The following is a 115,343-nucleotide window of genomic DNA, read 5'->3' as shown; positions in this document are numbered from 1 at the left end:
CGCATCGAGGCGCACTTCGCCGCTGTCCAGATCCCAGATAAAGAAGCGATTGCCACGGGGGGCCGTCAGCGCGACCAGACGCAAATCGCTGTGCACGGCAACGCTGGCGGTGTAGTGCCCCATCGACTGCAGCTGATGCTCCGGTACCGGGAAGGCCACGAACGGCTGCCCCGGACGCTTGATCGCCAGCAGCTCCGAGCGCTCATGCGAGGCGCCCATGAACTGCTGGCCGGCGACGATGGTGCCGTCGCTGGCGATGCCCAGGTGACGCACGCTGTTCATCTGCTGGGCGAGGGTTTCCTTGCTCAACAACGTGCCGTCGCGCTGCATCAGCACCAGGCTCGGCTCCATGGCGTTGAGGTTCATGTCGACGCGGCTTTCCGCCTCGGTACGAATCCCGCCGTTGGCCACCACCAGCGTCTCGCCGTCGGGCATCCACGACACCTGATGCGGGCCGAGACCGTGGGTGGAAATCTCGCCCGAGTGCACCAGCCGCGCGCCTTCGAATTTGTACACACCGAGCAAGCCACGGCCGGGATCGGTGGTGTCGTTCTCGGTGGCGTAGAGGTATTCACCATCCTTGTGCACCACGGCGTGGCCGTAGAAGTGCCGGTTCGGCTGCGAAGTCACGGTCTGCAGTAACGTGCCGTCGCGCAGGTCGATCAGGTAACTCTCGGTGCCTGGACGCCGGGCGACGAACAACGCAATCGGCTGCGTCGGGTGGTTGATGATGTCGTGGCAACGCTGGCCGACTTCGGTGGCGAACACCCGCGTGCCGTCCAGCCGATAACCGACGGCGTAATGCTTGCCGTCGGTGTCGTCGCGCGCCGACAGCAACAGCGGGCTCTGATCCTTGCGTTTGAACAGCGTCCAGCCGCCCAGCGTCACTGCTCCCAGCAGTGCACTACCTAAAGTCAGAACCTGACGTCGCAGCATGGCACTTGCCCTCATCAGTCACCGTCGTTGGCGTTGAAGCCCAGTTGGATGCCCAGCGCCTTGGCCAGTTCGCCTTCGTGCAGGCGATGGACGACGTTGAGGCTGTCGTAGATGTCGTTGAGTTGTTGACGTCCGGCGTCGTCTTCGAGCATTTCACCGAGCGAACGCTGGGTGCTGTCGAACAGTTTCAGCGAAGCGGCGTAGGCCGCATCGATCTTGTCCGCCAGTGGCTTTTGCTCAGCCGGCAACAGACCGCGCAGGCCTTTGTTGTCGACGCCTTCCCACACGGTTTTGGCAGCGGCGAGGCTGGCTTCCAGCGCGGTCAGCGAAGACTGGCTGCGCCAGGCATCGGCCTGGAACGGCTGCGGTACGCCCTTGCTCTGACGGCCCATTGGCGTGCCGAGTTTTTTCTTCAGGGTGTCCAGCGCGGTGACTTGCACACGCAGCAGATCGGCAATTGCTTCATGGGAGTCGGCATAGCGCTGGTTGGGGAATTTGCTCATCTGCGCGAGCATGCCGTCGGTGTTGTTCCAGCTCTGCAGAATTTCTTCGGCCAGTTGCTTCTGCCGTTCGCCAATGGCAATCAACAGCGGGCAGTACTTGGCCTTCTGTTCGGCGTTGGCCACGTCTGGCTTGGCGTCGAACAGGATGTACTCGTAAGCCGACAGGCCTTGCACCACCACGCTCGACTTGGCCAGTGCGGCGGCGTCGATCTGCGGCTGGGCGACCACCAGTTGCTCGACCTGACGGCCGACGAGGTTCTTTTTGTCCGGCCAGAACTGCACCTGCCACGAACGGTTGCCCTCGGCCAGCGGGCCGATCAGCAGCGGTTGCAACTCGGCCCAGGCTTTCTGCGCGTGGAGGAAGTCGGCACGGGCGGTTTCCAGGGTTTCCTTGCCCTGGCAGTAGGCGAGGGCGCTGACTGCCAGTTGCTTGTCGGCTTCGACCCAGCGCGTGTAGGTCGGCAGGATCACCGATTTGGCGATGGCTGCCGAGGTGACCGCTTGCGGATCCTGCGGCGAGCAGGCACCGAGGGCGAGCGCGGCAAGGCTGGTGAACAGTAGCTTGGGACGGAACATGTCGGGCTCCCGATTCTTTTTTAGTGTTTAAAGTGAGTTCAAAAACGCCAGCAACGCGGCACGCTGCTCGGCATTGAAAGACAAAACCTGTTGCTGCGCGGCTTGCGCTTCGCCGCCGTGCCAGAGCACCGCTTCGAGCAGATTGCGCGCGCGACCGTCATGCAAAAACTGGGTGTGACCGCTGACTGCTTGCGTCAGGCCAATCCCCCACAACGGCGGCGTGCGCCAGTCGCGGCCGGAAGCCTGAAACTCAGTGCGGTTGTCCGCCAGACCGTCGCCCATGTCATGCAGCAGCAGATCGCTGTACGGGCGAATCACCTGATTGGCCAGTTCCGGTTCGGCGGCGTTGGCGGCGGTGGTGTATTTCGGTGTATGGCACGACTGGCAGCCGGCCTGGAAAAACAGATTCTTGCCGGCCAGCACTTGTGGATCGTTGACGCCGCGCCGCGCCGGTACGGCGAGGTTGCGGCTATAGAACAGCACCAGACGCAGAATGTTGTCGCTGACTTCCGGCTCGCCGTTCGGGCCGTTGCCGTTCGGTGCCTGTTTACAGGCGGTTTGCGCGTCGGTGCAGTCATCGAAGGGGCGCAGGCTGGTCGTGAGGCCCATGTCACCGGAAAACGCGTGAACGTTTTGTTGATTGAGGTTCGGCTGCCCGGCTTTCCAGCCAAATCGCCCGATCACGGTTTTCTGCAGTTCGTCATCCCAGACCCGGTTCGGCCGGCCGTTGATGCCGTTGTTGTCTTTGGCTTGCGCCGCTGCGTTGGCGAGGATCGCTTGTTCCGGGATGGCTTCAAGCAGGCCGAGGCCGATCATCGGCGGGGCGACGCGGGCCGAGAAACGCGTGTCCGGATGCATCGGGCCGTAGCCGAGCTGGGTGATCTGCAAGACCGGTTTGCGTAGTTCGACTTCGGTGCCGTCCTTGAAACGTACAGGCACTGGCGTGTAGTCAACGCGGACTTTGCCTTCCGGTACGACACCGGGCACCGCCATGTCCTGGAACTGGCCGCCATAGACCGGCTCCGGCACCACGCCGACCTGCTCGATAACTTTGGCGAATTCCGGCGTGTTGGGAATCGACAGGCGCACGAGCATGGACACCGCGTTAGGCGCATCCGGTGGTGGCGGATGACCGCGACCGTCCTTGATATGGCAGCCCTGACAGGCATTGGTATTGAACAACGGGCCGAGGCCATCGCGCGCCGTGGTGGTCGACGGCGCGATCACCCACGGGCTGCGGAAAAAGCTGTTGCCGACACTGAAATCCACCCGCCGCGACGGCGGCAGGTTGGCCGAGGGCAGGGAGAACGCGTTTTGATCGGTCTTGCGCACGGTCGCCGCACCGCCCGAACGTGCTTCACCAGGCTCGGCCTTGGTGAAACGCGGGGCGTCATCGCAGGCACTCAGGCCCAGGGCCAGCAACAGTGCAGACAAGCGAAGAGGCAGCGAGGGCATCAGACATCCTGCGGACGGGCAAAATTTAAGGCGCAAAGTCTAACAGGGCGAAGGAGTTTGAATAAGAGGAATTATCGTTTGCTTGATACAGCGCAAATCTGAAGAGCAATGCAAAACCCCTGTAGGAGCTGCCGAAGGCTGCGATCTTTTGATCTGTCTTTTTTAGAAGCAAAGTCAAAAGATCGCAGCCTTCGGCAGCTCCTACAGTGGGCCGTGTAGGGCAGGCATGAAAAAGGCGACCCGAAGGTCGCCTTTTTTAACGCGGACGCGGTGATCAGAACTCGTGATCAGCGTTGTCCGGGTTCAGGTCGCTGATGCCCAGTTTGCCGGCAGCGGCTTCGATCGAACCGGTCTGCTTGACCAGCGAGGCGATGGCGTCGCGAACGATCTGGTTGCCAGCGGTGTTGCCGGCAGCGATCAGTTGGTCGTAGTGCTCACCCTTGTTGGCGTGATCGACCATGACCTGGATCTTCGCTTCGGTCGCAGCCAGATCGGCTTTCAGTGCGGTGTCGGCAGCCGGGTCGGCCTTGGCCACCAGCGACGACAGGCTGGCGCCGGTCATCTTGGTGCCATCAACACGGGTGTACTCGCCCAAGTAGACGTTACGAATGCCTTTGGCATCGTAGAAGTGCGAGTTGTGGGTGTTGTCGCTGAAGCAGTCCTGCTCGTCTTCCGGGGAGTTGGCTTCCAGGGACACCTTCATGCGCTCGCCCGCCAGTTCACCCAAGGACAGGCTGCCCATGCCGAAGAGCATTTTGCGCAGACCGGTTTCGCCTGGCTCGGCTTCCAGGGTGGCGCGGTAGTTGTCGGCCACGTTCGGCTTCCAGTTGCCGACCATTTCTTCCAGGTCGCTGACCAGCAGTTGGGTCACCGACTTCAGGTAGGCACGCCGACGATCGTTGTGGCCGCCAGTGGCGCCGGCGCCTTCCAGGTAGTCCGAAGCCGGACGGTTGCCAGCGCCAGGGCCGGTGCCGTTCAGATCCTGGCCCCAGAGCAGGAATTCGATCGCGTGGTAGCCGGTGGCGACGTTGGCTTCGGAGCCGCCCAGCTCGTTGAGGCTGGCGAGTTTTTCCGGGGTGATGTCTTTGACGTCGACCTTGTCTTCGCCGACCTGAACTTCGGTGTTGGCGATGATGTTGGCGGTGGCGCCCGGGTTACCCAGTGCGTGCTCGTAGGATTTGTCGACGTAGTCGATCAGACCCTCGTCCAGCGGCCAGGCGTTAACCTGACCTTCCCAATCGTCGATGATGGTGTTGCCGAAGCGGAACACTTCGCTCTGCAGGTACGGAACGCGCGCGGCGACCCAGGCAGCCTTGGCGGCTTTCAGGGTGTCGGCGTTCGGCTTGGCGAGGAACGCGTCGACGGCGGTCTGCAGGGTTTTCGCGGTGGATTCGGCATCGCTATAGACGGCGAAGACCATGTCGGCGTAATGCGCGACCACAGCCTTGGCGGCGGCTTCGTCGACTTTACCGGCAGCGGCAGGCGCCGCCGCAGGTGCGGTGGTGCTGGCGGCTGGCGTCGGTGCGGCCGGAGCGGCGGCCTTGTCTTTGCCTTCGCCGCAACCGGCGAGGGAAATAGCGATGGCCAGCAGACTGGCGGTAGCCAGAGGCATACGAATCATGGCGAACATCCTGCTTCGGTAGTTGATTGGACTGGCGCGGGGGTGCGCAAAACTGCGACATAATGCAAATCTTTCGCATTATGTGTAAAGGGTTGTGGCTGGAAATATTTCTTATTTGCGTCGGCGTGATGGCACCGATCAAAAAATCGCAGCCCGCGGGGGAATGCATTTCAAATGTAGGAGCTGTCGAGTGAAACGAGGCTGCGATCTTTTGATCGTCTAGAGAATGACCGCGTTACTGCGTTGCGCCTGTTTGAGATAGGCACCCAATTCCCGGGCCGGCAGCGGTTTGCTGTAGTGGTAACCCTGACCTTCGTGGCAGCCTTCGGAGATGATGTAGCTTTCCTGCTCGGCGGTTTCCACGCCCTCGGCGATCACCTGCATGCCGAGGCTTTTGCCCAGTTGAATGATCGCGCGAACGATGGTCGCATCGTCGTCGTCATCGAGCAGGTCCTGAACGAAGCTCTTGTCGATCTTGATTTTGTCCAGCGGCAGGCTTTTCAGGTAGCTCAGAGATGAATAGCCGGTGCCGAAATCATCGATGGCGATCAATGCGCCGGAGCGACGCAGGCTGAGCAAGTGCTGGGCGGCGGTGCTGATGTCTTCCATCAGGCCGGTTTCGGTGACCTCCAGTTCCAGGCTGCGCGGTGGCAGGCGGTACATCTGCAGCAGGTTGTTGACCACGCGCGGCAACTCGGCGTGGTGCAACTGCACGGTGGACAGGTTCACCGCCATGCGCAGATCGGCGAAGCCCTGATCGTGCCATTCGCGTAGTTGTTTGCAGGCCTGATCGAGCACCCATTCGCCGATGGCGATGATCGTGCCGTTCTGTTCGGCCAGCGGGATGAACAAGTCTGGCGGCACCAGACCGTGTTCCGGGTGCTGCCAGCGAATCAACGCTTCGACACCGACCACGCGATGGTCGCGGTAGCTGATCTGCGGCTGGTAGACGAGGTAGAACTGATCGCGAATCAGCGCATCGCGCAGGTCTTTTTCCAGTTCGCGGCGGCGACGCATCTCGCTGTCGACGCTGGCGATATAAAACTGATAGCGGTTGCGCGAGCGGGTCTTGGCCAGGGTCATGGTCTGCTCGGCTTTCTGCAACAGCTTCTCGGTGCTGTCGCCGTCCTCCGGGAACAGGGTGATGCCGATGGTCGCGCGCAGGCGGATTTCCTGATGGTCGAGGGCGAACGCCGCTTCCAGATCATCAAGGATGCTTTGCGCCAGTTCCGCTGCTTCGTAAGGTTGCTCTATATCCGCTTGCACCAGCGCGAACTGGTCACCGCCCAGGCGGGCGAGGGCGCCGAGTCGGCCGCTGTGGGCGCGCAGGCGATCGGCGAGAGCCAGCAACAATTGATCGCCGGTCTGATAACTGAACTGCTCGTTGATGCCTTTGAAATCATCCAGCCCCACGCACAACACCGCGACCCGGCGTTGCAGCTTGCCGGCGTCGACCAGAATCTTGTCCAGTTGCTGCTGCAGTTGCTGGCGATTCGGCAGGCCGGTGAGGAAATCGTACTGGGCCATGCGCAGCAGACTGTTTTCCGCTTCGTGGCGCAGATGGGTGTTGCGTTCGATCGACTCAAGCAACTGGTTGGCGGTGTTGATCCAGATGCCGAGTTCGTTTTTCTCGTGACCCTTGATCTGCGGAATCTTGTGCTCGCTGGGGCGATCCGGATTGATCTCGGTGAGGTGTTCGATAATCCGCGACAGCGGTTTGGTCAGCAGCCAGTGATAGACCAGATACAACACCAGGCCCATCGCCAAGGCGCGCAGAACCCCGGAAATGAAAATGATCACCGAACTGACAATAAACCCCTCGCCATAGGTGGCGGTGTCGAGGGTGATGCTCAGGTCGCCGTAGTACTCGCTGTACGGACCACGTCCCACCAATTGCGTGGTGAACGTGCGCTCCTGGCCGAGGATCAGGTCGGTCAGCCAGCGGCTGTTGGACTGCTTCAATTCGCGGGATTTCTGCGCGAGCATGGCTTCGTTGGGGTGGCCGATGGAGGCCTGACGTACGGCATCGTCCTGGAACAGGCCTTCGATCACTTGCATGCCCATTTCCCGATCAAGGCTGTAAACCGCCTGGGTCGAGGGATCGCGGAACATGTCGAGGATGCGTTCGGCGTCGCCGGCTACGGCCTGGCGGGTTTTGTAGGCATCGAAAACGATCTGTGCGCAGCTCAAGACTACGCCGACGATCAATGCCGACAGGAGCACGACCCGGAGCAACTTCACCGACAAGCTGTTCTTGAGTTCCAGCTTCAAAGGGTTATTCCTTGTTCCGTGCGGGTAGCGTCAAGTTGCCATGAGTATTGGCAATCCCGAGTTGGCAGTCAAAGGGACAATCGGGCCGGAGATAATTTGCCCGTGGTCTCGCCCGAAAGGCTGCTGTCTGGAGTATTTGCCCTATTTGTACTATGTCGGTAGTTTCGGCCCTCAACTTGAGCGGTTCACAGCATTTTTTCCTCTTTTTGATGGTAGCCCGCTGTGGCATGGCAGCAAGTAGCGGCAGACAGCTTTCATCGTGAGAAAAACGCTATTAAATGCAGGCATAAAAAAACCCGGCCAAAGCCGGGTTTTTTGACTGGCGCAGCTTAAGCGGTGAAGGTTTTGCCTTCGAACTGCTCAGCAACGAACTTCCAGTTGACCAGGTTCCAGAACGCTTCGACATATTTAGGACGAACGTTGCGGTAGTCGATGTAGTAAGCGTGTTCCCAAACGTCGCAGGTCAGCAGCGGGGTGTCGCCGCTGGTCAGCGGATTGCCGGCGCCGATGGTGCTGGCCAGGGCCAGGGAACCGTCAGCTTTTTTCACCAGCCAGCCCCAGCCGGAACCGAAGGTGCCGATCGAGGTTTTGCTGAACTCTTCCTTGAACTTGTCGAACGAACCGAAGGCTGCGTTGATGGCTTCAGCCAGTGCGCCGGTTGGTTGACCGCCGGCGTTTGGCGCCAGGCAGTTCCAGTAGAAAGTGTGGTTCCAGACCTGAGCGGCGTTGTTGAAGATACCGCCCGAGGAAGTCTTGACGATTTCTTCCAGGGTCTTGCCTTCGAACTCGGTGCCTGGCACCAGGTTGTTCAGGTTCACGACATAGGTGTTGTGGTGCTTGTCGTGGTGGTATTCCAGGGTTTCCTTGGAAATGTGCGGCTGCAGGGCATCGTGTGCGTAAGGCAGCGGCGGCAATTCGAAAGCCATGATGATTCTCCTAATCAGGTCTGTTGCGGTGAGCGCAAGGCCGATCACGGGCGGCCAGAAATGCACCGGCGAGTTTTTACTCTTTGCGGCGCAGGGTTCGGATCATAGCACCGGGGTTGCGGCTTAACCACGCAACAACTGTGTGGGATAGAGGTTCCAGAGCTGTTTGGAATAAATCACTGCGCCAATATCAGCTGACCGGCGACCGTGAACATCATCAACGCCACCACCAGATCGAGAATCCGCCAGGTACTCGGCCGTGCCAGCCACGGCGCCAGCCATGCGGCACCCAGTGCCAGGGTGAAAAACCACAGCAACGAAGCACTCGCTGCGCCCACTACATAAGCGCCGGGCACCGATTGTTGCGCGCCGAGAGAACCAATCAGCAACACCGTATCCAGATAAACGTGCGGATTGAGCAGCGTCACCGCCAAAGCGCTGAGCATCACCGCGCGCAGGGAGCGCACGGTCTGGTTCTCGCCTTGCCCCATGCTCTGCTTCGAACAGGCCCGGCGGAGCGCCTGGCTGCCGTACCAGATCAGGAACGTCGCGCCGCCCCAGCGGGCAATCGCCAGCAGCGTCGGGTTCTGCGCCAGAATCGTCGCCAGGCCGAATACCCCGGCGGCAACCAGCAGCGCATCGCAGACCACGCACAGCGCCGCCACCGGCAAATGGTGCTCACGCCGTAAGCTCTGCGCCAATACAAATGCGTTCTGCGTACCGATCGCCATGATCAGCCCGAACGCCACCAGCAAGCCGTTCACATAGCTTTGCCACATAAGATTTACTCCGCGTTGGCTGCGAGATCGCGCAGCACTTGCATGGCGCGTTCGGCGTCGGCCTGACCAACGAACAAATGGTCGTGGTAATAACCGGCGATCACGTTGCAACTGATCCCGGCCTTACCCAGTGCCGTGGCGAATGCGGCGGTGAGGCCCACTGCTTCGAGTGCCGAATGCACATTCAGGGTTATCCACGCCGCGACGTAATCGAAGCTGAAACCGGCCTGTTCGGCGTGGGAACGTTCGACAATCACGGTCAGGCCTTCCTGTTCGCGGAAGCTGCCGACAACCTCCAGACCACTCGGCAACACACCGTCGGGCAGGGTGCAAAACACGTATTCGCCGGCGTTGAGTTGCGGGCTCATGCTGCGCAACAAGGTTGTGAGAGACGTTTCGCCAGCCATTGAAGTGTTCCTTGAAAGAGAGTGCTTGCTGGCTATTCTCCGGGTGAAACCTGTATAAGAAAAACCAATAGTGCTGATCGCTCATTAGGAAAACTGATGTTCGACTACAAATTACTTTCCGCGCTGGCCGCCGTGGTTGAGCAGGCTGGATTCGAGCGGGCCGCGCAGGTGCTCGGGTTGTCGCAATCGGCGATCTCGCAGCGGATCAAACTGCTGGAAGCGCGGGTCGGCCAACCGGTGCTGGTGCGCGGTACGCCGCCATCGCCGACCGAGATTGGCCGGCGCCTGCTCAACCATGTGCAGCAGGTGCGTTTGCTTGAGCGTGACCTGCAAACCCTGGTGCCGGCGCTGGACGAAGAGGGCCTGCCGGAACGTCTGCGTATCGCCCTGAATGCCGACAGCCTCGCCACCTGGTGGGCAGACGCGGTGGGTGATTTCTGTGCTGAGCAACATTTGTTGCTCGACCTAGTTGTCGAAGACCAGACAGTTGGCCTCAAACGCATGCGCGCCGGGGAAGTGGCCGCGTGTCTTTGCGCCAGCGAACGCCCGGTGGCCGGCGCGCGCAGTGTGTTGCTCGGGGCGATGCGCTATCGCGCGCTGGCCAGCCCGGCCTTCATCGAGCGGCATTTCCCCGACGGCGTGCGCGCCGAACAATTGCCGCGCACGCCTGCGCTGGTGTTCGGGCCGGACGACTTTCTCCAGCATCGCTACCTCGCCTCGTTGGGTGTTGATGGCGGTTTCGAGCACCATTTGTGCCCGTCCTCGGAAGGCTTTATCCGCCTGACCGAAGCCGGACTCGGCTGGGGCCTGGTGCCGGAACTGCAGGTGCGCGATCAATTGCAACGGGGAGTGTTGCGCGAACTGTTGCCAGATAAACCGATCGACGTGCCGTTGTACTGGCATCATTGGCGCAATGGCGGTCAGCTGCTGGGCTTGCTGACCGAGCAACTGGTGCGCTCATCGGCGCAATGGCTGGTGCCGTTGGACTGACGGCCAGCGTCAAGACACACGAATCAGGCAAAACGAAAGACATCGGAGCTTTACATGAAAATTCTGGTCACCGGCGCAAGCGGCTTCATTGGCGGACGCTTTGCGCGTTTCGCCCTGGAGCAGGGCCTGGACGTGCGGGTCAACGGTCGCCGGGCCGAGAGCGTCGAACATCTGGTGCGCCGTGGTGCCGAGTTTGTCCCCGGCGATCTGACCGATCCCGATCTGGTCCGCGAGCTGTGTTCCGATGTTGAAGCCGTGGTGCATTGCGCGGGCGCCGTCGGACTGTGGGGCCGCTATCAGGACTTTCATCAGGGCAACGTGCAGGTCACCGAAAACGTCGTCGAAGCCTGCCTCAAGCAGCGCGTCCGGCGTCTGGTGCATCTTTCCTCGCCATCGATCTATTTCGATGGTCGCGATCATTTCAATCTGACCGAAGAGCAAGTCCCCAAACGCTTCAAGCATCCCTACGCCGCAACCAAGTACCTGGCCGAGCAAAAGGTCTTCGGTGCGCAAGAGTTCGGCCTCGAAACCATCGCCCTGCGCCCGCGCTTCGTCACCGGCGCCGGCGACATGAGCATCTTCCCGCGCCTGCTTAATATGCAGCGCAAGGGCCGCCTGGCGATCATTGGCAACGGCCTGAACAAAGTCGATTTCACCAGCGTGCAGAACCTCAACGAAGCGATGCTCAGCAGTTTGCTCGCCGCCGGTTCCGCGCTGGGCAAGGCTTACAACATCAGCAACGGCGCGCCGGTACCGCTGTGGGATGTGGTCAATTACGTAATGCGCAAGATGGAGGTGCCGCAAGTCACCAAATATCGCTCGTATGGTCTGGCCTACAGCGTCGCGGCGCTCAACGAGGGCGCTTGCAAGCTCTGGCCCGGACGCCCGGAGCCAACCCTGTCACGGCTGGGCATGCAGGTGATGAAAAAAAATTTCACCCTCGACATCAGCCGTGCCCGGCATTATCTGGACTACGATCCGAAAGTCAGCCTGTGGTCGGCGCTGGATGAGTTCTGCGGCTGGTGGAAAGCTCAGGACATTCGTTGAAACGATTCGGCCAGGCGGCAATGAACCGCACCGCAGGTTGGGGGTCAATCCCTGCGGCTGCGGCGGTTATACTTCGCAGCATTTAGCCATCACCGCGTTTCACAAAGGTTGCCTCAATGTCCATGCGTAATGATGCCCACGACGATTTCGATGATGTCCCGAGCCTGCGTGCCGACACCTTCGACGACGATGACATTCCGACCACCGCCCGCACCTCCGTGCATTCGCGCACGCCGCCCGTGGTCAAGGTCAAGGCGGCCAGCACCGGCCCGTTGTGGGCTTTGGTCGGCGCATTGTTTTTCGCCTTCATCGGCCTCGCCTGGTGGAGCTTTCAGCAGATCTCGCTGATGGAACAGCAACTGGTCGCAACCCAGGAAAGCTTCGCGCGCATCAGTGAAGAGGCGGCGGGGCGCTTGCAGGACATTTCCGGCAAGGTCGTGGCCAGCCAGTCCAATGTCACCAGCGACAGCGAAGCCCTGAAGCTGCAAATCAAACAGCTCGAAGGCAAGCTGCTCGATCAGAGCAAGCAACAGCAAGGCGTGGCCGGGCAGGCCAGTGATCTGGACAAACGTCTGGCGCAGATGACCGCACAGACCACCGAACAACAGAACGCCAACACCCAGCTGCAAGCACAGGTCAAAGCATTGAGCGCGGAACTGGCGACAGTGAAAAGCACGCCGGCCGACACCAGCAAGGTCGATGCCCAGTTGAAGGCTTTTGACGCGCAGTTCAAAAGCCTCGGCGCCGATATTGCGGCGTTGAAGAAACAGGGCAATCCGAGCGCGGCGATCGATCGCCTTGAACAGGAAATCGTTGTACTCAAAAGCGAGCAGGACAACCGCCCGGCAGCCCCGCAGGGTGGCGGCAATACCGCTGAGTTCGACGCTTTCCGCGGGCAGATGACCCGGAACATCAACACCCTTCAGGCGCAGATTCAGAACCTGCAGCAGCAGATCAACGCCCGCCCATAGTCAAAACCAGGGTTCTTTGTGTCGACAGAGAACCCTGTGGCGAGGGGATTTATCCCCGATGGAGTGCGAAGCGCTCCCCTGCATTCCTCCAATGATATCGAGTGCTCAGGTTTTGGGGCTGCTGCGCAACCCATCGGGGATAAATCCCCTCACCACAGGAGTCTCCTTTGTCACAGAGGGGACTCTGTAATCCCCTGCATCATTCTGAATACTCGTACATCACCCCAAGCCGTCTACGCTCTTGAAACACCAACAAGAACGAGGGATGCGCTATGGGGTTTTTGCATAAAGTGGCCTGGCTCAGCGTGATGTTACTGGCCGGTTTCGGCCAGGCCAGCGCCGCCACGACCGCCAAGGATGACAGTCAGGCCGCCATTGCTTTGCTGGAAAAAGCCTTGGCTTATTACTACGACAACGGCGACAAAGCGTTCGCCGCGTTCAGCCGCCAGGGCGAGTTCGTCGACAAGGATCGCTACGTGTTCGTCGTCGACACCAAAGGCGTGATGCTTGCCAGCGGCGGACCTTCATCGGCGTTGATCGGTCGTGACGTCAGTGAAGTCCTTGGCCCGGATCTGCAGAAAGCCTTCAAACAAGCGTTGATGGTGCCGGAGGGCAACGGTATCCAGCAGGCCGAATACCGTTGGCAGAACTGGTCGGATGGCAAGGTCGAGCGCAAGCACGTGTACTACCAGCGCATCGGCCAGCGGATTCTGGCGGTGGGGTACTACTTGCCAAGAGCCTCGGCCGAGCAGGCCAAGGCGCTGCTCGAGAAAGCGGCGGCTGATTTGGGTAAAGACGAGAAGGGCACACTGACCGCGATCAACTCGCTCAAGGGCGGCTACTTGCAGGATGACCTGTATGTGTTCGTGGTCGATCTGAACACCCAGCGTTACGTTGCCCACGGCACCAATCTGCGCTTGATCAACACCGACTTTGGCAAGATCAAGGATCCGGATGGCAAACCGGTGGGCGAGCCGATTCTGGCGCTGATGGCCAAGCAGGATGACGGCGAGTATGAGTACCGCTGGAAAAATCCGGTGACCGGCAAGGTCGAGGACAAGCATGCTTACCTGAAGAAGGCCGGGCACTTCCTCGTCGCGGTGGGTTACTACAGCCCTTGAAGATCAAAAGGTCGCAGCCTTCGGCAGCTCCTGCAGGGTTATGCATCCCCCTGTAGGAGCTGCCGAAGGCTGCGATCTTTTGCGGTTATTTGGCGCCGTGCTCACGCCCGCGCAGCAGGTTGTTCGGCATTGCAATCGCCGCCGCCAACCCGAGCAACGACACCGCCGCACTCACCCACAACAAATGCCGGAACGTCACCAGCAACTCCGCACGCAAGGCGTTCTGTGCATCACCTGGCGCGGCGTTCAGACCATCGAGCAGGACGTTGCCCGAATGCCCCTCGCTCATCAGCGAACTGCTCGCCAGATGGGCGAAACTGGAGTCCTGCAGCAACGCCAGCAACAGCGCTGACATCAACGCCACACCCACTGCGCCGCCGAGGGAACGAAACAGGTTGGTGGTGCTGGTGGCCACGCCGATGTCGCGTTGCTCTACCGAGTTTTGCGTGCCGACCAGCGAAGTCGGGAACTGCATGCCGCTGGAAATACCGCAGAGCAACATGAACAGACCACTGACCAGCGTCGCCTCGGGCGGACTGAACGCCATGCCGACTATCGCGACGGGCATCAGCATCGCCCCGGTCAGAATCTGCGGTTTGTAGCGCCCGGTGATCGACGTACGCCGGCCCGCGAAAAACGCACCAATCGGCAGCCCCATCGCCAGCGGCAGCAAGTGCAAGGCTGCACTGTCAGCCCCGGCACCGGTGACGCTCTGAAAGCGCAGCGGCATCAGCACGATCAACGAAATCGCCTGGAAACTGGTGAAGAAAATCGTGCACCAGCACAACAGCGCGTTGCGATTGGCGAACAGGTGCATCGGCAGCAACGGCTCCCGCGCGCGGCGTTCGTGCCAGACAAACAGCGCCAACACCACCACCGCACACGCGAACAGACCGAGCACTTCACTGCTGCGCCACGCATGACCCTGACCCACCTGAGTAATGCCCAGCAGCAGAGCAGTCAGGCCGATGATCATCAGCAGGGTGCCGAGGTAGTCGATGATCGGTTTGCGCTGCGGAATCGGCAGGCCACGCAGATTGCGCCGCGCCACCCACCAGGCGCCGAGGCCCAGCGGCAGGTTGATCAGAAATACCCAGCGCCATGACAGGTACTCGGTCATGTAACCGCCGAGTACCGGGCCGGCGACACTGGCCACTGCGTACATGCTGCTGAAGTAACCCTGATAACGCCCGCGTTCACGCGGCGGCACGATGTCGCCGATGATCGCCTGACTCACCGAGATCATCCCGCCGGCGCCAATGCCCTGAAGGATTCGCGCCAGCACCAGTTGCTCCATGCTTTGCGCCATGCCGCAAAACAGTGAGGCGAGGGTGAACAGGCCCATGCCGAACAGCATCAGTTTGCGCCGCCCGTACAAGTCACCGAGCTTGCCGTAGATCGGCACCGCGACGGTCATCGCCACCATGTACCCGGAAATCACCCAGGCCAGCAGGCTGACGTCCTTGAACTGAGCCGAGATGGCCGGCATCGACACGGCGACGATGGTCTGGTCGAGCGCGCCGAGAAAGATCGCCATCATCAGCGCGACCAGCACGCTGCGAATGGCCGGTTTGGGCGTTTCGGGGTGATTGAGATTGGTCACGGGCAAAACCTGCGGGCTGTGAGAGTCCCGCAGATCGTCAGGCGAGCGGGGATGCTCGCCAGTGTAAGTCGATAGGAAGCTATTCGATAGCCTCGTACGGAAGTCCGACGTAATTTTCTGCAATGGTTTTTCGCCCTGCCTCTGAACTGACAAAGTAGTCCAGTTCCGAGGCGCTGATGCGCTGGCTGAAGTCATCGTGATCGTCGAAACGATGCAGCATCGAAGTCATCCACCAGGAAAAACGTTCGGCTTTCCACACTCGACGCAGGCAGATTTCCGAGTACTTCTCCAGCAGATCGGTGCGCCCGTCGCGGTAAACCTTCAGCAGAATATTGAACAGCGTACTGACGTCGCTGGCGGCCAGATTCAAACCCTTGGCACCAGTGGGCGGGACGATATGCGCAGCGTCGCCGACCAGAAACATTCGCCCGTACTGCATCGGCTCGACGACGAAACTGCGCAGCGGCGCGATGCTTTTTTCGATCGACGGGCCGGTAACCAGCTTCTCGGCAAGCGCCACCGGCAGACGATTTTTCAACTCGTCCCAGAAGCGCTGATCGCTCCAGTCGTCGACGTTTTCATCCGCCGGCACTTGCAGGTAATAGCGGGTGCGGGTCGCCGAACGCATGCTGCACAAGGCGAAGCCGCGTTCATGACGGGCGTAGACCAACTCGTCATGCACCGGCGGCGTGTCGGCGAGAATGCCCAGCCAGCCAAACGGATAAACCCGCTCGAAGACCTTCAGGCAATCGGTCGGAATCGACTGCCGAGCGACGCCGTGGAAACCGTCGCAACCGGCGATGTAATCGCAATCGACGCGCCAGGTTTCACCATCCTTTTCGAAAGTGACAAACGCTTCGTCGCTTTTCATGTCGTGAGGAACGACGTGACCCGCCTGATAAATCGTCGGCGCGCCAGCCTCCCGACGAGCGGCCATCAGGTCACGGGTAACTTCGGTCTGGCCGTAGATCATCACGTTCTTGCCGCCGGTCAGCGCGTGCAGATCGATGTGCACCTGACGCCCGTCCAGGGCCAGATCGAAACCGCCATGCACCAGCCCTTCGGCGTCCATGCGCTGACTCACGCCAGCCTGACGCAACAGCTCTACCATGCCTTGTTCAAGCACCCCGGCGCGGATCCGCCCGAGGACATAATCGGGCGTCTGGCGTTCGAGGATGAGGGTGTCGATGCCAGCGTTGTGCAGCAACTGACCGAGGAGCAATCCGGATGGACCGGCGCCGATAATGGCGACTTGGGTTTTCAGCGTTTTCATTGTTTTTATGACTCGCAAGCTTCACGCGGCCAAGACCGGTGAATGATTTTTATGGATCGAGTGCTTGCATTTTTCCCTTGCGGGTCTGTCAATTGAAGGTGAAAACTGAGCCGATACCTGTACATTCTGCCAATCGGTGCGATTATCGCCCACAACCCCGAGGCCTGGATTGAAGTGATGAACAAGCCTGAGCTGCCTTCGATTCCAGTGTTCAAGCTCTACGGTGAAAGCCTGGACTGGCCGACCCCCGACTTGCTGCACTGTGAAACCATTTCCTCCCGCAGTCGCGAACATCAGTGGGAAATCAAACCCCACCGCCATGCTGATTTGTGCCAGTTGCTCTTCGTCTTCAAAGGTCAGGCAGAGCTTGAGATCGAAGGTCAGCGCACGCAACTCGAAACCCCGACGATTCAAGTGCTGCCACCGCTATCGGTGCATGGCTTTCGTTTTTCCGAAGACGTCGAAGGGTTCATCGTTACCCTTGCCACACCGCTGATCCATCACTTGCAGGCACAGCTGGGTGATTCTGTGCACGCGCTGGCCAGCGCAGAAAACTACCCGGCCGGCCAGGACGGCGATTACCTCAACAGCCTGTTTTCGGCGTTGCAGGCCGAGTACAACGGCCACCAACCGGCGCGGGAAATGCTCATGCATTCGCTGGTCAGCGTGATCATGGTCTGGGTCAGCCGTCAGGCGATCGTGCGGCACAAAGCCAGTCAGCGGCCGCAGCGTCAGCGCGAATACCTCAATGGCTTTATTCAGTTGGTCGAGGAGACTTATCGCCAGCACGTTAAGGTCGAAGACCTGGCGCATCGACTGGGGATTTCGGTATCGCACCTCAACGGCACGTGCCGTGAACTGGCGGGGCAACCGGCGTTGCAGATCATGCACGAGCGTCAGTTGCTGGAAGCCAAGCGCTTGCTGACCTACACCAGCATGACGATTTACGAGATGTCGGAGTTGTTGGGGTTTTCCGATCCGACCAACTTCACGCGCCTGTTCCGACGCCGGGTGGGGATTTCACCAAAGGCGTTCCGCGACCGTCTGAAGGCCGAACAATAACCCTCTAAGCGCTGCGGCCTACTGTGGGAGCGAGCCTGCTCGCGAATGCGGTGTATCAGTCACTATTGATGGTGATTGGTACACCGCATTCGCGAGCAGGCTCGCTCCCACAGGATCCATTCCAGCCAGATAAATCAGCGCAACGCATTCAGCGTGGCATTGTGCGGAATGCAGCGCTCGAAATTGCAGCTCGCATACTCGCGCGGCAGCTGTCGCAGCTGTTCGACCCGCCAGGCCGCGGTGCCGTACAGCGCCAGCGTGGCGGCGCAGGTGATGAAAATCGCGAAGTACCTTCTTGTTTTGATGTTCATGGCGTAGACCTCTGAACGACATACCCTGCGGTATTACTTTCAGCATAGGTCAGCGGCGGGGAGTTGCCAGCGAGGGCGTTTGAGGATTTACCACGGCATTCAGCACGCTGATGAACCTTTTGTGGGAGCGAGCAGGCTCGCTCCCACTTTGGATCTGGTTTACAGATCAACGTCCCATTGCGGACTTTCAGGAAAGCGCTCTACCAGAAAATCCAGCATGCTGCGCAGCGCCGCCGGCATGTGTTTGCGCGAGGCGTACACGGCATAGATGCTCATCTGTCGCGGCTCGGCATGGGGTAACAGTCGAACCAGCTCACCGCTGTGAATATGCACCCCGGCCTGATAGGTCGGCAGCATCGCCACCCCGGCGCCGGCCAGGGTTGCACGCAGTAACGTGCTGGCCTCGTTGGCGCTGATGTTGCCCTGCACCGGTACTGAAACCGGTTCGCCATCCTCCTCGAAATGCCACAGGCTTTTGCCGAAGTACGAGTGCGTCAGGCAATTGTGTCGGCTCAGTTCCTCGACCCGTAACGGCGCCGGGTGTTCTCGCAGATAAGCCGGCGCGGCGCAGACCACCGAACGACAAACGGTCAAGCGTCGGGCAATCAGGTTGGGGTCGAGATCGTTACTGGTGCGAATCGCCAGATCGATGCGCTCATCCACCAGATTCACCGTGCGATCGAGCATTTGCAGATCGATGCTCACGCCCGGATAGCGTTTGACGTAGGCGGCCATCGCATCCGCCAGTTGGGCCTGGCCGAACGAAGTGCTGACGCTGATCCGCAACAACCCGCGCGGGGCATCGTGGGGTTCGCTGACGGCGGCCTGCATGTCCGTCGAGAGTTCGATCATCTGCCGACAGCGCGGCAGGATTTCGCTGCCCGCGGCGGTCAGGCTTAGCTTGCGCGTGGTGCGGTGCATCAGGCGTGCGCCGACCCAGTCCTCCAGCTCCGCCAGATAACGTGAAACCACCGGCCGCGACAGGTCCAGATGATCGGCCGCTGCCGACTGGCTGCCCAGATCCACCACGGTGACAAACACCCGCATTGCTTGGAGACGATCCATGATTTGCCCGTTTTCAGAAACAAACTATGTCTAAGCATCGCATTTTTTGTGCTGAGTCAGGCAACTAAGCTCTGTTCCATCGCCAAACACGGCATTCGGACACCGGAGCAACAGATGATCGGCTTCAGCACACTCAAACGCGTTCTACTCGCCACCGCTTCCCTGGGGTTCGCCGCGCACGCAGCGGCTGCCAACCTGACCCTTGATGTCTACAACCCAGGTACACATGCGATTTTCCCGGTGACCTCGGTACTGGTCAGCGGCGAGAAAGAGGCGATCCTGGTCGATGCGCAATTCGGCAAATCCCAGGCTGAACAAGTCGTGGAAAAGATTCGCGCCAGTGGCAAGCACCTGACCACCATCTACATCAGCCATGGCGACCCGGATTACTACTTCGGCCTCGATACCCTGACCCAGGCATTCCCGGAGGCCAAGGTACTGGCCACGCAACCGACGGTTGATCACATCAATAAAACCGTCGCCGGCAAAATGGCCTTCTGGGGCCCGAAAATGGGCGCCGACGTTCCAGCGAAAACCATCGTGCCGGGTGTGCTCAAGGGCGATAGCCTGATGCTCGAAGGGCATAAATTGCAGGTCGTCGGCCTCGACGGCAAACAGCCGGATCGCAGCTTCGTTTGGATTCCGTCGCTCAAAGCCGTGGTCGGTGGTGTGGTTGTCGCCGAGAACATCCACGTATGGATGGCTGATACCCAGACCGCGCAATCCCACGCCGACTGGCTGGAAACGTTGCACTCGATCGAAACCCTCAAACCGAACACCGTGGTGCCGGGTCACTACCTGGGCGACAGCCGCCGTTCGTTGGCCAGCGTGAAATTCACCGCCGACTACATTAAGGCTTTCGACGCGGAAACCGCCAAGGCCAAAGATTCCACCGCACTGATCAATGCAATGAAAAAACGCTACCCGATACTCGGCGAAGAAAGCTCGCTGGAGCTGAGCGCGAAAGTCGCCAAGGGCGAAATGCAGTGGTAAGCCGCTTTAGCTAAGTACCGAGGAGTGCTTTTGTGGCGAGGGAGCTTGCTCCCGCTGGAGGGCGAAGCACTCCCCGCATGGTGGCCGGCCCACCTTGGTTGCAGGGTTTGCGACTGCTGCGCAGCCGAGCGGGAGCGAGCGCCCTCGCCACAGGGAATACCGTCTCAAGATCAGATTTATGCCTTCGTTGAAACTCTCAAGCCAATTGGAGAATGTCATGAGCAAGATCGCAATCATTGGGGCCACCGGTCGTGCCGGTAGCCAACTGCTGGAAGAAGCCCTGCGTCGTGGCCATAGCGTCACGGCTATCGCCCGCGATACCTCGAAGATCGGCGCCCGTGCCGGTGTGGTCAGCAAGAATGTCGATGTATTGGAATCGGCCGCGCTGCAAAACGCAGTAGCCGGTCACGATGTGGTGATCACCGCCGCGCATTTTGCCACCGTGCCTGCGGCGGCAATTGTCGGGCCGGTTAAGCAGGCCGGCGTAAAGCGTTTGTTGGTGGTGGGCGGTGCCGCTTCGCTGTTGCTGCCGGACGACACGCGGGTGATCGACAGTGCGGGGTTCCCGGCCGAGTACAAAGCTGAAGCCAATGCTGGTGCGGCGTTTCTTGAGGCGTTGCGTCAGGAGAACGATCTGGACTGGACCTTCCTGTCGCCTTCGGCAGAGTTTGTTGAAGGTGAGCGCACGGGTAGTTTCCGTGTCGGCAAGGATCATTTGCTGGTGAGCGCCGAGGGACGTAGCTGGATCACCTTTGCCGATTACGCAATTGCGCTGATCGACGAGGTGGAAACGCCGAAGCATTCGCGTCAGCGGTTTACTGTCGGGTATTGAGTGAATCCTTGCCCCTCACCCCAGCCCTCTCCCTAGGGAGAGGGAGCCGACCGAGTTGTCTGGCGTTGTACATCGACCTGAGTGATCGAGTCGATTATGGATTCGGTAACGCATTTTCAGGTCGGTGTATTTCTTCAGCAACCCACAATCAGTCCCCTCTCCCTCTGGAGAGGGTTAGGGTTAGGGTTAGGGTGAGGGTGAGGGAAAAAGCCTCACCGCAAATGCGCCTGCTCCACCAGCCATATCATCAGTTCTTCTAGCTGCGGCGAAGGCTCGGTTCCCGCAGGCACCACCACGTAATACGCCAGCCCCGTCTTCACCTTCAACTCAAACGGCATCACCAGCCGTCCCGCATGCAAGTCGTCGCCGATCAACGACCAATCACCAATCGCCACCCCCGTGCCGTGAGACGCCATCGACATCGCCTGATCCAGCGTTTCGAAATGCTGGCCCATATTCACATTGCTCAATTGCAGCTCGGCCGCTGTCAGCCACACGCTCCAGTCGTGGATATCGCGGGTCGGATGCAACAACAGATGCTGTTGCAGATCAGCCGGCTCGGACAGTGCCGGTGGGCCTTTCAACAGTGCGGGTGAGCAAACCGGGGTCAGTTGTTCATCGAACAGATGCAGCGCGGTCGAGGAGTTGTCCGGCGGCGTTCCGTAGATCACCGCCGCATCGAATTGCTCACGCTGAAAGTCGACGCCATGGGCGAGGGTGGTGGTCAGTTTGACCGGCACATCCGGACGTTCCTTTTGCCATTGCAGCAGGCGTGGCACTAGCCAGCGCATCACACAACTGGGGGCCTTGAGTTGCAGGGTTTCGCGCTTGAGGCCGATCTGCTCGGTGGCCTCGGTGATCAGGCCAAAGACCTTCTCCACCCGTGGCAACCACTCACGCCCTTCGGCCGTCAGCTCCAGACCGCGTGCCAGACGAATGAACAGTTCATACCCCAGATGATCTTCCAGCCCGGCGATCTGCCGGCTCACCGCGCCCTGGGTGATGTGCAACTGCTCGGCGGCCCGGGTGAAGTTGCAGCACTGCGCAGTAATCAGAAACGTATGCAGGGCGGGCAGGGGAGGCAGTCGTTTCATGTGGATCCAAGGTATGACGTGAGGACATGGCTAGTATGACTTTTAATCGATTGTTGCCGCTACCTGTCGACCGTTCAATGAACCCATGAAGGGCCCTCTGTAGGAGTGAGCCTGCTCGCGATAGCGGTGAGTCAGTCACCGCAGTGTTGAATGTGAAGACGCTATCGCGAGCAGGCTCACTCCTACAGAAAGGCCCTGTGTTTTCAGCGAACAAGAAGGGCAATCGATATGGCGACGTGTGGTGAAGTACTGGTCAAGTTACTCGAAGGTTATGGCGTCGAGCAGGTGTTCGGCATTCCCGGGGTGCACACCGTGGAGCTGTATCGCGGGCTGGCCCGTTCGAGCATCAACCACGTCACCCCACGGCATGAGCAGGGCGCCGGTTTCATGGCCGACGGTTATGCGCGCACCAGCGGCAAACCGGGTGTGTGCTTCATCATTACCGGCCCGGGCATGACCAACATCACCACCGCGATGGGCCAGGCCTATGCCGATTCGATCCCGATGCTGGTGATCTCCAGCGTGCAGAGCCGCAACCAGTTGGGTGGCGGGCGCGGCAAGCTGCACGAGTTGCCGAACCAGAGCGCACTGGTTGCAGGCGTCGCGGCGTTCTCCCACACCCTGATGTCGGCGTCGGAATTGCCCGGCGTGCTCGCTCGCGCATTCGCCTTGTTCCAGGCCGGGCGTCCGCGCCCGGTGCACATCGAAATTCCGCTGGACGTGTTGGTGGAAGAGGCCGATGAGCTGCTCGCCAGCGTTCCGGTCAACATCAACCGCGCCGGTGCCGCGCCCGCTGCCGTGAGCCGCATGAGCGAGTTGCTGGCCGGCGCTCAGCGTCCCTTGATTCTCGCCGGTGGCGGTGCCATCGATGCTGCTGCCGAACTCACCGAACTGGCCGAACTGCTCGACGCACCTGTAGCGCTGACCATCAACGCCAAAGGCCTGTTGCCGTCGACGCATCCGCTGCTGATCGGCTCGACGCAAAGCCTGGTCGCCACCCGCGCACTGGTCGCCGATGCCGATGTGATACTGGCGATCGGCACCGAACTGGCCGAAACCGATTACGACGTAACCTTCGCTGGTGGTTTCGAGATTCCCGGCAAACTGCTGCGCATCGACATCGACGCCGATCAGACCGTGCGCAACTATCCGCCACACATCGCCCTGGTTGCCGATTCGCGCAACGCCGCTCAAGCGCTGCTCAGTGCCTTGTCGCACACAGCGCTGGCCGAGCGCCGTAACGATTGGGGCCAGGTGCGCGCCGCGCGTCTGCGTAATGATCTGGCCGCGACCTGGGATGCACCGACCCTGGCGCAAACCCGTTTCCTCGAAACCGTACTGCACGAGTTGCCGAACGCAGTGTTCGTCGGCGACTCCACGCAACCGGTCTACACCGGCAACCTCACCTTTAACCCGGAGCGCCCGCGTCGCTGGTTCAACTCGTCGACCGGTTACGGCACGCTCGGCTATGCGTTGCCGGCAGCGATTGGCGCGTGGCTCGGTGGACAGCCCGATAAGGGCGCCCGTCCGCCAGTGGTGTGCCTGATCGGCGACGGCGGTCTGCAATTCACCCTGCCGGAACTGGCCAGCGCCGTCGAAGCGCGCACCCCGGTGATCGTCCTGCTGTGGAATAACCAGGGCTACGAAGAGATCAAGAAATACATGGTCAACCGCGCCATTGAGCCAGTCGGCGTCGACATCTACACCCCGGATTTCATCGGTGTGGCCAAGGCCCTCGGCTGCGCGGCTGAAGCGATCAGCTCAGTGGACCAACTGCGCAGTGCGCTGCGTGCCGCCACCGATCGTCAAGGCCCGACCGTGATCGAAATCGACCAGAGCCAGTGGATGCAGGCGGTGGCCCAATGATCAGTTTTCCAACCACACTCGACGGCCTCTACATCAACGGCCAATGGTCGGCTGGTCGTGAACATCTGCGCGTGATCAACCCGGCCACCGAGGCGTTGCTGACCACGGTCAATGGCGGTGACGAGCACGCGGTTGATCAAGCCGTCGCCGCTGCAACTGCAGCGTTCAAGGACTGGTCGAAAACCACTGGCGCCGAGCGCGGCGCGATGCTGCGCAACATCGCCAATGGCGTGCGCAACGGTCGCGATCATTTGATGAAGTTGCAGTCGAGCAACAACGGCAAACCGCAGTTCGAAGCGGCCATCGACGTCGACGATGTGATCGCCACATTCGAGTACTACGCCGAACTCGCCGAAGGTCTCGACGCCAGACAAGACAGCAATGTGCCGCTGCCCAGCGATGATTTCAGCGCACGTCTGCGCCGCGAACCATGCGGTGTGGTCGGGCTGATCGTGCCGTGGAATTTCCCCATGGTCACCACCGCGTGGAAACTCGCGCCGGCGCTGGCCGCCGGATGTTGCGTGGTGCTCAAACCGTCGGAAGTCACGCCGCTGCCAGAGCTGGAACTGGCGGCGATCATCGCCGAAGCCGGCCTGCCCAAAGGCGTGTTCAACGTCGTTTGCGGCACCGGTCTGGCGGTGGGGGCGCCGCTGTCGGCGGATCCGCGCATCGCCAAGATTTCTTTCACTGGCAGCAACGCAGTCGGTGTCCAGGTGATGCAGCGTGCCGCCGAAACGGTGAAGGGCGTGAGCCTGGAATTGGGCGGCAAATCTTCGCTGCTGGTGCTCGAAGATGCCGATCTGCAACTGGCGGTCGAGCTGGCCTGCGGCGGCGGCTTCTTCAACGCCGGGCAGATGTGCTCGGCCACCAGTCGCGTGTTGGTCGCCGAGGAACTGGCGGAGGAATTCATCGCGCGTTTGCAAAAGCGTGCGCAGGCGATTCGCGTGGCGGATCCGTTCGACCCGGACGTCGAGATGGGCGCACTGGTCAATCAGGCGCAATACCAGCGTGTGCTTGGTCACATCGACCGGGGGCTGAGCGCTGGCGCGAAGCTGGTGTGCGGCGGCAATCGTCCGGCAGATCTGCCGCGCGGTTATTTTTTGCAGCCGACCGTGTTCACCGACGTGCCCCTCGACAGTGCGCTGTGGTGCGAAGAGATTTTCGGCCCGGTGCTGTGCGTGCGCAGTTTCAGCAGCGAAGCCGAGGCAATTGCCCTGGCCAACGACAGCCAATTCGGCCTGGTCGCCAGTGTGGTGACGCGTAACGCCGAGACCGCCGAGCGTGTCGCCAACGCCCTGCAGGCGGGGCTGGTGTGGCTCAACGCGCCGCAAGTGATCTTCCCGCAGACGGCGTGGGGCGGTTACAAGCAGAGCAGCATCGGCCGCGAGTTGGGGCCGTGGGGCCTGGCCGCGTTTCAGGAAATCAAACACGTGATCCGGGCGCTCTGAACGCCCGAAAAAGGTGAGCGCATGCCTCGCAACGAGGCATGCGTCGGCGTCATGGCTTCAATGAGTTTTTATCGATAGTCAGGTGTTTTGCACGACCTCAGGATGAACCCGTCGGCAGCGCTGCAGGCCTTTGAAAACAAGGCCTTCAGCGGATCCGGCCGCGCGGATGCAACGGTTGCGACCAACCTCATACTTAAAAGAACAAAGGGAGTCCGTCATGGGCGAGCACGATCTGAACAGGCGTCAATTCATTAAAACCGTCGGCGTCGCCTCGGTGGCGGCGGCCGCCCTGAGCATGCCCTTCATTCGGGCCAGCGCCAGCGACACCCGTTTCGCCGGCAAGACCCTGCGCTTGCTGACCTGGTCGGATGACACTGGCCTCGCCGCACTGCGCAACATCGCCGCCACGTTCGAAGCCAAGACCGGCGCCAAGGTCATCGCCGACCGCACCGGCAGCACCTCGGAAATGGTCGCCAAACTCAAGGCCGGCGGTGATCGTCCGCAGTACGACATCATCACGTTGGCAGGTGTCGGTGCCGAAGGTCTGGCCGCTGCCGGATTGCTGGAAAAACCCGACCTCAACCGTATTCCCAACCTGGTCGACGTCCCGGAAAAATACCGTACCGGCGCCAATGGTCACGGCATCGGTTACCTGTTGTGGTGCAACAGTCTGGTCTACAGCACCCGCACCCAGAAAGAAGCGCCGAGCAGTTACGCCGCGTTGTGGGATGCCGATCTGGCTCCGAACATTTTCCTGCCGCCGCCGAACTGGACCGAGGCGATGGACCTGATCATCATCGCCGCGAAACTCGCCGGCGGTGACGAACACAACATCGAACCGGGCTTCAAGAAGCTCGCCGAACTCAAGGATCGTGTGGTGACGTTGGGCGAAAACCCGAACCAGATTGCCGAACTGTTCCGCACCGGTTCGCTGGACATGGGCGGCTTGTACGCCCCGGCATTTTTCCCCAAACAGATTCGCGATCCGAACTACGGCCTCGGCGCTACGTTCGGCATGAAGGAAGGGTTCTACACCGACCTGATGCTCTCGGTGATGCCGAAGAACCGTCCGGGCGACACCGATCTGGCTTACGCGTTTATCGACCACTCCCTCGACCCGCTGGTGCAGGGCAAGATGGCCGAAGACATCTTCAACGGCCCGGTCAACGCCAAGGCGATCATCTCCGCCGAAGCGCGCAAGAGCCCGTTCATCCTCACGCCGGAGCAAATTGCCGAGAAGGCGATCATGCACGACAACGCCTTCCTGGCCACCGTGCATGACCAATGGATTCGTCGCTATACGGAAATTTTTTCTTCCTGATTTCCGAGACCTGAAGATCTTTTGTGGCGAGGGAGCTTGCTCCCGCTCGGCTGCGAAGCTGCCGCAATCTGAACGGCAACCTCGCGAGTGCATTCACTCATTGATGGGGCCGCTTCGCGCCCCAGCGGGAGCAAGCTCCCTCGCCACAGGTTTTTGCCCGGATTTGCATCCTGTTGTTTTCCATTGACGAGATCATTGCTATGGAACATCAATCCCTGACCCAACCGGTCGGCGCCGCGGCCATGCGCCCGGTGCGCGGTGTTTCGCCGACCGCGCGGGCGTGGTTTTTCCTCACGCCGTCGATGCTGTTTCTCGGCGTGCTGATCGCCGCCAGCCTGCTGGTGCTGCGCATGAGCGTCGGCACCAAAGGCGCCGAGTGGAGCGGTTTCAGCCTGGCCAGTTACGCCCAGTTGCTCGAACCCTATTACCTGAAATCCTTGCTGCTGACTTTGCGTCTGGCGCTTATCAGCGCGGTGATTGCCGTGGTGCTGGCGATCCCGGTGGCGTACACCATGTCGCGGCTGACCTCGCCGTTTCTGCGGCGGATATTCCTCGCAGCGGTGCTGCTGCCGTTGCTGGTCAACCTGCTGCTGCAAAGCTACGGCTGGCTGGTGATTCTCGGCCCCGGCGGCATGCTCAATCAGGCGCTGATGGGACTCGGCCTGATCAAGCGCCCGATCATGTTGCTGTACAACCAGAACGGCGTGTTGATGGGCCTGGTGCAAACCGCGTTTCCGCTCGCCGTGCTGCCGATTGCCAGTGCTATGCGCGGTGTGGCGCGTACTTATGAAGAGGCCGCTGCGACCCTCGGCGCCAGCCGTTTTCAGGTGTTCCGCCAAGTGGTGCTACCGATGAGCCTGCCGGGGATCATCACCGGCGCGACGCTGGTGTTCGCCTACAACGCCAGCAGCTTCGTGGTGCCGTTGCTGCTCGGTGGCCGTCGCGTGCCGATGCTCGCGGTGATGGTGCATGACCAGATCGCGCCGCTGATGAACTGGCCCGCCGCGTCGGCAGCCGGTGTCGTGCTGATTATCACCACGCTGGCGATCATGACCCTGTCCGAATACATCACTGGCCGCCGTCGGCGTCTGCTGGAGGCTTCGCAATGAGTGCTCTGACCAAGAAGCGCATGGCGCTGCTGCCTGGCGAAACCGGCAAGTTCGCCGGCATCCTCTCCGGCTTCATTCTGCTGCTGGCGGTGTTGCCGATCCTGACCATGATCGTCATGTCGTTCAGCGGTGCGTCAAACCTCGACTTCCCGCCGAGCAGCTATAGCCTGCAATGGTACAAAGCGGCCTGGCACACCTTCGTGTCGCCGGATGCCAGCGACGTGCTCAGCCTCGGTCAGGCGATGGCCACCAGCCTGTTGGTGTCGTGCCTGACCATGGTTTTTGCCACGCTGATCGCGGTGCCTGCCGCCTATGCGCTGACCCGTTGCGAGTTCCGTGGCAAAGCCGTGGCGCTGCAACTGATGTCGCTGCCGCTGGTGTTCCCGATGGTGGTGCTGGGCCTGGCCTTGCTGTTGGTGTTCGACAGCCTGCCGTTCCACCTGACCACTTCGCGGCTGGTGATTGCCCACGTGATTCTGGCGCTGCCGTTTGTGGTGAAGAACTGCACCGCAGCGATGCTTTCCATCGGCAGCGAAGTCGAGGAAGCGGCGCGGATGCTCGGTGCTTCGCCATTGCGTGCAATTGTCGATGTGGTGGTGCCGTTGATGAAATCGGGGATTCTCGCGGGGATGCTGCTGGCGTTCATCGTCTCGTTCAACGAATTCACCGTGACCTATTTCCTCTACACCATCGACGTCATGACCGTGCCGATCTGGATGTACAGCCGCACCGTGTCATCGCTCGACCCTACCGTGTTCTCGTTTGCCGTGCTGATCGTGCTGATCGACTTCGTCCTGATCTGGGCGCTGGAGAAGCTGGTCGGCGAGGGCGGCGTTTCCTTTTGATTTGAGGTGCAACATGACTGGTCTGATTCTGGAAAACGTCGAGAAATTCTACGGCTCGGCGTGCGCGGTACAAGACGTCAACCTGCATTTGCCGGAAGGCAAACTGGTGTGTTTCCTCGGCCCGTCCGGCTGCGGTAAAACCACCTTGTTGCGGATGATCGCCGGGCTGGAAACCCTCACTGGCGGCGAGATTCGCCTGGACGGTGAGGACATCGGCCAGACCCCGGCGCACCTGCGTAATTTCGGCATGGTCTTTCAGTCGCTGGCGCTGTTCCCGCACATGACCGTCGGCGAGAACATCGCCTACCCACTGAAACTGCGCGGCGTCAGCAAGGCTGATCAGCACAAGCGCGTGGTCGAGTTGCTGGAGTTGATTCAGCTGCAAGCGATGATCGATCGTCCGGTGGCGAAGCTCTCCGGTGGTCAGCGCCAACGCGTGGCGATCGCCCGGGCGATTGCTTCGCACCCGAAAATCCTCCTGCTCGACGAACCGCTGTCGGCACTCGATGCGAAGTTGCGCGAATCGATGCAGGTGGAAATCCGTCAATTGCAACAGCGCTTGAACATCACCACGATCATGGTCACCCACGATCAGCGCGAAGCGATGACCATGGCCGATATCGTCGTGGTGCTGGGCGAGCACAAGGTGCAGCAGGTCGGTACGCCGATTGAAATCTATCGGCACCCGGCCAACGAGTTTGTCGCTGACTTCATTGGTTCGGGCAACATCTTCCCGGCCACGGCACTGGGCGACGGCAAGGTCAGCCTGCCGGGTGGCGACGCGCTGCAAGTGCCGATCTGCAGCAGCATCGTCGTCGGGCAGAAAGTGAAAATGCTGATTCGTCCGGAAGACCTGCAACTGTCGGCAGCGCAGGCCACGGCGGGTAATCGTTTGCTCGGCAAAGTGACGTTCGTGCGCGATATCGGCGCGACCATCGAGACGACGGTGGAGTGTTCCGGCGTGACGTTTACGGCGTTGAGTACGCCGTGTCAGGGGATCGGATTGGGGATCGGCCATCCGGTGTCGGTCACGTTGCCGGCGGAGGCGTGTCGGGTGTTGGGGGGCTGATCCGGATTTTTCGCTGATCATTCTGGCCTCTTCGCGAGCAGGCTCGCTCCCACAGGGGATCTGTGTCGATCACAGATCCAATGTGGGAGCGAGCCTGCTCGCGAAAGCGTCAGTCGATACAAAGCAAAGTCTGGATCAGACTGACAGCCGCAACCGCGCCAGATCCCTTAACGGCGGCGCACCAAACAAGCGGCTGTACTCGCGGCTGAACTGCGACGGACTTTCATACCCGACGCGATACCCCGCCGCCGACGCTTCCAGCCCTTCGGCCAGCATCAGGCGCCGCGCTTCTTGCAGGCGCAACTGCTTCTGATACTGCAACGGACTCATCGCCGTCATCGCCTTGAAGCGGTGATGCAAGGTCGACACGCTGAGGTTCACTTCTTTCGCCAGGTCATCGATGCGCAGCGGTTGTTCGAAGTTGCCGTTGAGCCATTTGATTGCCTGGCTGATGCGGTGGCTCTGACTGTTGGCAATCGCGATCTCATACAAGCGATGCCCCTGCGGGCTGCGCAGCAAGCGATAAAGAATCTCCCGGCGAATCAACGGCGCGAGCATGGCGATGTCTTTCGGCGCATCGAGCAGGCGCGCCAGACGCAGCACCGCATCGAGCATGGAGCTGTCGATCTGTTCGACATACAAACCACGCCCGGTCGGCCGGGTCGGCACGCCCATCGGGCCGGCGTCAGCGATCAGCGCGGTGATTTCGGTCGGGTCGATATCCAGGCGCACGGCGAGGATCGGTTCTTGCGGCGAGACATTGACCACGCGCCCGCTCAACGGCATCGAAACCGACACCACCAGATAATTCAGCGGGTCGTAATTGAAGAACTCGTCGGCCAGCCGCACCTCTTTGCGTCCCTGCGCCATGATGCACAGCGCCGGTTGCGCAAGCACCGGGGCGAAGTCGTGGGATCGGGTGTGACGCGACATGAACAGCGAGCCGATGGCGGTCTCGTAGCTGCCATCGTCGGTGGTGTTGCGGCGGATGATCGCCGCCAGTTCCGCGCGCTGTTTTTCCATGTCAGCGGTGGGTTTGGCTTGAAAACGATCGAATGACGTCATGCACGGCATCCTCGGCAGGGGAGGTGGAATGGAGCAGAGCATATGTTTGTGCAAGCGCCAGCGGTAGACACATCCTGCGAAATGCTTGCCTGATTCTGCCCCGGGGTGTTTCCGCGCCTGCCGCGATCCAACCCTGTAGGAGCTGCCGAAGGCGGCGATCTGTTGATCTTTAAGGCAAAATCAAAAGATCGCAGCCTTCGGCAGCTCCTACACAAAACGCGCATGACAGACGTGTGACGCAGTTTTACAGGTTGTTACAGGTCCTGCATGCAGTCTCGCAGGATTGTGCAACGCGACGGCAGAAATCGACTAACGGCGCCCGGCGTGCGGCCCTTAACCTTTGATCCTGTCGCAGCCCGTCCCCCGGCTGCCACGCGACTCCCTGGGAGGGTTGAACATGTCCAAGCAGATTCCCGTCAGTCATATGGCCTTCGTTCGAGCGCGCGCCGGGCGTTCGGCGGAACTCGGTGTACGCCTGAGCGCGTTGATCGAGCCGTCCCGCGCCGCCCCCGGTTGCCTGAGCTTTGCCTTGCAGCATTCGCAGTGTGATCCCGAGTTGTGGCTGGTCTGCGGGTTCTGGAGCAGCCAGCAAATGATGACCCACTACTTCAACAGCCCGGCGATGGAAATTTTCGCCGAGCTGGTGCAGGAACTGGTGGTCAACAGCCTCGATTTCCACACGTTCAAAGACGTGTCGGCGGCGCAAGCCCTCGGTCAATGCCCGGCGCCGGTACACAAACTCGTCGGTTGAGGGTTTAATGTCCGGCTTGTTTGTCTGAGCCGGGATATGTGACATGGCACGTAAAGAGTTCGAGCACTTCGAAGCAGTTTCCGCAGTCGTCCCCGTCGAGTTGGGCGGCAACAAGGGCTATCACGCGGCAATCGCGGTCAAGGCCCTGGTCGATGGCGGTGCACCACGCTTTCACAAACTGTTGAATGACCAGATTTTCCCCGGCGCCATTGCCGCCGATGAAGCGGCCATCAATGAGCTGGATAACCTCAAGGGCGTCACTGAAGACGCCGAGTTGATCTGGTAACGCGTTACTTGTTCGCGCCCGGACGCCACATCTTGAACAGGGCCTCCGGCCCCAGCTGGAAGTAATCCGCCGGCCCACCGCCGCGCAGAATCGGTTCTGCTGCGGCGGTGTCGTAGATGCCGTCCTTCAACAGCCACTTGGCGATATGCACGGCGACCACTTCGCCGAGGATCAGCCAGCTCGGCACGGTTTCGCCATCGGCGCGCTGCAACTGAATGATCTGCGTGACCTTGCACTCGAAGGACACCGGACTTTCGGCGACCCGTGGCACCGAAATCACTTTTGACGCCACCGTCGTCAATCCCGCCAATTCAAATTCGTTGACCTCAGGCGCGACCATTGCGCAGCTCTGGTTCATCTGCTCGGCCAACGGGCGGGTGGCGAGGTTCCAGACGAATTCGCCGGTTTGCTCGATATTGTTCAGGCTGTCTTTACGCCCGACGCTGGAAAAACCAATGATCGGCGGAATGTAGTTGAAGGCGTTGAAGAAGCTGTACGGCGCCAGGTTCAACTGGCCGTGGGCATCCTGTGAAGAAATCCAGCCGATCGGGCGTGGGCCGACGATGGCATTGAACGGATCGTGGGGCAGGCCGTGGCCGTTGGCGGGTTCGTAGAAATGGATGTCATCGGGCATGGCGGGTGATCCTGAGGCTGCGTTCTGAAGGGAGCCATAGTGCAAGGCTGCCCCACATATTTCCAGCCAAACCCCAATCCCCTGTAGGCGAAGGCCTACAGGGGATTTTTGTGGGGTTCGGAACATTGTCATCGCCCAGAAATGACTAAGCCCGGCCGAAGCCGGGCTGTGCGCTTTACAGTAGGGGTTAGCTGATGGCAGCCGATTGAGTGCGGTCATAACCGTCGGCAGCGAAAGTCGCGGAGCCAGTGCGGTCGTAGCCGTCTTCAGCGAAGGTCGCGGAGCCGGTGCGGTCATAGCCATCTTCAGCGAAAGTCGCGGAGCCAGTGCGGTCGTAGCCATCTTCAGCGAAGGTCGCGGAGCCGGTACGGTCATAGCCATTTTCAGCGACAGCAGCAGAACCGGTGCGGTCATAACCATCAGCAGCAACGGCGGAACCCGTGCGGTCGTAACCGTCGGCGGCGAAGGTGTTGGCAGCCAGTACGGACAGGGCGAAGGCAAGGATCAGTTTGGTTTTCATGTCGGTTACTCCAGATTCGTTGGCGGGTGTGTCTTGCATGGGTTTAATGCTACGCCAATTAAATTGATTGAAAAGCGCAAAATAATGCTAAAAACAATCGATTAACTCGATATTAAGGGCGGCGTATTTAAATCGCTTGCGTCGTCGAAGCGAGCGTCGCGCAGGTCATCGATCAGGTGATTGCAGGATGCAGGGGCAGCATTAATTAGCGATTAATCGCTGTGCGGCGTGTGTGAGGGATTTTTCATGCAGGTCTGGATAACGCGGTGACCCAATCGCGAGCAGGCTCTCTCCCACAGGGAAATGCATTCCAGATGTGGGAGCGAGTCTGCTCGCGAAGAGTCCATCACAGCCACCGTTGCAGTGGCTGTGAAACGCGATCAGTCAGTCACGATCCGCGAATGCTTCTGGGTGTCCTTCATGGTGATGTACACCAGCAACGACACCGCGATGCACGCCGTCACATACCAGTAGTAACCGGTTTCCATGCCGATGCTCTTGAACCACAGCGCGATGTATTCAGCGGTGCCGCCGAAGATCGACACGGTCAGTGCGTACGGCAGGCCAACGCCCAGCGCGCGGATTTCCGTCGGGAACAATTCAGCTTTCACCACCGCGTTGATCGAGGTGTAGCCGCTGACGATGATCAGCGCCGCCATGATCAGGAAGAACGCGCCCCACCAGGTCTGAATGGTGTGCAGGGTCATCAGGATTGGCACGGTGAAGATCGTCCCCAGCACGCCAAAGGCGATCAGGATCGGACGACGACCGATCTTGTCCGAGAGGCCACCGATGATCGGTTGCAGGCACATGAACAGGAACAGCGTGGCGGCAGAAATGGTGGTCGAGTCGGAGATGCTCATGCCGACGGTGTTCACCAGGTATTTCTGCATGTAGGTGGTGTAGGTGTAGAACGCCAGGGTGCCACCCATGGTCAGGCCGACCACGGTCAACAGCTCTTTGGGGTGGCGCATCAAGGTGCGCATGGCGCTTTCCTTGGATTTCTCTTTCTTGGTGAACGACTCGGTTTCTTCCATGCCACGACGCAGGTACAGCGCCACCACCGCACACAGCGCGCCGATGGCGAACGGAATACGCCAGCCCCATGCGTACAGCTGTTCCGTGGTCAGCACGTTCTGCAGCACGATCAATACGCCCAGGGCGATGAGCTGGCCGGAAATCAGCGTCACGTACTGGAAACTGGAGAAGAAGCCGCGACGTTCCTTGGTCGCCATTTCCGAGAGATAAGTCGCCGAGGTGCCGTATTCGCCACCGACCGACAGGCCTTGCAGCAGACGGGCGAACACCAACAGGATCGGCGCGCCGATGCCGATGGTTTCGTAGTTTGGGCTGAGGGCGATCAACAGCGAGCCGAAGCACATCAGGTAAACCGACGCCATCAGGGCTTTTTTACGGCCGACCTTGTCGGCGTACATGCCCATCAGCCAGCCACCGATCGGGCGCATCAGAAAACCGACGGCGAAAATTGCGGCGGTGTTCATCAGTTGGGCAGTGGTGGAACCGGCGGGGAAGAAGGTTTTTGCGAAGTACAGGGAGAAGGCGGCATACACGTACCAGTCGTACCACTCGACCATGTTGCCGACGGAACCGCTGAAGATCGATTTGATCCGGCTGGCGGTGGTTCTTTCTTTGGCCGGCACGGCAGCCGACCCAAGTGGCAGGGTGTTGGAGTTATCCATTGAAGGATCCTTCGTTTAATTGTTTTTGTGGAGCGCGTCGAAACGCAGCCTGCGAGGGCTATAGCAGGAGGTGTGCCAACGGGGGGAGGGCCGGTTTAGAGGGGGTGACGGGATTGGGTGAGCGGAAATCCGCTTATTGGTAGCTACTTACGAGCGGAAATTTGCTTATGCATCTGGGCATTTACGGGGATCTGCTGACGTCTTCGCGAGCAGGCTCGCTCCCACAGGGGAATGCATTTCAAAGGTGGGAGCGAGCCTGCTCGCGAAGGGGGCAGTACAGGCGCTACAGAAACATCTCCCGACTCAACCCATGTCGCTGCAGCTTTTCATTGAACGTGCGGCGCGGCAGTTGCAGTTCTTCCAGCACCGCTTTCACATCACCCTTGTGCCGGGTCAGCGCCGCGCGCAAGCACTGCGCCTCAAACGCTTCCTGCTGCGCTGCCAAGGATTGTCCCGGATCAATCCCCTCCACCGGTTCATCCAGCCCCAACACCTGACGTTCGGCAACGTTGGCCAGTTCGCGCACATTGCCCGGCCAGTCGTGGCTGAGCAGATGGCTCAATTGCGCGCCACTCAAGGGGGGAAAGGTGCGGCCCAGGCGGGCAGCGGCATTGTGGGCGAAGGTTTCGAACAGCAGCGGAATGTCTTCGCGGCGATCGCGCAATGGCGGCAAGCGCAGTTCGGCGACGTTCAGACGATAGGCCAGATCCTCACGAAAACGTCCGGCCCGGGCTTCATCGAGCAGGTCGGGTTTGGTCGCTGCGACAATGCGCAGATCAACGCGAATGCTCTGGTTCGAACCCAGCCGTTCAAGCTTTTGTTCCTGCAACACGCGCAGCAGTTTCACCTGTTGCGCCAGCGGCATGCTTTCGATTTCATCGAGAAACAAGGTGCCGCCGTCGGCGTATTCCAGCTTGCCGATGCGTTTGCCCGAGGCGCCGGTAAACGCGCCGCTCTCGTGACCGAACAACTCCGCCTCGAACAACTGCTCAGGTATCGCCGCGCAGTTCAGCGCCACAAACGGCTTGGCCGCACGCGGGCCGAAATCATGCAGGCATCGCGCGACCAGTTCCTTGCCGCTGCCGGTTTCGCCACGGATCAACACATTGACCGGCAACGCCGCCAGGTCCAGCACTTGCCGACGCAGGGTCTGCAGGCCACGGGACACGCCGAGCAACGTCGCATCGAGTTTCGCGCGGTTGTCGGCCTGCTCGTGCAGGGCACGGTTTTCCAGGATCAGCCAGCGTTTGTCCAGCGCCCGGCGCAAGCTGCCGAGCAGGGTTTGCGGGCTGAACGGTTTTTCCAGAAAGTCGTAGGCGCCGTCGCGCATCGCTTCGACGGCCATCGGTACATCGCCATGACCCGTGAGCAGAATCACCGGTAGATCGGCATCGCGTTTCTGCACTTCGGCCAATAACGCCAGACCGCCCATGCCGGGCATGCGCACGTCGCTGAGGATCACCCCGGCAAAGTGCGCAGGCAGCGCGGCGAGGCACTCCTCGGCACGGCTGAACAGTTGCACCTCGAACCCCGACAGACTCAGCCACTGCTCGACGGCGCTGCGAATGCTGCTTTCGTCATCGACCACCATCACTGAATTGAGCATCAGATGTGTGCCTCCAGATCGATCGGCAAAGTCAGGCTGAACACCGCGCCGCTGTCACCATTCTCGACGCTCAGGCGGCCGCCGGATTCATGCACGATAGCGAAAGATACCGCCAAGCCGAGACCCAAACCGTCACCCACCGGTTTGGTGGTGAAGAACGGATCGAACACCTGGCTCAGGTGTTCTTCAGCAATGCCACCGCCGTTGTCGATCACACTCAGACGCCAAAGTTGTTCATCGGCTTCCAGGCGAATTTCCAGACGCTTGCACGGCTTGCCCTGCATCGCATCGAGGGCGTTGCGCAGCAGGTTGATCAGCACCTGTTCGAGCCGAATTGCATCACCGCGTACCCACGCCGGACGCGTCAGGTGCAGCACCAGACTGACCTGCTCGTCACGCAGCCGCGTATCGAGCAAGTGCAGCGACTGATCGACCACCGTGGCCAGGTCCAGCCGCTCGCGCAAACCGCTGGGGCTTTTGCGCGCGAACGTCTTGAGGTGGCCGGTGAGGGCGGCCATGCGCGTGAGCATATCGTCCACCGGTTTCAGCGCCTTGTACGCGTCATCGACACGGCCATGTTCGAGCAGCAAACGCAAGGTCGCCAGTTGCATGCGCTGGGCGGTCAGCGGCTGATTGATTTCGTGGGCGAGGGCGGCGGACATCTGCCCCAGCGCGGCGAGTTTGGCCGATTGCACCAGACCTTCCTGAGCGGTACGCAGGTCGCGGGTGCGCTCCTCGACCAGATGTTCGAGCTCTTCGCGGTTGCGCTGGCGCACCTTGGCCAGACGCCAGCGCTGGTTGAGGAACAACAGCAAGAACACCAGCGCCAGCCACACCCCGGCGGCGGCGAGGGCGGCATTGCGCAAATCTTCGAAGGCTACTTGCGGGCGGCGCAACAGGTGCAAGGTCCAGCCTTCGGTCGTCAGTGGCAGCGATTCCCACAAATAATCCGCCGTGCCCTGCGGACCCTCGACCCGGCGCAGGTCGCTGTTGTCATCGAAGCGGCGCAACGATAAGTGGGTCAGGGGCACCAGCGATTGCTTGTCGTACTGACGCGTGCTCTTGATCTCGGCCTGATCGCTGGCGCTCAACGGCCGCAGAGCGCGATAACGCCAGCCCGGTTGATTGGCGATGAAGATAATCCCGCGTGCATCGCTGACCAGCAAGGTGTCATTGCCCTGGCTCCACTCCCGCTCCAGCTCGGGGAATTCCAGCTTGACCACCATCGCGCCGAGGAACTCGTCGTTTTCGCCCAGCACCGCGCTGGAGAGGAAGTAGCCGGGTATGCCGCTGGTCACGCCCACCGCATAAAAACGTCCGGTACCCTGGGTGCGGGTCTGGCTGAAATACGGGCGAAACCCGTAGTTGTGGCCGACGTAGCTGCTTGGCAGGCGCCAGTTGCTCGCGGCCACGGCAAGGCCGGTGTGATCGAGCAGTTCAAGGGTCGAGGATTGCGCCGCGCCGTTGATCTTCTCCAGTTTGAGATTCAGCGCGGCTTGTTGCTCGGTATCCACAGGACCGGCCAGCGCCGAGCGTAATTGCGGATCGAGTGCCAGCACGGCGGGCAGGGCGCGGTAGCGGTCGATCAGGGTGTGCAGCGAGTTGGCGTAGAGCGCCAGTTGCTGGCTGGCGCGCGCCGCGTCTTCCTCAAGCGCCTGACGTTCGGCGTGACGGATGGCAAGCGTCGCGGCAATCGCCGTGCCGGCGATGATCAGCAGGGTATACAACGACAGACGCAGGGTACGGGAAGTCGGCAGCATACTGGGCAAATGGATGACAAGTCGGGCGGGCACGATAGCATGCTGTCAGCGTTTTCCAGCCGTCTTCACACGAAAACTAACGGCTGAGCAGCGCTTGGGTCTGTCTCAATTGACCGGCGCCTGCGCCTGCAATTTCATGCAGTATTTCGAACGTGCCCGCCAAGGTGCTGAGCGCCGCACTGGCCTCACTGGCGACATCGACTCCTCGTCACTGACTAGGCGGCTTTTTGCTGGCTGTAGTGGCGATACCTTTGCAACAGTTCGCGATTTCGATTGGCTTGAGCAATGCGTACCGTTATGTCCTTCTGGATCTGCTCGCGGCTTATCGTGCCGGCTTTGTCGGTGCCAATGGTGTTATTGGCCCGGTCAAAGGCCAGTTGGAGGGTGCCCATCACGCCTTCGGAATAGAATTCGTTGATCTCAAGGTTGGCGAATGTTGCGTTTACGTAGCTGCGATCCCGCTCCAGGAACCCGGTCAGCAGAATGAGGGCATTGTCCAGGGCACCGATATCCTTGTCCCTTAGACCGACCATTGCCGACGCCGCATCCAGTGCTGTTTGCTCGATGGCCAGAAGTTCACTGGCAGCGGGAACGCCTTTTTGGCCAAGTACAGATGACGCAACGGTATCAAGCAATTTTTTCGCGCCTCTCGCGGTTCGAGGGTCATAGGGCATGGCCGTTTTTTTCATGAACTCCACAGGGCTGGTAAAGACGCTGATGTTAGCTTCGTTGTAAATGGCTTGCGGATTGAGCTTTTGAGCATCGGGCAGGACCGGCGTCGAGAGCGTTGTCATCAAGCCCAGTTTGTCCATGATTTTTCCTGAGGCGAGGCGGGTAACCGAGCCGAGAAGAGGAATGCCTGTCATATACTCTGTTCCCTTCGACGCCGCTGTGCCCACAACGCCTTTTGCCACTTGAAAAGTAACGTTGACCCCAGCCCGTTTTACAATGTCGCGAGTGGTGAAAAGAGCGTTCAATTGCGTGTCCAGCGCTTGCAGTTCGTCTCCCATGGTTTCCAAGACTCTGGAGAATTCTTCGATCCTCTGCTTATCACTGGCGAGATCTTTATTGGTGCCATTGTCATCAATGAAAATCAGCGGGTTATTACCTACAAATACATACAGGTTCAGCCCATCCACATCCCCTGCCGGGTCGGGACTGACCCAACGCTGCAGCCACGGCGCGTAGTACCGCGCGCCGTAGTAATAGAGCCCGCTGACATCCATCTCCTTGCCCGAATAACGGATGAATTTGTAGCTGACCCCGGTCTCCGGTTTTTCGACCATCCACGCCGTCGCGCCGAACGGGTAATAGCCTTCATGGCTGATCATGTGCGCATTCTGATCCAGCTCCATCGTGCACGAGCCCAGGTGGTCGTCGAGGCGGTAGCGCAGTTGATTGTTCTCGATACCAGCAGGCGGCGACGTGACCCAATGCAGGCAGCGCGCGTTGCCCAGCTGGATGATGTGCAGTTCTTCGCCATTGTCCTTGCTGCGGATTTCCAGCCCCGGCAGATAGCGCACCTGATGAAAGTGCAGGGTGCTTGCGCCATACCATTCGTGGCGCTTGAACACCCGGCCACCCTGGCTGTAGTGGTAATGCTCGGTGTCGTTGCGACCGTCCTCCCGGGCGATCAGCGTGACGTTCTGCAACTCGTCGCGCACGTTCCAGCGCAGCGGCTGGCCCGGTTGCACGGCCAGCAGGTTGCCGTGACGGTCGAACAGGCTGTCGAAGTCAGGATCCGGATCCCCCGGTTTCCAGCGCACGCCACGGTTGCTGACCGAATCGATGCACATCTGCACGGTGTGATCGGCGCCAGCGCGCACATGCACCCGTTTCTCCAGATTGCCGCCGCTGTCGTAGGTGTAGGTCTGGGTGTAATTGAGGCGATTGTTCGGATCGGTCGGATTGGGCAGGCCGGGAATATCCGAGAGCGGGCCGTCGTCGTAGCCGGTCGCGCTGATCAGCCGGTACAGCGTGTCGTAGCGGAAGTCGCGATGGCCATCGACCCTCTGGTTGGCGAACCAGCTCGGCGCAAAGGCGTGGTCTTCGATGCGGGTGATATTGCCGACGCGGTCGTAAAAATATTCGAAGTCTTGCAGCACCTCGCCGTTGTCCTTGCGACTGGACTGCGTATGCAGTCGACCATCGGCTGGATCGTAGCTCCACTGGCTGTGCATGCCGTTGCCGGACTGCTGTTCGATAATCTGCTCGGCGGCGTTGTAGTGAGCGTCGTTTAGCACCGGTCGCCAGGCGGTTTCGCCGTTGATCAACAACTGCACCTGTCTGAGCTGGCCGGTCAGACCATAGTGCGATTGCTGGCGATGGCCACCGGCATCGGTCTGTTCCAGCACCGCGCCCAGCGGGCTGAAAATCCGCCGGCTGGTGAAGGCTTCTTTATCGAGGAAAGTACGGGTTTCGCGCAGCGGCTGGCCGTTGAGGGCGAAGCTGTCGGTACGCAGCGTGCCGGCGCGATCGCTCTGTTCAAGCAACTGGCCACGCTGGTTGTGCCCAGCGTCGGCACTGGCGTCGGCATAATGGAACACATCGATGTCGACCTCGTCGTTTTCCGCGACCGTCACCGGGCGCAACTGATTGTCGAAAGTCGTGCGCCAATGGTTGTCGCCCTTGTCCCAGCGTTGCAGCGGCTCACCAGCCAGGCCTGGCAGGTGCAGGCGCCAGCCGGCGTCGACGCTGTCGGTTCTCAAGGGCTGGCCGTCGAGGCGGTAAATCGTCGTCATGCCGGGCACGGGCAGCCGCGGATCGAACTGCGCCACCAGGCGTCCGCCGAGATCATGTTGCTGGCGGTTGACCAAGGCTACGACTTCGGTAGCGCTGCGCAGGTAAGCGACCTGGCGCACCGGCAAGCCGCGACCATCGCTGGCCGATAGCGCGGGGGTGCGCCAATGCACGGACCGATTCATCTCCTGACACTCCGGTATTTGGTCATTTCAACCTGTCCTCTTCATTGCAGTGCGTGTTTGTCTGCGCATGTACTGACTGTCCGTAGTACCCCTCTCTTTGTACAAACCAAGTATCGCCTCATCGATTGCAATGTTGTCCAGCAGGCTCCGGGTTTGCTCGTGCATGCCCGAGCGAGTGATCGGCGCGAGCGTTTGCGCGGAAGTCATGTGGTTGACGTTGGGCAGTACATTGCCGGGGTAGACAACATCTGTTCCTGCGGCGTCAAACGCGTTTTCGGCCCAGGCGGCGCGTTGTTGGACTGCTGTTTTCCAATCGGCGAGCATTGTTTCGATTTTTGCAATCTTCACCGGATCCAGACGGTTCTGGATGTCCTGCGCTTCAATGGCCCGTGTAAACAGTGTGAGGAAGTGGGGGACAATCGATAACCACGAGCCAATGACTCTGTTCATCATGAAATCGGGGTTGAACACCGAATTGAGTGTCTGATCGACCAATTGCTCTTTCACGTCCGTCCACGAACTGATCTCCTTGACCGCCCCAGTGATGCCCAAACCCTCGTCAATTGCGCTGACTGACATTTTTGAAGTTTGAGGGATCAACGGACCGAACCCGAGTCCGACACGTTCCGCGACCGGAGCGATCATTGCAGCGCTCAGGTCTCCGCCCGCAGCCCCTCCGACCATGCCGCTGACGGTCAGAAAATTCATCTCTTCAAGCACCGAAGGAACTAACGGCTGGACAAAGCCGCTACCCAGGTCGCCGCCTTTCTTGGTTGAGGCAAACCAGGTGACGCCTTCGGCAACCGTGTTCAGTGCCATGGTTTTTTCAAAGCCTTGTGGATAAAGAATGTTAAACAGCTGCCCCCTGACTTGCAGGGCATGTTCATTGACGGCTGACTGAAACCGCGACGTCATCATGATCACGGCTTCCGCACGCGTGTTGCCGTCAGGATCGACATAGCGCATAGGGTTGTTGCCTACAAACCCGTACAGATTCAGGCCGTCGGCTGGCGAAGCGTCAGGGCTGACCCAACGTTGCAACCACGGCGCGTAGTAGCGCGCGCCGTAGTAGTACAAACCGCTGACATCCATCTCCTTGCCTGAATAACGGATGAATTTGTAGCTGACTGTCGCCGATTTTTCGGCCATCCACGCCGTGGCGCCGAACGGGTAATAACCTTCGTGGCTGATCAGTTGCGCGGCCTGATCCAGTTCCATCCCGCAGGAGCCCAAGTGATCGTCGAGGCTGTAGCGCAGTTGATTGTTGTCGATGTGCCGGGGCGGGTTCTTTGCCCAGTGCAGGCAGCGGGCACTGCCGAGGCTGATGACGTGCAGTTCTTCGCCGTTGTCCTTGCTGCGGATTTCCAGCCCCGGCAGGTAGCGCACCTGATGAAAATGCTCAGCGCTGTCGGTGAAGGTTTCGTGGCGTTTGAACACCCGCGCACCCTGGCTGTAGCGGTAGTGCTCGGCGTCGTCGCGCGTGCCGTCTCGGGCAATCAGCGTTACGCGTTGCAGCTCATCCCGCGCATTCCATTGCATAGCCTGTCCCGGTTGCAGGTTCTGCTGGTTGCCGTGGCGATCGAACAGACTGTCGAAGTCGGGCTCCGGATCACCCGGGTGCCAGCGCAGACCACGGTTGCTGTTCGGGTCAATGCGCATTTTGCAGGTGTGGCTGGCACCGGCCCGCACATGTTTGAGTTCGATCAGGTTGTTGCCGGCGTCGTATTGGTAGGTCTGGGTGTAGTTGAGCCGATTGTGCGGGTCGCCGGGTTGCGGCAGGCCGGGGATGTCGGACGGTGGAGCATCGTCGTAACCGGTCGCGCGAGTCAGTCGGTACAGCGAGTCATAGGTGAAATCCCGATGGCCATCGACCCGCTGGTTGGCGAAGTAAACCGGCTGGAAGGCGTGGTCTTCGATGCGGGTAATGTTGCCGACGGGGTCGTAGAAATATTCGAAGTCTTGCAGCACTGCGCCGGCGTCTTTACGGCTGGACTGGGTGTGCAGACGACCATTGGCCGGGTCGTAGGTCCAGCGACTGAATACACGATTACCGGCCTGTTGTTCGATGATCTGGTCGGCGGCGTTGTATTGCGCATCGAGCAACACGGGCTGCCATTGGTTCTGGCCACTGATCAGTAATTGTTCCTGGCGCAGTTGCCCGGCCAGGCCATAACGCGATTGCTGACGATGGCCGCCGGCATCGGTTTGCTCCAGCACGGCGCCCATTGGGCTGAACATCCGACGGCTGGTGAAGCCTTCGCCATCGTGAAAGGTGCGGGTTTCGCTCAGCGTCTGGCCGATGAGTGCATAGCTGTCGGTGCGCAGGGTGCCCGAGCGGTCCTTCTGTTCCAGCAATTGTCCGCGTCGATTGAACCGGGGGTCGGCGGTGGCATCGGCGTAGGTAAAAACATCGACATCGGCCACGCCGTTTTCTTCGACCGCGACTACGCGCAACTGCTCATCGAACGTCGTGCGCCAATGGCCGTTGCGCGCATCCCAGCGTTGCAACGGTTCGCCGGCCAGCCCCGGCAGGAGCAGGCGCCAACCGGCATCGACGCTGGCGGTTTTCAGCGGCTCGCCGTCCAGGCGATAGATTGTGCTCAGGCATGCTATCGGCAGGCGGGGATCCCACTGCGCCACCAGCCGGCCCGGCGCATCATATTGCTGGCGGTTCACCTGCGGCGCGTCTGCGGTCGCGGTACGCAGATACGCGACCTGACGAACCGGCAGACCGCGACCATCGCTCACCGCCAGTGTTGGCGTGCGCCAATGCTCTGAGGCGGTCATGACCCAGGCACCGCTTTGCCAGCAGCGGGTTCAAGGGTGTCGTTGAAATCTTCACTGGCCTGATACCAGGGATGGTACGTCTCGCGGGAGAAGTCACCTTTGGCGTTGACCAGTCTGATCTGCCGTCCCAAAGCGTCATAGAACACCTGATCGAAGTAGCCGAGCTCACGCAAGGACTGATCGTCGACGTAGCCATGGGTATCGGCAAAGAACGGTCGGAACTGGCGCACAGGCAAGCCCTTGTTGTTGTATTCGACCCGTTCGCTGACGCGCCAGCGCGGATCGGCCGCGACCTCGACATACTTGCCGTCTTCAATGACGAGCGCGCCATCCTCGACCTTGTACGCCATTCCCGGATCCACCCGTTGCAGGTTTTGCAATGCCCGGCCAAAGCCGTCGACGCAGGCTTTGATGATCTGGATCTGCGCCGGAATCTCGTCGTCCGGATAGCGATCGGCACTGAGCATCACGCTGTGCACCGGCTCGCGCCGGGCCGCAGTGATCGCCTCGAGCAACGTCTGCTCCGCCGTGGTCAGCGTGCTGCGCCGCGCCAGCCGTTCGCGGGCGCTGGCGCGGATATGGCCGCTGGGCAGCACATAACCCGCGTCAACCCATTGCGCTGTCGCCGCGACCACTCCCATCCAGCTGAACAAGTCCTTGCGCAGGGTACTGGCGGCTTTTTGCACTGCCCCCAGCGGGTCCTCGATGGCAGGATCGGGGCGATGATCCTCCGGTCGCACGTATTCGCTCAGTGGTTTGAAGCCGGCCTCGGCACCGTTTTCCATGCCGTGAAAACTGGTGGCCAGCGGTTGTCCGGAGGGTTCGTAGATCGCCTCCTCGGTATTGTCGTTGGGATCGATGATGCTCAGCGGTTGCAGGGCGTGATAGTCGTAGGTGATCCGCGTGGTGCATTTATCGGGCAACTCGACCCGGGTCACGGCCAGGTGATAGTCGTCGTAGTTGGCCAGCGTATAGCCATTGCTTGGGGTTTCGCGGTAACGCTCGACTGTGTAGAAACCTTCAAGGTCCGCGTATTTGGCGAATCCGAAGTGCGCCGAATACAGTTCGGGATCAGCGTCTGTCGAGGCCGCTGGCTCAAACAGAAAGGGCATCGCTGTATAACCGATTTTCGCCAACTCGGTACGGATGTTGAACGGTGGTGGCAGGACGCCGTAGGCATCCAGCGCTGTCTTGTCCAGTTGTGCAATTTCCAGCGGCCCGGCGAGGGCTTCGAAATCGGCAACGCCGTCGGGTAGAGACGCACCGTCGGTAGTCACATAACGCTGTACGGACTGGGACGTCAGTACCCGTTCGGTATTCCAGTGCGGCGAATCCTGATGCAACGCCAATTGCTCATAGGACACTTGCGCCGGCGCGAGCCCGGTCGGCAGGGTGCCTTTGGGCAACACCAGCGCATTGTTGCGCTGCAGATACGGCAGCCCGAGCCGCCACTGCTGAGGATCGCTTTTGAGGTCAATGGACTGCGTACGGGTTTCACTCAGATAAAACGATTGCTGCGCCTCGTCATGCGCGTCGCGCCACCACTGCTGTTCATCCGGATCGGTGAAGGGCGGGGTGTCTTCTGCGGTCAGGCGGCGGGCATAGTTCACCGTCAGGGCGTGGGTCGGCAGGCCGAACTCGTTCCAGCGCAAATTGATTTCGTGGCTGCACAGCGGATCGTCGATGAAGCGGTCGTACCGATAGTTGATGGTTTCCAGCGTCAGCGGCAGCAAAACGGCGGCAGCATACTGCCCCTGTGGACGGACTTCGCGCACTCGATAGCGCAGTTCCTGCACGGCGTACGGGGTGGCAATGCCCGGTTCATCCAGGTCGGCATCGGCATAGGTTTCAACACGCACCACTGAACCGACCAGAGCCCTGGCAATCTGGTCGCGGGTTTCGTCGTCGTGGGGGGCTATCGATTGATCGAATTCCTCGGCGGGCGGGGTGCGACTGAACAAGGTGTTGCCCAGTACCACGGCGTCCTTGTCCTCATTGAAAAAGGGCTCGCGGGATCGATCCAGCGATTGTCCGGTGTGAAACCAGGTGCAGACCCGCACCGGTGCGCTGAAGCCGACATCGTCATCGCCGGTGGCGCTCTCGCTGTCGGTTTGCTGCAAATGGCCGAACCCGCGTAACTCGCGTTCCTTGCTGTCGTAAAACCCTTCACGCCAGGTGAACGTCTGGGTCAGGCAGTTGCCGGTGATTTCATCCAGTTGCTGCTGTTTCTTGACCACGGCCACCGGGAACGGCAGGTGCGAAACCGGAAGGCGTTCGCGTTTGAGCAGGTGCTGCTTTTCATCCAGCCATTCCTGCGCTGAACTGCGATAAATCACACGGGTACTGCAACCCATGTTGTTATTGCTGGCGGTCAGCAGCCAGGGTTTTGCCGAGACGAAATCGTAGCGCCAGTGCTGCGGCGTGGGGTGCGGCACTGTCAGGATCAGGCTCGCGCAGCCGAGACCTTGCAGATCGGCAAAACTCACCTGGGTGAAACGCTCATAGCGCACGCCTGCGGGCCACGGCACGATAACGGGGGTCAGTTGCAAGCCGTTGCCGCCCTGGTTCAGGTAGATCTCGGCATGCTCCGATTGCAGATAAATCAGCGCTGGCGCGCCGGAACCGTCAAGGTCAGCCAGACGCACCCGTGACGAATCGAACTGCTCGTAGCTGAAGGGCAGGGCACTGATCTTGCGACCGGCGCCAAAACGGCCATGTCCGAGGTTGGGCCAGCAGCGGATTTCATCGTGACGAATGCGGCACAGCTCGGGCATATCGCTGCCCAGCAGATTGCCCAGCAGTACCAGTTCCGTGCGAGAGTCGCTGAACAGCGGCAAGCGGTCATCGTCGGGTTCATGCTCCACGTCTTCGGCGGCAGCGAAGCCCTCTTCACGGCGGTTGGCATATAGGCGTACGGCGTTCGGACCGATCATTGCCACTGAGTTCAGACCGTCACCACTGAGGTCACCGAGGATCGAGAGCGCGTTGAAGAACTCCAGCGGGAACGCATCGAACGCGGTGAAGTCGGCGAACTGCCGTTGCTCGGTCAGCTTGCGAAAACCGCTGAGGCCGGGTTGCGCCGTGATCCAGTCCAGGCGACCGTCGCCCGTCAGGTCGGTGAGCAGTTGCCGAACCGGGCGGTTGCGGTTGGCCACCGGAATCTGCTCCAGCGCTGTCCAGGGCCCATAGCCGATCTCGTCGCCGCCCGAGGCCGCGCGCACGGGTTCGCGGTAATACCAGGACTGATCGTAGCGGCAGAGAAACCCCGGCACTCCCTCGCCATAAAGGTCGACACACTGATATAACCCGCCATCCTCGATGCCGGGCTGGGTCTGCGAATCCAGCAGGCGGGTCGGGGTTTTATTGATCTCAAAGGGCGTGTAGTCAAACTCCACCGGCGGTGTGTTTTCGACACGTCCGCTGGCATCGAACGCCTGATAGTGCGCGGCACTGATCTGGCTGTAGGCCCAGTGGCTGGAGGTTTGTGGACAGCGATACTCCAGCAGCAGGCGACGCACCAGTGTCGGCCGCTCGCCCAGTTCTGCCGGGAAGTGATGGAACATCAGCACTTGCTGGCACAGCCGGCGGGTGCTGATTTCGAAACCCTGACCGTAAGTGGAAAAGCAGTCTGCGCGGGTCAACCAGGGTTTGAGGTCAGGGCCGTCATACACCGGGGTTTCGGTTAGCGAGGGGGTGCGCTCGCCGTAGTCGAATATCAACTGGAAATGCCAGCCGGCCTGGCTCAGGTCGTCCATGTCCCAGGCGTACGGTTTTTTGCTCGCGGTGAAGTTGCCGTAGCACACCCGCTGCAGATAGCGCTGGGCGCGGTAATCGTGGATCGGGTCGCTGTCCTGATCGTCGGCCTTATAGACATAGGCGATGTGTTCGCCGCGGGTGTTCAGGCTTTCACAGAGCAACCAGGCAGCGACGCGTCCGGGAACGTCCGGATCCTCGCGGCGCGAGGCTGTGGTCTTGCCATAAACATGCAGCGAGCCGTCGGCGCCGTGGATCAGCCAGAACGTCGGGGGAGCCGTTTCATTCGTCTCCCGTTGCCAAAGTTCGCGCAGGGCAAAGTCACTTTCGACGCGTGCCCAATACCGCACCACGCGATGTCGCCCGATGGGTTCGCCGTCGTAGGTGGATTCAATGCGTGACTTGAGGCTGCCGTCGGCTTCAAGCTCTGGCATCCACACCTCGCCATCGTGGCCGATGATTTCGTCATGATCGGTGTAGCGCGGCACACCTTTATTGGTACGCCGACTGATCTGGCCAAGCCCCAGGCTCCAGCCGACACCGAAGGGGCCGTTGCCGGTCTGGCTGCTGTAACTCAACGACAGTTGCGGATCCCAGCCACGGCCGGCGGAAACGGGTAACGGCAGGGCGAACGATGCAGCACCGGTCGGCCCGACCGCCCCCCAACTTTTGCCGATGGTGGCAATCGAAGCGCTTTTAGCGATGGAGGGAGTTGTGATGCTCAGATCTTGATCAGCCATGGTCGAATCCATTACGCAGGGGAGGCGCGGGAGATTGACGCTAACAAGAAAAGCAGGAACCGGAACCTGTCAAACCTGACAGGTCATTAGCAGCACAGAGCTGTGCTAGGCAGTTGTCTCTGGCACCGATCTTCCCCTGTCGAGAAGGTACAGGCACAAAAAAGGCCGGCTCGTCTTACGACGGGCCGGCCTTTTCATTACCGCGGCGAAACCTTATTGCACTTCTACCGCCAGGCTTTCGCTGATCTTCTGTTGCCAGATCGCAGGACCGGTGATGTGCACCGACTCACCTTTGCTGTCTACCGCAACGGTGACCGGCATGTCTTTGACTTCGAACTCGTAGATCGCTTCCATGCCCAGTTCGGCAAACGCCAGCACTTTCGACTTCTTGATCGCCTGAGCGACCAGGTAAGCAGCACCGCCAACGGCCATCAGGTACACGGCTTTGTTGTCCTTGATCGCTTCGATTGCGGTCGGGCCGCGCTCGGATTTGCCGATCATGCCCAACAGGCCGGTTTGCTCAAGGATCTGCCGGGTGAACTTGTCCATCCGCGTTGCGGTGGTCGGGCCAGCCGGGCCAACCACTTCGTCACCGACCGGGTCAACCGGGCCGACGTAGTAGATGAAGCGACCCTTGAGGTCTACCGGCAGGGTTTCACCCTTGTTCAGCATCTCGACCATGCGCTTGTGCGCCGCGTCGCGACCGGTGAGCATTTTGCCGTTGAGCAGGACGGTTTCGCCCGGCTTCCAGCTCTGCACGTCTTCCGGGGTCAGGGTGTCGAGGTTGACGCGACGGGCTGACGGGCCGGCTTCCCAGACGATTTCCGGGTAGGCGTCCAGCGGTGGCGCTTCCAGCGAGGCCGGGCCGGAACCGTCGAGCACGAAGTGGGCGTGACGGGTAGCGGCGCAGTTCGGGATCATGCACACCGGCAGCGAGGCTGCGTGAGTCGGGTAATCCATGATCTTCACGTCGAGCACGGTGGTCAGGCCACCGAGGCCCTGGGCGCCGATGCCCAACTGGTTGACCTTCTCGAACAGCTCCAGACGCATTTCTTCGATGCGGTTCTGTGGGCCACGGGCCTTCAGTTCGTGGATGTCGATGGACTCCATCAACACTTCCTTGGCCATGACCGCAGCTTTCTCGGCGGTGCCGCCGATGCCGATGCCGAGCATGCCCGGTGGGCACCAGCCGGCGCCCATGGTCGGAACGGTCTTCAATACCCAGTCAACGATCGAGTCGGACGGGTTGAGCATGGCCATTTTCGACTTGTTTTCGGAACCGCCTCCTTTGGCCGCCACGTCCACTTCCACGGTGTTGCCCGGGACGATGGAGTAGTGAATCACGGCCGGGGTGTTGTCCTTGGTGTTTTTCCGAGCGCCCGCCGGGTCGGCGAGGATCGAGGCACGCAGGACGTTTTCCGGCAGGTTGTAGGCGCGACGCACGCCTTCGTTGATCATGTCGTCCAGGCCCATGGTGGCGCCATCCCAGCGCACGTCCATGCCGACGCGCACGAACACAGTGACGATACCGGTGTCCTGGCAGATCGGGCGGTGGCCGGTGGCGCACATGCGCGAGTTGATCAGGATCTGCGCCATCGAGTCACGGGCCGCTGGCGATTCTTCGCGCAGGTAGGCTTCGTGCATCGCCTGGATGAAATCCACGGGGTGGTAATAGGAAATGAACTGCAGGGCGTCGGCAACGCTCTGAATCAGGTCGTCTTGCTTGATCACGGTCATGAGTCGCGCTCCTCTAAAAAACGGTGGGGCAGCTACAAGCTTCTAGCTTCGAGCGGCAAGTTAAAGCAGTACGCGGACAGCTTGAGCTTGAGCTTGCCGCTTGAAGCTTGCGGCTCGTAGCTGTCCCTCTGTGGCGCGACGCTAAAAAGGCGCGGCAGTATACCGCGCCTCGATGGGGCGTACACGCGCCGGCAGTCATTCGTTGGTCGCATGGGTGGGCGAATATCGCACAGCGGGTTTGCACTTCAAGATCTCCCCCCTCACCCCAGCCCTCTCCCCCAAAGGGGGCGAGGGGGAAAGGGAGCCGATCTTCGTGCTGTTCAAAACCTGAGTTCGGCAGAGGAAAAGGGAGCTGATTTGTGCCGTTTCCAAACCAGAGTTCGACGCGATGCTTCAGGTCGGTGTACCTCGGATAAACAACTCGGTCAGTCCCCTCTCCCTCTGGGAGAGGGCTAGGGTGAGGGGCTTTTGGCGGTATACGCAGGCCACACTTTTGACGTCAATTTTCGAGCCCGAAAATCGGTGGTCATTTATCGACTACGCCTCTAAAGTGGCAGCCGGTCTGTAGGGTAGGACACTCGGTCAGCCTCTTATCGCACGGTGAGTCAACGATTGACCCATAACGCCATTCAACGTCTTTTGCTCAAACGCTTTGCCCTCGCTGCGGCCACCTATGGATTGGCTTTGCTGCTGCTGTGGCTGGCGTTTTTCACGGGGCATTACGAGCAAACCCTGAGTTCTGTGACCATCGGCAGTGCGCTGGTGGTAATCAGCCAGTCGGTGCTGTTCGCGCTGTTCTGGAGTGGGCGCAACCTGCGCTTTGCCGATCCCAGCCTGACCGAAGCGCAGGTACTGATCGGTCTCGGCTGGCAGACCTGGCTGATCGCCCATCTGGATGAAGCACGCGGCGCCTTCCTGGTGTTCTACGTGCTGATCCTGCTGTTCGGCCTGTTCCATCTCAGCCGACGGGCGTTCATGCGCTGTGCACTGCTGGTGTTCTTCAGTTTCTGCGCCATCACCCTGTGGGACGGCTACCACTTCCGCTTGCGCGAGCCTGCGCTCTCAGCCTTGCAGGTGTGCATTCTGGCGATGGTGCTGGCGTGGCTGGTGCTGTACGCGCGCTTCGTCCAGGTTTCGCGGCAACGCCAGCGCCAGCGCCGGTTTGCTTTGCAGGCGCATCAGGACACCCTGCGCGGGATGATGCGGCAGCTCGAAGATCTGGTGGCCACCGATGAATTGACCGGGCTGTTCAATCGTCGGCACTTTCTGCGTCTGGCCACGCGAGAGCTGGATGAAATGGACGACGATGTCGTGCACGGCCTGGCGCTGATCGACCTCGACCACTTCAAACGCATCAACGACCTGCACGGCCATGCTGCCGGTGATCAGGTATTGCAGGCCTTCGCCGGCGTTGCCCAGGCGTGCCTGCGCGACGGCGATGTGCTGGCGCGTTATGGTGGTGAGGAATTCGTCGTGTTGCTGCCCGATTGCGACGCCGAACGGCTGACCGCTTGCTGCGAGCGTCTGCGTATTGCCTTTACCGACGTTGAACTGGTCGGCCTGAATGTGCGCAACCTCAGCCTGTCGGCCGGCATGACGCTGTTGGCGTTGGGTGATGATCTGGACGACGCCTTGCAGCGCGCCGATCAGGCCTTGTATCGGGCCAAGCGTGACGGGCGCAATCGGTGTGCGGCCGCGTGGGAGAACGTTGATGCCTGAACTTTGCGTCGGTGAACGACAATGGTCGGTGGCAGCGGGCAGCAATCTGCTCGATGCCCTCAATCAGAATGGCGTCGCCGTGCCTTACAGCTGCCGCGCCGGCAGTTGTCACGCCTGTCTGGTGCAATGCGTGCAAGGCCTGCCCGCCGACAATCGGCCGGATGCCTTGAGCGCCGAACAGCGTCAGGACGGCTGGCGCCTGGCCTGTCAGTGTCAGGTCGTCGAAGACTTGCAGGTGCATACCTTCGACCCGATCACCGATGGTCGGCCGGCAGTGGTCGAAGCGCTGGACTGGCTCAGCGACAGCGTCCTGCGCTTGCGTCTGACCCCGCAGCGACCGCTGCGCTACGGCGCCGGGCAACATCTGGTGTTGTGGATCGGGCACATTGCGCGACCGTATTCGCTGGCGAGCCTGCCGGAAGAAGACCGCTTTCTCGAATTCCACCTCGATTGCCGTCAGCCCGGCGAATTCAGCGATGCTGCGCGAAGATTGCAGATCGGCGATCCGGTTCGCCTCGGTGAACTGCGCGGCGGCGCCTTGCATTACGACCCGGACTGGCACACTCGGCCGCTGTGGCTGCTGGCCGCCGGCACTGGCCTCGGCCCGTTGTTCGGCGTGCTGCGCGAAGCCTTGCGCCAGGATCACCAAGGCATGATCCGCGTCATTCACGTGGCTCATGACGAGCGCGAGCACTATCTGGCCAAACCCTTGGCGGCACTGGCCGCACAGCGGGAAAACCTCAGCGTCGAGCTGTGGACGGCGGCCGAGTCAGCCGCCGCTTTGGCGCAACTGCGCCTTGTTTCCCGGCAAACCCTGGCCTTAGTCTGCGGCTCGACGGCCAGTGTCGACGCCTTCGCCCGGCGGTTGTACCTGGCCGGATTGCCGCGCAATCAACTGCTGGCCGATGTGTTCCTGTCCCGTGGTTGAGCGCTGATTTTTCAGACGCGAGACACGCCATGACCGAAGCCATCCTGCTGGAACGCGAGCGCGGTTTACTGACCCTGCGCCTCAACCGACCGGACAAAAAAAACGCTCTGACGCGCGCCATGTACAGTCGCCTCGCCGAGGCGTTGAAACAGGCCGATGGCGACCCGGCGATCAACGCCGTGCTGATTACCGGCAGCGCCGAATGCTTCACCGCCGGCAACGACATCGCCGACTTCATCCAGCAACCGCCGAGTGACCTCGACAGCCCGGTGTTTCACTTCATGCTCAACCTGCTTGAGTGCCGCAAACCGGTGATTGCCGCTGTAGCCGGCGCGGCGGTGGGCATTGGCACCACGCTGTTGCTGCATTGCGATCTGGTCTATGTCAGCCGCGATGCGCGGTTGCGCATGCCATTCGTCAACCTGGGTTTGTGCCCGGAGTTTGGCTCCAGCCTGATCCTTCCACGTCTGCTTGGGCAGGCCAAAGCGGCAGAGTTGTTGTTATTGGGCGAAGGCTTCAGCGGTGAACAGGCTGCGCAGTGGGGCATTGCCACCGAAGCATTGGGCAGTGGCGATGCGGCGTTGAGCAAGGCGCGGGAGATGGCGCTGCGTTTCGATGAGCTGCCGGCGGAAGCGGTGCGTATCAGCAAGCAATTGATGCGAGCGCCGGATCGCGAGTTGATCCGTAAAGTGATCGAGGAGGAGGGCGCGTTGTTCACCCAGCGCCTTCGTTCGCCAGAAGCAATGGTGGCGTTGACCGGCTTTATCAAACGGCATTGAAACTACGCCGACCGCACTGGCCCTTTCGCGAGCAGTCAGCACAGCTTTTGATCAGAAAACAAAAAGCCCCGCCATTCACATGGCGGGGCTTTTGTCTTTCAGCGCGTCACTCAGACCTGCGGGTCACCCACGTGCAGGATCTTCATGCCGTTGGTGCCGCCGGTGGTGTGGTAGCTGTCGCCCTTGGTCAGGATGACCCAGTCGCCTTTTTCCACAACGCCGCGCTTGACCAGCTCGTCGATCGCCTTCTGGCTGACTTCGTGCGGTTCCAGCGAAGCCGGATCGAACGGAATGGTGTACACGCCACGGAACATCGCTGCGCGCGCCTGGGTCTCGCGGTGTGGCGAGTAGGCATAGATCGGCACCGAAGAACGGATACGCGACATGATCAGCGGGGTGTAGCCACTTTCGGTCAGAGCGATGATCGCTTTCACGCCCGGGAAGTGGTTGGCGGTGTACATGGTCGCCAGCGCGATGCTTTCGTCGCAGCGGGTGAACTCCTTGCCGATGCGGTGGCTGGAGGTCTTGCCGGTCGGGTGCTTTTCCGCGCCGACGCAGATGCGCGCCATCGCCTGAACGGCTTCCAGCGGGTACAGGCCGGCAGCGGATTCAGCGGACAACATCACAGCGTCGGTGTAGTCGAGCACGGCGTTGGCCACGTCGGACACTTCGGCGCGGGTCGGCATCGGGTTCTGGATCATCGACTCCATCATCTGGGTCGCGACGATTACAGCCTTGTTGTGGCGGCGTGCATGCAGAATGATTTTCTTCTGAATGCCTACCAGCTCGGCGTCGCCGATTTCCACACCGAGGTCACCACGAGCAACCATCACGGCGTCGGAAGCCTTGATCAGGCCGTCGAGGGTTTCATCGTCGGCCACGGCTTCGGCGCGTTCGATCTTCGCCACCAGCCAGGCAGTGCCGCCGGCTTCGTCGCGCAGTTGGCGGGCGTATTCCATGTCGGCAGCGTCACGCGGGAAGGACACCGCGAGGTAGTCGACTTCCATTTCTGCGGCGAGCTTGATGTCGGCCTTGTCTTTTTCCGTCAGGGCCGGAGCGGTCAGGCCGCCGCCGCGACGGTTGATGCCTTTGTGGTCGGACAGCGGGCCGCCGATGGTCACCACGCAGTGGAGCTCGGTGGCAGTGGCGGTTTCAACGCGCATGACCACACGGCCGTCGTCGAGCAGCAGCTCGTCGCCCACGCCGCAGTCCTTGACCAGGTCCGGGTAGTCGATGCCGACCACTTGCTGGTTGCCTTCGGTCAACGGATGGCTGGTGGAGAAGGTGAACGTGTCACCGATCTTCAGCTCGATCTTCTTGTTGGCGAATTTGGCGATACGGATTTTCGGGCCTTGCAGGTCACCGAGCAGGGCGACGAAGCGGCCATGCTTGGCAGCGAGGTCACGCACCAGCTTCGCGCGAGCCTTGTGCTCGTCGGGGGTGCCGTGGGAGAAGTTCAGACGGGCAACGTCCAGACCAGCCAGAATCAGCTGTTCGAGAACTTCCGGCGAGTTACTGGCCGGGCCAAGGGTAGCGACGATTTTGGTACGACGGACGGACATGCAAAGACTCCTGAGTTCAAGCGCTAGCGAAGGCTACTATGCTCTTGGGGTGTAGTCATTGTTCGTTTGCACTACTTATCGTTTTCTTTATTGAACACGGCAACTTTGGGACAAACGCGCCTGAAGATTTCCGACCAGGGGTCGATACAGAGCACAAGACAGGAGAACCCCCATGCGATTGTTGCCCATTGCCGCCCTTGCCCTCAGCGTCCTCGCCGTGACGGGCTGCACCCGTTGGTCGATGAACCATCATTTGAACAACGCCTACAGCGCCTACGATCGCGGCAATTGCGAGCAGGTCATGCTCGAACTGTCCAAGGTCGAACGCGCCAGCCGCGCCCGTCCGTATGTGTGGCCGGAAGTGTCGATGATGCGCGGCCAGTGTCTGGAACGGCAGAAAATGTTCGTCGACGCGGTGCAGACCTACCAGTTCATCATCGCCTCGTACCCGAACAGCGAATATGCCTACCGCGCCCGCGCGCGCCTGGAAACCTTGCAGAGCCTGGGCCATTACCCGACGCGCAGCGCCGCTGGCGTGGTGCGCCCGAGCCGTTTCTGATGACAGTTGTCATACAAAATCTGGCCGGTTGTACAGCCTGAGCTATAGTCGAATGATCCGGATGCAGAGTCGCGTCTCTGACCCGGGGCAACACCTGCGACTGGCAGTTGTAAGGTGATGGCGAATTAGCGACCGTCACACCGGAAGCGGGGAGAGCGCGCCTGTCACGCGGGTGCGTTCCGAAGCAAAGGTGCGGCTCCGTGATCGAGCCTTGCATGGCGAACTGCGCATGTTTACCGACCGCCGGATCGAACGGCATCAGTTGCCGTATTTCCTCAGAGTGTTCAACAGCATCACCGACAAACCCATCGGGTTTCTGGGCAACGTGTCCGAAGACGGGCTGATGTTGATCAGTCAGTTACCGATGATGGTCGGGGTGGATTTCCATCTGCGTTTGAAACTTCCCGTCGGCGAGGGCTGCCAACAGGTGATCGACCTCAGCGCGTGTTGCCTGTGGTGCCATGAGGATGCGACGCCGTTGCACTTCGACGCCGGTTTCAGCCTGCAGCAACCGCCGCTGGAATATCGGCAACTGGTCGAGGCGTTGCGTCAGTACTTCAGCTTTCAGCCGTTGCCGGCCTCGGCCTGATTCAACACCGCCAAAAGCTTCGCGAGCAGGCTCGCTCCCACAGGAAAATGCATTCCATTGTGGCAGCGAGCCTGCTCGCGAAAGCGTCAGTGCAGAAAACTCATCTCTAAGGTCAGGTCACGGCAATCGCCCGTTCTTTATCCAGCGCCTTCTCCGCCAGCAACAAACCCATCTCGCTCAGTTGATAGATCGCCATCGCCAGATGCCGCGGCTTGTCGTCGAGGCTGTCCGCCAGGTCGAGCAGCAAAATGCTCACCGACGAAAACGTTTCATAGGTCTGGATGGCCACGGCTTCGGGGTTGAGGTCGGGCGCGATCATGAACATCTGCATGCCGCGATCCACGGAATTGCGCGGGTCGGGTTTCGGTTTGAGGTAGTGGTCGAGGGCTTTTTCGGCGGCCTCGTGGAGTTTTTTCGATTCGGCGGATTTGTAGGGGGAGACCGAGTCGTCGGTTTCGGGGGGATTCGGCGTGTCTTTGAACATAGTGATAACCCTTGTAATGAGGGCCTCCACCACTTTGCGACTAAACAAAAGGGGTGGCGGCTGGACGCAGGTTAGTCGACCGGGGGGTATCACCAAAAACCGGCGCGCCGAAGCGCCCTGCGTACAGCCACCATCGAGTGGGGGGATAGGGAGTACCCGACTTGATGACGCTTATACACATTGGTGACACACCCTGGGCGACTAAACCCGACCACTGATTGGCAGCGGCACGGACCAAGTTACGGGGCATCAGCCAAGCGCACAAGCCGGCGGATTCTGAGGGATTTGTAGGCAATGGCGCAAGGCAACGTAGCTCGCTGTCGCCACTTGCGGGACGCAGTCGGAGGGGGTTGTGGGAAGAGTTACCGTTTGTCGGGACTGTCAGATCTGTCAGGTGCGAAAAAGGAAGGGCTATTCCTTAATTGGGGCAGGGATTTTTTGCACCTTGCATCGCCACCCTTGAACAGTTTCGGAGACAGTTATGTCCATAACAACTGATGGTACGGATGAGAGCACGCTTGGCGGGCCTCATGAAGACACACAAGTGGAGGGCGCAGTCGAGAATGTATCTGATCTGGTTGACTTGCCTATCGAGAGTGTTGACGTTTCTCTTGAGTCCAGACCTCCTCGTCCAACCATCAATCCGATTAAAAACATTTCCGGCTCACCTTACTCCGGCGCAGGCACAGGTGTTTCCGGAGCGTATGTCTTTATTTATGTGGCGGGTACGCCGAGTGGAATAGTTGGGGGGGGACCAGTTAAATCGGGAAGTTGGAGTGGGGCGATCACTTTCCCCGTTAACGTAAACAAAAGCAGCATCGAAGCACTTCAGAGACTCGACGGACAGGATTCTGAACGTACAGCACCAATGGAAATCTACCGAGCAATCTTGACATTTCCGAAATCCGACACTACTGAGCCCGCTAAAGGCCTGATTTTCCGTGGCATCGGCGCTCCGAAATCGAAGGTGCTCATCGTCAAGTCCCCCCCCAATCATAATGAAGTTCTGAGCGCTGAAGCCACAATTGATGATCAAGGGAATTGGCAAGCTCCTCTCACTGCGAATTTGCCCAATGGTTCCGTCTCGATCAGTGCTCTCGTTTCTTATGTCGGCACAACCAGCATATATACGTTGCCTGTAGTTTTCAGTGTGAATCGCCCCCCCCCTATCGTCGTCACCAACCCATCAGCCAACTCGTCTCAGAACCAGACGTTCAACCTGAGCGGTACCGGGGGAATAGCTGGTAGCACGATGCAGGTTTTTATCGACCTGACTCAGTCCAAGGTCGGCGAGGCCGCCGTTACGGGCGATGGCTGGACGGTTGCTGTCAGCGTTGGACCTGGCCCGGTGTCACTGGTCGGCAGGCAAATCACTGACAATATCCCCTCCGACCGCGGCATCCCCCGAGCATTCAAAATCCGACCCTCAGAGGTGTCAGCAGTCTCATACAGCGTCTTGCCTGACGGCCAAGTGGAAATTTCGGGGAAGGGGTACACGGGCGCAACGGTTGTGGTCACCGCTCCCGACTCGGTCACGCCGCCACTGCCCGTTGTGGTCAGCGCAGGCGAATGGACAACCACTGCGACGGGCTGGCCATACGGCACCTACAAACTGCAAATCGTGCAAAAAGTGAGCGACAACGCCAATGGCTGGATCGAGTCGCAGCCTTTCCCGCTTGAGGTCGAAAAGAAGCTGCCGAATGTCAGAGAGTTGAAATACACGCGCGACTATCAACCCACGTTCAGTGGCCTCGGCAATAAGGGGGCGACTGTATGGCTGTGGAAAATCGACGCGGATGAAGCGGTGGCGCCTCATGTTCCCTTGACAGCCGATGGATCGTGGTTAAGCCAGGCTTCAGAGGTATGGGGCCCCACGCTTAACCGACGGGTTCGCATCAAACAGGCGGGATTCAGCCAGGAAACCGACTGGGTTTTCCTTGATGTGACGATCCCGCCTCAGGCCCCCGGCCTGAGCGACCCGGACGAAAACGGACTTTCACCTGTCTTTAGTGGTACCTGCTGGCCCGGGGCGCAAGTGACCCTGACTTTCAGCGACAGCGATCAGTCCTATCACGCCACCGTTACAGATGGCATCTGGACGTTCCAGCGTCCCACAGATTTCACCGCAGGCGTCGAGCACACTGTCCGCGTGATCCAGACGGCAGCATCCCAGCCGTCAGCACCGACGGAGCGGTTCTTCAGCGTTTACCCGACCATGATCCAGCCGGTCATCACCGAGCCGGGCAATAAAGATGATGTCGACCACGCATTTACGCTCAAGGGCCACGGCGCGATGAAAGGCGCCATGCTGCAGGTGTTTGATCGGGTGCACGACATCCCTTTGTCCGACTCCCTTTTGCAAACCATGGACGGCGATTGGGCCATCGATATCAGGGATCTGACCCTCCGGTCCTATGGCATCGGTATACGCCAGACCTCCCACAACCGGGTGATCGAGAGTGAGCGGCTCGACGTGAACGTGGTGGTCTTGCCACCTCGCATCACCTGCCCGGTCGAGGACGGTACGCTGCCCCGTGTCGCCCTTCTTCAAGGCGAGGGCAGGGCGGGCGCGAAGGTCGACATCATGAAGGGCAGCGAGCCGTGGCTCATGGATATCCCCGTAGGGCTCGACGGTCTCTGGAGCCATAAGGTGGAATTACCGGTTGGCAGCACCACCCTTCGCGCCCGGCAGACGTTCGTGGAGAACGACAAGCCTTTCCCGTCTGAATATGCCGACGAGCTGCACTTCAGCGTCGTGCCGGCCGCGCCGTTTATCGAAACGCCGGTGGCCGGCGAACACATCGGGCGGCAGGTGGTGGTGTCCGGGTTCGGCGTGCCGGGCGACACGGTGAGCGTGACACTCGACAGCGAATGCGCCAGCGCTTCGGTGCTGGAGGATCGCACCTGGTCAGTCAGATTGACGCTCACGCAAACCGGGGGCGAGCACGTTCTGCAGGCGACGGCGGCGCTCGGTGAATTCGAATCCGACGCGGCACCGCGCCTGGTGCTGCTGGGCACTTACGAGCCCGGCATTGAAACCCCGGCGTCGGGGCATCGCGTGAGCAATCCGCTGCTCTGCGCAGGCACCGGGCGTCCGGGCGTCGTGCAGGGGGTGAGCTGGTACAACCCGGAGGAGACGGTATTGCAGGGCGTTGCGGTCAGCGGTGGACGATGGAGCGGTCAGGCTGCTCAAGCTCTGCGCGAGGGCGGGCAATGGCTGCGCTTCATGCAAACCCTCGAAGGCGGCGAGGAGGGGCAGCTGTCGGCTTGGGTCGACAGCCAGCGCTTTGAGGTCGAGCCCGATGCATTGAGCAAAACTCAGAGCAAAAAGTCCGACGAACGGTTCTAGAACCTGTCAGATCTGACAGTATCTATCTACCGCCATTGAGTGCCAAATTACTATCAACGCATCAGCGGCCTGACATCACACGTCAGGCCGTTTGTGCCGGCTTTCGACTCAAGGAACCTGATCATGACGCTATCGCCCCGTCCCCCGGTGCAAATGTTCGAGCAATTGTTCGGTGAAGAACAAGCGACAATGGATGCCGGTCTGCAACAGCTCAAAGCTTATCTCTCGGGCGGAGGATCGATTTTTCCGCTGGTGCGTAAGGGTGTGCCGGGGCTGGTCAGGGAATACGCGCTGAGTGAGCAGGATGCGCAACGCTTCGTGTATCGCACCAACGCCTTGGCCACCTATGTGCGTCGCCGGTTTCTTCAGCGTGATCCGCTAGCGGAGCACGGCGCCGATGAGGTGGCGCAATCGAGCGGGTTATTGTCGCTGGTAGACGGCCCGCAGTTCGAAAGGATTTTTCCTCAAGTCCTGTTTGAAAAACTCGCACCTGCCAATGCGCTGGAGTCGTCTCTGGGCGTAGTGGCCTACCTGATCGACCTGTTGCTCTGGATCAAGGAGCGAATCGAGGCTGTTGGCGATGACAGCAAAATCATGCTGCATGATCGCCGTAAAGATCTGAAAAACCTGGAGGTCGACTTCAATGCGGTGTTCCAGTCGGTGTCCTCGGTGGACATTATCACCCGTGTGCTCGAAGACTTTATCAAAGCGAACGAGCCGGACACCGACGTCGAAGATGCCCTGATAAAAACCCGCTATCCCAATGGTCTGCCGTATTACCAGCACTGGGTGACGATTGATGGTATCGCGCAGCTACACCGGCGTTCGACGGGGGATTTCGACCACGCGATTGACCCGTCTTATCCGAATTTTTTAGCGACACCAAGTGCTGTCCGTCCGGGACGCGCCCTGACGCATGCCTCGCGTTTAGGTCCGTATCAGCGTGAGCTGCTCACAGAGACTGCCCCGGGAAATGATGCGGCGCAGTGGCAGGATTTTTATCGCGTCAACTTTGGCACCGATCCACTTTCGTGGATGAACCTGAATCAGGTCAGATTCTTCGGCGAACGTACAAAGCTCGACACGCTGGAAATTGAACGCCTGGTGTCCGTCGGCAAGTTTGCTCCCGTACGCTCGCCCAACGTGACATTCGAGCCGTCCGAGGTTCCGCCAGACATCGAAAACGCTCGGTCCGGTTCGGTTTACATCAATGCCAATCGTCATCCCGGCGTGAGCATCGTCGACAGATCGAGCAATATTTTCAATCGACTGTCGATCAGTCCCGGTCAGCCCCTCGGGCGTGATGCCCTGAACCGGATGAACCGCAAGGTGCGCCTCGACAACTGGATGCAATTGCCCAGCGAGCAAGTTGACGCGGTTCTCGCCGCGGCGATGCGGGCCGAGGCGCGCGGCAATCCGGCATTGGCGGGGCAATGGCTGATCACGGACAACGTCGTGCATGCGCTCGGGCTGTTCCAGTTGTTGAAAGAAGGGTACGAATGCAGCGCAGCAGACTTTGTGGTGTTCCTCGATAACCTGTCGGTCTACGGGCAGAGCGAGGTGCCTGCGCAGTTCGATCAGGTCTTCAATGTTCTGGGTAACCGTCAGGGTGAATACAGCCAGCCTTTGAAACTCGATGGGGGAAGTTTCCCGGTGGTGCCGCCTCCAGGCGCTACTGATCTGACCATCAGTCGATTGTGCGCCGTCTTGAATATCAAACCCGAAATTTATCAGCAACTGGCGGCGGCGGTCGCCAGGGCGCACAACATTACGGGCAATGCATTTACCCGATCTGCGCCGATCCTCTCGAGCTTTTATCGACTGGTGAAACTGCCCCGGCTACTGGGTATCGAGCCGGAGGTCGGTGTGCGGCTGTTGCACCTGCTGGGAGGCACTGACTGGGTCAACGGTCTGGCGGGTATACCTGTGATTGCAGTGCAGGGCGATGAAAGCGCTGATCGGCTCATTGCCGTCGATATCTTGACCCTCATCACTGCCATGCATGCGTGCAGGCAATGGTGCGAGCGAAGTGACTTGCCGGTGAAATGGGTGGTCGAGCATGCGGAGCCGTTGCCAACGGGGCACTCAGTCACCGAGCGGGAGCTGGCCTTCTTCGAAGAAGTGCGCAACCTGCTGCCGGCCGCAATGCTTTCCGATGCCGATCTGCTGGCCGCGAATGTACCGGCCGCGGGTGCTGCAAGCTGGTTGCACTTCCTGAGTGAGAGCGTTGAATGGACTCCGCCTGACGGAGATTCCGAAAGCCTGCCTGCGTTGGTCAGTACCAGTGGGCTGGTGCTGGCATATGAGGAGATGACGGCGGATGAATACCTGATCTTCGCTCGTAAAAGGCTGGCGTGGGCGGTCGACATTGCGCTGGGCAAATCCTGGGAGGATCAGCGCGACACGTTGGTCTCGGCCATGCTCAATGTGCTGTTGCAGGCCACGGAACAACAAGTGTCGGTGGTCAAACAAAAGCTGGCGTTCTATGCCGGTGTCGATGAAACACTGGCAGTACCGGTCCTCAACTGGGTCGGTACATCGGTCTGCGACTTTTTGCAGTTGTTGCTCCAGCGCACCGGATTGCTTGAAGAAGTTTCGCTGCAAGGGCGCAATACTGAAAAGGATCCGTTGATCGACCTGCTGGCCGATGTGCGCCGGCGCAGTGCAGTGGTATCGACGCTGCAATTGAACGCTGCGGTGTTGCAGGAGTATCTGGATTACGGCTATCGGGACTGGCTCGCTCAGACCGACAGACACACCTTTTCGCTGAACACGCTGTATTACCTGACGACACTCACGCACGCCTTCGGGCTTGGCGAGCAGCCTGAGCAGACACTGCTCGATTACCTGCGGGAGGTCGCTGCGTTACCACCATCACTCTCTGTTCATGCCAAAGAGCTTGCGTACCAGGTATCGACGATCAAACTGGCCAGGTTCTATGCCTGGAGCGTGCAGGACGTGCGCGAATGCGTAACGCGTATGGATCCGGTGCGGCCGATTCCGCGGACGTTGAAACAACTCGATCTGCTGATGCGCGTACGTGAACTGTCCGCTGAAACCGGCATGGACGCCCTCACAGTTTTTCTGCTTGGCGGTTTACCCGAAACAGTGGCTGACGCCGTTTCCAAAAACCAGTACGCCGTAGCGGCCGAACTCGCCCTGTTGAGCAGAACCACTGCGCAGATACCGCGCGTTGAGGTAGCGACAGATCTCAAGGCGTTGGTCTCGATCACGTGTGTGGTGACGAATGACCATCTCATCGCCAACAAGCCGGGAGAAAAAGCCACTTATACGGTGACGTTGAAGAATGCCGAAGGCGCGCCAATGGAGGGTGTCACGATTTACTGGCAAGCCTCGCTGGGCAAACTCGAAAACGGCGTGACCGATAAAAACGGGATCCGGACATTCGACTATATCCCCAGCGGCAAGATGGGGACGGAGCGTCCGATGTACTGGCTGGATCAGTTCGAGCCCTGGTATGCGCCGCCGGTCAACATCGAAGCAGATTTCAGCAGCATGCAATTCCCGATTCCTTTCAGATCTCCTGTGCCCTCGGGAGTGGTGCCGGCGGGGCAGGAAGTCGAGCTGTACGCAACCATGATGGACAAGTACGGAAACCTTGGTCAGGGCGTATTGGTGAACTGGACCTGGATGCCCATGGATGTGACGCGAATCCCTGTTGCAATCGTACGACCGCGACAGGGGTACACCGATCAGGAGGGGCTGGCTCGGGTATTCGTGTCCAGCACCACCGGCGGGAGATTCATCTTCAGTCTGCTTGGCCCGGATGGGGGCCCGCAATTCGGACCGATCACGTTCGAGGGCGATGAGGTGCCGGAATAAGCGGTTTCTCGACAGGCATTTATCCCGGTTTTCCCCAAGGAGCAAGCAGCATGGCACAGAGTGATATCGACTTTCTGTTGGAAAAACGTCGTTCCGCATTGCTCGAATACAGCATCGGGCAAGTGAACAAAGAGCGTTACGCTTTCGTGCAAACGTCGGCGGATCTGTTCGAACTGCTGCGCATGGATCCGCTGGACACCTACGCGGTGCAGAGTTCCTGGGTCGCCGAAGCGACCAGCTGCGCGCAGCAGTACATCCACGCGGTGTACCGCAAGCTGGAGCCCGGGTTTGCCAGGCATGAATTCTCGTCTTCCGAGTTGGCCGAGTGGGAGTTGTACAGCAATTACCCGGACTGGGCAGCGGTACAGATGATTCAGCTGTATCCCGAAAACTTCATCAACCCGTTTGTCCGCCAGCGCAAGTCCAGCCTGTTCAAGACCCTTGAAAACGACCTCAACCAGAGCCGGCTCAACGTTGATTCAGTGCAGGCAGCCTTGCAGGATTACCTGCACGCGTTCGAGCAGACCTGTGATCTGGACGTCATCAGTTGCTACATGCACGGCAACTCACCGGAACGGGCGGACTACTACTTTATCGGGCGCCAGCGGGCGCAGCCTTTCCAGTACTTCTGGCGCAAGGCGGAGATCGTGATCACGACCTCATGCGTGGCCGTCAACCCGGCCGCCTGGAGTGAATGGCAATCGGTGGACATCCAGCCGGCCAGCGAGGTGCTCGACATACGCCCGGTGTTCTGGAACGGCCGCTTGTGTGTGGTATGGGCGCAGTGGCGCGACAAGGCGCAGGGCCAGGACAAGGATCAGTTCATACCGGAAAACCTTGAGGTCAACCTGGCGTTCATGAACCAGGGTGGACAATGGTCGGCGCCGATGAAAGTGTACGAATTCAGCGGCCCCGTCGACCGTGTCACTTTTCGCTTGATTGCAACCGTGCTGAAGGGAGATCCATTAAGCAAAGACAAGCTGGGTATCTCCATCACAACGAAAAGCGGAACCGCAACACCGATCAAGGCGCACAGGGTCTTCGATGTGCTGATGCGTCCGGAAACTGTCATCTCCCCCGTGCTGGAGCTGGCAATGAAGCGATTTACCGGGCCCGAGTCGGTTCAGCATGCGCTCGGCAGTCAGGTGACGGTTACCGTCGTTAACGAGCCCGATGGGGCCATGACTCCTTTTCTGGGCCTGGAAGCCGCTGCTATCCGCATTGGGACCAAAGACGAACTGACAGTGAGCGGCTTCTGCCGGCCCACGGGGTTGGGTTCACCGTCAACGCTTGCGTTTACGCTCGCCCTGGAAAACGCGGCGGACAACGATCCCAAACCGGTGATCCTCAACAAGTCCTCGGCAGGTGGCTGGACAATCGCATTTGAGGAATCGTTTTCGCGCGACAAAGGTACATGGCCGGACACGACAACGTTCACCCTCAAGACTGCAGCGGCTGGATTCGGCGGCAGGACGTTCAGGCTATCGATCATCAACCTTGAAGATTTCAATGTGCCTGTCCTGGTGAAAAACACCGAGAACGCAGCGCAGTTCTTGTCCTTCGAACTGGGGGCTGCCTACCGTTTGAAATACGCACGGCTGAACTCACTCTTCGGCCCGGAGCTGGTGCACCGCTCAAACATCTCCGTGGAGGCCGTTCTGGATTGGGACAGCCAGTTCATTCACGAACCGGCGCCCTCACAAGCACCCGATTTCACAGAGGTCAACGGGGCGTTCGACGGGGCCAACGGGCTGTTTTTCTGGGAGCTGTTTTTTCATCTGCCCCATCTGGTATTCAAGCGTCTGCATGACGAAGACCGCTTTGCCGAAGCTCAGGGCTGGTTGCATTACCTGTTCGATCCGCAGGCCATAGCAGATCCCCGCGACTCCAACGGCAAACCAGATTACTGGCGCTGCCGGCCCTTGGCCAAAGAACAGGGCAATGCGGGGTGTGAAGCCCTGGCACCCGCCGACCCCGATGCCATCGGCTATTCCGCGCCGCGGCACTTCAAGATTCTGGTGTTTTGCGAGTATGTGAAAAACCTGATGGCTTGGGGGGACTGGTACTACCGGCAGCTGACCCGCGACAGCCTGGTGGCGGCGAAACTGTGTTACGTGCAGGCGGGATTCCTGATGGGCAAGCCCCCCGTGGCGCGCTCGGTATCCCACTGGAAAGCCAAGACGGTCGGCGATCTTATGCAGCAAAGCAGTACACGTGCCGAGCTTGAAGCATTTGAACAGACGATGGACTACAGCCTCGCGGACGTCCCGTCGGGCTCCAGCGTTGCGCCCCTGCTGGGAATGCTGGCGGCCGGGCCGTTCAAAGTACCGGTCAATCAAACGTTGCTGGATCTGTTTGCCGGCCCCGGGCAGCGTTTGGATAACCTGCGCAACTTCCTCACCCTCGACGGCAAGCCGATGTCGATCCCGCTGTTCAGTCCGCCCACCGACCCGAATCAGTTGCTGCGCGATCTGGCCGCCGGTACCGGAGCCGGCCCAAGGCCGATGGGCGGTCGGGTACAGGTCAATGCGTTCCGCTGGCGGGTCAGCTACGAAGCGGCACTGCGTGCGGTGCAGGCTCTGCAGGATTACGGCAGTCAGGTGCTGAACCTGCTGGAACGCCGTGATCGCGCCGAACAGGAAGAGTTGCAACAGACTCATCTGGTGGAATTGAGCGCTTTCGCCCAGACCATGCAGGAGCAATCCATCGCTCAACTCGACGCGAGCGTGGCAGCACTTGAACTGAGTCGGGCGGTGGCGCAGCAACGCGCCGATACGTACAAGAAGAACTATGACGAAAACGTGTCGGCCGTCGAATACGAAGTCATGGACAGCCTGTATCGCTCCAAAAATCTGTCGCTGGCGTCCTCTTATCTCAAGCCTGCCGCAGCCGTGATTGCTTCCGTGCCGAATATTCTGGGAATGTCCAACGGTGGCCATCGCCTAGATCAGACACTTGAAGCCATCAGTTTCGGCCTGGGTATCTCCGCAGCGGTGGAGCAGTTGGACGCCGACAAGAAGGCAACCACCGAAGCTTACCGCCGACGCCGCAATGAATGGGGACTGCAACATCGATTGGCAGTGGCGGAAGTGGAGTCGATCAACGGCCAAATCGAAGCGCAGCGGCATGCCGCCAGCGCAGCCCGCACCTCCCTTGAGCAAACGCTGCGCGCCAACAGTCAGGCGTTGATCCTGTACAACTATCTGAAACAACGCGCCACGCGCTCCGAGCTGTACGGCTGGATGCTCGGCCAGCTCAAGGCCTTGCATTATCAGGCTTACGACGCGGTCGTCAGTCTGTGCATTACCGCACAGAACTCGCTGAGTGCCGAAACCGCGGATTACGATTCGATCGCGCCTTTGCCGCAGGTGTGGCTTGATCAGCGACATGGCTTGACGGCTGGCGAGCAATTGCGTGCCTTTTTGCTGGGCCTGGAACGCGAATACCTGCAACGGCACGAGCGACGCCTGGAGTTGGTACACACCGTATCCCTGAGCAAACTGTTTGATGATGAGATCGACCCACAGACGGGTTTCACGCGATGGGCAACGGCCCTGGCGCATTTGAAACTCACCGGCTCGCTGGATTTCTGTCTGACACAACTGATGTTTGATCGCAGCCATCCGGGACACTACTGCCGTCAGATCAGCTCAATGGAAATCGATTTACCGGTGCTGGTCGGCCCTTATGAGAATGTGTCCGCCACTCTGATGCAACTTGGCAGCAAAACGGCGGTACGGGCCACGACGCAATCGGTGCTGTACCTGCATGAGCCGACCGATAATGTGCCGTCCGATGTGGTGTTCAATCTGCGCAGCGGTCAGCAAATTGCGTTGTCGATGGGCATCGCCGACAACGGCATGGCGGCGATGAAGCCCGATGAAGGCTTGCTCAATCCTTTCGAAAATACCGGCGCGGTGTCGTGCTGGAGGCTGAATTTCCCTCGACCGGAAGCTCCGGCGCAAGCGGCGATCCTGCGGTCGATGACGGACATCATCATACGGCTTCGCTTCACGGCCAAAGTCGGCGCACCGCCATTTGTCAGCAAGGTCACTGATCTGGTCGACGGGATTGAGAAAAAACGCAGCAAAATAACCGGGCAAGGGAGTGCGCGATCATGAGCGGGACTGTCATTTATGCGAATGAAAATCTGGTGGTGAGTGGTGACTTCGTAACACTGGAAGGCTGGCACTACCAGGGCTATGTCGACATTTCACGTGAGACTTATCAGGATTTACCGATCAACGTTCTGGAGGCCACGAACGAAGGTTACGCCGAACAGATCATTTCCATCCCCAGGTCGCAAGGCAATGACGCGCACTACACGCTGAGCTTTCTTTGTGAGGTGGCCCATGAGCAGCCGGGCTGGCTACGCATTTTCAAGGGTGAGGGGGATGGAGAAGAGTTATGCAGTATTGAACTCAAACCGGCATCCGCTCGGAAGCAAGGCCAGAGTCCCGCCACTGCCGGGCAACCACTGGTATTCAACCCCATTGCTTACGAACTGAAGCTCGATCTTCCGGTCGAGCAGAATGAAAAGATCAAGATACGCATCGTGAGCCCGAAGAATGCCCCTTCGGACTTTATATCGAACCTGCGCATTACCCGGATCAAGCTGCTGTTGGAACTGGCCCCTTTGAAGCTGGCTTCAATGCAATTCGATGAACAGACCGTGGCACCCGGTAGCACGTTGTACCTGTGCCTGGGGACGACATCGCTGGGCCAGGCGCACCGGCTGACGTTCGTGCCCGAACCTGGAAATGCCTGGATAGGCACCGACTGTTCGCTGACGGCGAACGGCAACCCGCTGGAGGCCGTCACGGCAGCGCCCGACTGGGGCGTCAACCAGGCGCTGAGTGAAAACTGGCTGATCGATTGCCCCTGGATCGATGATCAGAGGCGCTACGAGTTTGAACTGTCCCTGCACAACCGCTATACCGCCGAGGCCTACCGGATTCCTGTCTCGCTGGGTCATCACCGGCTGGGCTTCACCAATGAGCAGGAAGCGGCCTATTACCCGGTGTTCGAGTATGCGCAGTCGGTCGACCTGGGCGTGCAAGTGGTGTCGTATTACACCGGTCAGCCTGTTGCGGGCCAGACCGTGAACTGGACGGTTGAAGGATCGGGTGTGCAGGCTGCAGTGGTCAGTCAGGATGACGGCTGGTGTGGGTATACCTTTGTGCCCGAGGCTGCCGGCGATTTTGTGCTCACGGCGTCGGTGGCCAGCCCTTATTACGCCAGCGGTGTCGTTACCCGCGAGTTTCAGGTCAAAGTGCTGCAGTCCGACCCGTGGAAGGCGCTGAACACCGTCGTGGGCGACGAACGGACGCCGTGGGAAACGCAAGGCTATCCGAACCGCGGCAGCGCGCATGAGATTCGACTGGATGTGCCGACAGGTAGCCCATTCGCCGGCACCACATTGAAGTTGTATGCCGCCGGTGATTCCCTTGACCAACTCGGTGTTGACGTCAGCCCTGACCTGGGAAGTCCGGTGCCCGTCGACGACGGCGCGCCGCTGTGGACGCTGACCAGCGCCGACCAGCTCGATGGCCTCTTTCAGCTGTCTCTGGCGTGCTCCAAGCTCAAGCTTCGCTCACCGCTCAAACCGATGTCACTGGCGCGCAATCGGGTGAAGGTCGGGCGCACGTTTGAAGCCAACAAGTCGCCCGTCGTTGACGAACAGGAAAGTGTGCTGCTGCGAGTGCAGGTGCTGCATGCGACCGACTCTGGTGCGGGAGAACCGGTCATCAATGCGTACGTCGACTGGCACACCCCTGAAAGGGTCGTGCAGAGCAGGACCGGTGCCGGTGGCTGGGCGAGCCTGCTGTATACGCCGGCGGCTGCCGGAGAGTTGACCGTCACGGCGAAAATCAAGGCATACCCCGAAGCCGACTCGATCGATCAAGCCTTTGCCGTCAACGCCATTGCAAGCAGCCCCTGGAAAAGCGCGGTGAGGATTCTGCTCGACAATAAGCCTGTCGAGCTCAGTTCGCTGGGGATGCTGTGCCGGCGCGGACAGAGCCATGTGCTGAAGGTTGAGCCGATTTCCGATGCGTGGGTTGGCAAAAACATCAGTCTGCATTGGCGCGGCGTCGAACCGCCGATCGGATTGGTGCCCTCTGACTTGGGTGTGCCCAGGTCTCTGGTGACGGATGGCGTGCTGTGGACGCTGGAATCCGGGGCGGGAGCTGAAAGTGTCAGCAGCCTGTTCGATTTGCAGTTGCGCATTGATGGCGTCGAAATCGTCCAGGCGTTATCCGGGCGGTTGCTGTCTGTCGATTTGCACGATGAAGTGAAGCTGATGCTCGATCAGGTCTCGGCAGCGCTGGACGACCAGGTGCTGTACCCGTGCCTGGGCACGCGCCACCGTTTCAAAGTCCTGCCCAATGAGCTGAGTCCGCTGGTGGGATTAGAGGTCGCATGCGAGTGGTCGGGCGACTCGGCCGAGGAACTGGAGGCAAGCGTCGAACCGAAACTGCATCTGCCACAAGTCCTGGATGATGGCGGTGCGGTCTGGACACTGGATTTTTCCCGCAGCGAGCGCCCCGGTCGATTTGCCCTGACACTGGCACTGCCACAGCTGGAATTTCGCGCGCACGCCAAACCCATGGCACTGAATCACAACAAAGTGAGGATCCACATCCTGCAGGAATCGGCGGTAGATCCTGTCGTCGGGCAACAATCCCAGCTGCTGTGGGCGCAGATCTGTTCGCACTTCACCGGCCGGCCGGTGAGCGGGGTCACCGTCGAATGGTGGGCTGATGACCATGGTTCGGATGAACGGACCGATGACGAGGGCTGGAGCCGCTTCGCGTTCACGCCAACGACTGCCGGAACCTATACGGTGATCGCAATGGTCACCAGCCTGTTCGATGATCACAACGAGTCTCGTGATATCACGGTCAAGGCGCTGGCGAGCGATCCATGGGACGACCTGATGGTCAGCTTTGAAGGGCATCCGGTACGGTGGGGGGAAAAAACCTGCTTCCCGCGGCGGACTGGTACCTACACGCTCAGCGTCAAGGCAAAGTCAGGCAGCGAATTGCTCAAGCACCAGATTGCCCTGGGGATGACCGGCACCGGACCCGAGCAACTGAACATGCGCTTCCTTGAGCCTGGACTGGGCAAACCGCTTCCCTTCAGCGAAGCAGGGTTCGATTACCAGTTCATGGTCAACGCCGAGAACGATGGCAGCTTCGGACTGTGCTTCGCCTCCGACCGCCTGGCGAATCTTTCTCCCGTCAACGCGATGTCTTTGGGGGAAGGCGAACAAGTGGTGAAAATCGCCGAGCGTTTGCGCGTCAAGCAGACGCTTCTGTGGGGCGATGAAGTGTCGGAGCAGATCACGATCGTTTCGGCAGTGACAGGCAAGCCCATGGCGGATGTCGTCGTGACTTGGCGCAGTCCTGATTTGGGGGAAATGACGGCTACCACCAACTTTTATGGGGTGGCGTCCGTTCGGTTTGTTCCTTCCACAGCGGGAGCATTCGAGTTAAATGCGGCGGTAGGGGGGACGCAGTATTCGGAGTCGATTGCATTGCCGTTTTATTTGAATGAGCCCTGTGAAATCCGGTCGTTGCAAAGTGATGAACCAAGTGGTCATCCGGGCGCAGAAGTAGCTGCGCAGGTCGTTGTCGTTTCCGCGAGAACCGGCGAGCCTTTGGCTGATGTTGAGGTGGCATGGGAATACCCGGGCATCAAGATCGCGTCGACAAAAACCGATGACACTGGCAAGTCCGGGGTCAAATTCAGACTACCTCCCATTAAGGAAGGGTGGTTGCGCGCCTTTGTGAAAGGCGGCTATGCGGGATGGGAGGTCAGGTCGATGAAATTCACGGCAATTCCGAATGCGGACACTTGGTTGCAGGAATTCACGCTGTGGCTCAATGGTGAAGAGGTGGATCTAGCCGGTGGCGAGTTGAAGATTTTGCGCGGTGTTACCAATGAACTTGAGTTGCGTGTCAGACCTCACAGTTGGTTGATTCCCTGGGCTGAACTGGCACTTGAAGATCATTCCGAGACAGAACCTGCCGGGCTCGGATTCTCTCCTGAATTGGGTGTGTCCCGTAAGTTAGACGGTAGTCCTGTTCGCTGGTCGGTTTGGACAGACCCCTCTTCCAGCGACGCTTTTACCCTCAAATTTACCAGCCAGACATTGCCGGATCATTTGTTGAAGGGCCAAATTATCGACTTTGATGCCAGTGCCGAACTCGAAGTGTCTTTCGATACTTTCGCTGAAAGTTTCGGCAGTAACGTATATCCCTGCCTGGGCGCTACACATACTATCCGCGTCAAGGCAAAGTCTGGCAGTCGATTAATTGGCAGCCAAGTGAAACTGGGCTGGGAGGGAGCGAGCGCTGAGAGTCTTGGAATAGTGTTGACCCCTGCGCTTGATGTCGAACAGCTCCTTGATAAGGAGGAGTTGGTCTGGACATTGGACTGTAAAGATGGCACGCGGAATGATGTGTTTTCGCTGACTCTTAACAAAGCGGACCATCAATGGGCAACGAAGCCATTGGCGATGTCTCTTGGGCATAACTCCGTGACAGCAAAAAGAGGCTTCGACCAAAATTATAACGTGGTTACTATCACGGCCACTTCTACGTTCCTGAACGTGCCGGCGTCTGGCGTGTTTGTTTCGGTATTCTGGCAAGGCGGATCCGATTATATATACACGCAGGAAAATGGGGTCGCGACGTACCCGGCAGGTACTCAACTGAGAGAGTTCAGGATCAATAATCTTTATGACGGGACGCAAATACTTTTGTAATACGGACTATTGAGATAAAACCAACGGCGCGCGTCCCGATGCTACGGGACGTCCACGCTCTCATTCAAAAGCTTCCAGCTTTCTTCCAGCTCATATAGCGCACCACCATCTTGCTCCCTAGTTCAGCGGGCCGCACATCCACCACTGCAACTCCATGAGCGCTCAAACGCTCATGGAGTTCCGCTCGTTCGTTCAAGGATCTCAGCGTCCCGCAATAGGCCAGCGCCTCGGGCAATGTGTGCACTGGCGTATGGCGCAAGGTGTCGAGGGTTTCTTCGCGCAGACTCGCCACCAGCACCCGGTTTTGCTGGCTCAGGCGCTTGACGGCGTTGAGCAATTCATCGTCATCCTCATCGCGCAGGTTGGTTACCAGCACCACCAGCGCCCGGCGTTTTTGACGGGCCAGCAGTTGATTGGCCGCAGCCTGGTAATCGGCGGGGCGCTGTGTGCTTTCAAGGTCATAAACCGCATTGAGCAGCACGTTCAGTTGCCCACTACCTTTGACCGGCGCCAGATAACGCGGCTGGTCGCAGGCGAATGTGCACAGGCCTACCGCATCGCCCTGGCGCAGAGCCACATAGCTGAGCAACAGGCAGGCATTGAGCGCGTGATCGAAGTGCGAGAGCTCACCGTCCTGGCTGCGCATCTGCCGCCCGCAATCAAGCATCAAGATGATCTGTTGATCGCGTTCGTCTTCGTACTCGCGGGCGATTGGCGTGCGTTGGCGCGCGGTGGCTTTCCAGTCGATCTGGCGCAGGCTGTCGCCCTCACGGAATTCGCGCAGTTGATGGAATTCCAGCCCTTGGCCGCGACGTTGCCGCTGGCGTACACCGAGCTGGCTGAGCCAGTTGTCCACCGCCAGCAGCTCACCGCCATAGAGCCGGGCGAAGTCGGGGTAGACGCGGGTCTGGTCGCTGACGTTGAGCAGGCGTTTGCCTGACCACAAACCCAATGGGCTGGGCAGGTTGACTTCGCAGTGGGCATAGCTGAAATGACCCCGTTTGAGCGGGCGCAGGCGATAGCCGAGCAGGCTGCGCTGGCCGGGTTGCAATTCGATCGACAGCGGCAGGTTTTCGAAACTCAGGCCTTCTGGTGGATGGTCGAACAGTTCAATGTGCATCGGTTCGCTGAAGTCATGTTCGACTTCCAGACGCACCTCACCCCAGCGGCCCAGTGCCAGACTACCCGGCAACTGTCGAGTGATGCGCGGTGTTGGCAGCCGGTGCAGGCGCAGTGCATCCAGCGCCGCCAGAGCCAACAGCGCCAGCAGCAAACCCCAGTTGATCGACATCAGGCTCGCCGGGATGTCGATCTCCAGTGTGCGCAACGTGCCCAGCACAATGCCGATAACCAGCAGTAATGCCAGCCAGATCAATAGCAGTTTCGACGGTTTCATGCGTTCACTCCCTGTAGGAGCTGCCGAAGGCTGCGATCTTTTTGGCTCACAGACGCGGCGCCGGAATCTGGTCGAGCAGTTGCAGCAGTACCTGATCGACCTGCAGGCCTTCAATGTCCAGCTCCGGAGCAATGCGTACGCGATGGCGCAGCACGGCCAGCGCGCAGCCCTTGATGTCGTCGGGAATCACGAACTCGCCGCCGCGCAACAAGGCGCGGGCACGGGCACAACGCACCAGGGCAATCGAAGCGCGCGGTCCGGCGCCAAGGGTCAGCCCCGGCCAGGTGCGCGTGCTGCGCGCCAGGCGCACGGCGTAGTCGAGGACCTGATCGTCCAGCGGCAAGTCACTGGCAATCCGTTGCAGGGCTTGCACATCCTTGGCTTGCAACACGGTGCGCAGCGGTTGCACATCGAGCATATCGGCGCGGGTCGAGCGACTGACCTGACGCACCATGTTCAGCTCCTGGTCGGCGTCGGGGTAGTCCATGCGTACCTTGAGCATGAACCGGTCAAGTTCGGCCTCCGGCAGGGGATAAGTGCCTTCCTGCTCGATCGGGTTTTGTGTGGCCAAAACCATGAACGGTTGCGCGATCGGCAGGGCACGACCTTCGAGCGTGACCTGACGCTCCTGCATCGCTTCGAGCAAGGCTGCCTGGGTTTTCGCCGGGGCGCGGTTGATCTCGTCGGCCAGCAACAGGTTGGTGAACAGCGGGCCCTTGCGCAGCTTGAACTGCTCGGTTTGCAGGTCGTACACGGCGTGGCCGGTGACGTCGCTGGGCATCAGATCCGGGGTGAATTGAATTCGTGCGAACTCGCCGCCGAAGCAACGGGCCAATGCGCGCACCAGCAGGGTCTTGCCCAGCCCCGGCACGCCTTCGAGCAGCACATGACCGCCGGCGATCAGTGCCGTCAGCACGTCATCGATCACCTGGTTCTGGCCGATCAGGGCTTTCTGCAATTCGCCGCGTACTGCTTGCGCCAACTGGCTGGCACGCTGGCGTTGCTGGGCGGCGTGGCTGGCGCTGCCGGGCTCGATCTGTTCAGTCATAGCGTGTTCCTCAAGGTTTGCAGGTGGGCGACCTGGCGGCAGAAATCGGCGCTGGACAGTCGCCGATCCGACACCGGGCTCAGGGCCTGGCTGATAGCGCGGGTGGGTTGCCGGGTCAGGCGCGACAATGCCAGCCATTGTTCGGCAACGTTCAATTGGTCAAAACCGGGGTGACGGCGACGGGCGCGGCGCAGCACGTCCTGTTGCAGTGCTTGCAGCAGCGTCTGCTGGCCGTTGTGGCGCAACAGGAAATCGGCGCTGGCGCGCAAGTGTTCCTGCAATTGCCGACGTCCACTTGGAGCGGGTAATTGCACTGGACCGTGGCGAACACCGACGTGCCAGAGCCACAGGCCGATCAACGCGAGCAAAGCGACGATGGCTTGCGGGAAGTAGCGCCAGAGCAAGGTCAGCAGGCCATCGTGCGCGGTGTTGTAGATCAGCGTGACATCGGTGTCGGCGCTCAAATACCAGAGCAGCCAGGCGTTGTCGTATTGACTGATGGTCTTGTTCTTCCACAACTCGGCGTCGGTGACCACGGTGATCGTGCCAAGGCTGTAGGGCAGTTGCATCATGTGCGTGGCCTTGGCGCTATTGGCCCAGGCTTGCGCGAGGTTCTTCGGGTCGTCGAGATGGAAGTCGGTGTCGAAACCGGCGTAGGCCGGTGCTTCTTCGTCTTCCAGATAGAGTTTGGTCAGTTTCGGGAAGCGTTCTGGCTCAACGTCCGTCGGTGGATCTTTCAGATCCTTGCTCAGGGATTGATGCAATTGCACGCGATCGAGCAACAGGTCGTTGCTTTGTTTGCTCTGCTCATCCCACAGCGATTCGGCGACGAACACCAGTCGCCCGCCAGCCCGGGTCCAGTTCAACACCTGATCAACCTGACGCGGGGTCATGCGTGAGCGGTCGTTGAACAACAGCAACGTGTGGCGGCGTGGATCGATATCGGCGAGCACCGCAAGGCTTTCGGCATGGCTGACGTTGAGGCCACGCTCACGCAGGAACAACTCGGCGGCCAGATAAGGATTGGCTTGCGCGACGGGGGAGGGGCCGTGATCGACTTCCTCCTGATAAGGCGTGGCCTTGAGATAGAGGAATACGCTTAACGCCCCCAGCAACAGGGCAATCGACGCGCCGACCCACCACTGTGTCCGGCGATTCAACGGGCGGCTCCGGGACCAAACAAGGCGCGCCAGCCATCGCACAATTCCTGTTGCGAAGGCGCCGGCGGTACGCGATGCCCGTAGGCCATGTTCTGCCAGTGGGTGGTCAGGCGGCGGCTGAAGGCGAGCAGTTCGGGGCGCTGCAATTGTTCAACGTGCATCAGCACCTGAAGTTCGGTGTCAGCGGGTTTCAGGTTCAGGTCGTAGTCGTGAAGCAGATGGCTGAGCAGCCCTCGATACAGCAGGCCCAGCGCTGCACGGGGTTGGCTTTGCCAGAGTTGTTCGGCGCTGCCTGCAATGTCGCCGGGCAAGGTGTCGCGGTTCAAGTCCAGACCGAAGGCTTGTTGTGGCACCGCGCGTTTCGGTTTGGCAGGCAGTCTCGGGCGGCGGCTGACGAAAGCTTGGAGATATTCACGATAACGCCAGATCAGCCAACCGAACGCAGCAATGACCGCACCCCAGAGCAACACTTCAATGACCTTCGCCAGCACATTGAAGTGTTGCCCGTCGAGCCAGCCCAGCAGGGTTTTCAGCCACTGCGGTGCTTCACCGGGTTTTTGTGCTGTGGCGGGTTTCGCCGGGTCATCGCCAAAGCGGTAGCGGGTGACAATTTCCTTGTTCTTGAACGGCGGCTGTTCAAGCAGCGCCTTGATGCTGTCCCGTGAGGCCTGGCTGGTCAGCGGTTGATTCAACAAGCGCGGTGCCTGCGGACTGTCATCCGGTTCGGCCGCCCAGGTCGACGGCACATTTGGCAGCACCAGACAGACCGCCAGCAGCAACCCCAGCACCCCGGTGTTGAGACGCTGGCGCAAGCGGCGAAACACCAGTTCGATATCCCAGGCTTCCAGTTGTGTGCGCCGATTCAGATAAAGGCTGAAGCCACAGGCGACATAGATCGGTTCCCACACCACCAGCACCAGCGCGTAGAAGGCATTGGTCAGGTGTTCGAGCCAGCGCCAGTCCTGATCCGCCGCGAGTATCAGCGACTGCCAGCTCCAATCCGTTTCGATCTGCTGCGGCAGTAACATGTAAAACAACACCATCAGGCCAATCCACAGCGCGGTTTCCAGGTGCACGCCAATAATGGTCAGCCACTGCGCGGCGCCGGCGTTGCGTTGCAGCAGCACGTGCAGGCGTTGTTGGCGGGCGCTGCCGTCGAGGCCTTCGAGTTGCATCACCGGTAATAGAAAGCTGCGGCTGAAACTGAGGCGGCGCCAGGTCAGGCTGGCCAGCAGTTGCGGTTTGAGCAGGCGCGGCCATTCGCGCAAGGCTTGTTCAAGTGTCGGCGTTTCGCCAAACAGCGCTTTCGACAGGATGTACAGCGGCAGGCGTTCATACGCCGGTTTCAGCCACCAGAAGATAAACACCGCCAGTGATGGCGAATCCCACAGCAACAAACTGAGCAGGGCGAACAGCGGCAGGGTGACGATCGCCCAACTGGTCATCAGCAGACGCCGATGTTGCTGGCTCATCAGTATGCCCAGGTCCATGGCTTCCCAGGTCGTGCGCGGGCGGATCACCACGGTGGCGTCACTCAGGCGCATGACGGGTCCTTCCAGCGAACAACAGATAGACCGCGACCAATGCCCAAAGCCCGGCGCCGACCAGATATTTGGTCAGCGGTGTGACGCTGGTTTTCGACGACCAATAGGCTTCGATAAACGCTGCAATCAACAGGAACAACGTCACGCCGCAGACCAGCAACACGCTTTTGCGTGCGGCCCGTTTCAGCGCTTCGCTGCGGGTCAGCCGCCCGGGGGCGATCAAGGCCCAGCCGAGTTCGAGGCCAGCGGCCCCGGCGAGGGCGATGGCGCTGAGTTCAAAGGCGCCGTGGGCGATGACGAATGACCAGAAGGTCTGGCCGAAACCGATCTCGCTCAGATGCCCGGCGACCGCGCCGATGACCATGCCGTTGTAAAACAAAAAGAATGCACTGCCGACGCCCAGCAGCAAGCCGCTGGCGAAGGTTTGAAAGGCAATGCCGATGTTGTGCATCACGTAGTAGCCGAACATCAGCCAGTCTTCGCTGGCTGCGCGTTCGGCGGGGCGCCCGAGGTGGCCGGCGACCGGGTCGTACATGCCTTGCATTTCGCGCACCTGATCGGCGGGGATCAGGTTGTAGACCAGGTCGGGGAACACATACACCAACACGCCGACGCCGATCAGGCTGCCAAAAAACAGCAGGCTGGCGACCAGCACAAAGGGCCACTCGGCACGGACCAGGCGGGGGAAGTCGGCGAGGATGAAACTCAGCAGATTGGCGCCGAGACGGCTGCGATGACGGTACAGTTGTTGATGCCCGCGCAGTACTTGTTGTTGCAACGAATCAATAAGGAAACTGCTATAGCCACGCTCCTGTGCCAACGCCAGATGCTGGCAAAGCCGCCGATAGGCCTTGGGGAAACCGGCGACTTGTGAGGTGTCCTTGCCGCGTTCAAGACGTTCGAGGGTCAGCGCAAAACGCTCCCATTCGGCCTTGTGACGCGTTTCGAAAAGGCTCTGCTTCATGTCGGCCCCAACAAGCCGCGAGCGATGCCGTTCAGTTCGGCCACAGCCTTGGGCGCGGAAATGTGCAGTGGCTGGGCAAGCAGGGCCGCCAGTTCATTGACCCGTGCTGGCGATAATTCACCCTGGCGTTCGGCAAAGCCAAGCACGGCGCGTTGTTCGGTGAGTGACAGCGGCACTGGAGAGCGCCGGGGTTCGGCATCAGGCAGTTGCGGACGTGTCAGCGGGCGTTCGCTGTAGACCACCAGTGTGCCGGCAGCGATGTCGCCGAGGCGTTTGAAAGTCGGGTGTTGCAGGCAACTGAGTGCGCCGAGGAAATAGCCGAAGGGCAGCAGATCGACAAAGCGCAGCAGGTTGCGCAGCAGCGAGGCCGACCAGCCAATCGGTGTGCCGTCGTCGTGCACCACGCGCAGGCCCATCCATTGTTTACCCGGCGAGCGCCCCTGACGCAGTACTTCGAACAGCACCATGTACCACCAACTGATCGCAAACAGCAGCAGCGAACCGAGGCCCATACCGAACTTGCCGAGAAACGCCAGGGCGATGAGCAGCACGCCCATGATCACGCCGCGCAGGGCCAGGTCGATTGCGAAAGCCACGGCACGCACCATCAACCCGGCGGGACGCAACGGTAGGTCGATGCCTTCCGGCGTTTCGACCTGATGCCGCGTATCCAGCGGCGGTGCCAGCGGTGCTTTCCTTGGCGGTGCTGTGGGCTCGAGCATGGGCTACCTAGATGTTCGCCTGTTCGGGGTGCAAGTGAGGTCGATGCTAGCAGTCTCTCGGGGGAAAACGACATAACTATGTATTGCACCTCGTGAAGCGCGAAGTGTTTGAATGACACGAGGCTGGCCGCGAGCGCGGTTGAACGCCTAGACTTTGTCGATCTTCAGTTCAGGAACCGCCCGTGACTTCAATTTTTTGGTACGACTACGAAACCACTGGCATCAATCCGCGTAACGACCGCCCGTTGCAAGTGGCCGGGATTCGCACCGACCATGCGCTCAACGAGATCGACGAGCCGGTCAACCTCTACTGCCAGCCCAGCGAAGACATTCTGCCGCATCCGGCAGCGTGTGCGATTACCGGCATCACCCCGCGCCAGCTCGCCGAAAAAGGTTTGAGCGAGGCTGATTTCATGACCCGGGTACATGCCCAACTGGCGGCCCCCGGCACCTGTGGCGCGGGCTATAACACCCTGCGTTTCGACGATGAGATGACCCGTTACAGCCTGTATCGCAATTTCTTCGACCCGTACGCCCGTGAGTGGCAGGGCGGCAACAGTCGCTGGGATCTGATCGATGTGGTGCGCGCCGCCTATGCGTTGCGCCCTGATGGCCTGGTCTGGCCGACCGATGACGAGGGCCGGGTGACGCTCAAGCTGGAACGCCTGACCGCCGCCAACCATATCGATCACGGGCACGCCCACGAAGCGTTGTCTGACGTGCGCGCAACCATTGCGCTGGCGCGGTTGATCCGCGAGAAACAGCCCAAACTGTATGACTGGCTGTTCCAGTTGCGCAGCAAGCAAAAAGTCATGGATCAGATTCGTCTGCTGCAACCTATGGTGCATGTCTCCGGGCGTTTCTCGGCGGCGCGCAGTTATGTCGGTGTGGTGCTGCCACTGGCCTGGCACCCGAAAAACCGCAATGCCTTGATCGTCTGCGACTTGCACTTAGACCCGCAGGGCTTGCTCGATCTGGACGCGCAAACCCTGCGCCAGCGTTTGTACACCCGTCGCGATGAGTTGCGGGAAGGCGAGTTACCGGTGCCGCTCAAGCTGATTCACATCAACCGTTGTCCAGTGGTGGCGCCGCTTGCGGTTTTGCGCGCGCAGGATCAGCAACGTCTGGGGCTGGACATGGCGCTGTATCAACAGCGAGCGCTGCGGCTAACTGACGCACAACAAGTTTGGAAAGATAAAGTTGCGGCAATTTATGTCAGCGAAGATTTCATTCCGAGCGAGGATCCGGAACAACAGTTGTACGACGGATTTATCGGTGACCGCGACCGACGTCTATGTGAGCAAGTGAGGAGCGCTGACCCGGCACAACTAGCGCAAGAGCAATGGCCTTTCGATGACGAACGTTTGCCTGAATTACTCTTTCGATATCGCGCACGCAACTTTCCCGAGACGTTGAATTTCGAAGAGCAAGCACGCTGGAGAATATTTTGTCAGCAGCGTTTGTCCACGCCCGAGTGCGGCGCACCGAATACCTTGAAGTCTTTTACCGAGGCGGCAGAGCAATGGTCGGTTAATGCCACGCCGATGCAGAATGAGGTGCTCAATGATTGGCAGAATTATGTCCAGGCATTGCGCAAACGTTTGGATCTTTGAAATCGAACATGACCGGGCTTAAATCCCGGGCATAAAAAAACGCCAGCATTCGCTGGCGTTTGTTTTTTCGCGGATTGCTCTGCGAAGGCGTTGCAGCTTAGCCCAGCAGGGTAGCCCAGCCTTCAACCACATCGCCGCCCCACTTGGCTTTCCACTCTTTCAGAGTTTTGTGGTTGCCACCTTTGGTTTCGATGACTTCGCCGTTGTGCGGGTTTTTGTATTGTTTAACTTTGCGGGCACGCTTGGTGCCGGTAGTTTTTACTGCGCCGCCGCGTGGTGCTTTGGTTTTCGACTCTGGATCCAACAGCGCGATGATGTCACGCAGGGATTTGGAGTATTCACCCATCAGGGTGCGCAGTTTGCCTTCGAATTCCAGCTCGGCTTGCAGTTTGTCGTCTTCGGACAGGTTCTTCAAACGGGCTTGCAGCTCTTTGATAGCTTCTTCGGTGGCGCGATATTCGTTGATCAAGGACATGATTACTACCTTAGTAGAGTGCTGAATGGCAGGGGACAGTGCCGCAATAATAGTCAGGCTGTTTCATCAAGTAAACATTTAACCGGGGTTTTTATTTAATTTAGTTACGGGAAACTGCCCTCTTTTGAATATTCAGTTAAATAGTGTGATCGAGTCATCACAGATATTCACAGTTGTCTGATCAAGCGATCCCACAGGATCAGCGCCAGTCTGACGGTTGCTCATCGAAAATCTGTATCACTGAGCCTGGCTCGCGCCAGTGCTGATCAATACTGCAGTTTTCCTTCGCAGCCGCTAGAATGGCGGCCTTTGCGAAGTTCTGGAGTTTTCCCCTCATGCGCACTTTTCGGCTGGTGATATCTTGCCCGGACCGCGTTGGCATTGTTGCCAAAGTCAGTAATTTTCTGGCAGCCCACAACGGCTGGATCACCGAAGCGAGCCACCACTCGGACAACCAGGTGGGCTGGTTCTTCATGCGTCACGAAATTCGTGCCGATTCACTGCCTTTCGGAATTGAAGTCCTGCGCGAGAAGTTCGCCCCGATCGCCGAAGAGTTCTCGATGGACTGGCGCATCACCGACACCGAGCAGAAAAAACGTGTTGTATTGATGGCCAGTCGCGAATCTCACTGCCTCGCTGACTTGTTGCACCGTTGGCACAGTGATGAACTGGATTGCGAAATCTCCTGCGTGATTTCCAACCACGACGACCTGCGCAGTATGGTCGAGTGGCACGGCATTCCTTATTACCACGTCCCGGTCAATCCGCAGGACAAGCAACCGGCCTTCGACGAAGTGTCGCGTCTGGTCAAACAGCACGATGCCGAAGTGGTGGTGCTGGCGCGTTACATGCAGATCCTGCCGCCAGACATGTGCCGCGAATACGCGCACAAGGTCATCAACATTCACCACAGCTTCCTGCCGTCGTTCGTCGGCGCCAAGCCCTATCACCAGGCGTCGCTGCGCGGTGTGAAGCTGATCGGCGCGACCTGCCACTATGTGACCGAAGAGCTGGACGCCGGTCCGATCATCGAGCAGGACGTGGTGCGCGTCAGCCACAGTGACAGCATCGAAGACATGGTGCGTTTCGGTCGTGATGTCGAGAAGATGGTGCTGGCTCGTGGCCTGCGCTATCACCTCGAAGACCGCGTGCTGGTGCACGGCAACAAGACTGTGGTGTTCTGATCGCAACCACACAGGCTTGAAAAACGAAGGGTCTGGGCGTTCAATCGTTCCAGGCCCTTCGCCGTTTCTGACCGAGGAAAAGCGCATGAGCGATCCGCTGGACAAAGCCACATCCAAAGCCCCCGCCACCCTCGGCGAAGGTTGCCTGAGCCGCTATGACCCGGATGACATGAGCCCGGAGGATGGCACGGAGTTTCCTGGCGCTGCCGAGTTGTGGGAGCAGGTGAAACCAGCATCGGACGATGAAACAGGCGATCTTTTAAGCTTGGCGCACTTTCATGAGTTTCCTTAGCAAAGGCCGCCCCAGCATCAAGAGAAACACCGGGCCACCCACCAGCAGATAAAAGTAATACGTCACCACCCGCCAGATCAGGATCGCCGCCGCTGCGGTGGATTTGCCCACCATCGGCGCCAGCAACGCGGCCGATGTCAGCTCCGCCGCCCCCGCGCCGCCCGGCAGCAGGCTGAATTGCCCGGCGCCGAGCGAGAGCATCTGCACCAGAAAACTCCACGCCCACTGCAAGTCCGCGCCCAGTCCGCGCAACGCCAGATACAGCACGCTGTAACGCAGCAACCAATGCACGCACGTCAGGGCGAAGACCTTGATCAGCGTCTGCCAGGGCAACTTGAGGGTGTCGGTGAACGCGGCGAGAAAGTGCAGCAACTTGCGCGCCCAGCGGCGTCGGGTGCTGGCCTTGACGTTCATCCTCGCCAACAGGCGTCCGCTCAGGCGAATCAACGCGCGGTGATAACGGGCGAGCAATACGCAACTGAACAGGCCGCCAAACAACGACACTGCGCTGACTGTCAGCAGCCACTCCAGCCGATCGCTGAGGTGCTGAAACAGCGCATAAATCAGAATCCCGCTCAGGGCGCAGAGAAAGAACAGCAGGTCACTCAGTTGATCCATGGCGAATACGGCGCTGCCCCGCGCCGGGCGCACGCCCGATCGGGCCAGCAGGGCCATGATCGTCAGCGGTCCACCGCTGCCGCCGGGTGTCGCGCAGTAGGCGAATTCGGCAGCCATGACCACGCCAAGACTTTTCAGCGGCGTGACGCGCTCGCGTTGATCACCGAGCAGCAAACGCAAACGCAGGGTATTGATCCCCCAGCACAGCAGGATCATACCGAACATCACCAGCAGCCAGTGCAGCGGAAAACTTTGCAGGCGCGCCCAGGTTTCGCCGCCGCCGAGCATCACCGGGATCAACACGGCCGCGAGCAGGCCGATCAGCAGCAGAACGCCGCGACTCATGCGGCGCGCTCCAATTGGCTGCGCTGTTGCGCCAGCCAGTCGATTTTAGTCATCGGTACGCGTCCTTCCATCAGCAGTCGTTCAAGGGTTTTCAACCAGTAATCACGGGAGAAACGGTGACGCATGTCCACCGGGTGCAAGCCTAGACGAATCACCGGCGCTTGGCGCCAACGCTGTTCACGTTGCTCGCAGACTAACTTTGACAGGCCTCGGCGCCAGGCACTGCGGGCACTCCAGACCAGACCCGGGGCATTGATGGCGGTAAAGTCTGGCAAGCGATAGAGATGCTGCGGATCGCTGGTGTAGCTCAACGGCAACTCGCGCAGGGCCTGGCGGGTGCCGTCGCTCATTAGCCAGGCCGGGGCGACGAAACCGTGCAGGGGCCAGTCGTAGCGTTGAAACACATCGATGCCCGTGCGCAGGCGGGCCAGAGCGGACTCGCGGGACAAATGATAGAACTCGCCTTCATGGGTGTAGACCCGGCGCATGAACCAGTCGCGCGGGTTCGACGGCCGGGGTTCCTGGTCATCATGAAAGTAACCGTGCAGGGCCAGTTCGTCGCCCCGGGCAACGCGCTCGGCAAGCAATCGGCGAAACGCCGGGTGAGCATCGAGGGCGTTGCGCCGATGGAAATCCGGCACCACCAGCCAGGTCATTGGCACCGGGCCCAATGCGTCGACCGCTGCGACAAACGGCTGATAATCGGCCCAGGTCGCCGGCGCCACATCGTGCAGCACCAGCAACACGGCGGGTTGATTCATGGTTTCAGCCATTGGCCACCCGTGGCAGTGTGTGGCCGAGGACGGCGTGGTAGTGACCGAGCAGACTGTCGACCACCGTGTCCCATGCGTAATGTTGCTCGACATGCTGGCGTGCCTGTTGACCCAGTTTTGCGCAGCCGCGACTGAACAGTTCGCGCACGGCATTGGCCATCGCTTGCGGGTTGTTCGGCGCACAAAGCAGGCCGCAGGACTCGCTGATGATTTCTTCGAAAGCCCCAGCGGCCACCGCGACCACCGGGATGCCGCAGGCCATCGCTTCAAGAATCACCAGGCCAAAGGTTTCCTGATCGCCGGCATGGACCAACGCGTCCGCACTGGCCATCAATTGCGCCACTCGCCAGGGTGGGCAGAATTCATCGATCACACTGACGTTATCCGGCACTGCGGCGGGCATCGATGAGCCGACCAGCAGCAGGTGATATAGCGGGCCAAGGCGTTTCATGCAGTTGAGCAGCACCGGCAGGTTTTTCTCTTTCGAACCGCGCCCGGCGAAAATCAACAGACGCGTGTCCTCGGTGATGCCCAGTTCTGCGCGCAGGTCGAGATCACCCGCGTCTGGATGAAAGGTTTGCAGGTCCACGCCCAGAGGCTGCACGAAGACATTGCGCACGCCGAGTCCGCTGAGCTTGTCAGCCATGACCTGACTGGGCGCCAAGACGCGGTCGAAGTTGCCGTAAAGCCGCGTGACATAGGCCTCGATATTCGGTGTGACCCAATGGCCCATGCGATTGCCGACCAGCAGCGGCAGATCCGAGTGATAGAAGCCGATCACCGGCACGTCCAGTTGCCGCCGCGCGTCCAGTGCGGCCCAGGCAGTCAGATAAGGATCGCCAACTTCGATCAGATCGGGCTGCAAACCCTGCAGGACATTTCGCCATGGCGCGAGGCGTACAGGAAAGCGATAACCTTTGCCGAAGGGCAGGGCGGGGGCGGGAACCGTGTAAACGCCGTCGTGTTCGCCAAAGTGCGCGCCAGGAATCAGCAGACTGTGGCGAGTGCCGGGTTTGATCCCCAGGCGGCGGTGTTTGGCATCCAGATAAGTGCGCACGCCCCCGCTGGCCGGGGCGTAGAACATGGTGATGTCGGCGATGTGCACGGTGATCAGCCCTCCGCTGCGTGGTTCTCCCTTGGTTGACCTTTATCAAGAATAGATGTTCGGTCGGGATTGCGCGGTAGAGCTGAAGAGCTTCAGAGTGGAAGAGCCCCTCACCCTAACCCTCTCCCAGAGGGAGAGGGGACTGACCGAGGTGTTTGGGTTTTATGCATCGACCTGAAAGTCTTCAGTCGAACTCAGGTTCTGAACAGCATGAAGTTCGGCTCCCTTTCCCCCCTCGCCCCCCTGGGGGAGAGGGCTGGGGTGAGGGGGTAAAGCTTTTGATCTTCAGATGCGGAAACTACCCACCAACTGTTTCAACCGCGAAGCCTGCTGCTCCAGATCCGAGCAAGCGCGCAACGTCGCCTGCAAGTTTTCCACGCCTTCCTGGTTCAGCGTGTTGATCTCGGTGATGTCGACGTTGATCGACTCCACCACCGCCGTCTGCTCTTCGGTCGCGGTGGCCACCGACTGGTTCATCCCGTCGATCTCGCTAATGCGCTGGGTCACGCTGTTCAAGCGCTCCCCGGCAAGGTTGGCGATTTCGACGCTGTCCTGACTGTGGCGCTGGCTGTCGCTCATCGTGCTCACCGATTCACGGGCGCCGACTTGCAGCTCCTCGATCATGGTCTGCACCTGTTGCGCCGATTCCTGGGTGCGGTGCGCCAGATTGCGCACTTCATCCGCCACCACCGCAAAGCCCCGGCCGGCTTCACCGGCACGTGCCGCTTCAATGGCCGCGTTGAGCGCCAGCAGGTTGGTTTGCTGGGAAATGCTGGTGATCACTTCGAGAATCTGGCCGATGTTCACGGTCTTGCTGTTCAGCGACTCGATGTTGCTGCTCGAAGCGCTGAGCATGCTCGACAGTTGATTCATCGCCTTGATGCTGCGATCCACCACTTGCTGACCGTCTTCAGCCAGACCGCGCGCGTCGCTGGCCTGATTCGAAGCCTGGGCGGCGTTGCGGGCGATTTCCTGCGCGGCGGCGCCGAGTTGGTTGATCGCCGCAGCCACACTGCTGGTGCGCGAGGCTTGCTGATCAGAGTTGTACATCGACGAGTTCGACGCAGCGACTACGCGCAGGGCAACTTCGTTGACCTGGCCGGTCGCCGAAGACACTTCGCGGATCGAACCGTGAATACGCTCGACGAAACGGTTGAAGGCCGTACCAAGGATGCCGAACTCATCGTTATTGACGATGGTCAGGCGTTTGGTCAGATCGCCTTCGCCGTCGGCGATGTCTTCCATGGCGCGGGTCATCACGTGCAACGGCTGGATCAGCAGGCGGATCAGCATGCCGAGCAGCGCGATGATGATCGCCACCGCAATTACCGTGGCAATCACTGCCGAAGTGCGGAACTGGCTGAGCATGGCGAAAGCCTGATCTTTGTCCACCGACAAGCCGATGTACCAGTTCACCGACGGCAGGCCTTTGATCGGCGCGAAGGTGACGATGCGGGTCTTGCCATCGACGGTGACTTCACTGAAGTCGCTGCTGATGCGCGGGGTGTTCTGCGGATAGGCTTCTTTGAGTGATTTCATCACCAAGGCCTTGTCCGGGTGCACGAGGATCTTGCCGTCGGCGCTGACCAGGAACACATAACCCATACCATCGAAATCACGGGCGGCGAGGGTGTCGACCAGCGATTGCAGGCTGAGGTCACCACCGACCACGCCAACGCTCTGGCCAGCCTTTTTCGAGGCGGTGGCGATGGAAATGATCAACTGGCCAGTGGCGGCATCGATGTAGGGTTCGGTCAGGGTCGAGGTGCTGCTGCTCTCGGCACCTTTATACCAAGGGCGTACCCGTGGATCGAAACCGTCCGGCATCTTCGCGTCCGGGCGGATGGTGAAGTGCCCCGTGGCATCGCCGAGATAGGAAGCCATGAACGTCGAGGTCAGGGCTTTCTGTTCCAGCAGGCTGGCGACGTTGGCCGGTTCCGGGTTGATGGCGAGGTTCTGGGCAGCATTCTCGACCAGCAGGATGCGGCCGCTGAGCCAAGTCTGGATATTGCCGGCAGTGACCTCGCCCATCTCATTGAGGTAGTTGTTCAGGTCATCGCGGATCGCATTGCGCTGCAACCAGTCGTTGTACAACGTAAACGAGGCGAAGGCGGCGATGACGATGAGGGCGGCGGCAAGCAAAATTTTATGGCTGAAGCGCAGATTTTTGTTCATGGCTTGGGGTTCCGCTAAGGTCTTAATGTCCAGGGCGTGCTTTTATAGAAGCGCGCAAAATGGGCAAGGGTGAAAAAAAGCTGATATTTCCGTCTCTCCTTAGGGAAATGTCCGGCCTGACTTGTGGTCAGGGTCTCTCACTCCCCTTTATCGGCCATGCGCAATCAAAGATTAACCATTGGGTGACAAAATGCCTGACTCCTCGCAACTCGTAATCGGCGCTGATCTCGCAGGGCAACAGATTGCTCAGGCCATGCGCCTGGCGAACCGCCACGGACTGGTCGCCGGCGCCACCGGGACCGGTAAAACCGTGACCTTGCAGCGTTTGGCCGAGGCGTTCAGCGACGCTGGCGTGGCGGTATTCGCCGCCGACATCAAGGGTGATCTGTGTGGCCTCGGTGCTGCCGGCAACCCGCAGGGCAAGGTCGCCGAGCGTATCGCCGGAATGCCGTGGCTCAACTTCAAACCGCAGGCTTATCCGGTGACCTTGTGGGACATCCACGGTGAGTCCGGTCATCCATTGCGCACCACCTTGAGCGAAATGGGCCCGTTATTGATCGGCAGCCTGCTGGAGCTGACCGACAGCCAGCAATCGGCGCTTTACGCCGCCTTCAAGGTCGCCGATCGCGAAGGCTTGTTGCTGCTGGATTTGAAGGATCTGAAAGCGCTGCTCAATCACCTCAAGGACAATCCGCAGCTCTTGGGCGAAGACGCGGCGCTGATGACCACCGGTTCCAGTCAAGCGCTGTTGCGGCGCTTGGCGATCCTTGAGCAGCAGGGCGCCGAAGCCTTGTTTGGCGAACCGGCACTGCAACTTGAAGACATTCTGCAACCGACAGCTGATGGTCGTGGGCGCATTCATTTGCTCGATGCCAGCCGTCTGGTGCACGAGGCGCCGAAGGTCTACGCGACGTTCCTGTTGTGGTTGCTGGCCGAGTTGTTCGAGCAGTTGCCGGAGCGCGGCGATGCGGACAAACCGCTGCTGGCGCTGTTTTTTGATGAGGCGCATTTGTTGTTCGGCGATACGCCCAAGGCCTTGCAGGAGCGACTTGAGCAAGTGGTGCGCCTGATCCGTTCCAAAGGCGTTGGCGTGTACTTCGTTACGCAATCGCCGGCGGACTTGCCCGATGATGTGCTGGCGCAGCTTGGCTTACGCATTCAGCACGGTTTGCGCGCGTTTACCGCCAAAGAGCAAAAATCCCTGCGTGCGGTGGCCGACGGCTTCCGGCCAAATCCGGCGTTCGACAGTTTGTCGGTGTTGACCGAACTGGGGATTGGCGAGGCACTGGTCGGCACGCTGACCGAGAAAGGCACGCCGGAAATGGTTCAGCGCGTGCTGGTCGCGCCGCCGCAATCGCGGATCGGGCCGTTGACTGAGACCGAACGTACGATGCTGATCGCGGGTTCGCCGTTCAAAGGGCGCTATGACAAGCCGATCGATCGCGAGTCGGCGTATGAAATTCTGATGGGGCGCAAAGGGCTGGCGCCGGAGGCCGAAGTGCCAGCCGGCAAACCTGTGCCTGAAGAGCCGAGCCTGGCCGACAGGGCTGGGGAGTTTCTCGGGACGGCTGCCGGGCAGGCACTGAAGTCGGCGATGCGCCAGGCGGCCAATAACCTCGGCAAGCAATTGGTGCGCGGCTTGATGGGCTCATTGCTCGGTGGCAGCAAACGCCGCTAATCCTGAACTGTTGAATATCTGAATGTGGGAGCGAGCCTGCTCGCGAAAGCGGTGTGTCATTCAACTTTAATGTTATCTGACACGACCTCTTCGCGAGCAGGCTCGCTCCCACTTTGGAATTGCAGGCAGATTCAGAATAGAAGTCAGGTTTTGGCCTTGGCGTGCGCCGCCAGACGCTCCAGCGCCGCACGCAAACCCGGATCAGTGATCCCGTCCGCCGTGGCCTGAATCGTCGCCGCTGCATCCGTCGACAAATCCATCGTGTGCCCGGCCGCTCCGCGTTGAACGGTTGGCGGCTGCACCTTGAACAGAATCCGCGTCAAACTGGCGAACTCATCGAACATCTGCAATTGCCGCTGCAGGCGTTTTTGCTGATAACGCAGGCGTGTGGCCCAGTGGCCATCGGTGACAATCAGCAACAGACTGCCTTCACGCCACGACGCCACATGGCAATGTTCACGGGCAGCGGGTTGCAGCTGGCTTTCGAGCAGGCGCTGCAAATGCCCCAGTCGTTGGGCATGGCCGAGGATGGCTTTGAGCGGCTTGGCTTCGCGCAGGAGAACGGCGGGTGCTCTGGCCGTAAGAGGGCGGAATGCCATGATCGAACACCTGAAATAACAGAAACGCCATGGTAGCAGAAAGGCCGAAATCACTCGCCCATTGCTTTTGCCCCCGCTTTACCCATTAAATCAACGACTAACTTCTGCCTTGTATGACTTGAAGTTGAGCAAAACGCCCCTATTTTAAGTGAGCCCCGTCAAAGCGCAGTGCCAGCATCGTGGAACATCGCCACTTTCCTCACTTCCGTTTCCGGGTAGAATGCTCGTTCGCATGCGGCCATGAGGGCTGCACGGGCGACGCTCACGGGGCCGCCCTCCATCCCTTTAGTGTGGAAGATCCTGCCGATATGTTTGCGCCTTTGTTAAAGAAACTTTTTGGAAGCAAGAACGAGCGTGAAGTCAAACGCATGCTCAAGACGGTGCAGCTCGTCAATGCCTTCGAAGAGCAAATGGTGGCCCTTTCGGACGATCAATTGCGCGCCAAGACCGATGAGTTCAAGGCCCGCATCGCCAAAGGGGAAACCCTCGACAAGCTGTTGCCAGAAGCCTTCGCGGTCGCCCGCGAAGCCGGCAAGCGCATCATGGGTATGCGCCACTTCGACGTGCAACTCGTCGGTGGCATGACCTTGCATGAAGGCAAGATCGCCGAAATGCGCACCGGTGAGGGTAAAACCCTCGTTGCGACCCTGGGCGTTTACCTCAACGCACTGTCCGGCAAGGGCGTGCACGTTGTGACGGTGAACGATTACCTGGCGCGTCGTGACGCCAACTGGATGCGCCCGCTGTATGAATTCCTCGGCCTGACCGTCGGCGTCGTGACGCCGTTCCAGCCGCCGGAAGAGAAACGTCAGGCGTACGCCGCCGACATCACCTACGGCACCAACAACGAATTCGGTTTCGACTACCTGCGCGACAACATGGCGTTCAGCATGGAAGAAAAATTCCAGCGCGAACTCAACTTTGCCGTGATCGACGAAGTCGACTCCATCCTCATCGACGAAGCGCGTACCCCGCTGATCATTTCCGGTCAGGCCGAGGACAGCTCCAAGCTGTACATGGAGATCAACAAGCTGATCCCGCAGCTGGAACTGCACGTTGAAGAAGTCGAAGGCGAAGTCACCAAGGCTGGCCACTACACCGTTGACGAGAAGACCCGTCAGGTCGAACTCAACGAGGCCGGTCACCAGTTCATCGAAGACATGCTCACCCGCGTCGGCCTGCTGGCTGAAGGCGAGAGCCTGTACTCGGCACACAACCTGGGCCTGCTGACCCACGTGTATGCCGGTCTGCGTGCGCACAAGCTGTTCAATCGCAACATCGAATACATCGTGCAGGATGGCCAGGTTGTACTGGTCGACGAACACACCGGTCGTACCATGCCCGGCCGTCGTCTGTCCGAAGGCCTGCATCAGGCCATCGAAGCCAAAGAAGGCCTGAACATCCAGGCCGAGAGCCAGACCCTGGCCTCGACCACCTTCCAGAACTACTTCCGTCTGTACACCAAGCTGTCCGGCATGACCGGTACCGCCGACACCGAAGCGTTCGAATTCCACCAGATCTATGGTCTGGAAGTGATGGTCATCCCGCCGAACAAACCGTTGGCGCGTAAAGACTTCAACGACCTGGTGTTCCTGACCGCCGAAGAGAAGTACGCGGCCATCGTTGCGGACATCAAGGAAAGCATGGCGGCCGGCCGTCCGGTGCTGGTGGGTACTGCGACCATCGAAACCTCCGAGCACATGTCCGCATTGCTCGTGAAGGAAGGCATTGAACACAAGGTTCTGAACGCCAAGTTCCACGAAAAAGAAGCCGAGATCATCGCGCAGGCCGGTCGTCCGGGTGCACTGACCATCGCCACCAACATGGCCGGTCGTGGTACCGACATCCTGTTGGGCGGTAACTGGGAAGTTGAAGTCGCGTCGCTGGAAGACCCGACGCCTGAGCAGATTGCCCAGATCAAGGCCGACTGGCAGAAGCGTCACCAGCAAGTGCTGGAGTCCGGCGGTCTGCAGGTGATTGCTTCCGAGCGTCACGAATCGCGTCGTATCGACAACCAGCTGCGTGGTCGTGCCGGCCGTCAGGGTGACGCCGGTTCCAGCCGCTTCTACCTGTCGCTGGAAGACAGCCTGATGCGCATTTTCGCCTCTGACCGGGTGAAGAACTTCATGAAAGCCCTGGGCATGCAGCCGGGCGAAGCGATCGAGCACCGCATGGTGACCAACGCGATCGAGAAGGCGCAACGCAAGGTTGAAGGTCGTAACTTCGACATCCGTAAGCAACTGCTCGAGTTCGACGACGTCAACAACGAACAGCGTAAAGTGATTTATCACATGCGTAACACGTTGCTGGCTGCCGACAACATCGGTGAAACCATTGCCGACTTCCGTCAGGACGTGCTCAACGCCACCGTCAGCGCCCACATTCCGCCGCAATCGCTGCCAGAGCAGTGGGACGTTGCCGGTCTGGAAGCGTCGATTGCCAGCGATTTCGGCGTGACACTGCCGATCCAGCAATGGCTCGACGAAGACGATCACCTGTACGAAGAAACCCTGCGCGAGAAGCTCATGACCGAGCTGATGGCGGCGTACAACGAGAAAGAAGACCAGGCCGGTGCCGACGCACTGCGCTCGTTCGAGAAACAAATCGTCCTGCGCGTACTCGACGACCTGTGGAAAGACCACCTGTCGACCATGGACCACCTGCGTCACGGTATCCATCTGCGTGGCTACGCCCAGAAGAACCCGAAGCAGGAATACAAGCGCGAGTCGTTCACGCTGTTCTCCGAGCTGCTGGATTCGATCAAGCGTGACTCGATCCGTGTGCTGTCGCACGTTCAGGTGCGCCGCGAAGATCCGGAAGCCGAAGAGCAACGTCTGCGTCAGGAAGCCGAAGCACTGGCCGCCCGCATGCAGTTCGAACACGCCGAAGCGCCAGGTCTGGAGCAGCCGGAAGCCCTGGTGGGTGAAGAGGTCGATGTGGCCCTCGCCACCGCCCCGGTTCGCAACGAGCAGAAGCTGGGCCGTAACGAACTGTGCTATTGCGGTTCGGGCAAGAAATTCAAGCATTGCCACGGGCAGATCCAGTAAAACCCGTTTCAATCGCTGAAATACCCGCGCCGCGACCGGCTTCTGCCGTCGCGGCGTTTTGCCATTTAAACCACCGTCGCTGCGAGTGACGGTGCTGACATCATTGAGTAAGGAGCGCATTCATGGCTGTTGGTCTTGGTCCTTTGCCAACGTTGCACCCGGTTGCCGGTTTTGAACTCGGTATCGCCTCGGCCGGCATCAAGCGCCCGGGGCGCAAAGATGTCGTGGTGATGCGCTGCGCCGAAGGTTCGACTGTGGCGGGCGTGTTCACCTTGAACGCCTTTTGTGCCGCACCGGTGATTCTGGCGAAAAAACGCGTGCAGAACGCTGTGCGCTACCTGCTGACCAACACTGGCAACGCCAATGCCGGTACTGGCGAGCCAGGCCTGGCCGCTGCCGAGCGCACCACTGCCAAACTGGCCGAACTGACCGGCGTTGCTGCTGATCAGATCCTGCCGTACTCCACCGGTGTGATCGGCGAGCCGCTGCCAGTCGAGAAGATCGAAGGCGCACTGCAAGCGGCGCTGGACGATTTGTCGGAAAACAACTGGGAAGCCGCTGCCACCGGCATCATGACCACCGATACCTTGCCGAAGGGCGCCAGCCGCCAGTTCGAGCACGACGGTGTGACCATCACGGTCACCGGCATCAGCAAAGGCGCGGGCATGATCCGCCCGAACATGGCGACCATGCTCGGCTACATCGCGACCGACGCCAAAGTCTCCCGCGAAGTGCTGCACAACCTGATGCTCGACGGCGCCAACAAGTCGTTCAACCGCATCACCATCGACGGCGACACTTCGACCAACGACTGCTGCATGCTGATCGCCACGGGCAAAGCTGCATTGCCGGAAATCACCCGCGCTGAAGGCGAATTGTTCGCCAAGTTGAAGCAAGCGGTATTCGAAGTGTGCATGGACGTAGCCCAGGCCATCGTGCGTGATGGCGAGGGCGCGACCAAGTTCGTGACCGTTGAAGTCAACGGTGGCGGTAACCATCAGGAATGCCTCGACGTCGGTTATACCGTGGCCCACTCGCCGCTGATCAAGACCGCGCTGTTCGCCTCTGACCCGAACTGGGGCCGTATTCTGGCTGCCGTCGGCCGTGCTGGCGTGCCGGATCTGGACGTGAGCAAGATCGACGTGTTCCTCGGCGACGTGTGCATCGCCAGCCGTGGCGCCCGTGCGGCGACCTACACTGAAGCGCAGGGCTCGGCGGTGATGCAGCAGGAAGAGATCACCATCCGTATCGAATTGGGTCGCGGCGATTGCAGCGAAACCATCTGGACCACCGACCTGTCGCATGAGTATGTGAAGATCAACGCCGAATACCGCACCTGATCCAAGACCGGGTCGCTTCTTTCGCGAGCAGGCTCGCTCCCACAGGGGATTTGTGGCAACACGATCCAATGTGGGAGCGAGCCTGCTCGCGAAGACGGCAGCTCGAAGAATGCAAGTCTCCAGGTTTCTCCACTGACGAAAAGGCGCCACACCCATGTCCTTGCACCTGATCATCGGCGACAAACTGCTTTCCTCCTGGTCCCTGCGCGCCGCACTGGCGCTTGAGCTGACCGGCGCACCCTACAGCGAAGAGCTGATCAAACTCGGCAAGCCCGATACCCGCGAACTTTTGCTCAAACATTCGCCGACCGCCAAGGTGCCGTTGTTGCAAACCGCACGCGGGACCATCGCCGACTCGCTGGCCATCGCCGAATACCTCGCCGAGCAGTTCCCGTCCGAGCAACTCTGGCCGACCGATATTTTCGCCCGCGCCCAGGCCCGGTCCGCCTGCGCCCAGATGCACAGCGGTTTCTTCGCCATGCGCAATCACATGCCGTTCAATCTGAGCCACGACGCACCGCTGAACCCAGTGCCGCCGGAAGTGAAGGTTGATATCGAACGCATGCTCGCGCTGTGGGCCGAATGTCGCGCCGCCGCCACCGAGAGCGGTCCGTATCTGTTTGGCCGGGTGAGTCTGGCCGATGCCTTCTTCGCGCCGATTGCCGTGCGTCTGCGTACTTATCAGGTACAGCTGCCGGCCGCCGACGAAGCGTATGTTGAAACCGTCTACCAATGGCCGGCCTTCAAGGCATGGCAAAAGGCTGGACTGGAGGAACTGAATCCGTGAAACGTGTACACGTCGCCGCTGCGGTCATTCGTGACAGCAGTGGCAAAATCCTCATCGCCCGCCGCGCCGATACCCAGCACCAGGGTGGTCTGTGGGAGTTTCCCGGCGGTAAGGTCGAGGCGGATGAGTCGGTTGAAACCGCGCTCGCCCGAGAGCTGCACGAAGAGTTGGGCATCGTCGTTGGCGCCGCCCGACCGCTGATCAAAGTGCGCCATGATTACCCGGACAAGCAGGTATTGCTGGATGTCTGGGAAGTGTCGGCATTCACCGGCGAGCCGCACGGTGCCGAAGGTCAGCCTTTGGCCTGGGTGACCGCCAAAGAGCTGGCGAACTACGAATTCCCGGCCGCCAACCAGCCGATCGTCGCGGCCGCGCGTCTGCCGGCGGAGTACCTGATTACCCCGGAAGACCTGGAAACCCCGGCGCTGCTGCGCGGGATCCAGAAGGCAATTGCCGGCGGGATCAAACTGATCCAGTTGCGCGCGCCGAACGGTTACGATCCCAAATACCGCGATCTGGCGGTCGACGCGGCCGGCCTGTGTGCCGGCAAAGCGCAGTTGATGATCAAGGGGCCGTTCGAATGGCTCGGCGATTTTCCGTCTGCCGGATGGCACATCACCTCTGCACAGTTGCGTAAATACGCGGCGGCGGGGCGGCCGTTGCCGGCGGAGCGCTGGCTCGCTGCGTCGTGCCACAACGCTGAAGAGCTGGCGCTGGCCGAGCAGATGGGCGTGGATTTCGTCACGCTGTCGCCGGTGCAGCCGACCTTGACCCATCCGGATGCGCAGCCGTTGGGCTGGGAGCAGGCTGAGGCGTTGACCGAAGGTTTCAGCAAACCGGTGTTTCTGTTGGGCGGGGTTGGCCCGGCGGAGCGCGAAAAAGCCTGGGGCGTTGGTGCGCAAGGCGTGGCGGGGATTCGCGCGTTCTGGCCTGATTCGTTGTAAAAGCTGCTGGCCTCTTCGCGAGCAGGCTCGCTCCCACAGTTGATCGGATTTCTTCAGTTGGAATGCAATCAAATGTGGGAGCGAGCCTGCTCGCGAAGGCGATCTTTCAGGCGCTAGATTTCTGCAGGCTTTACCGCCGGTTGCCACAAAATCTCCGCAATCCCCTGCCGCCGCGCAATCAACCGCGCCGCGACAAACAACAAATCTGACAACCGATTGATATACGCCAGACCCACTCCGGCCAACGGCTCCAGCCCATTCAAGTGCTGACAACGCCGCTCGGCACTGCGCGCCAGGCTGCGGCAAACGTGTGCCTGCGCAATCAGCATCGAACCGCCCGGTAAAATGAAATTCTCCAGCGGCCCCAGTTCCTCATTCCACACATCGATCGCTGCTTCCAGACGCTCGATTTCCGCCGCATTCAACGCCTTATATTCCGGCATCGCCAGCTCACCACCCAGGTCAAACAACCGATGCTGACAAGGCGCCAACACCTCGATCAGTTCATTCAGCCCCGGAAACGTGTCGCGCTCGGCCAGCAACCCGGCCAATAACACGCCGACCTGACTGTTCAGCGTATCGACCTCGCCAATGGCCTCGATGCGTGGGTGGTCCTTCGGCACGCGGCGGCCGTCGCCCAGGCCGGTTTCGCCTTTATCACCGGTGCGGGTGTAGATTTTCGACAGGCGAAAGCCCATGGGTTACCTCGATAATGGATTGGTTTCGGCAGCGATGGGCAGCGGTTGCGTCAGCGGCAGGCGCAAGGTGAAACAGGTGCCCTGGCCCGGTGCTGACTGCACCTCCATCTGCCCTTTGTGATTGTTGGTAATGATGAAGTACGACACCGACAAGCCAAGTCCGGTGCCCTGGCCGATTTCCTTGGTGGTGAAGAATGGCTCGAAGGTGCGCTTACGTACGTTCTCGCTCATGCCGATACCGTTGTCCTCGACCTGAATTTCGGCCCACGGCGGATTGAGCTTGGTGCGCAGGATGATCCGCCCCGGTTCGCTGTCGTCTTCACGCTGATGGATAGCCTGTGCAGCGTTTTTCAACAGGTTGAGCAGCACTTGCTCGAGTTCGTTGGCGGTGCCCGGCACCGGACCGAGCGCCGGGTCGAACTGGCGGATGATCGCCTGGCCCTTGAAGTCGAAGCCGATGGCCAGGTCGAAGTCGTTGCCGGCGATTTCCACGGCTTGATCGATCAGTGCCGGCAGATCGCACGGCGCCATTTGCCGGGTGCTGCGACGACTGAAACTGAGCATGTGGGTGACGATTTTTGCCGCGCGGGCGCCGGCCTGCTGAATGCCATCGAGCAGTTGCGGCACTTCGCGGCCCTGCAGGTAGCGGTTCACCGTGTCCAGCTCGATGCCCAGTTGCTCGGCGGTTTCGAGGTTCTTCGGCAGCTCGGCGGACAGACGCCGGCGAATGTTCTGCACGTTGTGCAGGATCGCGCCGAGCGGGTTGTTGATTTCATGAGCCATGCCGGCGGCGAGGCCACCGACCGAGAGCATTTTTTCCGACTGCACCATCATTTCTTCCAGCGACAGACGCTGGGTGATGTCATCGATGCGGATCACCACACCCCGCCCGGCGCCACCCATCAGCGGGTAGAACGTTAGCGCGTAATGCTTGGGCTCCTCATCCTTGAACCATGTGACTCGCTCGATTTTCGCCACGGTGTGCTGTTCGACGGTCTGCTTGAGTTGCGGCAGAAACGGTTTGAGTGGTTCGAAGGCGAGGAAGATCGGCTGGTTCAGTGCTTCGTCCAGCCGCGTACCGGAGAGGGCGCTGGCCTCCTGATTCCACTGGGTGACGTAAAGCTGCTCGTCGAGGGCGATCAGCGCCGAGGGCATCGAGTCGATGATGCTGTTGAGGTAGTTCTGGAAACCGGTGAGCTTCTTTTCGATTTTGCTGCGCACCTGGACTTCCAGTTCCAGCTTGCGGTTGGTGTGGCGGGTTTCCTCAGCCAGCCCCTGAGCCTGATCGTAAGCCGCTTGCGAGTCATCGCGGGCGCGTTTGAGTTGCTGCTCACGGGCTTCGATGCGCGAGAGCATGGTGTTGAACGCCTCGGCGAGGCTACCGATCTCGTCATGATTGCCGCGCGAGGCGCGCAGGGCGTAGTTCTCTTCGCGGGTGACCTGGCGCGACAACTCCTCAAGCTGATGAATCGGCCGAGTGATCAGGCGTTTGATCTGCCGGGCAATGACCAGCCACAGCAGCACGCTGAAAATCAGGATGCCGAGGCTCGCGGTCAGGGTGCCGGTGTAGAACGCCATTGGCAGCTCGCTGCTGGCGACCAGCAACAAGTGGCCCGGCGCGGTGCCAGGGCGGGGCAGGGTGATCAACTGGTTGCTGCGAAACTCGGTCAGTTGCCACGCTTCGATGTGCCGATAGCGTTCCGGCAGGTTGAGTTTGTCGCCGTGCTGGACTTGCGCCAGGCGTTCGCCCTTGCCGTCATACAGCGCGGCGGCGCGCAGCGGCGAGTAACTGTCGAGTTCTTTGAGCAGACGCTCGGCGCTTTGCGGCGATTGCAGGGCTTCGCTGACCAGGCTCGGGTTGGAAATCAGCCGGCCGATGGTCTGCAAGGCCTGTGGTGCCATGCTTTCCTGAGAGATGTAATAGGCGGCGCTGATAAAGGTCAGGTTGGCGACCAGCAGGACCGTGGTCAACAGCACCAGCAGGGCGGCCAGTAGTTTTTGGCCGACCGGCAGGTTTTCGAGACGCTGGCGCAATGGCATCAGGTTTATCGCAACAAAGGAACAAGTGGCCAGCGTAGCCGCTGCTCAGTCGCTGGGCAATCCGAGGCTGTGCAGATGGGTGACGAGGCGCTGCTGCAATTGATTGAGGTGCGGCAGATTCAACTGGTGGCGCGCGGCGACTTTGCAGGCGTGGCCCAGCAGATAGCTGATTTCGGTGCGGCGCCGGTTAGCGACGTCCTGATACATCGACGAGTAATTGGCCGCCGTGGCGTGGATGACCCGTTCGACTTCCTGTTGCAGATTGTCGGCGGCGGCGGGTTGGCCGCACCGTTCGAGTAACTCGGCCAGTTCAGCACACAACGTGGCGACTTCGCAGTGATGTGCCTGTAAGCCGCCATTGCGGCAGTCGTGTAGCACGGTCAGCGGATTGATCGCGCAGTTGAGCGCCAGTTTGCGCCACAACCGCGTAAGGATATCGGTGCTCCATTCGTGGGGGATCTTTGCCGCATCCAGATCGTCCAGCCAGATCGGCGCGACCGGATGGCCAGCGTCGCCCAGCCAGGTGAATCCGTGTCCGGCAAACACCACACGCCAGTCGCCATCGCGAAACGCACCTTCGGTGCTGGAGGCACTGATGCAGCGCGCCTGTGGCATCCGCGTGGCCACGGCATCCTGACTGCCAAGGCCGTTTTGCAGAAGGATCAATTCGGCGTCAGCCGTCAGGCGCGGAGCGAGGCGGGCGACGGCGCTTTCGGCGTCGTAGGCCTTGCACGCGACCAGCAAGCGGTGAATCGGCTCGGGGCTGTCGGGTGTTTCCCCGGGCACGGCATAGGTGCTGGCCTGACCTTGTTCGACCAGCGTCAATCCGCCCACGGCTTCATAGCTGCGCAAGCGCTCGGCATCACGCAGTATCAGCCTGACCGGCAGACCGGCGCGGGCCAGACGGGTAGCCCACAGCGTGCCGAGGCTACCGGCGCCCAGTACATGCCAGGTGGTGGACATCAGTTTTTTGCTCGATTGCGTACAGGCATGTGCGGCTCGCCGTGTCGGTGGGAAAAGACCCGTTATAATGAGCCCGATTTTAACCGCAAGCCAAGCGCGCTCCATCCACATCGAGCGCGCCTTTTTATTGGAGAGATTACATGCCGTCGTTCGACGTGGTATCCGAACTGGACAAACACGAACTCACCAACGCGGTCGAGAACGCCGTGAAGGAACTCGATCGTCGTTATGACCTGAAAGGCAAAGGCAGCTTCGAGTTCAAGGAAAAGGACCTCACCGTCAGCCTGACCGCTGAAGCCGGGTTCCAGCTGGAAGCGATGATCGAAATCCTCAAGCTGGCGCTGGTCAAGCGCAAGATCGACGTGCAGTGCCTTGAAGTCAAAGACGAGTACGCCTCGGGCAAGCTGATGAAGCAGGACGCCGTGCTCAAGGAAGGCATCGACAAGGAGCTGGCGAAGAAAATCGTCGGCCACATCAAGGACGCCAAGCTAAAAGTGCAGGCCGCTATTCAAGGCGAGCAGGTACGTGTAACCGGCAAGAAGCGTGACGACCTGCAAGAAGCCATCGCGGCACTGCGGGCCAAGGAATTCGGCATGCCACTGCAGTTCAACAACTTCCGCGACTAAGCTTTCCGGTCGGGGAACCTCTCGGCGTTTTCAGCGTCCGAGGCCCAAGCAACGGCAGAAACGATTGAGCCCCAACAGGTTCAGTCTTTCTGCCGCTGATTTTTTACAGCCCGGGTAGCCGGAAATCAGGAGATAGAACATGGATTTGAATGCTGAGGTGGACAACCTGGTCAAGGCATCCCAGGCGTGGATCCCGATGATTATGGAATACGGCAGCCGCGTGCTGCTTGCAGTGATTACCCTGGCCATCGGCTGGTGGCTGATCAACAAGGTCACGCAAAAACTCGGCGGTCTGCTGGCCCTGCGTAATGCCGATCTGGCACTGCAGGGTTTTATCAGCAGCCTGGCGAACATCATTCTCAAGGTGCTGCTGATTGTCAGCGTCGCTTCGATGATCGGCGTTGAAACCACCTCGTTCGTTGCGGCGATCGGTGCGGCTGGTCTAGCGATCGGCCTGGCGTTGCAGGGCAGCCTGGCGAACTTCGCTGGCGGTGTGCTGATTCTGCTGTTCCGTCCGTTCCGTATCGGTGACTGGATTGAGGCGCAAGGCGTGTCGGGTACGGTTGACAGCATCCAGATTTTCCACACCGTGCTGCGTACCGGTGACAACAAAACCATCATCGTGCCAAACGGCAACCTGTCGAATGGCATCATTACCAACACCAACCGTCAGCCAACCCGCAAGGTTGTGTTCGATGTGGGTGTGGATTACGAAGCCGATCTGCAAAAGGCCCGTCAGGTGCTGCTGGATCTGGCCAAGGATGAGCGCGTTCTGCAGGATCCGGCGCCGCAAGCGGTGATTTCGACCCTGGGTGACAGTTCGATCACGGTTTCCCTGCGTGTGTGGGTGAAAACCGCAGACTATTGGGATGTGATGTTTATGTTTAACGAGCAGTCGCGTGATCGCTTGAAGACTGCCGGCATTGATATTCCGTTTCCGCAGCGGGTGATTCGTGTAGTTCAGGAAAACGCTGTGCAGTAACAACATTGATACTGGCCTCGCGGTCAGTTATTTATGTCGGACCCAAGAGATGTTTGCACTCTTGGGTTTTTTTATGCCTGTTGTGAAAGTTTGCTGGCTAATAGATAGCTGGCTAATCTTGTCGACTGAAAGCAGATTACTTCACGCATAAAAAAACCGCCCACCTGAATCAGGTGAGCGGTTCTTGTTAGAGCAGTGCTCTACAGTACGTCAGCTGTACATCTCTATTAGAGAATGTTCAGTGGGTACTCAACGATCAGACGGGTGTCGTTGTTATCAGACGAGTAGCCACTGTAAGCGCCGTTGGAGCGGTACATGGCATAACGCAGACGGAACGACAGGTCTTTGGCCGGGCCTTCCTGGATCACGTACTTGGACTCGGCGTTCCACTCGTTTTCCTTGCCTTCACCCAGACCGTTGGTGGTGATGTGGTCACCCATCACGTAACGGGTCATGAAACTCAGGCCAGGTACGCCGTAGGTTTTCATGTTCAGGTCGTAGCGAGCTTGCCAGGAACGCTCGTCGCGGCCCACGAAGTCGGAGATCTGAATGGAGTTGGCAACGAAGATGGTGCTGTTACCGTCAACGCCATAGTAGTAAGCGTTGTCGCCGCTGGAGCGCTGGTGAGCGAGGGTGAATTTGTGGGCACCGATGCTGTACGCAGCGGCCAGGGACCACAGGTTGTTGTCCACACCAGTGGTGCCGTCGCCGATCGCGTCAACCAGGTCACCGCGGCTATCGCCCTTGGTGTGGTAGCCGTTGAAGTCGAAGTTCAGCGACTGCTCGTCGTTGATTGGCAAGGTGTAGTTCAGGTTGACGTAGTACTTCTTGAAGTAGTCGTCAGCGTCGGAAGCAGCCAAAGCACCGGTGAAGTTATCGGTGAAGGAGTAGCTAGCACCAAAGATGTTGATGTTGGTCAGGCCTTTGCCGCCATTGCCATCTTCATCTGGCAGGCCGCCGATGCTGTCACGGCCCATGCCTGTTTGCTTGCTCAGCGCGGTGAAGCGACCTGCGCTCAGCTCCAGACCTTTGATCTCTTTGGAAGTGATCAGGGTACCGGTGGCGACTTCTGGAATCAGACGGCTGTCGTCAGTGGCGAAAACCGGGCTGGCAACGAATTGCTGGCCGTATTTCAGCACGGTGTCGGATACGCGGAATTTGACTGCGCCGCCGATTTTGCCCTGGGATTTTTCCGGGTTGCCGTCGCTGTCGACTGCGAACAGGCCGTTACCGCGACGACCCGAACCGCCGTCCAGTTTGACCGAACCCATGGCCATGGCATCGAGACCGAAACCTACGGTGCCTTGAGTGAAGCCCGACTCGTAAGTCAGCAGTTGGCTTACACCGGTGTCCTGGCGATAGCCACTTTTGAAAGTGCCGTCACCGTTGGAAACGTTACCCGCGCCGTTTTTGTAGTCACGGTTCATGTATTCCATACGAGTCTTCAGTTTCAGACTCTGGTCTTCCAGGAAACCTTTGGACTCGTCTTGAGAGGACGCCATTGCGAACTGCGAGGTGCCTGCTGCAACAGCCAGGGCGATCATGCTCCACTTCATCACGCGCATCGTGATTTGCTCCTTTGGTTTTTAGAAGAGTACTGCCGTCCCACCTGTTTTATTATCTGGGCGGCTCTTTCTTTTTGTGTCGGCGCAAACTTATATCACGCCGACATTGTTGGCGATACTTGCGAATCTAACCTTTCACCTTCTTTACGACGCTGTCGCAATTGGCTTTGTAGATGTCGCAAATTCACAGTACCGATGCAACCGGACCGACAACTTTCTCGCTGTTTTTTTTGCCGTTTGCATCGCTAAAAAAGAGTCCCTGGCAAAACACTTGAATCTCCATCGGGCAACCCTGCCACTGTTTTTATTGGGCTTAAGGCTCCCACTTCCCGTGGTGCGCTTATAGTCCATGTGAGTACGAATGCAACAAGCGTGCACAAACCGCAATTTCGGTGCGGTTATTTTTCTGAACACCTGTCTTTACCTGTAAAAACCTCGTAAATACTGGGCGCCAAGCCCATTTTTATTGGGGCTTGACGCGATTGTTCCTATGGTGTTGCCACACCGTAGCAGGCGCATGACAACAAAAAACGTTACCGGTTCACCCCGCCGGTGAGTATTTGGCGGATGCCTGCCGCACTGAGCGTAGACGCACTGTGCGGTTTTGGTGCAAAAAAATTTACCGGCTGTACGGGATTCATACAGTTCAGCCGGAGTGTGGTCGTGAGCGCTTTCAGGTTTTTCAGCCATTTCAGTGGGGCAGTCATCAGTCCAGGTACTGAGCTGGTGCGTGCCGGTTAAAAGTGTCACATCTCGGGGCATCTGGAGAATGGCAAGTGGCCTGTTGTCGTGAAGGTCGGCGCATTCGCAGGTATGCTGCCGGTCTGTCGCTTGGTGCGCTGCCCTTGGGCAAGGCCGCTAAGCTCACTAATGTAGAACCGCCGGGAGTGCGCGCAGTGTTTGCTTTGGATACACGACTTCAACAGGACACGATTACCATTGGCGACTTCCCGCTCTGCCGGCTGCTGTTGTCCAACGATGCCAACTACCCTTGGTTCATTCTGGTGCCACGCCGCGACGATATCAGCGAGTTGTTTCAGTTGGATGTCGCCGATCAGCAGCAACTGTGGCTGGAAACCACGGCTCTGGCCGAGTTGCTTAAAGACCTGTTCGATGCCGACAAGATGAACGTCGCGACCCTGGGTAACGTTGTCAGTCAGATGCACATGCATGTGATCGTGCGAAAGCGCGATGACGCTGCCTGGCCGGCGCCAGTGTGGGGCAAACATCCGGCCAGGCCCTACAGCAACGAACAGGTGGCTGCCATTCGCGAGCGCTTGCGCGTGGTATTAACCGAAGATTTCACCTTTGTGGAGGGCTGAGTCATGAGCCTGGAACAACGCGTTACCGATCTGGAAAGCCGTCTGGCGTTTCAGGATGACACCATTCAGGCGTTGAACGACGTGCTGGTGGCACAGCAGCGAGTGGTCGAGCGTCTGCAATTGCAGATGGCTGCACTGCTCAAGCGTCAGGAAGAAATGGTCGGCCAGTTTGAATCGTTCGAAGAAGACGCGCCGCCACCACATTATTGATGTCGGACATTTTTCGTCAGGCATAAAAAAACCGCGAACAGCACGCTGCTCGCGGTTTTTTATTGCCTTGGATCAGCGACGCGGCAGGGCGGCGATCACGTCCTCGGCTTGCAGGCCCTTATCTCGGTTCATTACCGAGAACTCCACGCGCTGGCCTTCGACCAGGACGCGATGACCTTCGCCACGGATCGCGCGAAAGTGCACGAAAATATCATCGCCGGAATCCCGGGAGATAAAGCCGAAGCCTTTGGAAGTGTTGAACCACTTGACGGTACCGGTATCACGATTGGTCATGTCATAGGTGGTTGGAGCAGCAGCCGGTGAAGAACGATAGAAGCTGACAGCCAGGTGCAGGACCACGGCAACCAGTGCAATCACCAAGGTGAACAGCACGGCTGGCTGGCCGGCGATGACAGGCATCGGGGCGATCAGGGTCAAGGTTTGCAGGACGACGGTCAGAACCAGAAGCGCACTGACCAGGTTTTGCAGATGCTGACGAGGGCCTTTGTTCCAGAAAGGAATCACTGGAGCAATCACCAGGTTAAGCAGGCCGAAAAAGGCCAGGTAAAGGGCATCGGGTTGTTGCAGGTAGGGAACGGCTTCGGATTTCAAGCTGGGTATGAACGACAGCAGCAGTGCCGCTGCGCCCATTAGCAGGTGGACGATTTTCAACATTTTGATTGGCTCACGTTTATGACGGCTCACAAGGAAGAGCTGAAGGCGCACGGTTCGCTTCGGAACAAAATAAGAGGCGGTGGACACGTTCACGGTATCAGCCTATGCGCAACGCCCCGAAAAATGGGGCATGGCGACACACTGCCTATTTAACAGCAAAGCCTGCGGCTACTCAAATCAGCCCGGCCAGCGGCATCGTATCGGTCGATTTGTCGCAGTGTGTGCACCTGATCGGGGCTGCGGGGTGCCGACAGCCTTGCTAGAGTGGGTCTGCACCTGTTGGATGAATTCAATCGCCGTTAGGGGGTAAGTATGGCAATCGATATCGGTATCAGTGAAGAAGATCGCAAGTCCATCGTCGAAGGCTTGTCGCGTCTACTGTCGGACACCTACGTGCTGTATCTGAAAACACACAACTTCCACTGGAACGTCACAGGCCCGATGTTTCGTACCCTGCACTTGATGTTCGAAGAGCAATACAACGAACTCGCGCTGGCGGTGGATCTGATCGCCGAGCGTATTCGCGCGTTGGGTTTCCCGGCACCGGGCGCCTATGCCACCTACGCACGTCTTTCTTCTATCAAGGAGGAGGAGGGTGTGCCGAGTGCCGAAGACATGATCAAGCAACTGGTCGATGGTCAGGAGGCAGTGACCCGCACGGCGCGTGGGATCTTCCCGCTGCTCGACAAGGTCAGCGACGAGCCGACCGCAGACCTGCTGACCCAGCGCATGCAGGTTCACGAGAAAACTGCGTGGATGTTGCGCGCATTGCTGGAAGCTTAATCATCCGGGCGCGCAGGTGCGCATTAGAAGGCTTGCGCGCTGTCCGGAATCTTACCTGCGTCGTTGGCTTATCCTACGGAGACGGTCAATAAGTCGTCTGGCTATAACTTTGTGTCTGCGCTTTTATGAAAGCCACAGGATGTGACTTTTCAAACAAGCAAAGATGGCAAAGGAGTGTCACCGATATGACAGAGGAAGGCAGGCGAGGCGACAGGATTGTCGGCTTGCCGCATGAATTGAAAGTCGATCCGTTCGTCGCCGAATTCGACATGGCACTGGTTCAGCCATCGTCTCGATCCGTGCGTCTGAACGGCTATGCAACCTGCCTGCGGCTGGAGCGGGTCTACTGGAACATTCTCGGCCATATGGCCGCAGACAACTGCTGTTCGATCAGCTCGCTGTTGTCCCACGTCGACCGTGAAGTGCATCTGCGTCACGGCGGGGTGAGAAATTTCAGCGCGCTGGTGCGGGTAGTGTGCGTCATGAACGGCGTCAAGCCCGCTACACCGACCGAATCGCTCTGAAACGGTAGTTGCAGGCGAGGTCGCGGCCTGTGCAGTCTTACGGCTGCACAGGCCGCATTTAATAGATATAATCCCGCTCTTTCGCCGCAAAGCCCTGCGCGCGGTGGCAATCTGATCGCCGAGACACCCCCATGCCGATGTACGATTACCAATGTGCTTCCTGTGGTCATCAGTTGGAAGCCATTCAAAAGATCAGCGAGGCACCGCTGGTCGACTGCCCTGCCTGTCAGGCGCCAGAGCTCAAGAAACAGCTGTCCATGCCAGGCTTTCGCCTCAGCGGCAGCGGTTGGTACGAAACCGATTTCAAGACCGGGACCAAGAAGAATCTGGCCGGTGGCGACAAATCTGACTAGGGTTCAACCCCAGGTTGAACGACACGCGTGAGTTTCCGCATTGCTTTAAAGCAACGGGACCTCCACCGAATATCGAATGACGAGAAGCGAACCATTATCATGATGCGCAGCCACTATTGCGGCCAACTGAACGAAAGCCTGGAAGGTCAGGAAATTACCCTTTGCGGATGGGTTCACCGTCGTCGCGACCACGGCGGGGTGATTTTCCTCGATATCCGTGATCGTGACGGTCTGGCCCAGGTGGTATTCGATCCGGATCGCGCCGAGAGCTTCGCTGCCGCCGATCGCGTGCGCAGCGAGTACGTCGTGAAGATCACCGGCAAGGTGCGTCTGCGTCCGGCCGGTGCCACCAACGCCAACATGGCGTCGGGCATGATCGAAGTGCTGGGCTACGAACTGGAAGTGCTGAACGAGTCGGAAACCCCGCCGTTCCCGCTGAACGAGTTCTCCGACGTTGGCGAAGAAACCCGCCTGCGTTATCGCTTCCTTGATCTGCGCCGCCCGGAAATGGCCGAGAAGCTGCGTCTGCGTTCGCGCATGACCACCAGCATCCGTCGCTTCCTCGACGAAAACGGCTTCCTTGACGTCGAAACGCCGATCCTGACCCGTGCGACACCTGAAGGCGCGCGTGACTATCTGGTGCCAAGCCGTACCCACGCCGGTTCGTTCTTCGCCTTGCCGCAATCGCCACAGCTGTTCAAGCAACTGCTGATGGTTGCCGGTTTCGACCGCTACTACCAGATCGCCAAGTGCTTCCGCGACGAAGACCTGCGTGCTGACCGTCAGCCTGAATTCACCCAGATCGACATCGAGACCAGCTTCCTCGATGAAAAAGAGATCATGGGCCTGACCGAAGAAATGATCCGCAACCTGTTCAAGGAAGTGCTGGGTCTGGAATTCGGCGATTTCCCGCACATGACTTTCGAAGAAGCCATGCGCCGCTACGGTTCCGACAAGCCAGACCTGCGTAACCCGCTGGAACTGGTCGACGTTGCTGATCAACTGAAAGAAGTTGAATTCAAAGTATTCAGCGGTCCGGCCAACGATCCGAAATGCCGTATTGCCGCACTGCGCGTTCCAGGCGGGGCGAGCATGCCACGCAAGCAGATCGACGATTACACCAAGTTCGTCGGCATCTACGGTGCCAAGGGCCTGGCGTACATCAAGGTCAACGAGCGCGCTGCCGGTGTTGACGGTTTGCAATCGCCGATTGTGAAAAACATCCCTGAAGACAAGCTGAACGTGATCCTCGATCGCGTTGGCGCAGTCGATGGCGACATCGTGTTCTTCGGCGCCGACAAGGCCAAGATCGTCAGCGAAGCCTTGGGCGCGCTGCGCATCAAGCTCGGTCACGACCTCAAGCTGCTGACCTGCGAGTGGGCACCAATGTGGGTCGTCGACTTCCCGATGTTCGAAGAAAACGACGACGGCAGCTTCTCCGCGTTGCACCACCCGTTCACCGCGCCGAAGTGCTCTCCTGAAGAGCTGGAAGCCAACCCGGCTGGCGCTCTGTCCCGCGCGTACGACATGGTGCTGAATGGCACCGAACTGGGTGGCGGTTCGATCCGTATCCATCGCAAGGAAATGCAGCAAGCGGTGTTCCGTCTGCTGGGTATCAATGAAGCGGAACAGGAAGAGAAATTCGGCTTCCTGCTCGACGCGCTGAAGTACGGTGCGCCGCCGCACGGTGGTCTGGCCTTCGGTCTCGACCGTCTGGTGATGCTGATGACCGGCGCCCAGTCGATCCGTGAAGTGATCGCCTTCCCGAAAACCCAAAGTGCTGCCGACGTCATGACGCAAGCACCGGGTGTGGTGGATGCCAAGGCACTGCGCGAGCTGCACATTCGTTTGCGCGAAACGCCAAAGGCTGAGTAAGACGGGCCTGAAGGCGCATCTTCGGATGCGCCTTTTTTCTTTCTATAGAGAGCAGGTCGAGATTTTTTGTGTGCTGGCCGCTGCATGAGCAGGGCGGGCAACGTTTCAAAGAGAATTCGGAGCGAGTTATGGCAGGTCATTCCAAGTGGGCGAACATCAAGCACCGCAAAGAACGTCAGGATGCCAAGAGAGGCAAGATCTTCACCAAGTGGATCCGCGAACTGACCGTGGCGGCCCGTCAGGGCGGCGGTGATCCGGGTTCCAACCCGCGTCTGCGTCTGGCCCTGGACAAGGCGCTGGGCGCAAACATGAGCCGCGACATCATCGATCGAGCGGTGGCCCGCGGCGCCGGTGCCACCGAAGCGGATAACGTTGAAGAGCTGACCTATGAAGGTTACGGCCCGGGCGGCGTGGCGGTGATGGTCGAGTGCATGACCGACAACCGAAACCGCACCGCGGCAGCCGTACGCCATGCGTTCAGCAAGTGTGGCGGCAACCTCGGCACCGACGGTTCGGTGGCCTATCTGTTCGAGCGCAAGGGCCAGATCAGTTTCGCCCCGGGTGTTGACGAGGACGCCTTGACCGAAGCCGCGCTGGAAGCCGATGCCGACGACGTGGTTAGCCATGAAGACGGCTCGATCGATGTGTTCACCTCGTTCACCAGTTTCTATGCTGTGCGTAACGCGCTGGAAGCCGCTGGATTCAAGGGTGATGACGCGGAAATCGTCATGCAGCCGACCACCAGCGCCGAACTGGATCTGGAGGGCGCGGAAAAGGTGCTGAAGCTGATCGACATGCTTGAGGATCTGGATGACGTGCAGAACGTCTATTCCAACGCGGATATTCCGGAAGACGTGGCCGCTCAGCTCGGTTGATGCAAATAGCAAGGTCGCAGTTTTTGATGGCTCTACACTTCATCTGTAGGCGCTGCCGAAGGCTGCGATCTTTCTGTTTTTAAAGATCAAAAGATCGCAGCCTTCGGCAGCTCCTACATGTACCCTCAGCTTTCGCATCAACTTCTGCAGGCGTTATGACTTTAATTCTTGGTATCGACCCGGGTTCGCGCATCACCGGTTACGGGATTGTTCGCGATACCGGACGTGGCGGCTGTATCTATGTGGCTTCCGGCTGCATCCGTACCGGTGCGGGCGAGTTGCATGAGCGCCTGCAAATCGTCTATCGCGGTGTGCGCGAGATCATCCAGACCTACGGTCCGGTGACCATGGGCATCGAAAAGGTGTTTATGGCGAAAAACGCCGACTCGGCGCTGAAGCTGGGGCAGGCGCGCGGTGCGGCGATCGTCGCCGGTGCTGAAGAATGTCTGGAGATCGCCGAATATACGGCCACGCAGGTCAAGCAAGCCGTGGTTGGCACCGGCGCCGCAAATAAAGAGCAGGTGCAGATGATGGTCATGCACATGCTCAAGCTCACCAGCAAACCGCAAATTGATGCCTCGGACGCCTTGGCCATTGCCATTTGCCATGCACATACGCGCTCCAGTCTGCTGCCGCACGGCTTGGGAACGGCACGCAGTCGTGGCGGGCGCCTGCGTCTCTGATAGCATCAGCATCAATTTTCCTGAAAGCGGTTTTTGGCGCCTGGGTCGTCGGCCCGAAATCCGCCTTTCGACAGTCGCCAGCCCACGGCTGGCCAACGCTCAAGGATCTGAAACGTGATTGGACGCTTGCGCGGCACCCTGGCTGAAAAACAGCCGCCGCACCTGATTCTGGATGTAAACGGCCTCGGGTATGAGCTGGAAGTGCCCATGACCACCCTTTATCGCCTGCCGTCGGTCGGTGAACCGCTGACCCTGCACACGCATTTGGTCGTACGCGAAGACGCGCAATTACTCTATGGTTTTGCCGGCAAGCGTGAGCGAGACTTTTTTCGCGAGTTGATCCGTCTCAATGGTGTCGGGCCAAAATTGGCCCTGGCCTTGATGTCGAGCCTGGAAGTCGACGAACTGATCCGCTGCGTGCAGTCTCAGGACACCTCGGCGTTGACCAAGGTGCCAGGTGTCGGCAAGAAAACCGCTGAACGCTTGCTGGTCGAGCTGAAAGACCGCTTCAAGGCCTGGGAAACCTCGCCAGCGATGTTCGCGCTCGTACCGAATCAGCCGGACGGCCCGGCGCCGGTCAATACCGCCGAGAACGATGCGGTCAGCGCGCTGATTTCCCTGGGCTACAAGCCGCAGGAAGCGAGCAAGGCGATTACCGCCATCAAGGACAAGAATTTGAGCAGTGAAGACCTGATCCGCCGTGCCCTGAAGGGAATGATTTAAGTGATTGAAGCTGATCGTCTGATCACCGCCGCGCACAGTCCGCGCGAGCGCGAAGAAGTCCAGGACCGGGCCATTCGCCCGGTCAGTCTGGCCGACTACATTGGCCAGCCGACCGTGCGCGAGCAGATGGAACTGTTCATCCAGGCCGCCCGTGGCCGTAGCGAATCCCTCGACCACACGCTGATCTTCGGCCCGCCAGGGCTGGGCAAGACCACCCTGGCCAACATCATTGCCCAGGAAATGGGCGTATCAATCAAAAGTACTTCCGGACCGGTGCTTGAACGTCCGGGGGATCTGGCGGCGTTGCTGACCAATCTTGAGCCGCACGATGTGTTGTTCATCGACGAAATTCATCGTCTGTCGCCAATCGTTGAAGAAGTGCTGTACCCGGCGATGGAAGATTTCCAGCTCGACATCATGATTGGTGAAGGGCCGGCGGCGCGGTCGATCAAGCTCGATCTGCCGCCGTTCACGCTGGTGGGTGCGACGACTCGCGCCGGCATGCTGACCAATCCACTGCGTGACCGCTTCGGTATTGTCCAGCGTCTTGAGTTCTACAGCACGGCTGATCTGGCGACGATTGTCAGTCGTTCGGCGGCCATTCTCGGTCTGCCGCTGGATCCGGAAGGTTCGTTCGAAATTGCGCGTCGCGCCCGTGGCACGCCGCGGATCGCTAACCGTCTGCTGCGCCGTGTGCGCGACTTCGCCGAAGTGCGCGCCAAGGGCCATATCACCAAAGCGGTGGCTGACCTGGCGTTGAACCTGCTGGATGTCGACGAACACGGTTTCGATCATCAGGACCGGCGTCTGCTGCTGACCATGATCGAGAAGTTCGATGGTGGCCCGGTCGGTATCGATAGCCTCGCCGCGGCAATCAGCGAAGAGCGCCATACCATTGAGGATGTGCTGGAACCGTATCTGATCCAGCAGGGCTACATCATGCGCACGCCGCGGGGCAGGGTGGTGACACGGCATGCGTACCTGCACTTCGGTTTAAACATCCCGTCACGAATGGGTGAAATGCCCGTGGCAGACGAGTTTCTCGATGCCGTGGACGATTGATACACATTTTTTGTCGATTTATTCAGGGTTTGTACGGTCATAGGACGGTACTTTTGCGGTAAAGCCCTGAAACCATGAAAAACAGTTGCCTGGCCGGATTGGCAACCTGAGGAGTAAGCACTAGAGTATGCGCGCGCAAAACGGGCTTGAGCCGTTCGCACATCGTTGTCGCGTTTATTACGAGGACACCGATGCGGGCGGCATCGTGTATTACGTTAATTACCTCAAGTTTATGGAACGGGCTCGAACCGAGCGGCTCCGCGAACTGGGCTTTGCCCAATCGCAGCTGGCAGGAGAGGACCTGTTGTTTGTCGTGCACTCCAGCGAAGCGCGCTATCACGCGCCGGCGCGACTGGACGACGAACTGCTGGTAAGCGCTGAAGTAATCGAATTGAACCGTGCCAGCCTGCGCTTCAAACAGCAGGTCAGGCGGGCTACGGATAATGTGCTGCTCTGTGAAGGGCAGTTTCTGGTGGCCTGTGTGCGCACTAACAGTTTGAAACCCCGGGCCCTTCCCGAAGACTTGCGTGCGGCCTTCGCCGACGCGGTCGGCCCGGGTACACACTCAAAGCAGGAGATAAAGCGTGGAAGCTAACGTCGTCGACCATTCCTCCATGTGGAGCCTGGTCAGCAATGCCAGCATCGTGGTGCAGTTGGTAATGTTGACCCTGGTGGCCGCATCGGTGACCTCATGGATCATGATCTTTCAGCGCAGCAATCTGCTGCGTGCCGGTCGACGCGCCCTGGAGAGCTTCGAAGAGCGCTTCTGGTCGGGTATCGATCTGTCCAAGCTGTACCGTCAGGCGGGCAGCAATCCGGATCCCGATTCGGGCGTCGAGCAAATCTTCCGTGCCGGTTTCAAAGAGTTCTCCCGTCTGCGCCAGCAGCCAGGCGTCGACCCTGAGGCGGTGATGGAAGGCGTGGCCCGTGCCATGCGCGTGGCCATCTCCCGCGAAGAAGAGAAGCTGGAGCAGAGCCTGCCGTTCCTCGCTACTGTGGGTTCGGTCAGCCCGTACATCGGTCTGTTCGGCACCGTATGGGGCATCATGAACTCCTTCCGTGGTCTGGCCAGCGCCCAGCAGGCGACCCTGGCCACCGTGGCTCCGGGTATCGCCGAAGCCCTGATCGCTACGGCGATCGGCCTGTTCGCGGCAATTCCTGCGGTTATCGCTTACAACCGTTTCTCTGCCCGCAGTGAAACCTTGCTGAGCCGCTACTACACCTTCGCCGATGAATTCCAGGCGATCCTGCACCGCAAAGTGCACACCAGCGAAGAATAAGCAGGTAATTTCCAATGGCTTTAATCGCTCGAGCTCGCAAAAAGCGCAAGCCGGTCGCCGAGATGAACGTGGTGCCTTACATCGACGTGATGTTGGTACTGCTGGTCATCTTCATGGTGACCGCGCCGATGCTCAATCAGGGCGTGAAAGTTGATCTGCCCAAGGTTTCCAGCGAAGCCTTGCCGCAGGACAACAACACTCAGGTCCTGACCATTTCGATCAAGGCTGACAAGACCTACTACTGGAACCTTGGCAGCGAAGTCGATACCGAGAAGCAACAGGACAGGGCCATGACCCTGCCGCAAATGACCGACGCGGTGACCAAGATCATTCGTGCCGGCACTGAAGGCGGCAAGCGTACCCAGGTCTTCATCCGCGGTGACAAGACCGTCGACTATGGTTCCGTCATGGGCGCCATGGGCGGGTTGCAGAAAGCCGGGGTCGGTAATGTTGGTTTGATTACCGAGGCCCCCTGATGCAGCAACAGCGAGAGCCGTCCGCCTCGGAAAGCTACTTCTGGCCTAGTGTTCTGGCAATTGTCCTGCACGTGCTGGTGTTCGGCATGCTGTTCGTCAGTTTTGCCTTCACACCAGAGCTGCCGCCGGCCAAACCGATTGTCCAGGCGACCCTCTACCAACTGAAATCGAAAAGTCAGGCAACCACCCAGACCAATCAGAAGATTGCGGGTGAGGCGAAGAAATCCGCCGCGCGCCAGACCGAAGTCGAGCAGATGGAGCAGAAGAAGGTCGAGCAGGAAGCGGTGAAGGCTGCGGAACAAAAGAAAGAAGAAGCGGCTCAAAAGGCCGAGGAAGCCAAGAAGGCCGATGAGGCTAAAAAAGCGGACGAAGCGAAGAAGGCTGATGAAGCCAAGAAAGCTGACGACGCGAAGAAAGCCGAAGCCAAGAAGGCCGAAGAGAAACAATTGGCTGATATAGCCAAGAAGAAGGCTGAAGAAGAGGCGAAGGAAGAGGCCAAGAAAGATGCCGCTGAAGAAGCCAAGAAGAAGATCGTCGAAGACGCGAAGAAGAAAGCCGCCGAAGACGCCAAGAAGAAAGCTGAAGCTGAAGAGGCGAAGAAGAAAATCGCCGACGAAGCGAAGAAGAAAGCTGCTGCCGATGCTGCGAAGAAAAAAGCGCAGGATGCGGCACGTAAGTCGACCGAAGACAAAAAGGCTCAGGCCTTGGCCGATTTGCTTTCCGACACGCCGCAGCGCCAGCAGGCCTTGGCCGATGAGCAGGGTGATGAAGTCGCGGGCAGTTTCGATGACCTGATTCGTGCGCGAGCTGCAGAAGGTTGGGCCCGTCCACCTTCGGCACGCAAAGGCATGACAGTTGTACTGCAGATCGGCATGTTGCCGGACGGTACGGTGACTTCGGTCAGCGTGGCCAAGTCCAGTGGCGATGGTCCGTTCGACGCGTCGGCAGTGGCAGCGGTGAAGAATATTGGACGTTTGACAGAAATGCAGGGAATGAAGCCGAGCGATTTCGCTCCGTATCGTTCATTCAAGATGACATTCACACCTGAGGATCTAGCCTTGTGAGAAACCTTCTTCGAGGAATGCTGGTCGTGATCTGCTGCATGGCAGGGATCGCGATGGCGGATGAAAAGAACATTCTGGTCACCAGCGGCAGCGATCGGGCTACACCGATCGCCGTTGTACCGTTCGGTATGCAGGGCGGTGCTGTCCTGCCGGACGACATGGCTGAAATCATTGGTAACGATTTGCGCAACTCGGGCTACTACTCGCCGATTCCAAAGCAAAACATGATCAGCCAGCCAAGCCAGCCGAGCGAAATCATCTTCCGTGACTGGAAGGCGGTCGGTGCTCAATACATGATGGTCGGCAGCATTGCGCCAGCAGGCGGTCGCCTGCAGGTTCAGTGGGCGCTGTTCAACGTGGCCACCGAACAGAAAGTGGCGGACGGCAGTGTTTCCGGTACCACCGAGCAACTGCGC

General features: G+C 59.7%; 91 protein-coding genes and 1 pseudogene (2 of these 92 only partly in view). 49 read left to right on the top strand and 43 right to left on the bottom strand.

Annotated elements, in window-relative coordinates:
• The 8 genes from BK670_RS24895 to BK670_RS24860 form a co-directional block, all read right to left on the bottom strand.
• On the bottom strand, positions 1-936 hold the 5' portion of the coding sequence (locus BK670_RS24895; protein ID WP_123453747.1) for a DUF1513 domain-containing protein. The gene continues 165 nt to the left of window position 1, outside the view; only the first 936 of its 1,101 coding nucleotides appear in the window; its start codon is at positions 934-936; its stop codon lies off the left edge, out of view.
• 14 nt (positions 937-950) lie between these two features.
• Entirely contained in the window at positions 951-2,015 is a 1,065-nt protein-coding gene (locus BK670_RS24890; protein WP_123453745.1) for an imelysin family protein, read from the bottom strand.
• 27 nt (positions 2,016-2,042) lie between these two features.
• On the bottom strand, positions 2,043-3,470 hold the full coding sequence (locus BK670_RS24885) for a di-heme oxidoreductase family protein (RefSeq protein ID WP_123453743.1): 1,428 nt from the start codon (positions 3,468-3,470) through the stop codon (positions 2,043-2,045).
• A gap of 274 nt (positions 3,471-3,744) precedes the next feature.
• On the bottom strand, positions 3,745-5,091 hold the full coding sequence (locus BK670_RS24880; protein ID WP_007918935.1) for an imelysin family protein: 1,347 nt from the start codon (positions 5,089-5,091) through the stop codon (positions 3,745-3,747).
• Between the two features lie 219 nt (positions 5,092-5,310).
• Positions 5,311-7,362, bottom strand: coding sequence for a putative bifunctional diguanylate cyclase/phosphodiesterase (locus tag BK670_RS24875; RefSeq protein WP_123453741.1), 2,052 nt, complete (start codon positions 7,360-7,362; stop codon positions 5,311-5,313).
• 329 nt (positions 7,363-7,691) lie between these two features.
• A complete protein-coding gene (locus tag BK670_RS24870; protein WP_007918933.1) occupies positions 7,692-8,288 on the bottom strand; it encodes a superoxide dismutase in 597 nt (198 codons plus the stop codon).
• 176 nt (positions 8,289-8,464) lie between these two features.
• Positions 8,465-9,067: a LysE/ArgO family amino acid transporter gene (locus BK670_RS24865; protein ID WP_123453739.1), complete on the bottom strand. Its 603-nt coding sequence runs from the start codon at positions 9,065-9,067 to the stop codon at positions 8,465-8,467.
• 5 nt (positions 9,068-9,072) lie between these two features.
• Entirely contained in the window at positions 9,073-9,474 is a 402-nt protein-coding gene (locus BK670_RS24860; RefSeq protein WP_123453737.1) for an ACT domain-containing protein, read from the bottom strand.
• A 96-nt stretch (positions 9,475-9,570) separates the two neighbouring features.
• Here BK670_RS24860 and BK670_RS24855 point away from each other — a divergent pair, with 96 nt between their 5' ends.
• The 4 genes from BK670_RS24855 (at position 9,571) to BK670_RS24840 (ending at position 13,603) form a co-directional block, all read left to right on the top strand.
• Positions 9,571-10,464: a LysR family transcriptional regulator ArgP gene (locus BK670_RS24855; protein WP_123453735.1), complete on the top strand. Its 894-nt coding sequence runs from the start codon at positions 9,571-9,573 to the stop codon at positions 10,462-10,464.
• A gap of 54 nt (positions 10,465-10,518) precedes the next feature.
• Positions 10,519-11,511 (top strand): NAD-dependent epimerase/dehydratase family protein, encoded by a 993-nt coding sequence (locus tag BK670_RS24850; protein ID WP_123453733.1) that lies wholly within the window; start codon positions 10,519-10,521, stop codon positions 11,509-11,511.
• A gap of 116 nt (positions 11,512-11,627) precedes the next feature.
• Positions 11,628-12,482, top strand: a complete 855-nt coding sequence (locus BK670_RS24845) for an ATPase (protein ID WP_123453731.1) — start codon at positions 11,628-11,630, stop codon at positions 12,480-12,482.
• Between the two features lie 272 nt (positions 12,483-12,754).
• Entirely contained in the window at positions 12,755-13,603 is an 849-nt protein-coding gene (locus BK670_RS24840) for a cache domain-containing protein (RefSeq protein WP_123453729.1), read from the top strand.
• 85 nt (positions 13,604-13,688) lie between these two features.
• On the opposite strand, the gene BK670_RS24835 is transcribed toward BK670_RS24840, so the two are convergent.
• Together BK670_RS24835 and pobA are read right to left on the bottom strand one after the other, a co-directional pair.
• A complete protein-coding gene (locus BK670_RS24835; RefSeq protein WP_123453727.1) occupies positions 13,689-15,206 on the bottom strand; it encodes an MDR family MFS transporter in 1,518 nt (505 codons plus the stop codon).
• Between the two features lie 79 nt (positions 15,207-15,285).
• Positions 15,286-16,479, bottom strand: coding sequence for a 4-hydroxybenzoate 3-monooxygenase (pobA, locus tag BK670_RS24830; protein WP_123453725.1), 1,194 nt, complete (start codon positions 16,477-16,479; stop codon positions 15,286-15,288).
• A gap of 177 nt (positions 16,480-16,656) precedes the next feature.
• Between pobA and BK670_RS24825 the strand changes: the two genes are divergently transcribed.
• Complete coding sequence (locus BK670_RS24825) at positions 16,657-17,541, top strand: helix-turn-helix domain-containing protein (protein WP_123453723.1); 885 nt, start codon at positions 16,657-16,659, stop codon at positions 17,539-17,541.
• Positions 17,542-17,675: 134 nt separating this feature from the next.
• On the opposite strand, the gene BK670_RS29705 is transcribed toward BK670_RS24825, so the two are convergent.
• Complete coding sequence (locus BK670_RS29705; RefSeq protein ID WP_008085463.1) at positions 17,676-17,852, bottom strand: hypothetical protein; 177 nt, start codon at positions 17,850-17,852, stop codon at positions 17,676-17,678.
• A gap of 159 nt (positions 17,853-18,011) precedes the next feature.
• Complete coding sequence (locus BK670_RS24820; protein WP_221178380.1) at positions 18,012-18,917, bottom strand: LysR family transcriptional regulator; 906 nt, start codon at positions 18,915-18,917, stop codon at positions 18,012-18,014.
• A gap of 114 nt (positions 18,918-19,031) precedes the next feature.
• On the opposite strand from BK670_RS24820, the gene BK670_RS24815 reads away from it, so the two are divergent.
• Together BK670_RS24815 and BK670_RS24810 are read left to right on the top strand one after the other, a co-directional pair.
• The gene (locus tag BK670_RS24815) at positions 19,032-19,910 is read left to right on the top strand and encodes an MBL fold metallo-hydrolase (RefSeq protein ID WP_123453719.1); all 879 of its coding nucleotides are present in this window, start codon (positions 19,032-19,034) and stop codon (positions 19,908-19,910) included.
• Positions 19,911-20,127: 217 nt separating this feature from the next.
• A complete protein-coding gene (locus BK670_RS24810; RefSeq protein WP_123453716.1) occupies positions 20,128-20,742 on the top strand; it encodes an NAD(P)-dependent oxidoreductase in 615 nt (204 codons plus the stop codon).
• Between the two features lie 212 nt (positions 20,743-20,954).
• Here the strand turns inward: BK670_RS24810 and BK670_RS24805 are convergent, their stop codons facing one another.
• Complete coding sequence (locus BK670_RS24805; protein WP_123453713.1) at positions 20,955-21,836, bottom strand: LysR substrate-binding domain-containing protein; 882 nt, start codon at positions 21,834-21,836, stop codon at positions 20,955-20,957.
• Positions 21,837-22,064: 228 nt separating this feature from the next.
• Between BK670_RS24805 and BK670_RS24800 the strand changes: the two genes are divergently transcribed.
• From BK670_RS24800 to BK670_RS24770, 6 genes are all read left to right on the top strand, one after another.
• Complete coding sequence (locus BK670_RS24800; protein WP_123453711.1) at positions 22,065-23,702, top strand: 5-guanidino-2-oxopentanoate decarboxylase; 1,638 nt, start codon at positions 22,065-22,067, stop codon at positions 23,700-23,702.
• Positions 23,699-25,150: an aldehyde dehydrogenase family protein gene (locus tag BK670_RS24795; RefSeq protein WP_123453709.1), complete on the top strand. Its 1,452-nt coding sequence runs from the start codon at positions 23,699-23,701 to the stop codon at positions 25,148-25,150. Before BK670_RS24800 ends, BK670_RS24795 begins: the two co-directional genes overlap by 4 nt.
• A 217-nt stretch (positions 25,151-25,367) precedes the next feature.
• On the top strand, positions 25,368-26,471 hold the full coding sequence (locus tag BK670_RS24790; protein WP_093430534.1) for an ABC transporter substrate-binding protein: 1,104 nt from the start codon (positions 25,368-25,370) through the stop codon (positions 26,469-26,471).
• Between the two features lie 200 nt (positions 26,472-26,671).
• A complete protein-coding gene (locus BK670_RS24780) occupies positions 26,672-27,580 on the top strand; it encodes an ABC transporter permease (RefSeq protein ID WP_123453705.1) in 909 nt (302 codons plus the stop codon).
• Positions 27,577-28,425 carry an ABC transporter permease gene (locus tag BK670_RS24775; protein ID WP_093430532.1) on the top strand — a complete coding sequence of 283 codons (849 nt, stop codon included), beginning with the start codon at positions 27,577-27,579 and terminating at the stop codon, positions 28,423-28,425. The genes BK670_RS24780 and BK670_RS24775 overlap by 4 nt, the downstream gene beginning before the upstream one ends.
• 13 nt (positions 28,426-28,438) lie before the next feature.
• Positions 28,439-29,494, top strand: coding sequence for an ABC transporter ATP-binding protein (locus BK670_RS24770; RefSeq protein ID WP_123453703.1), 1,056 nt, complete (start codon positions 28,439-28,441; stop codon positions 29,492-29,494).
• A gap of 135 nt (positions 29,495-29,629) precedes the next feature.
• Here the strand turns inward: BK670_RS24770 and BK670_RS24765 are convergent, their stop codons facing one another.
• Complete coding sequence (locus BK670_RS24765; RefSeq protein WP_123453701.1) at positions 29,630-30,559, bottom strand: AraC family transcriptional regulator; 930 nt, start codon at positions 30,557-30,559, stop codon at positions 29,630-29,632.
• Positions 30,560-30,956: 397 nt separating this feature from the next.
• Here BK670_RS24765 and BK670_RS24760 point away from each other — a divergent pair, with 397 nt between their 5' ends.
• Together BK670_RS24760 and BK670_RS24755 are read left to right on the top strand one after the other, a co-directional pair.
• Positions 30,957-31,310 (top strand): antibiotic biosynthesis monooxygenase family protein, encoded by a 354-nt coding sequence (locus BK670_RS24760; protein ID WP_123453699.1) that lies wholly within the window; start codon positions 30,957-30,959, stop codon positions 31,308-31,310.
• A gap of 43 nt (positions 31,311-31,353) precedes the next feature.
• Entirely contained in the window at positions 31,354-31,596 is a 243-nt protein-coding gene (locus BK670_RS24755; RefSeq protein ID WP_095048247.1) for a hypothetical protein, read from the top strand.
• Positions 31,597-31,600: 4 nt separating this feature from the next.
• Here BK670_RS24755 and BK670_RS24750 read toward each other — a convergent pair whose 3' ends face one another.
• From BK670_RS24750 to BK670_RS24710, 9 genes are all read right to left on the bottom strand, one after another.
• Positions 31,601-32,230: a flavin reductase family protein gene (locus tag BK670_RS24750; RefSeq protein ID WP_123453697.1), complete on the bottom strand. Its 630-nt coding sequence runs from the start codon at positions 32,228-32,230 to the stop codon at positions 31,601-31,603.
• Positions 32,231-32,417: 187 nt separating this feature from the next.
• The gene (locus BK670_RS24745; RefSeq protein ID WP_123453695.1) at positions 32,418-32,750 is read right to left on the bottom strand and encodes a hypothetical protein; all 333 of its coding nucleotides are present in this window, start codon (positions 32,748-32,750) and stop codon (positions 32,418-32,420) included.
• Positions 32,751-33,130: 380 nt separating this feature from the next.
• The gene (locus BK670_RS24740) at positions 33,131-34,450 is read right to left on the bottom strand and encodes an MFS transporter (protein ID WP_123453693.1); all 1,320 of its coding nucleotides are present in this window, start codon (positions 34,448-34,450) and stop codon (positions 33,131-33,133) included.
• Between the two features lie 283 nt (positions 34,451-34,733).
• Complete coding sequence (locus BK670_RS24735) at positions 34,734-36,056, bottom strand: sigma-54-dependent transcriptional regulator (protein WP_123453691.1); 1,323 nt, start codon at positions 36,054-36,056, stop codon at positions 34,734-34,736.
• Positions 36,056-37,816, bottom strand: coding sequence for an ATP-binding protein (locus BK670_RS24730; protein ID WP_123453688.1), 1,761 nt, complete (start codon positions 37,814-37,816; stop codon positions 36,056-36,058). The genes BK670_RS24735 and BK670_RS24730 overlap by 1 nt, the downstream gene beginning before the upstream one ends.
• 215 nt (positions 37,817-38,031) lie before the next feature.
• The gene (locus BK670_RS24725) at positions 38,032-40,740 is read right to left on the bottom strand and encodes an RHS repeat-associated core domain-containing protein (protein WP_123453686.1); all 2,709 of its coding nucleotides are present in this window, start codon (positions 40,738-40,740) and stop codon (positions 38,032-38,034) included.
• Between the two features lie 27 nt (positions 40,741-40,767).
• A complete protein-coding gene (locus BK670_RS24720; protein WP_123453684.1) occupies positions 40,768-43,527 on the bottom strand; it encodes an RHS repeat-associated core domain-containing protein in 2,760 nt (919 codons plus the stop codon).
• The gene (locus tag BK670_RS24715) at positions 43,524-48,020 is read right to left on the bottom strand and encodes a SpvB/TcaC N-terminal domain-containing protein (protein WP_123453681.1); all 4,497 of its coding nucleotides are present in this window, start codon (positions 48,018-48,020) and stop codon (positions 43,524-43,526) included. Before BK670_RS24715 ends, BK670_RS24720 begins: the two co-directional genes overlap by 4 nt.
• Before the next feature lie 213 nt (positions 48,021-48,233).
• Positions 48,234-49,757, bottom strand: coding sequence for a fumarate hydratase (locus BK670_RS24710; protein ID WP_007916251.1), 1,524 nt, complete (start codon positions 49,755-49,757; stop codon positions 48,234-48,236).
• 612 nt (positions 49,758-50,369) lie between these two features.
• On the opposite strand from BK670_RS24710, the gene BK670_RS24705 reads away from it, so the two are divergent.
• Genes BK670_RS24705 through BK670_RS24695 form a run of 3 tightly spaced genes read left to right on the top strand, consistent with a single transcriptional unit; the run spans position 50,370 to position 53,183 of the window.
• The gene (locus BK670_RS24705; protein ID WP_123453679.1) at positions 50,370-51,476 is read left to right on the top strand and encodes a GGDEF domain-containing protein; all 1,107 of its coding nucleotides are present in this window, start codon (positions 50,370-50,372) and stop codon (positions 51,474-51,476) included.
• A complete protein-coding gene (locus BK670_RS24700; RefSeq protein ID WP_123453677.1) occupies positions 51,469-52,404 on the top strand; it encodes an iron-sulfur-binding ferredoxin reductase in 936 nt (311 codons plus the stop codon). The genes BK670_RS24705 and BK670_RS24700 overlap by 8 nt, the downstream gene beginning before the upstream one ends.
• Before the next feature lie 29 nt (positions 52,405-52,433).
• A complete protein-coding gene (locus BK670_RS24695) occupies positions 52,434-53,183 on the top strand; it encodes an enoyl-CoA hydratase-related protein (RefSeq protein ID WP_123453675.1) in 750 nt (249 codons plus the stop codon).
• A gap of 110 nt (positions 53,184-53,293) precedes the next feature.
• Here the strand turns inward: BK670_RS24695 and pyk are convergent, their stop codons facing one another.
• Positions 53,294-54,745, bottom strand: a complete 1,452-nt coding sequence (gene pyk / locus BK670_RS24690; protein WP_123453673.1) for a pyruvate kinase — start codon at positions 54,743-54,745, stop codon at positions 53,294-53,296.
• Between the two features lie 172 nt (positions 54,746-54,917).
• On the opposite strand from pyk, the gene BK670_RS24685 reads away from it, so the two are divergent.
• Positions 54,918-55,304: a tetratricopeptide repeat protein gene (locus tag BK670_RS24685; protein WP_123453671.1), complete on the top strand. Its 387-nt coding sequence runs from the start codon at positions 54,918-54,920 to the stop codon at positions 55,302-55,304.
• Between the two features lie 229 nt (positions 55,305-55,533).
• Entirely contained in the window at positions 55,534-55,893 is a 360-nt protein-coding gene (locus BK670_RS24680) for a PilZ domain-containing protein (RefSeq protein WP_123453962.1), read from the top strand.
• A gap of 112 nt (positions 55,894-56,005) precedes the next feature.
• Here the strand turns inward: BK670_RS24680 and BK670_RS24675 are convergent, their stop codons facing one another.
• Positions 56,006-56,377, bottom strand: a complete 372-nt coding sequence (locus BK670_RS24675; protein ID WP_123453669.1) for a DUF6124 family protein — start codon at positions 56,375-56,377, stop codon at positions 56,006-56,008.
• A gap of 481 nt (positions 56,378-56,858) precedes the next feature.
• Here BK670_RS24675 and BK670_RS24670 point away from each other — a divergent pair, with 481 nt between their 5' ends.
• From BK670_RS24670 to BK670_RS24655, 4 genes are all read left to right on the top strand, one after another.
• A complete protein-coding gene (locus BK670_RS24670) occupies positions 56,859-59,726 on the top strand; it encodes an Ig-like domain-containing protein (RefSeq protein ID WP_148047039.1) in 2,868 nt (955 codons plus the stop codon).
• Positions 59,727-59,849: 123 nt separating this feature from the next.
• Positions 59,850-63,569 carry a Tc toxin subunit A gene (locus tag BK670_RS24665; protein ID WP_123453665.1) on the top strand — a complete coding sequence of 1,240 codons (3,720 nt, stop codon included), beginning with the start codon at positions 59,850-59,852 and terminating at the stop codon, positions 63,567-63,569.
• Positions 63,570-63,619: 50 nt separating this feature from the next.
• Positions 63,620-67,690, top strand: coding sequence for a Tc toxin subunit A-related protein (locus BK670_RS24660; protein ID WP_123453663.1), 4,071 nt, complete (start codon positions 63,620-63,622; stop codon positions 67,688-67,690).
• Complete coding sequence (locus BK670_RS24655; protein WP_123453661.1) at positions 67,687-72,339, top strand: hypothetical protein; 4,653 nt, start codon at positions 67,687-67,689, stop codon at positions 72,337-72,339. The genes BK670_RS24660 and BK670_RS24655 overlap by 4 nt, the downstream gene beginning before the upstream one ends.
• A 64-nt stretch (positions 72,340-72,403) precedes the next feature.
• Here BK670_RS24655 and BK670_RS24650 read toward each other — a convergent pair whose 3' ends face one another.
• The 6 genes from BK670_RS24650 to BK670_RS24625 are packed head-to-tail and all read right to left on the bottom strand — an operon-like array spanning position 72,404 to position 79,173.
• Entirely contained in the window at positions 72,404-73,735 is a 1,332-nt protein-coding gene (locus BK670_RS24650; RefSeq protein WP_123453659.1) for a DUF58 domain-containing protein, read from the bottom strand.
• Positions 73,736-73,781: 46 nt separating this feature from the next.
• Positions 73,782-74,783, bottom strand: coding sequence for an AAA family ATPase (locus BK670_RS24645; protein WP_123453657.1), 1,002 nt, complete (start codon positions 74,781-74,783; stop codon positions 73,782-73,784).
• Positions 74,780-75,943, bottom strand: coding sequence for a DUF4350 domain-containing protein (locus BK670_RS24640; RefSeq protein WP_123453655.1), 1,164 nt, complete (start codon positions 75,941-75,943; stop codon positions 74,780-74,782). Before BK670_RS24640 ends, BK670_RS24645 begins: the two co-directional genes overlap by 4 nt.
• Positions 75,940-77,487: a DUF4129 domain-containing protein gene (locus BK670_RS24635; protein WP_123453653.1), complete on the bottom strand. Its 1,548-nt coding sequence runs from the start codon at positions 77,485-77,487 to the stop codon at positions 75,940-75,942. Before BK670_RS24635 ends, BK670_RS24640 begins: the two co-directional genes overlap by 4 nt.
• A complete protein-coding gene (locus BK670_RS24630) occupies positions 77,474-78,451 on the bottom strand; it encodes a stage II sporulation protein M (protein WP_123453960.1) in 978 nt (325 codons plus the stop codon). Before BK670_RS24630 ends, BK670_RS24635 begins: the two co-directional genes overlap by 14 nt.
• Complete coding sequence (locus tag BK670_RS24625) at positions 78,448-79,173, bottom strand: RDD family protein (protein ID WP_123453651.1); 726 nt, start codon at positions 79,171-79,173, stop codon at positions 78,448-78,450. Before BK670_RS24625 ends, BK670_RS24630 begins: the two co-directional genes overlap by 4 nt.
• 182 nt (positions 79,174-79,355) lie before the next feature.
• Between BK670_RS24625 and sbcB the strand changes: the two genes are divergently transcribed.
• Entirely contained in the window at positions 79,356-80,786 is a 1,431-nt protein-coding gene (sbcB, locus tag BK670_RS24620; protein WP_123453649.1) for an exodeoxyribonuclease I, read from the top strand.
• A 97-nt stretch (positions 80,787-80,883) separates the two neighbouring features.
• On the opposite strand, the gene mvaT is transcribed toward sbcB, so the two are convergent.
• Positions 80,884-81,261: a histone-like nucleoid-structuring protein MvaT gene (mvaT, locus tag BK670_RS24615; RefSeq protein ID WP_016983124.1), complete on the bottom strand. Its 378-nt coding sequence runs from the start codon at positions 81,259-81,261 to the stop codon at positions 80,884-80,886.
• Positions 81,262-81,596: 335 nt separating this feature from the next.
• Here mvaT and purU point away from each other — a divergent pair, with 335 nt between their 5' ends.
• On the top strand, positions 81,597-82,445 hold the full coding sequence (gene purU, locus BK670_RS24610; protein ID WP_007912774.1) for a formyltetrahydrofolate deformylase: 849 nt from the start codon (positions 81,597-81,599) through the stop codon (positions 82,443-82,445).
• 85 nt (positions 82,446-82,530) lie between these two features.
• Complete coding sequence (locus tag BK670_RS24605; RefSeq protein WP_123453647.1) at positions 82,531-82,737, top strand: hypothetical protein; 207 nt, start codon at positions 82,531-82,533, stop codon at positions 82,735-82,737.
• On the opposite strand, the gene BK670_RS24600 is transcribed toward BK670_RS24605, so the two are convergent.
• The 5 genes and pseudogenes from BK670_RS24600 to BK670_RS30365 form a co-directional block, all read right to left on the bottom strand.
• Positions 82,705-83,700 carry a glucosaminyl phosphatidylglycerol flippase gene (locus BK670_RS24600; RefSeq protein ID WP_123453645.1) on the bottom strand — a complete coding sequence of 332 codons (996 nt, stop codon included), beginning with the start codon at positions 83,698-83,700 and terminating at the stop codon, positions 82,705-82,707. The two genes, BK670_RS24605 and BK670_RS24600, sit on opposite strands and share 33 nt — an antisense overlap.
• Positions 83,697-84,473 (bottom strand): N-acetylglucosaminyl phosphatidylglycerol deacetylase, encoded by a 777-nt coding sequence (locus BK670_RS24595; RefSeq protein WP_123453643.1) that lies wholly within the window; start codon positions 84,471-84,473, stop codon positions 83,697-83,699. Before BK670_RS24595 ends, BK670_RS24600 begins: the two co-directional genes overlap by 4 nt.
• Complete coding sequence (locus tag BK670_RS24590; RefSeq protein WP_123453641.1) at positions 84,466-85,578, bottom strand: N-acetylglucosaminyl phosphatidylglycerol synthase; 1,113 nt, start codon at positions 85,576-85,578, stop codon at positions 84,466-84,468. Before BK670_RS24590 ends, BK670_RS24595 begins: the two co-directional genes overlap by 8 nt.
• A 285-nt stretch (positions 85,579-85,863) precedes the next feature.
• The gene (locus BK670_RS30370; RefSeq protein ID WP_404942493.1) at positions 85,864-86,628 is read right to left on the bottom strand and encodes a methyl-accepting chemotaxis protein; all 765 of its coding nucleotides are present in this window, start codon (positions 86,626-86,628) and stop codon (positions 85,864-85,866) included.
• Positions 86,629-86,721: 93 nt separating this feature from the next.
• Positions 86,722-87,753 (bottom strand): annotated as a pseudogene (locus BK670_RS30365) (HAMP domain-containing protein); the annotation flags it as partial.
• Between the two features lie 190 nt (positions 87,754-87,943).
• On the opposite strand from BK670_RS30365, the gene BK670_RS24580 reads away from it, so the two are divergent.
• Entirely contained in the window at positions 87,944-89,431 is a 1,488-nt protein-coding gene (locus BK670_RS24580; protein WP_123453958.1) for a helicase HerA-like domain-containing protein, read from the top strand.
• Between the two features lie 143 nt (positions 89,432-89,574).
• Here BK670_RS24580 and BK670_RS24575 read toward each other — a convergent pair whose 3' ends face one another.
• Positions 89,575-90,030, bottom strand: coding sequence for a DUF721 domain-containing protein (locus BK670_RS24575; protein ID WP_038366691.1), 456 nt, complete (start codon positions 90,028-90,030; stop codon positions 89,575-89,577).
• A 308-nt stretch (positions 90,031-90,338) separates the two neighbouring features.
• On the opposite strand from BK670_RS24575, the gene secA reads away from it, so the two are divergent.
• The 4 genes from secA to BK670_RS24555 all read left to right on the top strand — a co-directional run bounded on the left by secA (position 90,339) and on the right by BK670_RS24555 (position 96,148).
• Positions 90,339-93,077, top strand: coding sequence for a preprotein translocase subunit SecA (secA, locus tag BK670_RS24570; RefSeq protein ID WP_123453636.1), 2,739 nt, complete (start codon positions 90,339-90,341; stop codon positions 93,075-93,077).
• Between the two features lie 122 nt (positions 93,078-93,199).
• The gene (gene argJ / locus BK670_RS24565) at positions 93,200-94,417 is read left to right on the top strand and encodes a bifunctional glutamate N-acetyltransferase/amino-acid acetyltransferase ArgJ (RefSeq protein ID WP_123453634.1); all 1,218 of its coding nucleotides are present in this window, start codon (positions 93,200-93,202) and stop codon (positions 94,415-94,417) included.
• A gap of 154 nt (positions 94,418-94,571) precedes the next feature.
• Positions 94,572-95,204, top strand: a complete 633-nt coding sequence (locus BK670_RS24560; protein ID WP_123453632.1) for a glutathione S-transferase family protein — start codon at positions 94,572-94,574, stop codon at positions 95,202-95,204.
• On the top strand, positions 95,201-96,148 hold the full coding sequence (locus tag BK670_RS24555) for a Nudix family hydrolase (RefSeq protein ID WP_123453630.1): 948 nt from the start codon (positions 95,201-95,203) through the stop codon (positions 96,146-96,148). The genes BK670_RS24560 and BK670_RS24555 overlap by 4 nt, the downstream gene beginning before the upstream one ends.
• 113 nt (positions 96,149-96,261) lie before the next feature.
• Here BK670_RS24555 and BK670_RS24550 read toward each other — a convergent pair whose 3' ends face one another.
• Genes BK670_RS24550 through BK670_RS24540 form a run of 3 tightly spaced genes read right to left on the bottom strand, consistent with a single transcriptional unit; the run spans position 96,262 to position 99,849 of the window.
• Complete coding sequence (locus BK670_RS24550) at positions 96,262-96,846, bottom strand: cob(I)yrinic acid a,c-diamide adenosyltransferase (RefSeq protein WP_123453628.1); 585 nt, start codon at positions 96,844-96,846, stop codon at positions 96,262-96,264.
• 3 nt (positions 96,847-96,849) lie between these two features.
• Positions 96,850-98,886 carry a sensor histidine kinase gene (locus BK670_RS24545; protein ID WP_123453626.1) on the bottom strand — a complete coding sequence of 679 codons (2,037 nt, stop codon included), beginning with the start codon at positions 98,884-98,886 and terminating at the stop codon, positions 96,850-96,852.
• A gap of 45 nt (positions 98,887-98,931) precedes the next feature.
• Entirely contained in the window at positions 98,932-99,849 is a 918-nt protein-coding gene (locus tag BK670_RS24540) for a putative 2-dehydropantoate 2-reductase (protein WP_123453624.1), read from the bottom strand.
• A 140-nt stretch (positions 99,850-99,989) separates the two neighbouring features.
• On the opposite strand from BK670_RS24540, the gene BK670_RS24535 reads away from it, so the two are divergent.
• A complete protein-coding gene (locus BK670_RS24535) occupies positions 99,990-100,475 on the top strand; it encodes a YajQ family cyclic di-GMP-binding protein (protein ID WP_042560649.1) in 486 nt (161 codons plus the stop codon).
• 139 nt (positions 100,476-100,614) lie between these two features.
• Positions 100,615-101,457, top strand: coding sequence for a mechanosensitive ion channel family protein (locus tag BK670_RS24530; protein ID WP_123453622.1), 843 nt, complete (start codon positions 100,615-100,617; stop codon positions 101,455-101,457).
• 227 nt (positions 101,458-101,684) lie between these two features.
• On the opposite strand, the gene BK670_RS24525 is transcribed toward BK670_RS24530, so the two are convergent.
• On the bottom strand, positions 101,685-103,022 hold the full coding sequence (locus BK670_RS24525) for an OprD family porin (RefSeq protein ID WP_123453620.1): 1,338 nt from the start codon (positions 103,020-103,022) through the stop codon (positions 101,685-101,687).
• Between the two features lie 896 nt (positions 103,023-103,918).
• Between BK670_RS24525 and BK670_RS24520 the strand changes: the two genes are divergently transcribed.
• A complete protein-coding gene (locus tag BK670_RS24520) occupies positions 103,919-104,344 on the top strand; it encodes an HIT domain-containing protein (RefSeq protein WP_123453618.1) in 426 nt (141 codons plus the stop codon).
• 3 nt (positions 104,345-104,347) lie between these two features.
• A complete protein-coding gene (locus BK670_RS24515) occupies positions 104,348-104,554 on the top strand; it encodes a SlyX family protein (protein ID WP_123453616.1) in 207 nt (68 codons plus the stop codon).
• 72 nt (positions 104,555-104,626) lie between these two features.
• On the opposite strand, the gene BK670_RS30105 is transcribed toward BK670_RS24515, so the two are convergent.
• Positions 104,627-105,229 carry a cold-shock protein gene (locus BK670_RS30105; RefSeq protein WP_123453614.1) on the bottom strand — a complete coding sequence of 201 codons (603 nt, stop codon included), beginning with the start codon at positions 105,227-105,229 and terminating at the stop codon, positions 104,627-104,629.
• A 312-nt stretch (positions 105,230-105,541) separates the two neighbouring features.
• Between BK670_RS30105 and BK670_RS24505 the strand changes: the two genes are divergently transcribed.
• The 13 genes from BK670_RS24505 to tolB form a co-directional block, all read left to right on the top strand.
• Positions 105,542-106,012, top strand: coding sequence for a Dps family protein (locus tag BK670_RS24505; RefSeq protein ID WP_095188021.1), 471 nt, complete (start codon positions 105,542-105,544; stop codon positions 106,010-106,012).
• 185 nt (positions 106,013-106,197) lie between these two features.
• Entirely contained in the window at positions 106,198-106,536 is a 339-nt protein-coding gene (locus BK670_RS24500) for a ribbon-helix-helix domain-containing protein (protein WP_123453612.1), read from the top strand.
• A 131-nt stretch (positions 106,537-106,667) separates the two neighbouring features.
• Positions 106,668-106,889, top strand: coding sequence for an FmdB family zinc ribbon protein (locus BK670_RS24495; RefSeq protein WP_064119106.1), 222 nt, complete (start codon positions 106,668-106,670; stop codon positions 106,887-106,889).
• Between the two features lie 99 nt (positions 106,890-106,988).
• On the top strand, positions 106,989-108,764 hold the full coding sequence (gene aspS / locus BK670_RS24490; protein WP_093430490.1) for an aspartate--tRNA ligase: 1,776 nt from the start codon (positions 106,989-106,991) through the stop codon (positions 108,762-108,764).
• A 128-nt stretch (positions 108,765-108,892) separates the two neighbouring features.
• A complete protein-coding gene (locus tag BK670_RS24485; protein ID WP_003227527.1) occupies positions 108,893-109,639 on the top strand; it encodes a YebC/PmpR family DNA-binding transcriptional regulator in 747 nt (248 codons plus the stop codon).
• 155 nt (positions 109,640-109,794) lie between these two features.
• Positions 109,795-110,322 (top strand): crossover junction endodeoxyribonuclease RuvC, encoded by a 528-nt coding sequence (ruvC, locus tag BK670_RS24480; protein ID WP_007962095.1) that lies wholly within the window; start codon positions 109,795-109,797, stop codon positions 110,320-110,322.
• 114 nt (positions 110,323-110,436) lie between these two features.
• Positions 110,437-111,045 carry a Holliday junction branch migration protein RuvA gene (gene ruvA, locus BK670_RS24475; protein WP_003227522.1) on the top strand — a complete coding sequence of 203 codons (609 nt, stop codon included), beginning with the start codon at positions 110,437-110,439 and terminating at the stop codon, positions 111,043-111,045.
• The gene (gene ruvB, locus BK670_RS24470; RefSeq protein ID WP_007912736.1) at positions 111,046-112,107 is read left to right on the top strand and encodes a Holliday junction branch migration DNA helicase RuvB; all 1,062 of its coding nucleotides are present in this window, start codon (positions 111,046-111,048) and stop codon (positions 112,105-112,107) included.
• A 127-nt stretch (positions 112,108-112,234) separates the two neighbouring features.
• On the top strand, positions 112,235-112,702 hold the full coding sequence (gene ybgC / locus BK670_RS24465; RefSeq protein WP_064119107.1) for a tol-pal system-associated acyl-CoA thioesterase: 468 nt from the start codon (positions 112,235-112,237) through the stop codon (positions 112,700-112,702).
• Positions 112,692-113,387 (top strand): protein TolQ, encoded by a 696-nt coding sequence (gene tolQ / locus BK670_RS24460; protein ID WP_007912733.1) that lies wholly within the window; start codon positions 112,692-112,694, stop codon positions 113,385-113,387. Before ybgC ends, tolQ begins: the two co-directional genes overlap by 11 nt.
• 23 nt (positions 113,388-113,410) lie before the next feature.
• Complete coding sequence (gene tolR / locus BK670_RS24455; protein WP_161806672.1) at positions 113,411-113,863, top strand: protein TolR; 453 nt, start codon at positions 113,411-113,413, stop codon at positions 113,861-113,863.
• Positions 113,863-114,927: a cell envelope integrity protein TolA gene (gene tolA / locus BK670_RS24450; protein ID WP_123453609.1), complete on the top strand. Its 1,065-nt coding sequence runs from the start codon at positions 113,863-113,865 to the stop codon at positions 114,925-114,927. Before tolR ends, tolA begins: the two co-directional genes overlap by 1 nt.
• Positions 114,928-114,944: 17 nt before the next feature.
• Positions 114,945-115,343 carry the 5' portion of a Tol-Pal system beta propeller repeat protein TolB gene (gene tolB, locus BK670_RS24445; protein WP_016983828.1) on the top strand. Its footprint extends 882 nt past the window's final position, so the window shows 399 of its 1,281 coding nt (coding positions 1-399); the start codon lies at positions 114,945-114,947; its stop codon lies beyond the right edge, outside the window.

Origin of the sequence: Pseudomonas fluorescens (assembly GCF_003732425.1) — a bacterium.
In the GTDB taxonomy this organism is placed as follows: domain Bacteria; phylum Pseudomonadota; class Gammaproteobacteria; order Pseudomonadales; family Pseudomonadaceae; genus Aquipseudomonas; species Aquipseudomonas fluorescens_BE.
Note: the sequence above shows the minus strand (reverse complement) of the source record. Positions and strands in the feature narration are given on the sequence as shown.

Excerpts from the sequence above, each read along its gene's own strand:
- BK670_RS24890 (WP_123453745.1), bottom strand. The coding sequence starts at position 2,015 with ATGTTCCGTCCCAAGCTACTGTTCACCAGCCTTGCCGCGCTCGCCCTC.
- BK670_RS24885 (WP_123453743.1), bottom strand. The coding sequence starts at position 3,470 with ATGCCCTCGCTGCCTCTTCGCTTGTCTGCACTGTTGCTGGCCCTGGGC.
- BK670_RS24880 (WP_007918935.1), bottom strand. The coding sequence starts at position 5,091 with ATGATTCGTATGCCTCTGGCTACCGCCAGTCTGCTGGCCATCGCTATT.
- BK670_RS24870 (WP_007918933.1), bottom strand. The coding sequence starts at position 8,288 with ATGGCTTTCGAATTGCCGCCGCTGCCTTACGCACACGATGCCCTGCAG.
- BK670_RS24865 (WP_123453739.1), bottom strand. The coding sequence starts at position 9,067 with ATGTGGCAAAGCTATGTGAACGGCTTGCTGGTGGCGTTCGGGCTGATC.
- BK670_RS24860 (WP_123453737.1), bottom strand. The coding sequence starts at position 9,474 with ATGGCTGGCGAAACGTCTCTCACAACCTTGTTGCGCAGCATGAGCCCG.
- BK670_RS24855 (WP_123453735.1), top strand. The coding sequence starts at position 9,571 with ATGTTCGACTACAAATTACTTTCCGCGCTGGCCGCCGTGGTTGAGCAG.
- BK670_RS24850 (WP_123453733.1), top strand. The coding sequence starts at position 10,519 with ATGAAAATTCTGGTCACCGGCGCAAGCGGCTTCATTGGCGGACGCTTT.
- BK670_RS24845 (WP_123453731.1), top strand. The coding sequence starts at position 11,628 with ATGTCCATGCGTAATGATGCCCACGACGATTTCGATGATGTCCCGAGC.
- BK670_RS24840 (WP_123453729.1), top strand. The coding sequence starts at position 12,755 with ATGGGGTTTTTGCATAAAGTGGCCTGGCTCAGCGTGATGTTACTGGCC.
- pobA (WP_123453725.1), bottom strand. The coding sequence starts at position 16,479 with ATGAAAACGCTGAAAACCCAAGTCGCCATTATCGGCGCCGGTCCATCC.
- BK670_RS24825 (WP_123453723.1), top strand. The coding sequence starts at position 16,657 with ATGAACAAGCCTGAGCTGCCTTCGATTCCAGTGTTCAAGCTCTACGGT.
- BK670_RS29705 (WP_008085463.1), bottom strand. The coding sequence starts at position 17,852 with ATGAACATCAAAACAAGAAGGTACTTCGCGATTTTCATCACCTGCGCC.
- BK670_RS24820 (WP_221178380.1), bottom strand. The coding sequence starts at position 18,917 with ATGGATCGTCTCCAAGCAATGCGGGTGTTTGTCACCGTGGTGGATCTG.
- BK670_RS24815 (WP_123453719.1), top strand. The coding sequence starts at position 19,032 with ATGATCGGCTTCAGCACACTCAAACGCGTTCTACTCGCCACCGCTTCC.
- BK670_RS24810 (WP_123453716.1), top strand. The coding sequence starts at position 20,128 with ATGAGCAAGATCGCAATCATTGGGGCCACCGGTCGTGCCGGTAGCCAA.
- BK670_RS24805 (WP_123453713.1), bottom strand. The coding sequence starts at position 21,836 with ATGAAACGACTGCCTCCCCTGCCCGCCCTGCATACGTTTCTGATTACT.
- BK670_RS24800 (WP_123453711.1), top strand. The coding sequence starts at position 22,065 with ATGGCGACGTGTGGTGAAGTACTGGTCAAGTTACTCGAAGGTTATGGC.
- BK670_RS24795 (WP_123453709.1), top strand. The coding sequence starts at position 23,699 with ATGATCAGTTTTCCAACCACACTCGACGGCCTCTACATCAACGGCCAA.
- BK670_RS24790 (WP_093430534.1), top strand. The coding sequence starts at position 25,368 with ATGGGCGAGCACGATCTGAACAGGCGTCAATTCATTAAAACCGTCGGC.
- BK670_RS24780 (WP_123453705.1), top strand. The coding sequence starts at position 26,672 with ATGGAACATCAATCCCTGACCCAACCGGTCGGCGCCGCGGCCATGCGC.
- BK670_RS24775 (WP_093430532.1), top strand. The coding sequence starts at position 27,577 with ATGAGTGCTCTGACCAAGAAGCGCATGGCGCTGCTGCCTGGCGAAACC.
- BK670_RS24770 (WP_123453703.1), top strand. The coding sequence starts at position 28,439 with ATGACTGGTCTGATTCTGGAAAACGTCGAGAAATTCTACGGCTCGGCG.
- BK670_RS24765 (WP_123453701.1), bottom strand. The coding sequence starts at position 30,559 with ATGACGTCATTCGATCGTTTTCAAGCCAAACCCACCGCTGACATGGAA.
- BK670_RS24760 (WP_123453699.1), top strand. The coding sequence starts at position 30,957 with ATGTCCAAGCAGATTCCCGTCAGTCATATGGCCTTCGTTCGAGCGCGC.
- BK670_RS24755 (WP_095048247.1), top strand. The coding sequence starts at position 31,354 with ATGGCACGTAAAGAGTTCGAGCACTTCGAAGCAGTTTCCGCAGTCGTC.
- BK670_RS24750 (WP_123453697.1), bottom strand. The coding sequence starts at position 32,230 with ATGCCCGATGACATCCATTTCTACGAACCCGCCAACGGCCACGGCCTG.
- BK670_RS24745 (WP_123453695.1), bottom strand. The coding sequence starts at position 32,750 with ATGAAAACCAAACTGATCCTTGCCTTCGCCCTGTCCGTACTGGCTGCC.
- BK670_RS24740 (WP_123453693.1), bottom strand. The coding sequence starts at position 34,450 with ATGGATAACTCCAACACCCTGCCACTTGGGTCGGCTGCCGTGCCGGCC.
- BK670_RS24735 (WP_123453691.1), bottom strand. The coding sequence starts at position 36,056 with ATGCTCAATTCAGTGATGGTGGTCGATGACGAAAGCAGCATTCGCAGC.
- BK670_RS24730 (WP_123453688.1), bottom strand. The coding sequence starts at position 37,816 with ATGCTGCCGACTTCCCGTACCCTGCGTCTGTCGTTGTATACCCTGCTG.
- BK670_RS24725 (WP_123453686.1), bottom strand. The coding sequence starts at position 40,740 with ATGAATCGGTCCGTGCATTGGCGCACCCCCGCGCTATCGGCCAGCGAT.
- BK670_RS24720 (WP_123453684.1), bottom strand. The coding sequence starts at position 43,527 with ATGACCGCCTCAGAGCATTGGCGCACGCCAACACTGGCGGTGAGCGAT.
- BK670_RS24715 (WP_123453681.1), bottom strand. The coding sequence starts at position 48,020 with ATGGCTGATCAAGATCTGAGCATCACAACTCCCTCCATCGCTAAAAGC.
- BK670_RS24710 (WP_007916251.1), bottom strand. The coding sequence starts at position 49,757 with ATGACCGTGATCAAGCAAGACGACCTGATTCAGAGCGTTGCCGACGCC.
- BK670_RS24700 (WP_123453677.1), top strand. The coding sequence starts at position 51,469 with ATGCCTGAACTTTGCGTCGGTGAACGACAATGGTCGGTGGCAGCGGGC.
- BK670_RS24695 (WP_123453675.1), top strand. The coding sequence starts at position 52,434 with ATGACCGAAGCCATCCTGCTGGAACGCGAGCGCGGTTTACTGACCCTG.
- pyk (WP_123453673.1), bottom strand. The coding sequence starts at position 54,745 with ATGTCCGTCCGTCGTACCAAAATCGTCGCTACCCTTGGCCCGGCCAGT.
- BK670_RS24685 (WP_123453671.1), top strand. The coding sequence starts at position 54,918 with ATGCGATTGTTGCCCATTGCCGCCCTTGCCCTCAGCGTCCTCGCCGTG.
- BK670_RS24680 (WP_123453962.1), top strand. The coding sequence starts at position 55,534 with ATGTTTACCGACCGCCGGATCGAACGGCATCAGTTGCCGTATTTCCTC.
- BK670_RS24675 (WP_123453669.1), bottom strand. The coding sequence starts at position 56,377 with ATGTTCAAAGACACGCCGAATCCCCCCGAAACCGACGACTCGGTCTCC.
- BK670_RS24670 (WP_148047039.1), top strand. The coding sequence starts at position 56,859 with ATGTCCATAACAACTGATGGTACGGATGAGAGCACGCTTGGCGGGCCT.
- BK670_RS24665 (WP_123453665.1), top strand. The coding sequence starts at position 59,850 with ATGACGCTATCGCCCCGTCCCCCGGTGCAAATGTTCGAGCAATTGTTC.
- BK670_RS24660 (WP_123453663.1), top strand. The coding sequence starts at position 63,620 with ATGGCACAGAGTGATATCGACTTTCTGTTGGAAAAACGTCGTTCCGCA.
- BK670_RS24655 (WP_123453661.1), top strand. The coding sequence starts at position 67,687 with ATGAGCGGGACTGTCATTTATGCGAATGAAAATCTGGTGGTGAGTGGT.
- BK670_RS24650 (WP_123453659.1), bottom strand. The coding sequence starts at position 73,735 with ATGAAACCGTCGAAACTGCTATTGATCTGGCTGGCATTACTGCTGGTT.
- BK670_RS24645 (WP_123453657.1), bottom strand. The coding sequence starts at position 74,783 with ATGACTGAACAGATCGAGCCCGGCAGCGCCAGCCACGCCGCCCAGCAA.
- BK670_RS24635 (WP_123453653.1), bottom strand. The coding sequence starts at position 77,487 with ATGCGCCTGAGTGACGCCACCGTGGTGATCCGCCCGCGCACGACCTGG.
- BK670_RS24630 (WP_123453960.1), bottom strand. The coding sequence starts at position 78,451 with ATGAAGCAGAGCCTTTTCGAAACGCGTCACAAGGCCGAATGGGAGCGT.
- BK670_RS24625 (WP_123453651.1), bottom strand. The coding sequence starts at position 79,173 with ATGCTCGAGCCCACAGCACCGCCAAGGAAAGCACCGCTGGCACCGCCG.
- mvaT (WP_016983124.1), bottom strand. The coding sequence starts at position 81,261 with ATGTCCTTGATCAACGAATATCGCGCCACCGAAGAAGCTATCAAAGAG.
- purU (WP_007912774.1), top strand. The coding sequence starts at position 81,597 with ATGCGCACTTTTCGGCTGGTGATATCTTGCCCGGACCGCGTTGGCATT.
- BK670_RS24605 (WP_123453647.1), top strand. The coding sequence starts at position 82,531 with ATGAGCGATCCGCTGGACAAAGCCACATCCAAAGCCCCCGCCACCCTC.
- BK670_RS24600 (WP_123453645.1), bottom strand. The coding sequence starts at position 83,700 with ATGAGTCGCGGCGTTCTGCTGCTGATCGGCCTGCTCGCGGCCGTGTTG.
- BK670_RS24595 (WP_123453643.1), bottom strand. The coding sequence starts at position 84,473 with ATGGCTGAAACCATGAATCAACCCGCCGTGTTGCTGGTGCTGCACGAT.
- BK670_RS30370 (WP_404942493.1), bottom strand. The coding sequence starts at position 86,628 with ATGTACAACTCTGATCAGCAAGCCTCGCGCACCAGCAGTGTGGCTGCG.
- BK670_RS24580 (WP_123453958.1), top strand. The coding sequence starts at position 87,944 with ATGCCTGACTCCTCGCAACTCGTAATCGGCGCTGATCTCGCAGGGCAA.
- BK670_RS24575 (WP_038366691.1), bottom strand. The coding sequence starts at position 90,030 with ATGGCATTCCGCCCTCTTACGGCCAGAGCACCCGCCGTTCTCCTGCGC.
- secA (WP_123453636.1), top strand. The coding sequence starts at position 90,339 with ATGTTTGCGCCTTTGTTAAAGAAACTTTTTGGAAGCAAGAACGAGCGT.
- argJ (WP_123453634.1), top strand. The coding sequence starts at position 93,200 with ATGGCTGTTGGTCTTGGTCCTTTGCCAACGTTGCACCCGGTTGCCGGT.
- BK670_RS24560 (WP_123453632.1), top strand. The coding sequence starts at position 94,572 with ATGTCCTTGCACCTGATCATCGGCGACAAACTGCTTTCCTCCTGGTCC.
- BK670_RS24550 (WP_123453628.1), bottom strand. The coding sequence starts at position 96,846 with ATGGGCTTTCGCCTGTCGAAAATCTACACCCGCACCGGTGATAAAGGC.
- BK670_RS24545 (WP_123453626.1), bottom strand. The coding sequence starts at position 98,886 with ATGCCATTGCGCCAGCGTCTCGAAAACCTGCCGGTCGGCCAAAAACTA.
- BK670_RS24540 (WP_123453624.1), bottom strand. The coding sequence starts at position 99,849 with ATGTCCACCACCTGGCATGTACTGGGCGCCGGTAGCCTCGGCACGCTG.
- BK670_RS24535 (WP_042560649.1), top strand. The coding sequence starts at position 99,990 with ATGCCGTCGTTCGACGTGGTATCCGAACTGGACAAACACGAACTCACC.
- BK670_RS24530 (WP_123453622.1), top strand. The coding sequence starts at position 100,615 with ATGGATTTGAATGCTGAGGTGGACAACCTGGTCAAGGCATCCCAGGCG.
- BK670_RS24525 (WP_123453620.1), bottom strand. The coding sequence starts at position 103,022 with ATGCGCGTGATGAAGTGGAGCATGATCGCCCTGGCTGTTGCAGCAGGC.
- BK670_RS24515 (WP_123453616.1), top strand. The coding sequence starts at position 104,348 with ATGAGCCTGGAACAACGCGTTACCGATCTGGAAAGCCGTCTGGCGTTT.
- BK670_RS30105 (WP_123453614.1), bottom strand. The coding sequence starts at position 105,229 with ATGTTGAAAATCGTCCACCTGCTAATGGGCGCAGCGGCACTGCTGCTG.
- BK670_RS24505 (WP_095188021.1), top strand. The coding sequence starts at position 105,542 with ATGGCAATCGATATCGGTATCAGTGAAGAAGATCGCAAGTCCATCGTC.
- BK670_RS24500 (WP_123453612.1), top strand. The coding sequence starts at position 106,198 with ATGACAGAGGAAGGCAGGCGAGGCGACAGGATTGTCGGCTTGCCGCAT.
- BK670_RS24495 (WP_064119106.1), top strand. The coding sequence starts at position 106,668 with ATGCCGATGTACGATTACCAATGTGCTTCCTGTGGTCATCAGTTGGAA.
- aspS (WP_093430490.1), top strand. The coding sequence starts at position 106,989 with ATGATGCGCAGCCACTATTGCGGCCAACTGAACGAAAGCCTGGAAGGT.
- BK670_RS24485 (WP_003227527.1), top strand. The coding sequence starts at position 108,893 with ATGGCAGGTCATTCCAAGTGGGCGAACATCAAGCACCGCAAAGAACGT.
- ruvC (WP_007962095.1), top strand. The coding sequence starts at position 109,795 with ATGACTTTAATTCTTGGTATCGACCCGGGTTCGCGCATCACCGGTTAC.
- ybgC (WP_064119107.1), top strand. The coding sequence starts at position 112,235 with ATGCGCGCGCAAAACGGGCTTGAGCCGTTCGCACATCGTTGTCGCGTT.
- tolA (WP_123453609.1), top strand. The coding sequence starts at position 113,863 with ATGCAGCAACAGCGAGAGCCGTCCGCCTCGGAAAGCTACTTCTGGCCT.